Here is a 113913-nt window from a genome sequence, read left to right as displayed (position 1 = left end):
ACGAATATTGCCCCACGTTTGATCTTTGCCCGCCACGCGTCACCAGACGCTGCTATAAATTCCGCGATCTGCCGCATCAGCTTGTCTGACCGGCATTGATGTCTGGGTGGCATCGGTCGTCATGGGTGGTTGTCGCAGAGGTTGCACGATCCTGGTTTCCAAATGCGGACCAGGAGGGTTACTGATGCGCTGAAGTGAGGGTGGGCGGCAACAGTGCACTTTCGTCGAAGGTTCTTCCGTGCGCTGACTGTCATCCTTTCCGTGGCGTGCCTGGCGTCGATCGATCTCATCGGAGTGGCCGCGAGGGCCGCAACGCCCGGTGCGGCACGAACTGCTCCGTCGGCCCCGAGGTCGCGCACAACGGCAGCCGCACCGTCCTTCGTCGTGACTCCGGCTGCACCGATAACGCGTGAACGTGTCGCCCTTTCGGGTCGCCTGGCGACCAGCATCCGACGGCCAGTCGTTCTGGAACGGCGAGCCGGCCGGGGTTGGAAGCGGGCCGCGGTTGTGCGGTCCACGTCCCGCGGCGCCTATCGCGCAGCGATTACAGCAGGGGCCACGCCGGCCGTCTGGCGCTTCCGCGCGCCCGCTGTCGCCGTCAAGAAGGGTCGGAAGACCACGCGCTACGCCCAGGTCACCACGCACTCCAGGACCATCGTCGGCCGCAAGCAGTCGGGCGCCCTCACCGCGGTGTCGTGGACGGAGCCGGACAAGCCGGTGTCGGTGGTCAGTTCGTTCACGCCTGCACGTCGCGATCGCGTCGTCCGTCTCCAGTCGTTGGTCGACGGATCGTGGCGCACGGTGGCGAGTGCCCGCCAGAACGTTCGCGGCGCGGCTGTCTTCGTCAGGAGCTTTGCCACCGGCATCGTGCGGCTCCGCGCCGTGTCCGACGCCTTCCACGGCGCAGGTGCGGTCGCAACGCCGGGGCGCGCCGTCGTCGCCGGAGCACGGCAGGCCATCGCCAGGAGCGTCGACGTCGTCGCCGGCTCGGAAGCGGTCGTCGATCTCGGTGGCGTGGTGACGACGCTCAGTGAAGCCGCCACTGTTACGAAGAACGACGTATCTGTCGTCACGCGCCCAGCCGGAGCCCTCGCAGTGAGTGCTACGACCGACGCAACCGAGGGCGACCGCTCCCTGCTGGTCGACGGTTCCGGTTGCTACGAGAACGCATGCGAGATCCACTTCAGGCTCACGCTCGGGGTGCATGTCACGCCTCTTGCGTCCGCGACTCCGTCGACAAGCGACTTCACCGCGCCGTCCACCGATCGGGTGGCGGCCGCGACCACTCTTCCCGCGGGCGTGCGGGCGCTTGGAGACGAGCTCATCGTGACTCTCGGGTCGCCCCAGAACCCAGGCTCCGAAGCGGACGCCGTTGCGCTCGCCGCAGATGTTGGCGCTGTCGTGAGTGGGGGTCTCGGCGAGCTGGGCATCTTCGAACTTCGATGGACTCAGCCGCCTGCGGACCTCGACGCCGTCGCCGCCGACCTCCGGAGTCGCCCCGCGGTGTCGTCGGTGACACGCTCGACGTTCGACACAGCCGGCATACAGCAGGCGCCCCCTGGAGACTGGGACGACGACGGCAAGGCGGTCACCTGGCCGTTCGATCAGATGCGCGCCCAGCAGGCATGGGGCCTCAGCACCGGTAACAGCACACCCGTCGGCATCCTGGATGCAGGGACCGTCTTCGATCATGAAGATCTGAACGTGGCGCAGAGGCTCGGAAACGCAGCCCCTGCAATGCACGCGACGCACGTGGCCGGTCTCGCATGTGCCGCGGCGAACGGCAAGGGAGTCGTCGGGGTCTCCTGGGGTTGCCCCATCACGTCGTCCGGCCTCTCCGGGACGTCGGACAAGCATGTCCTCGCCGCGGCCTACCGAATGGCGAAATCGGGCGTGTCCGTCGTCAACATGTCCCTCGGCTACAACCTGCAGACCAAGCAGCGGTACTGCTCGACCCAGTCGATCTCAGACGCGACGAACGATCTCACCAAGCAGTCCGCGGGACAGTTCCGCCAGTTGTTCAACGGTCCCGTTGGACGCAACATCGTCTGGACCATTTCGGCGGGCAACAACTGCGCTGTCGGACCGGCGAGCCCGTGGGGTGCCGACTGGACCCTGCCGAACGTGATCACGGTGGCGGCTTCGAACTCGGATGGGTCGCTCGCGTCCTACTCCAACTTCGGCGCCGGTGTGGAGGTCGCCGCCCCCGGCGGCGTCGGTGTCGGTATCGCGGGCGGAGCTGGCGGCCCCATATCGACGGTGCCCAGGAAATGCGGGCTCTTCGGGTGGTCGACGTGTTCGGACTACAAGCCGGACACGGGGACATCGATGGCTGCGCCGATGGTTGCTGGCGTAGCTGCCCTGGCCTTCGCTGCGGGCAACTCCATCTCCGCGGCCGACGTGGGAAGTTGTATCGTCTCGACAGCCGGGGAAGGCAGCCCGACGGTGTCGCGCCGCGGCAGCGCTCCGGCCACGGCGGGTGCGGCCCGGGTCTCCCCTCTCATTCCCTTCACGGGATCACTTCCCGTCGTCGACGCGCGCGCGGCGGTCGAATGTGCGCGCGGCACCAGGGCGGGCAGCGCCGACATCCTCATCGCCGGAGGTGGTGACCGGACCAGCAGCGGGAACGGCACCGACCTCGGGGATCTGACCGCCGCCCTCGAGGCGAGGGGTTACCGCGTCGCGACGTCGGTGCAACTGCCGGACGACCTGCGCGGCTTCGGGCAGGTCTGGTACGTCGACACCGATGCGATGACGCCCGAGCAGCAGTCGAACGTCGAGGGGTACATCCGCGCCGGCCACTCGGTGTACCTGACAGGCGAGTGGGGCTGTTGCACGGTCGACCAGTCGTCCATCTCCATCATCAACGACCTGGTGCCGAACGCGACGGTGTCGCACGCGAGCGGGGGCACCAATACGCCCGCAATACGCGACGTGTTCGGTCTGGCGAGCTCACCCAATGCCGTCAATTCTGTGACTTTGGCATCGTCCGGATCGCTCACGGGTGTCCCGGACGCCAACATTGTGGCGGACACCGGCGACCCGACGCTGGCTGCCATCGCGGCGTTCGGGCCAGACGACGTCACCGGACGCGGGAAGATCGCCATCGTGATGGACATCAACTGGCTCGCAGAGCAATACCGCGGCAGCAGTTGGGACGGGTTCGTTGGGAACCTCGCACGGTTCTTGGCGTGATCGGCACGTGACCAAGGTCGCTAGCTGTCTGCTTGCAATAGCTAGCAATACTCAGTCACACTCGAACACGTGATTGCGGAAGGTCCGAAGGAACAAGCCGTCCAGCAGGCCAAGCGGGGCGCGGCGACCATCGGGGAGTTCATCCGCGAACAACGTCAACAGGGTCAGGTGTCGTTGCGGCAGCTGGCCCGGTTGGCGGGGGTGTCCAACCCGTACCTGTCCCAGATCGAGCGCGGCCTGCGCAAGCCCAGCGCCGAGATCCTGCAGCAGATCGCCAAGGGCCTGCGCATCTCGGCCGAGCAGCTCTACGTGCGGGCCGGGTTCCTGGAGTACCGCCAGGGCAACCAGGAACTCGTGGCCGCGGTCCTCGGCGACGAGGAGCTCGGCGAGCGGCAGAAGCAGGTGCTGCTCGACATCTACGAGTCGTTCCGGCGCGAGAACGCCCAGCGCCGGGCGGACGAGGCCGAGCAGGCCGCCGACGATCTGGCACAGCAGCCCGCCGCAGCGCCGCCGCTGCGCACGGCACCCACCGCCACCAGCCAATCGACGCCGCGGACACGCGCCGCGGCCCACGCAGGGGAGTGAACAGCATGTCCATCACCGGTGACATCAAGGGTTACGCCGACACCGCCGTCGCCGAGGGCCGCAAGGCGCTCGACTCGACGCTCAGCACCGCGCAGGCGCAGCTGAACGACCTCAACGGCAACGTCCAGCAGTTCGCCGACAAGGCCACCGAGGTGGCGAAGGACGTCCGCGACCAGGCCGAGAAGGCCATCAACGTCGACGCCATCAAGTCGGCCGTCGAGCCGTACCTCGAGCAGGCCAAGAGCTACCAGGCCGCGGCGCAGGACCGCGTCGAGGCCGTCCTGGCCGAGCTGCGCAAGGACCCGCGCTTCGCGAAGGCCCTCGAGGTCTCCGAGACCGTGCTCGAGACGGTCGTCGAGACCGTCCAGGAGTACGTCGTCAAGCCGGTCCAGTCGGCCACTGGCCTGGGCGCCAAGCCGGCCCGCAAGCCCGCGCCGCGCAAGGCCGCGAGCAAGCCCGCTTCGAAGCCCGCCTCGAAGCCGGCCGCGAAGTCGACCACCACGGCCCGCAAGAGCGCGGCCACGCGTCCGGCCGCGAAGAAGACCACCGCGCGCAAGACCGCGACGAAGCGCGCCGGCTCCACCAGCTGACCCGTCCGCACGATCGACGCCCCGCCCGGAACCCGGGCGGGGCGTCGCCGTCCGCGGCGGCCGAACCGACGAGCCGCGCACAGTCCCGGTCGGTAGCCTGGCGGCGTGGAACTCGTCGACCAGCTCTACCTCTGGACCAACTACGTCCTCTGGTACGCGCTCGTCGCGTTGCGACTGTGGGCGCTGGTCGACTGCATGACCCGCCGCGCCGCCGCGTTCCCGGCCGTCGACAAGCTGACGAAGCCCGCGTGGATCGCCATCCTGCTGATCTCGGGGCTGCTCGGCACGTTCTTCAGCGACCCGAACACCCCCGGCACCGTCGTGTCGATCTTCTCGCTGGTGTCGGTCGTCGTCGCCGCCGTCTACCTCGCCGACGTGCGTCCCGCGGTGCGGGAGGTCTCGGGCGGCCGCTGAGCGGCGTCCGGCTCCTCCTCGCGCTCGCCGGTGTAGTCCGGCACACGGCGCAGCACCACCCAGGTCGCCACGGCCACCACGGCGAGCCAGCACCCGCTGACCACCGTCGCGGTGCGCGACGAGAAGCCGGCCGGCTGCAGCCCGCACGCCGCGACGCTCGCCGACACCACCGCCACCCGCACCCGCGGCCCCGAGACCGGCGCCAGGCACAGCAGACCCCACAGCAGGAACGCCGGCGCGAGCACCGGGGCGAGCAGCGCGGGGGCCAGCAGCGCGAACCCCGCGGTGTACTCGCGGCTGCGGTACCGCGCCGACACGAGCAGGTAGACCACCGTCGCGGCGGCGGCCGTCGCGGCGGTCACCCGGGTCGCGGCGAGCACGTCGTCGAAGGCCGAGCCCGGGACCATCCACTGCAGCAGCTCGCCGGCGATGCCGGTGGCCGAGTACGGGGTGTCGGTCTGGAACTGGGCCGGGACGGCCCCCACCCACGAGAAACCGGCCCATCGCGCGCCGGGACCTGCGACCGCGAGGGCGAGGGTCACGAGCAGCGCGGTCCCGCCGTCGCGGACGATCACCTGCCACGCCGGGCGTCGCAGCGGCACCAGCAGGTGGGCCACGACCACCACCGGCACCAGCACGAAACCCTGCCCCACGAGCGAGCCGGCCGCGGCCGCGAGTCCCGCGGCGAGCGTCCACGCGCGGCGCCGCATCGCCACCAGCGCGCCGAGGGCCAGTGCCGCCAACAGGCCGTCCTGGTGCGGCGCCGCCACGACGTACAGCAGCACCAGGGGGTTGCCGACGCTCAGCAGCAGCACCAGCGCACCGTCGGGGGCACCGTCCGGGCGGCGGGTGCGCGCGAGCTCGAGCGCCAGCCGTCCGATCGCGACGGCGACGACCAGGCCGACGACGCGCAGCGCGAGCACCGCCACCAGCGGGCTGCCGCCGGCGACCGACACCGTGACGTGGTGCAGCAGCGACCCCAGCGGACCCGAGGCGCTGACCACGTCACGGTCTGCCGGGTCGATCGCGTCGACGATGCGGACCGGCCCGAGCGACGACGGCGGGCTCGACGCGGGATCGCGCCCGGCGCGCTGCACGAAGCCGAACGCCACGTACCGGTACACGGACGTGTCCAGCAGCGGCGGCCCGATCGCGAGCGGCGCCGTCCAGGCGGCGACGAGCAGCCAGGTCCGGGACTCGGCGGGACGCACCCGGCGCACGACCGCGAGCGTCACCAGCCACAGCGCCGCGAGGGCGCCGATCGCGACGAGCAGCAGCACCGCCGGACGGGTGGCCCGGACCGTCTCTCCGTGCGCCTGCTCGAGCCCCAGCCAGGTGGTCAGCGAGCGGTTCGGGCGGACCGCCGCGGCCCATCCGCCCGTGACCGTCACGGCCGTCGAGACGAGGAAACCGGACGCCGCCAGCACCGGGACCGGGCGCGCCACCACCGCCCGGCGGACGGCGTCGAGCCCGCGCAGTGCCTTCTCGGCCAGATCGTTCATGCGGTACTCGGCGGACTGCTCTCTGGACGGTGCTCGGGAGTCCCTGCGCGGACCGGTTCCCCGCGCCGGCGGTTGCGGGCGTGCGCCGAGGCTATCGACCCGTACGAGATCCGAACATTCGCCGAGCCTGCGGGTTACGTCGGCGGGCCAGCATGGGATACGTCCGCCCCACCGGGACGGACAACCCTCCGAGCAACCGACCGACCACCTGGGGAGCACCACCGTGTACCTGAACTTCCGCCGCGCCGCGGCCGTGACCGCGGCCGGGGTCGCCGTCGCCGGGATCGCCGGGACCGCCTACGCCGCCGCCGGCAACGACGCCACCGTCAGCGGCTCGCCGTCGCTGGCGACGTCCGACCACGTCGTGTCGGCGCTGGTCGCCGACCCGTCCACCTCTCCGAAGGATAAGGGTGCGAAGAACGGCAAGGACCACGACCGGCGGCACGGCCTGGCTGCGCTGCGTGCCCTCAAGCGCTTCGACCACGCCACCGTCACGACCACGGGCAAGGACGGCAAGAGCGTCACGCACACGCTGTTCGTCGGCACCGTCACCGCGGTCTCGCCGACCTCGGTGACCGTGCAGGCGCGGGACAAGAAGACGCAGTCCTACGCCGTCGCGAAGGACACCAAGATCGCGGTCAAGGTGAAGGGCGAGAAGCCGAAGGCCGAGACCATCGCGCAGATCGCCAAGGGCGACCGGGTCTTCGCCGCCGGCACCGGCACGGGAACCGTCACCGCCCAGCGGCTGCTGGAGCTTCCGAAGAAGTAGCGGACGGCAGGCGCACCGTGAACCGGGCGCCGCCCTCGACCGCGTGACCCGCCTCGACGCTTCCGCCGAGGCGGGTCACGAGCCGGTGGACGATGGCGAGGCCGAGCCCGGTCCCCACCTCGCGCACCCCGCGGTAGCGGCGGAACAGCGCGCCCTGCTCGAAGGCCACGGCGAGGTCGTCGTCGGTGAGGCCCGGCCCGCCGTCCCGCACCTCGACCACCGCCGCCCCCGCCTCGTCGCGGACGGCCAGCACCACCGGACGTCCGCCCGGCGTCACCCGCAGCGCGTTGTCGAACAGCCCGTCGAGCACCTGCCGCACCCGCGCCGCGTCGGTGACCGTCCGGACGGGCCCGTCCGGACGTTCGTAGCGCAGCTCGACCCCGGTGGCCGCACTGCGGTCGGCCCACACCCGGGCGGCGTCGTCGGCGAGCGCGACGAGCTCGACCGGCGCGACGTCGACGCGGAAGTCCTGCGCGCCGAGGCGGGCGAGGTCGAGCAGGTCGCCGACCAGCCGGTCGAGCCGGTGGGCCTCGCGCCGCATCGCGTCGCCGACGCGCGCGGTGTCGTCGGCCGGCACCACGCCCTCCGCGAGCGACTCGGCGTACCCCGTGATCGCCGTCAGCGGCGTGCGCAGATCGTGCGACACCGACAGCAGGAACTCGCGTTGCCGCGCCTCGGACCGGGTGAGCGCGGTGGCGATGCCGGTGACCGCCGCGCCGACCTCGGCGACCTCGCGCGGACCCGCGGCGGGCAGCACGACGTCGCGGTGGCCCGCGGCGACCGCGTGCGCGGCGGCCGCCGCCCGGCGCAACGGCCGGGCCAGTCGCCACGCCACGAGCAGTCCGAGCAGCGCCGCCACGGCGCCCGCGACCAGCAGCGCCAGCACGAGCCGGCGGATCGCCCGTTCGTCCGCGGCGGTCGCGTCGCGCTTCGCCTGCACCAGCACGACCGCCCGTCCGCCGGCCACCGCACGTCCTTCGACGAAGACGGTGGCATCGCCCGACGTGCGGACGGCCGAGAGGTCCCGGCCGGACCGCAACCGGGTGACGTCCTGGGGGGTCACGACCCGGCGGACCACTGCGGAGCGGGACCGCAGCGTGCCGTCCGCCGTCACCACACCGGCGCGGACGTTCGCGCCCGCCAGTGCGCGCAGCACCCGCGCCCGCCCGCGCGGTTCCTCGGCGACCCCCTGGCTGATGTCGGCGATGCGGGCGAGCAGGCGGCGTCCGGACGAGTCGCCGGCGGTGCGGATGAGTCCGGTGGCGAGGAACCCCGCGACGACGGCCGTGACGACCACGATGGCCACGCTCAGCAGCGCGATGCGGGTGGCGAGGGTGGTGCGGCGGCGGGTCACGCCGGAGTGTCCTCGACGGCGTAGCCGACCCCGCGCACGGTGCGGATCGGGTTGTTGTCGCCCATTTTTGCGCGCAGCTGCGCAATGTGTACGTCGACGGTGCGGGTGCCAGCGACGGACGAGTAGCCCCACACCTCGCTGAGCAGCTGCTCGCGCGTGAAGACCTGTCCCGGACGGCGCATCAGGTGGCTGAGCAGGTCGAACTCGGTGACGGTGAGCGACAGTTCTTCGCCGTTTCGGTACGCCCGCCGCTGCACCCGGTCGAGGGTCACCCCGCCGACGGTGGCCGGGGCGGCCACCGGCGGTCCCTGCGCGCGCCGCAGCACGCCCCCGACGCGGGCGACGAGCTCGCGTGGCGAGAACGGCTTGGTGAGGTAGTCGTCGGCGCCGAGCTCGATGCCGAGCACCCGGTCGACCTCGTCGTCGCGCGCGGTGACGAACAGGACCGGTGTCCAGTCGCCCGCCGCGCGCAGCTGCCGGCAGATCTCGATGCCGTCGGTGCCGGGCAGGCCGATGTCCAGGACGACGGCCGCCGGACGGTCACGGGCCACCGCCTCGAGCGCGCGGTCGCCGTGCGACTCGACCTGCACGCCGTACCCGGCGCGGGCGAGGTTCATCCGGATGACGTCCGCGATCGCCGGCTCGTCCTCGACCACCAGCACGAGTCCGCGCGAACGGGTCTCCGTGGACACGTGGTCACGGTAGTGGGCGGCGGCCCTCACGCCGGGCCCGCGAACGTCAGGATCGTGTTCGGATCGGCGGGGCGAACGCGACATGCCGGGGCAACTCTCGGCCGTCCGATTCGGTGAACCGCTTCAACGATGCTAATGTCGAGTAATTCCGTAGACAAAGGAGTCACGCATGAGCGGGTGTACCGAGCCGGGCGTCGTCGCCGTGGTCGGAGCGGGTGCCAGCGGCACCCTGAGCGCGATCCACGTGGCACGGCGCGCCGCGGCCGCCGGCCGGCAGGTCGAGATCCTGCTGGTCGAGCCGGCCGCGGTGGCCGAGGGGCTGGCGTACTCGACCCGCGATCCCCGGCACCGGCTCAACGTCCCCGCCAAGGGGATGAGCGCCTACCCCGACGACCCCGGCCACTTCGTGCAGTGGCTGCGCCGTCACGTGGCGGTCGACTTCGCCGAGGGCGGCTTCGCGCCGCGCATGCACTACGCGTCGTACCTCGCCGACTGCCTGGCCGCCGAGACCGGCGACGACCCCGACCGCGTCGTCACGATCGACGCGCGGGTCACCGACGTCCGCACGCACGGCCGGCGGCTGCGGCTCAGCCTCGACGACGGCACCTACCGCCACGCCGACTCGGTCGTGCTGGCCATGGGCCACGGCACCCCCAGTGCCGCGTGGGCGCCGGACGAGCTGCGCCGCTCGCCGCGCTTCGTCGCCGACCCGTGGCGTGGTCCGAGCCCGCGGGTGCGTCACGGCGACGACATCCTGCTCGTCGGCGCCGGTCTCACGATGGCCGACATGGCCCAGCGGTGGGGCCGCGCGGGCGTCCGCGTGCACGTCGTGTCCCGGCACGGGCTCATGCCGCTGCCGCACGCGACCACGCCGGCGCCGCCGGCTCCGGCCCCCGTTCCGGGCGACGGTCCGGTCTCGCTGCGGGACCTCACCCGGCTCGTCTTCGCGCGCATCCGCGACAACGACGGCGACTGGCGCCGGGCGATCGACGGGCTGCGGCCGGTGACGGCCACGCTGTGGAACCGGCTCGGTGAGGACGGCCGCCGCGACTTCCTGCGCCATGCCTCGCGCCGCTGGGACCGGGTGCGCCACCGCGTCGACCCGTCCCTGGCGGCCTGGTTGGACGAGCGCATCGCCGAGGGCTCGCTCGTGGGCCACGCCGGCGAGGTCGTCGCCGCCCGTGACACCGCGGACGCGCTCGAGGTGACGCTGAGCGACGGCACCGTCGTGCGCGCGGCTGCCGTCCTCAACTGCACCGGCACCACCGTGGCCGTCCAGCAGGACGAGGACCCGCTCGTGCTGAACCTGCTCGAGTCCGGCGCCGCGCAGGCCGGACCGCTCGACCTCGGGTTCGCGACGGACGCGCACGGACGCCTGCTGCCCCGCACCGGTCCGTCCGCCCAGATCTGGGCCGTGGGCCCGCTGCGCCGCGGGCAGCTGTGGGAGAGCACCGCGATCCCGGAGATCCGCGCGCAGGCCGCCGATCTCGCCGAACAGCTCGTCGCCGGGCTGCCCGCGCCGACGCTCCAGCGCCGCGCCCGCGACCCGTACGGACTGCCGCTCACCGCGTCCGCCGGCGCCGCCGAGGCGTACGTCGAGGCGCTCGGACGGATCCTGCGCGTGCAGTCGGGCGCCGAGGCGCTGCTGGCCGAGGCCGTCGGTGCCGACCCCGACTTCGCGCTCGGCCACGCGGCCCGCGCGCTGCTGGGCATCGAGTGGGGCGCCGACGTCGACGTCGACGCCGCTCTGACCGCCGCGCACCGTACCGTCCACCGCGCCGACGAGCGCGAGCGCCGGTTCGTCGACGTCGTCACGGCCCGCGTCACCGAACCCGGCGCCGCCTCGGCCGCCTCACTGATCGCCTACATCCACAGCTACCCCGAGGACGCGCTCGCCGTCAGCGTCGCCGTGCCGACGATCGCCTTCGGCGGTGCGACCGAGGTGCCCCGCGAGGCCTGGTCGCTCGTCGAGGGACTCGCGCCGGTCTACGGCGACGACTGGTGGTACCGCGGCCTGCTCGCGTTCATGCGCCAGGAGCAGGGGCACTTCACCGAGGCGCGCGAGCTCGCCGACCTCGCGCTCGCGTCCGAACCGAGTGCCGGGCACGCCGTCCACGCGCGGGCGCACGTGCACTACGAGACCGGCGACCACGAGGCGGGCCTGCGCTGGCTCGACGGCTGGATCGCGTCCTGCGGTGCCGAGGCCGGCCACCGCGCCCACTTCTCGTGGCACGCCGCCCTGCACGAGCTCGCGCTCGGTGACGACGCCGCAGCGTTGCGCCGGTACGCGATACAGCTGTCACCGATGGTGGTCACCGGGGTGCGGGCGCTGGTCGACTCGGCGTCGCTGCTGTGGCGGGGGTACGTGACGGGCGCGCTCGACGCCGACGCCGCGCACGCCGACGCCGCGCGGGTGCTCGCGACGGTGCCTGCCGCCCTGCTCGAGGACCCGCCGACCGCCTTCGTCGGGCTGCACGCCGCCGTGGCGCTGGCGGCGACCGCCGACTGCCGTGGTCTGGCCCGGCTGCGCCGTGCCGCCTCGCGCCGTGACGACCCCGTCTTCACCGCGACGGTGGCCCCGCTCGCCGACGCCCTCATCGACCTCGTGCACGACGACGCCGACCGGGCCACCGACGCCCTGCTCGGCCTCACCGGGGTCGAGCGGCTCGGGGGCAGCGACGCCCAGCGCGAGATCGTCGAGGAGACGCTGATCCTCGCCGCCACCCGCGCCGGCCGCGACGAGGTCGCCCGCTCGCTGCTGCACGCCCGGCTCGACCGGCGCCGCTCACCGCTCGACGCCCGCCGCTGCGCCCAGCTGTCGTCCGTCCCGCGCCCCGCCCCCTGACCCACCCCTCCTCTGCGAGCGGATCTTCATGGTCCGGCGTCTCCGTACGGACGCCGGGCCATGAAGATCCGCGCAGGATGCCGACCCTTCGCGGGACGACCGTCGCCCGACAGGGCATGCTGGAACCACCAGCGGTTACCCGCAAGTACCGACGCGAAAGGCCTCGCGGATGGACATCGTCCTCAGCAAGGAGGAGCGCGCATTCGCCGAGCGCATGCGCACGTTCTTCACGACCGAGATCCCCGCGGAGATCCGCGAGAAGCTCGCCCGCGGTGAGCACGCGACGAAGGACGAGATCGTCACGTCGCAGCGCATCATGAACGAGCACGGCCTCGCGGTGCCGCACTGGCCGAGCGAGTGGGGCGGCCAGGACTGGACGCCTGTGCAGCGCCACCTGTGGTCCGAGGAGATGCTGCTCGCCCACGTGCCGCCGCCGCTGGCGTTCAACACCCAGATGATCGGCCCGGTCATCGCCACCTTCGGCTCGCAGGAGCTCAAGGAGCGGTTCCTGCCGAAGACCGCCAACCTGGACATCTGGTGGTGCCAGGGCTTCAGCGAGCCGAACGCGGGCTCCGACCTGGCGTCGCTCAAGACGGCGGCCGTCCGCGAGGGCGACGAGTACGTCGTCAACGGCCAGAAGACGTGGACGACGCTCGGCCAGCACGCCGACTGGATCTTCTGCCTCGTGCGCACCGATCCCGAGGTCAAGAAGCAGCGCGGCATCTCGATGCTGCTCATCGACATGCAGACGCCCGGCGTGACCGTCCGCCGGATCCACCTGATCGACGGCGGCTACGAGGTCAACGAGGTGTTCTTCGAGAACGTCCGCGTGCCCGTCGAGAACCTCGTCGGCGAGGAGAATTCCGGCTGGGACCAGGCCAAGTTCCTGCTCGGCAACGAGCGCACCGGCGTCGTCGCCGTCGGCCAGACGAAGGCACGCATCCAGCGCATCAAGCGGCTCGCCGCCGAGACGCTGCAGGACGGCAAGCCGCTGCTCGAGGACCCGCTGTTCCGTGCCCGCCTGACCAAGCTCGAGATCGAGGTCACCGCGATCGAGATGTCGGTGCTGCGCGTGCTCGACACCGAGCGCAAGCTCGGCCCGGGCAAGCCCGACCCGGTGTCGTCCGTGCTCAAGCTCAAGGGCTCCGAGCTGCAGCAGGAGGCCACCGAGCTGCTCGTCGACGTGCTCGGCCCGCAGGCGCTGGCCTACCGCGAGGACACCGCCGTCGCGGACGGCTTCGACGCCCCGGCCGACGGCGCGCTCGACGCCCTGCCGACCTATTTCAACTGGCGCAAGGCCTCGATCTACAGCGGGTCGAACGAGGTCCAGCGCACCATCATCGCCAAGCAGATCCTGAAGTTCTGAGGTAGCCGTGGAACTGGAACTCACCGACGAGCAGAAGATGCTCGCCGACTCGGTCAAGAGCCTGCTCGAGAAGCGGTACGACGCGAACACGCGGCTGCAGCTGCTGGAGGGTGAGCAGGGCTGGAGCCGGGACGCGTGGAAGCAGTACGCCGAACTGGGCCTGCTCGGCCTCACCGTCGACGAGCAGTACGGCGGCGCCGGCATGGGCGCCGGCGAGCTGGCCGTCGTCATGGAGCAGTTCGGACGTGCACTGATCCTCGAACCCTTCGTCGCCACCGTCGTGCTCGGCGCGTCGCTGGTGTCGCAGCTGGGCACGCCCGACCAGAAGCAGCAGCTGCTGCCCGGCGTCGCCGGCGGCGAGACGTTCCTCGCGCTCGCGCACACCGAGCGCGGGTCGCGCTGGTCGCTGGACGTCGCCACGAGGGCCACGGCGGACGGTGACACCTGGACGCTCGACGGCGAGAAGATCGCCGTGCTCGGCGGTGACGCCGCCCAGACTTTGCTCGTCACCGCGCAAACTTCGGACGGTCTGGGTGTGTTCGTCGTCGACGCCTCCGACGTCGCGCGGGACGTTCGACGGCAGCAGGACGGCCTCGGCACCGCCGACGTGCTGCTGCGCGGCACGCGGGCGACCCTGCTCGGGTCGGTCGCCGAGACCCCCGCCGCGCTCGCCACGGTGCTCGACACCGCCACCGCGATGCTCTGCGCCGAGGCGGTCGGGGCGATGGAGCGCGAGCTCTGGATCACCGTCGACTACCTCAAGACCCGGCAGCAGTTCGGCGTGCCGCTGTCGGTGTTCCAGGCGCTGCAGTTCCGGGCCGCCGACATGTTCGTCTCGCTCGAGCAGGCCCGCAGCATGGCCATGCTCGCCGAGCGCGCCCTGGCCGTCGACGACCCCGCCGAGCGGCACCGCATGGTCGCGGCCGCGAAGGTGCAGGTCGACATGTCGGCGCGGCACGTCGGCCAGGACGCCGTTCAGCTGCACGGCGGCATCGGCGTGACCATGGAGTATCCGGTCGGGCACTACTTCAAGCGCACCACCGTGATCGCCAAGACCTTCGCCGACACCGACACGCTCGTGCGCGAGGTCGGCGCGGGAGAGGGTCTCGTCGCCGTATGAACCCGATCGACGAATGGACGGCGTCGCAGCAGCGGGTGATCGAGCTCGTCGAGGCACTGTCGCCCGACGACGCCGAGCGCATCGTGCCGTCGTGTCCCGACTGGACGGTGCGGCAGCTGCTGTCGCACATGATCGGTCTGGACGCCGACGTCCTGGCGGGCAACGAGCCCGACGACCACAACGAGACGTGGACGGCGGCGCAGGTCGAGGCCCGTGCCGGCGACGACATCGCCACGCTGCTCGACGAGTGGCGGGCGATGACCGAACCGATGCAACGCTGGATGGCGGAGAACAACCCGCGGCCCATGGGTGACTGCGTCATCCACGAGCAGGACCTGCGCGGCGCGCTCGACCGTCCGGGCGCGCGCGACACCCCGGCCCAGCGGATGCTCTTCGAGACCGTCGCCGGCATCGTCTTCGACAAGATCACCGCCAAGGAACTCGAGCCGCCGCGCCTGCAGGGCGACACCTACGAGTTCGGGCCCGAGGGTGCCGACGTCGTCGTGCGCGGCAGCGACTTCGACCTCATGCGGCTCGTGATCTCGCGCCGCTCGGCCGACCAGCTGCGCGCCATGGCCGAGGGTGACATCGAGCCCTACGTCGACTGCTTCGGCGGCTTCGGGCCGCTGCGCGACAGCGACCTCGCCGAGTAGTCCCGGTCGTCGCGTCGGACGGTCACCCCAGCAGCGACCAGGTCGGCGTGCCCGCCGTCCGCCGGTCGTCCTCGAACGCGCGCCGGGCGATCACGCCGCACGCGGCGAGCATCGACGCCACCGCGACGAGGTAGACGACGAGCACCCGCAGGTCGTCGCCGCCGCCGGCGCGCTGCACGCGGTTCTTCGGCCCGGCGTCGGGGTCGACGCCGGCGAGGAACACCGCGTCGGCGGAATTCGCGGCGGTCGTCGCCGTGATCGAGGCGTCGGCGGACATCGCCAGCCGGGCGGTGAGCGCGTAGCACGCGTTGTGCGTGGTCGCAGGCGACTCGAGGGTCAGGGTGCCGTCGCCGTCGACCGTCGCGGTGCGCGTCGGACCTGCGGCGGCGGGCGCGAACCGGGCGTCGGCGCAGCCGGTGACCGGCACGGTCTCGCCCTCGGTGACGCCGAGCCGGACGGTGCCCTCGAACCCGTAGGTGCCGCTGACCGTCACCGTGGCCGGCATGCCCGAACCCTGCAGGCCCGACTGCGCCGAGGCCGACACGGCGATGCGCGGGGCGATGACGGCGGTGACGGTGCCCTCGGCTCCCAGCGGCGCGCTGGCGACGACCTCGCGTCCGTCGAGCGTCACGCGGCTGCGGGCGACCAGGGTGTAGCACCCGACCCTGCGCACTGCGGGGAGCGAGACGGTCGCGCGCAGCGAGCCGGCGGCCCGCGTCGCCGGTGTCGGTGCGGACGTGGCCGCGGTGGCCGCCCGCGCGAAGCGGACTCCCCGGCAGCCCTCCGACCCGAACGCCACGGGACCGCGGGCGACGACGGTCGTGACGACGCGGGCCCCGCCCGGGTCGTCGCCGGTGACGACGGCGCGCAGTCCGCCGGCGGCCGCCACCTCGACGGCCGCGGTGCTCAACGTGAGCCCGGAGACGGTCAGGCCCCCGGACGCGGCGGACGCCTTCTCGACCGGGCTGCTGTCGGTGGTCTCGAGCCCGCCGCGCACCGCGTAGCACCCGGGCTCGAGGTCGGGACTGGTGCCGGCGCCGTACGTGCCGTCGCCGGTGAACCAGAAGTCGCCGCTCCACACCGGATCGCCGCGGTAGGCGTCCGCCCCGAGCGCCGCGCAGCCGCTGGCGGGAGGGTCGACGGGGCCGGAGAGGGTTACCGAGCCCACGCCCGAGTACCCGTACGTGCCGGAGACCCGGACGGTGGGGGCGAGGGTGCCGCCCCGCAGCAGCAGGTCCTCGTGCTGGACGCTCACCGCCGGCCGCGGGTGCAGCACGGGCCGCAGCACGGCGCTGCCGCGCACCGTCCGCGGGTCGCCCAACGCGACCGACGGCGGGTCGGAGGCGATCGAGACGAGCGAGGGTTGCCCGACGGACGCGGTCACCGTGGTGGCCGCCGCCGACGGCACGGTGACGTCGGTGCGGGCGACGCCCGACGCGTCGGTGGTGACGGACGACTGCGCCCCGCCCACGTCGACGGTGACGTCGGCGCCGGGCACGCCCGCCCCGGACGCGCTGCGGACGGTGACCGTGACCCGGGCGGACGCGTCCGGACGGGTCCCGGCGGGCACGCCCACCACGACGTCGTACGGACCGCCGAGCCGGCGTGCCGTCGCGAGCCGGGACGCCGCCCGGGCGGTGCTGGTGCCGCCCTGCCCGAGGCACTGGGCCTGCTGCGCGCCGCCGCCGGCGACCTGCGCGACGTCGGCCCCGATCTCGGCCAGCTCCGCGGCGCTGCCGCCGCCCCAGCGGTCGATCAGGTAGGCGAGCGCCCCGATGTCGGACGCGGTGAACCCGGCGACCCCGGGCTCGAGCCGGGTGACGTCGCCGTCCAGGGGGGCGGGGTCCGTCCTGACGCCGTCGCCGGTGACGTCCTCGGTGGCGTACGCGCTGAACGTGCCGTTCACCGTCCAGGCGCCGAGAGCGACCTGCTGGCCGCCGAGGCGGCAGAGCACGCCGTCGTAGTCGGCACCGTCGGTCCCCCACGGTTCGGCGACCGCGGACGGCGCGAGCAGCAGCGCGGCAGGCGCCAGCAGGGCGCCGAGCAGCGCGGCGGCACGGCGCGTCCGGGAGCCCACCGCCCGATCACACCACGCGCGAGGGGCGGTCGGCGAACGGTGGGCGGTCGTGCCGTGGACGGTTGTCCGCGCCATACGACGACGAAGCCCCGCGGGACAGCAGATCCCGCGGGGCTTCGCCGTGTCGTGCGTCGGTCAGTGCGGCTCGACGACCTCGCTGCCGGTCGTGCCGGTGAGCCGCGCCAGCACCTGGTTCAGGGTCGCGCTCGGCCGCATCGCGGCGGACGCCTTGGCCGGGTCGGGCTGGTAGTAGCCGCCGATGTCGACCGGCCGGCCCTGCACCTCGTTGAGCTCGTCGACGATCGTCTGCTCGTTGTCGGCGAGTTCCTGCGCGATGGTGGTGAAGGCGGACGCCAGCTCGGCGTCGTCGGTCTGATTCGCCAACTCGCGCGCCCAGTAGAGCGCGAGGTAGAAGTGGCTGCCGCGGTTGTCGAGCTCGCCCGCCTTGCGCGACGGCGACTTGTTCTCGTCGAGGAACGTGCCGGTGGCGCGATCGAGGGCGTCGGCGAGCACCTGCGCACGCTGGTTCTTCTCGGTCGTGGCGAGCAGCTCGAGCGAGGGCACGATGGCGAGGAACTCGCCGAGCGAGTCCCAGCGCAGGTGGTTCTCCTTCACGAACTGCTGCACGTGCTTCGGTGCCGAACCGCCGGCCCCCGTCTCGAACAGACCACCGCCGTTCATGAGCGGCACGATCGACAGCATCTTCGCGCTGGTGCCCAGCTCGAGGATCGGGAAGAGGTCGGTCAGGTAGTCGCGCAGCACGTTGCCGGTCACCGAGATGGTGTCCTCGCCCTTGCGGGCCCGCTCCAGGGTGAAGCGGGTGGCCTCGGCGACGTCGAGGATCTTGATCTGCAGACCGTCGGTGTCGAGCTCGTCCAGCGCGGGACGGACCTTCTTCAGCAGTTCCGCGTCGTGGGCGCGGGTCTCGTCCAGCCAGAACACCGCGGGTGCGCCGGTCGCGCGGGCGCGGCCGACGGCGAGCTCGACCCAGTTGCGGATCGGGGCGTCCTTGGTCTGGCACATGCGCCAGATGTCGCCCGCCTCGACCTCGTGCTGCAGCAGCACGGTGCCCGCCTCGTCGACGACGCGGACGGTGCCCGCCGCCGCGATCTCGAAGGTCTTGTCGTGCGAGCCGTACTCCTCGGCCTTCTGCGCCATCAGCCCGACGTTGGGCGTGGTGCCCATCGTCGACGGGTCGAACGCGCCGTGCGTGCGGCAGTGCTCGATCGTCTCGGCGTAGAGCGGCGCGTAGGACGAGTCGGGGATGACGAACTTGGTGTCCTGCTGGCCGCCGTCGGCGTCCCACATCTGGCCGGACGTGCGGATCGCGGCCGGCATCGAGGCGTCGATGATGACGTCGGACGGCACGTGGAAGTTCGTGATGCCGCGGTCGGAGTCGACCATGGCCAGCTTCGGGCCGGCGCCGATCGCCTGCTGCACCGCGGACGCGGCGTCCGGGTGCGTGGACAGCAGCGTGCCGAGGCCGTCGTTGGGCGAGACGTCCGGGTAGTTGTCGTAGACGCCCGGGACGACCGCGCGCACCGCGTGGCCGAAGACGATGGGGTCGCTGACCTTCATCATCGTGGCCTTGAGGTGGACGGAGAACAGCACGCCCTGCTGCTGCGCCTCGGCGACCTGCGCGCGCAGGAACGCCTCGAGGGCGGACTTGCGCATGACGGCGGCGTCGATGACCTCGCCGGCCAGCAGTGCGGTCTTCTCCTTGAGGACGGCGGTGGTGCCGTCGGCCCCGACGTGCTCGATGCGCACCGTCGTCGGCGCCTCGACCGTCGTCGAGATCTCGGAGTGGCGGAAGTCGCCGTCGTCCATGGTCGACACGTGCGACTTCGAGTCGGACGACCACGCGCCCATCGAGTGCGGGTGCTTGCGGGCGTACGCCTTCACGCTCGCCGGGGCGCGGCGGTCGGAGTTGCCCTCGCGCAGCACCGGGTTCACGGCCGAACCCTTGACCTTGTCGTACTGGTCGCGCGCGTCCTCGTAGTCGGGCAGGTCGTACCCCTGCTCGCGCAGCTCGGCGATCGCGGCCTTGAGCTGCGGGATCGACGCGCTGACGTTCGGCAGCTTGATGATGTTGGCGTCGGGGGTCTTGGCCAGCTCGCCGAGTTCGGCGAGGGCGTCGGCCTGGTGGCCGAACTGGGCCAGGATGCGGCCGGCGAGCGAGATGTCGCGCAGCTCGAGCTCGACGCCCGCGGGCGCCGTGAACGCCTCGACGATCGGCAGCAGCGACTGTGTCGCCAGCGCAGGGGCCTCGTCCGTGTGGGTGTAAATGATCTTCATGCGGGGTCCCGGAACTCCGTCCTCGTTCTGCCGACGTCCGCCGCGGGGAGCGCGTTCGGCCCCCGGTGCCGTCGGGCGGAGGGCGTCCGGCACCGGTGCCTACGCTAGTGCCCCGCCCGTGTCGGCCTGTCCCGTGCCCGCGCCGCTGCGGTATCGGGCACTCGGACGGTGTCGCCCGGCGTGGTTTCGCCGTACCTTGACCCCATGATCACGCGCCGCGCGACGTCCCTCGTCCTGGGGCTCGTCCTCGCCGTCGGGTCGGCCGGCTGCGCCGGTGCCCCGTCCCCGCGGGTGTCCACGGGCGTCACGCACCCGGCTCCGGCGGCAGCGTCCGCCCGGGCGGCGGCGCCGGTGATCGTGATCGACCCCGGCCACAGCCGGCCGATCCGTGCGATCGACCCGCGGACCCAGCTGAACGTGAGCGACTACGCCAACCAGCCCGAGATGCGCGACGTGTTCGCGGTCGCCACCCTGCTCGCCGCGAAGTTGCGCAAGGCCGGGTACCGGGTCGTCATGACCAAGGCCTGGGCGGGCCAGCGGCGCACGCTCGCGCAGCGTGCCGCCATCGCGAACCGTGCCGGCGCGGCCCTGGCGATCAGCATCCACGACCAGGCGGGCGCCAACGGCGGAATCGTCTACCGGCGCGGCAACAACATCGTCTACTCGCAGCAGGTGGGCGCGTACCGGGTGAACCGGTTCGGCAAGCGGATCGTGTTCCGCGACAGCCACGTCGCGTGGCTGAGCCTGCGGTACGCGAAGAAGTTCGTCGCCCAGCGGTCCTGGATCCAGAACACCTCGGTACGGCTGCAGCGCAACGTCGGCTACGACCTGGGCTCCCGCGGCCTGAGCGGCGGCAACATGTGGATGGTGCAGCTGCTGTCGAAGGTGCCGTGGATCTACAACGAGGCCGGCGGCAACAGCCTCGGCCGCATCGGACTCAATGCGCGCGATCGCGCAAATTATGCCGAGGGTCTCTACCGCGGCGTGCGTCAGAGCATCCCGCTGCGGTAGTGACGGGCGGTCCGCCTGCACGGACACGACCCCGCCGCACCGTCGAACCGGCCCGGACAGCACAGAAACCTGTGACCGGGCTCAGACGGCGTCGCTTCCCGTCCGTCGCGTCTCTACCTTGCGATCAGGACGCGCGCCCGGGAGGCTCGATGAAGAAGTACCTGATGCGGTTTCTCGTGACGCTGGTGATCCTGTCGCCGGCGATCGGGGTGGTCATCGTCCACCCGTGGACGCACTCCGCCGACGCCTCCACCCCGAAGAAGAAGGTCGTTGCCGCGAGGCCGAAGACGGTCGAGCAAATCGTCCGGCCGGTCACCGCGCAGGGTGCACCCGCCGACGGCTGGAGCGTCCAGGCCGAACAGATGCCTGACGGCTTCCGCTGCGTGGGATCGTCCCCCGTGGCCGTCGACCCCGGCATCGCCACCTGCGGCGCGCCGGAGGACTTCACCATCGCGTGCTGGAAGAGCACCGACCGCACGGTGCTGTGCCTGCGCGATCCCAAGGTGAAGCGCCTGGCGCGCATCGGCTACGCGGGCTCGTTCCCGTCCTCGCCGGCGCCCACCCTTGCGATCCCGCTCGAGGTCGGCCTGCGCTACTTCGGCACCTGCATGGTGCGCGACGGCGGCGCCGCGCTGACCCCGCCGGCGCACCCGACCTGGACCGCCACCTACGCCTGCGCGAGCAGCAAGCACGGCCTCGGATACCTCGTCGGCCCGCGGAGCGGGTCGGGGGGTATCGACCGGTCCACGCGCCTGTGGACGGTGCACTGGAAGAACGCGCACCGCCCGAACGGGAAGATCGTCAAGGACCGTGTCGTCACCGCCTACGTGGTGGGCAACGCGAGCTGACCGTCCGCCGCGTCGGCGCGGTCGGTTTGCGCGACGTGCGTCGGGGTCAGGATTCCCCAAAGGACCCCCGACCCGGAGGCAGGCCATGCTCTCGCTCGTCTACAAGCCGTTCGGCATCCTCGTCAGCGTGCTCGGCGGCCTGGTCGCCGGCGCGGTCTTCAAACAGACGTGGAAGCTGGTCGCGAGCGAGACGGACGCGCCCGACGCCAAGGACCTCGACAGTTCCTGGCGCGAGGTCCTGATCTCGGCCGCCCTGCACGGCGCCGTGTTCGGCACCGTGAAGGCCCTGGTCGACCGGGCCGGTGCCAAGGGATTCGAGCGGGCCACGGGCACGTGGCCCGGCAACACCGAGCCGCGCACGAAGCACTGACGACGAAGGTCCCGTCCGGTGCACGACCGGACGGGACCTCGTCGGCGAACAGGACGCGGGTGACGTCCGGTCACGGAGTGGGCGTGCCGTAGACGCGCGTCGCGTGCTTCGCGTAGGCCTTGTGGCCCATGCGGATGACGACCGAGCGGAACGGCCCGGGCACCGCGCCGAGCATCTCGCGCACCACGTCGGGGTCGCCGTCGTAGGCCATCATCCCGAGCACGCGCGGACCGTCCTTGAGCGGCATGCTGCGCTGCGCCTTCTTCGCGATCCGCAGCCACTCCTTCTTGCTCAGCGCGCGCTCGACGAGCGGCATCACGTGGCGTTCCTCGGCCTCGAGGTGCTCGAGGAGGGCGTCGTGCATCCGCCCGTAGACGTCGGCGAGCCGGTGGGCCGTGCCGGCGTCGGCGGTGGTGCGCCACGCGCCGCGCACCGTCTGCGCCTCCTCGAGCAACCGGGCGACGGTGGCGTGCTGCGCCTCCATGAGCTCGACGAGCGGTGCGATCTCACCCGCCACGCGGTCGAGCAGGATCGGCCACACCATGTCGTCCTCGATGGTGTGGTGGTGGTGCAGGAAGCGGTCGAGCAGGTCGAGGTGGGTGTTCACCATCGCGGCGCGCAGCCGGTCGCCGTGCTCGACGGACCGGATCAGCGCCGGGGCGAGCCGCAGCTCGCGGCGGAAGATCGTGTGGATCGTGCGCATCTCGGCGGCGGCACCGACGGCGGTCGGTCCCGTCGGGAGGGAGGCGGGACGGACGGGCTGCGGGCGGGTGTCGATGGTGGCGGTCATGGCTGACTCCTGGCTTCCGGTGGCTTCGGTGACGGCGCTGGTCGCCGTCCCGCTGTGTCACCCATGCTTCGCGGGACGTGACGTCCGCACAGGCGTGTCAGCAGCCGAAAGCCGCGGTGGTGCCAGCACTCCGGCGCGCGGGGGTTGGCGCGCGCCGGCCGGGTGGTCAGCGCACCGGGTGGGTGGGTGCCGACCGCACCGTGCGCTTCGCGTACCCGGGCCGGGTCGCGGCCACGCGCACGGTGACCCGCTTGCCGCGCAGGGCCGGTGTCACGCGCAGCGATCGTCCGGTCGCTCCGGCGATGGGGCGGCCCGCGACGTACCAGCGCACCCACAACCGCGGCGACGGGTTCCATCCGTGCGTGCGGACGACCAGCGTCCGCCCGACGGCCGCGGTGCCGACGACGGTCGGACGGTGCGCGCTGAAGCGTCCGGACGCCACCCGTGAGGTGCTGCCGGAGGTGCGGGTGGCGCTCGTGTACCCCGGACGCGAACCGGTCACGCGGACGCTGATCCGCTGTCCGCGCAGCGCCGTCGTCAGGCGCAGCCGGCTGCTCGTGGCGCCGGCGACGGGACGGCCGTCGGCCAGCCACTGCACCGCGACGCGGGTGGGGGCGGGGACCCAGCGGCCGGTGGCCACGGTGAGCACCTCGCCGACCCGCGCCGCCCGTCCCCGGATGCTCGGCGCGCTCGCCGAGAACGCCGAGAGGGCGCGTGGCTCCGAACCCGGATCGGACGGCGGCGTCGAGCCCGGCAACGTCACCGTCACGCGGGCGCCGCCGCTCGTCGACACGCTTCCGACGCTGATCGCGATCGAGCCGGCGGAGATCGACCGACCGGCCCCGAACGACGTCACGTTGCGGCCGTCCACGGCGCGCGACAGCAGCGTGGTGCTGCCGTCGTTCTCGAGCCGCTCGACGACGACTCCGGGGCCGTAGGCGAACTCCCCCAGGTCGCGACCGGGTGCGTAGAAGGCGGTCGCGTCACGGCCGGTGCCCGAGCGGTAGTCGATCACGTAGCGGGCGCCCGAGTCGGGGTCGACGACCACCGCGCCACGCTTCCCGCTGCCGGTGCCGCGCCCGGACAGCGTGACGACGCTCGAGCTCGTCAGCGTCGGAACCGACTGCGGCGAGTCGAGTCCGAGGGCGAGACGGTAGGCGGTGTCGAGCGCCGGCGGCGTCCACCTGCCGCCGGTCACGGCTAGCCCCATGATGCTGTAGAGCCCCCAGTAACCGGACGTCGAGCACGACGATGCGCAGATCTGCGCATTGGCGTGCATGAGCGAGAAGTTGTGGCCCAGCTCGTGCACGCCGATCTGCACCGCTCCGCTGCCGAGCATGACGATCGAGCGTCCGCCCGAGGCGATCGACGACCCGATCGTGCCGAGCCCGGCGCCGTAGTGGCTGCTGCAGTCGTCCGAGACCAGCACCATCAGGTGGTTGCCGTCGCTTCCGAACCGGACGCCCGGGAAGTGGTCGGCCGCCTCGTCCCACAGCGCGCTCGCCGTCCGCATGCCGCAGCCCTGGTCGAGCGTGCCGGCGACGGACGACGCGTAGCGGACGGTCGGCTCCGGCTGGTCGAAGGTCGTGATCGCGCCGTCGCTCTCGCGCTGCCAGTACGCGCGGATGGCGTCGACCTGCCCCTGCACGGTCGCGGTGCTGTCGAACGTCCCCCGGTTCGCCACGAGCGCCACGTAGAGGTGGTGGGCGTCGGGGGTGACCGCGTTCGCCGCGGTCGTCGCCTGCGGGGTGATGGTGGCCGACTGGACGGCCAGGGGAGCCGGGGCCCCGCTCGCGGCCTCGAGCGCGGTGCGACCCTCGGCCGACCGCTCCGCCACCCGCTCGCCGCTGTCGAGGCCGGCCCGGCGCGCGGCCGTGGCGCCGAGGGCTACCCGTCCGACGAAGTCCGCAGGACGGTCGAGGTCGTCGGCAAGGTCCAAGGACACGGGCACGACCCGTCCGTTGCCCGGGTCGAGCAGGTACTGATGGCCCCCGCCGGGGGCATCCGACTCGATCGGGATGAGCGTGCCCGTGACGTCGACCGCCGCGCGGCCGGCCGCGGTGGGGTCCCGGTAGCCGATGGGGTCCGCGGCCGGTGCGCCGTCCGCCGGGGCGCCGGGGTCCGTGGCGGCAGGGGGACCCGGTACCTGGGCCGCGGCAGAGACGGCGGAGACGGCGGGGACGGCCAATCCGGACGCCACGACGACGGCGGCGGTGAGCAGGGCTCGGCGCATCGGGGCTGCGCTCCTCGTGAGGGGACGTCGGTCACGCCTACGCCCCGCACGCGTTCTTAACAAGGATCACACATGAGCCCCGGTGATGCCAACCCGGGTGGCCCGGCGCGCCCGCGGCGCGCGTCCGAGGGTCAGCGGGCGGCGGCCGCGCTGGCGGCACTGGCGGCGGACGCCGCGAGCAGGGCGGCGCCGAGCGCCTCGGCGCGGGAGCCCAGCTGCGCGGGCACGACCTCGATCTCGTGGTTGCCGACCGGGGGCAGCGCCCGGTCGAGAGCGGTGCGCACGCTCTCGACGAGGACGCTGCCGGCGGCGGGCGCCGCGGCGAGATCGCCGCCGAGCACGACGAGCCGCGGGTCGAGCATCGTGCAGAAGCCGGCCAGCGCGTAGCCGATCGCCCGCCCGGCGTCGGCGAGCAGCCGTCGCGCTCCGGGATCGCCCGAGGCGACGAGTCGCAGCAGGTCCTCGAGCGTGCAGTGCGGACCGCGCGCGTGCGCCAGACCGGTGACGAGGGCGCGGGCCCCGACCACGGTCTCGAGACACCCCCGGTGACCGCACCGGCAGATGTGCCCGTCGGGCACGACCTGCACGTGGCCGAACTCGCCCGCCGCGCCGGTCGCGCCGTGGTGCAGTCGTCCGCCGAGGACGAGTCCGGCGCCGACGCCGTCGGACAGCATCACGTACAGCAGGTCGTCACTGCCTGCCCCGGCACCCAGTCGCCACTCGGCGAGCGCACCCTGCGTCGCGTCGTTGCCGATGTGGACGGGCCGCCCGAGCCTTTCGCGCAATATCGCGCGAATGTCGATCTCGGCCCAGTCGAGCAGCATCGGCGGTGAACCGAGCGTGCGCGCGTCGAGCACCGGTGCCGACACGGCCACGCCCACGTCGAGCACGCGGGCGACGTCGGTCGTGTCGATCAGTTCCTGGGCCGTCGCGACCACGGCGTCGAGCGACCGGGCCGGCTGGTGGTCGACGTCCGCCTGCTGCGCGCGCTCGGCGTACACGGTGCCGTCGAGGCCCGTCACGACGACCCGGGTGCCCGCGTGGCCGAGATGGATGCCGAGCACCGCGCCAGCCGCCGGATTCATCCCGAGCGCGACCGCCGGACGTCCGCCGGTGGTGCCCGAGCGGGTGGCTCCCCGCTCGACGAGCACGCCGTCGGCGACGAGCTCGGCCACGAGCGTCGAGACCGTCGTGGTCGACAGGCCCGTCAGCCGGGCGACGTCGGCGCGGCTGCACGCCGGTCGGGACTGCACGGCGGACACGACGGCCTGCCGGTTGCGGTCCCGCAGGGACTCCAGCGATCCGGTGCGCATCTTTCGACCCTAGAGCAGTTCATCCGAATTCGGAATAACCAACGCGTGCACGACCGCAAGTTGATCCTTGACCGGGACATAAGAGCCGACTTAGTGTCCCTCTCGACCCGGGATGCGAAATACGTCCGCTTCGAGACACCGGTGCGGTCCGTCCCAACCCTCACCGATCGGACACGACATGACACGGAGACACTGGCGTCACCGCCGTCCCGTGGCGGCCCTGGCGACGATGCTCGTCGCGGCCGGCACGCTCGGCGCCGCCGTGCAGTCGGAGACCGCCGCTGCGGCGGCACCCGCCACGCCCGCCTATCTCAACCGCTCCCTCGATCCCGGCGCCCGCGCGGCCGACCTCGTCGCGCGCATGTCGCTCACCGAGAAGGCGCAGCAGATGAACTCGAGCCGGGCGCCCGCGATCCCGCGGCTCGGCATCGCCGCCTGGGGTTGGTGGAACGAGGCGAACCACGGCATCAACGCCTCGACCCTGACCCCCACGGGCAACGCGACGACGCTGACCAACACGACGTCGTACCCCTCGGACCTGTCGTTGGGCAGCACCTGGAACCCGTCGCTCGTCTACCGCGAGGCGGGCCTCATCGGTGACGAGGCGCGCGACACCGCGCCGAACAACACGCAGAACCTCGACTTCTACGCGCCGACGGTGAACCTGAGCCGGGACCCGCGCTGGGGACGCAACGACGAGAGCTGGTCCGAGGACCCGACGCTCACGGCGCTGCTCGCCGGGCAGTACGTCAACGGCCTGCAGGGCCAGACGATGAAGGGCGTCCTGCCGAAGTCGGCCAAGGGCTACTACAAGGCGATCGCCACGCTCAAGCACTACGCGGCGAACAACAGCGAGGTGAACCGTCGCAGCGGCTCGTCCGACATGGACCAGCGGACGCTGCGGGAGTACTACACCAAGCAGTTCGCCGACATCATCCGGTCGAGCAGCCCGGGTTCGATCATGAGCGCGTACAACGAGGTCAACGGCACTCCGGCCGCGGCCGACCCGTACCTCAACAGCGACCTCGCGCGGCAGACCTTCGGCTTCAAGGGTTACTTCACCAGTGACTGCGACGCCGTGCGCGAGATCCAGGCCGGCCACCAGTGGACGCCGCCGAACGCGTCGGCCCCGGTCGACCAGTACGGCCGCACCGCCTACGCCATCTCGGCCGGTGAGGACCTCGACTGCAACGCGGGCTACCACGACCAGTACGACTACGGGAACACGGTGCCGACCGCGCTCGGCCAGAAGATCAAGACGCTGGTCGACACCTTCAACATCGGCGACGTCGACACGTCCGTCACGCGGTTGTTCACCGCGCGCATCGAGACCGGCGAGTTCGACAACGAGAACCAGGTGCCGTGGGTGAAGGCCGCCCGCCAGCGCCTCGGTGGCACCGAGTGGACGAGCAACGCGTCGAACAACGCGATCACCGAGACGCCCGAGCGTCTCGCGCAGGCGAAGAAGAGCGCGGACGAGAGTCTCGTGCTGCTGCAGAACACCAAGAAGGCGCTGCCGCTGAAGGTGCCGTCGTCCGGTGACTACAAGGTGGCCGTGGTCGGGTACTTCGCCCACCCGCAGTCGCTCTACCTCGGCGGGTACTCCGCCTTCCAGCAGGGTGCCGGCGCGGCCAACAACGTCGACGTCTACACCGGCATCAAGAACGCGATCGCGAAGCGCAACCCGTCCGCGACCGTCGACTTCCTGCCGGGTGTCACCGGCGGCACCACCGCCGGCTCGCTCACCACCGTCGACGCCGACACGATCGCGAAGGTCAAAGGCTACGACGCCGTCGTCGTCGTCGCCGGCACCGACTTCACCACCAGCCGCGAGGACGTCGACCGCAGCAGCCTCGCGCTGCCCGGCGCCCAGGCGCAGATGATCTCGCAGGTGGGCCGGGCCAACCCGAACACCGTCGCGTATCTCGAGACCACCGGCCCGGTCGAGACGGGCGCCTTCGCCGGCGACGTCCGCGGCCTGGTCTGGAGCTCGTACAACGGCCAGAAGCAGGGTGACGCGTTCGCGGACGCGCTGCTGGGCACCACCACGCCGAGCGGGCACCTGCCGTTCACGTGGTACCGCGACACGGCGCAGCTGCCGAGCATCCTCGACTACGCGATCCGTCCGGCCGGCCACAACCCCGGCCGCACGTACATGTACTTCACCGGCCAGAGCTCGTACCCGTTCGGGTACGGCCTGAGCTACGCGAAGTTCCAGTACTCGCCGCTGACCGTCTCCTCGAAGAAGGTCGACGCCGAGGGCACGGTCACCGTGACCACGACCGTCACCAACCGTTCGGACGTCGCCGGTGCCGCGGTGCCGCAGCTCTACGCGACGACACCGTTCGCGAAGGCGGCGCAGCAGCGTCCGGCCAAGCGCCTGATGACATTCGCGAAGGTCGCGCTGAAGGCGGGCCAGAGCAAGAAGGTGACGCTCACGTTCCCGGCGTCGCAGCTCGCGTTCTTCGACGAGAAGAAGGCGGTCATGAAGGTCGACACCGGCAGCTACGGACTGCAGCTCGCGCAGTCGGCGACCGACGTCAGCCGTACCGCGAAGGTCGCGGTGTCGGGCTCGCTCGGCAAGGCGCCGACCGTGCTCGACGCCAAGCCGGTGCAGAAGGGTGACAAGGCGGCCGACGTGCAGCAGCGCGTCGTGTTCGACCGCGACACCACCATCGACCCGCAGCTGACGGTGTCGACGGACGACGAGAAGCTGCACGGTTACGTCCGCAGGGGTCTGTCCACGGAGCTGCCGGCCAACCTGAAGGTGACCTACTCCTCCAGCGACAGCAAGGTCGTGAAGGTGACGAAGGCCGGCGCCCTGCGCACGGTCGGTTCGGGGGTCGCGACCGTGACGGTCGACGCCACCTGGCGCGGCCACACGGTGACGACCTCGTTCCCGGTCAACGTGGCGCCGCTGCACATCACGTCCGCGCCGACGCTGTCGGTGCCGGCCGGGCAGCCCGCCACCTTCACGGTCACCGCCGACACCACCGCGTCGCCGACCGCCGCCGAACTGCCGCGCATCCGGTTCGCCGGCCCGCTGCCGTCCGGCATGAAGGCGGTCGACAACGGTGACGGCACCGCGACCATCTCGGGCACGCCGCGCACCGCGGGCACCTACCCGGTGCGCATCACCGCGGTGAACAACGTGAGCCCGACGACGTCGCAGACGCTCACCATCACGGTCACCTGACCGAGCACCGGGTGCGCCCGGTCATCTGACCGAGCGCACCCGGTAGACCGACACCGCGCCTACCCCGGCCGTCACGCCCACCAGCGTGAACAGGCCGGGGTAGCCGCGTCCGTCGGACGTGATCAGCAGTCCGGCGAGCAACGGCGCCACCGCCGGCGGCACGATCGTGCCGATGTTCATGATCCCGAGGTCCTTCGCCCGGCTCTCGGCGTCGGGCAGCACCTGCGTGATCAGTGCCTGGTCGACGGACATGTACGCGCCGAACCCACCGCCGAGCAGGGCCGCGGCGACGAACGTGACCGTCAGGGTGGGATGCGCCGCGAGCAGGAAGCCGGCGCCCGCCTGCATCGCGGCCGCCACCGCCACGAAGACCCGGCGCCGGCCCAGCCGGTCGCTGAGGATCCCGCCGGCGTAGGTCAGCACCAGGCCGGCCACCAGGTAGACGACGGTGACCTCGAGCAGCGTCCCGTCCGGGTCGTCGACCCGAAGCGCGTCGGTCAGGAAGTAGAGCAGGTAGCTCGTCCCCAGCGAGTTGCCGAGGTTGACCAGCAACCGTCCGCCGAAGGCCCAGGCGAAGTCCGGATGCGCCCGCAGGTCGATCGAGAGCGACCCTGCGATGTCCCGGACGGTGAGAGGCGGCGCGCTCGCCGGCACCTCGCGGTGGTGGCGGACGAAGGGCACCACGGCGAGCAGCAGCACGGCGGCGATCAGCACGTAGCCCTCGAGTTCGGTGAGCCCGAACGCGGCGACGAGGCCGATACCGACCACCACGCCCAGCGCCTGCGGGCCGAACACCGCCGCCGAGACCGTGCCGCGCTGTGTCACCGGCACCCGGTCGACGATGACCGCCGTGAGCCCGGCCGTCGCGGCCGCCAGCCCGAGCTGGGTCAGCGACCACCACAACGCGAGGGCGGGCCAGCTCGTCTGCGCGCCGGTGACGACGAGTCCGGCGGCGAAGGCCAGGGCGCCACCGGCGATCCACACGCGCCGCCGTCCGAACCGGGTCGTCGTGCGGTCGGCGAGCGCGCCCGACAGCGGCAGGGCGATTAACGCCACAAGCCCGCTGATGCCGTTCACGACCGCGAAGTCGTGCACCTTGCCGGACGGGTCGATGTCGGCGAGCTGGTTGGGCAGCAGCAGCTGCACGGGCACCAGATTGGCCATCCAGAACCCGAACCACGCGAGCGCGAACCGAACGGTCCAGCCGCGGCCGACCGGGGCCGTCGGGGTGGGCGGCCGGGTCACGGCCCGCATTCTGCCGTTCCCGCGTCGGCGGGTCGCGGGCCTGCCGTCGGCGCGGCCATCGGGGTGGCTGTGGTTCAGCTCCCGATGACCGCTGCCGTCGTGTTCGGGCGCGGGGCCGCGGCCGGTTCCGGGGCAGTGGGAATCTCGTCCAGATCGACGCCGCGACGTCGCAATTTGGCCGTGTAGACGGTGTCGCGGGACAGCGCATGGCTGACGCCGGTGGCCAGGACGATGGCCGTCATCAACGGCAGCACGATCGAGTACTCGCCCGTGAGTTCGACGAGGATCACGACGGCGGTGATCGGGGCGCGCGCGGCACCGGCGAAGACCGCGCCCATGCCGATGAGCCCGTACGCGCCGACCGATCCGGCACTGTGCGGGAAGGCGGAGTGCAGGACCGACCCGTAGGCGCCGCCGAGCATCGCTCCGACGAACAGGCTCGGCGCGAAGACGCCGCCGGAGCCGCCGATGCCGATCGTCAGGCTCGTGGCCACGACCTTCGCGACGAGCAGGCCCAGCAACGCCGCGACGGTGTAGCCGCCGACGACGCCGCGGCCGAGCACCGGATAGCCGACGCCGTACATCTGCGGCACCGCGAGCAGCAGCCCGCCGAGCAGGACGCCGCCGACCGCAGGCCGCAACCACTCCGGACCCCGCCACGCCCAGTCGCACGCGTCCTCGATCCAGTACAGGACACGGGTGAACGCGACGCCGACGAGACCGGCGATCACCCCCAGCAGCGCGAACCACCCGTACTGCTCCGGATGGGTGACGTGAAAGCCCGGCAGGGTGAGGAACGCCGTGTCGCCGAAGGCCGCCCGTCCGATGACGCCGGCAGTGACCGACGAGAGCGCGACCATGCCGAACGAGCGCGCCGTGAACTCGCGCAGGACGAGCTCCATCGCGAAGAACACGCCCGCCAGCGGCGCGTTGAAGGTGGCGGAGATGCCGCCGGCGGCGCCGCAGGCCACCAGCACGCGGGTGCGCTGCTCATCGACCGCGACCAGCCGGCCCAGGGTCGATCCGAGGGCGGACCCGATCTGCACGATCGGTCCCTCGCGCCCGACCGACCCGCCACCGCCGATGCACAGTGCGGACGCGAGTGCCTTGACGCCCGCCACCTGCGGCTTGATGCGCCCCTTGTTGCGGGCGACCGCGTACATGACCTCGGGGACGCCGTGCCCCCGGGCCTCGCGTGCGAAGGCGTGCACCAGCGGCCCGTAGAGCAGGCCCGCGACGACGGGGGCGAGAACGACGAACCACACCCCGAGGGCGGGCACGTGCGGATTCGGAACGCGCCCCGCGCCCGCATAGTCGGCGTGGCCGGTGAAGGCCCGGGTGAACGTCTCGATCAACCAGCGGAACACGATGGCGCCGCCACCCGCCCCGGCGCCCACCCCGAGGGCGAGCACCACCAACCCGGTCTCGGTACGGCGCAGCCCCGCGCCCAGTCGTGGCCTGACGGTCGACAGTGCAGGATGCATGAATTGCAGTATGCAATGATTGCAGTGGCGGACGAAAGGGCAGGTTGGTGGTCGTGACGCAGCAGACAGGTCCGGACGCCGACCGCTTCGTCGACGCCGTGCTCACCGCGTCACGGGTCCTGGTGGCCGTCTCGGCCCGCTCGCTCGCCGAGGTCGAGGGCTCGGTGACGGTCGTCCAGTTCCGCACCCTGGTCGTGCTGCGCACGCGTCCGGACACGAATCTGAACGGGTTGGCCGACGTTCTCGGCGTCAGCCCGTCCACGGCACTGCGCATGGTCGACCGGCTCGAGGTGTCCGGTTTCGTCGAGCGCCGTACGCCTCCCGAGAACCGGCGCGAGGTGCGGCTCGCCCTGACGCCGGCCGGTCGCCGGCTCGTCGACCGCGTGACGTCGCGGCGGCGCGCCGAGATCGCGCGCATCGTCGAGGCCATGCCGACCCGGCAGCGCGGCGACCTCGCCCGGGCGCTCGAGTCGTTCGCCCAGGCGGCGGGTGAGCCGCCGGCCCCGGGCGGCGTGACGGCGTTCGGATGGTGACGTGAGCGAGCGACCTGCTGGACTGTCGGCGATGGCGGCGTCCGCCACCCTGCACTGCCTCACCGGCTGCTCGATCGGCGAGATCGCCGGCCTCGTCATCGGGTCCGCGGCCGGCCTGACCAACCTGGCGACGATCGCGGTGTCGGTCGGCCTCGCCTTCGTGTTCGGCTACGCGCTGTCGTCGCTGCCGTTGCTGCACGCGGGCCTGGACCCGGGGCGGGTCGCCCGCGTGGTGATCGCGTCGGACACCGTCTCGATCCTGACGATGGAGGTCGTCGACAACGCGTCCGAGGCGGTCATCCCCGGTGCGCTGAACGCGGGGCTGGGGGACGGCGTCTTCTGGTGGTCGATGCTGATCTCGCTGTCGATCGCCTATACCGCGGCGTTCCCGGTGAACCGGGCGCTGTTGCGACGCGGCAGGGGACACGCCGTGACCCACGGCGCGCACGAGGACGCGCCGGACGACGTGGCCGCGTGGCGGCGCCGCATACCGGCGCCCTCGCCCGCGACGCTCGCCGTGGTGATCGTCGCGTTCATGCTCGGTGGGTGGCTGGCGGCCGCTGCAGGTCCTTGACGACGGCGGACGTGCGTCGCAGCACCAGCCAGCACGCCCATCCGACCGCCACGACCAGCGCGCAGCTGACGATGCGGTAGGCGACGACGACAGACACCCCGGACGCCACGCCGCCCGCGCCGTGGAGCACCGCGATCATGGCGGTGTCGACGACGCCGATGCCGCCCGGCAGCACCGAGATGCTCGACGCCGTCATGCCCACCACGTAGGTGATCAGCAGCAGCGTGACGTCCGGGGCCGCGACGCCGATCGCGCGGCAGCAGGCGTAGAGGCAGACCAGGTCGGCGAGCCAGTTGCCACCGGCCAGGGCGAGGCCCGCGGCCCAGTCGCGACGCCGTGGATGGATCGCGGCGAGATCGGACACGAATCCGCGCACGGCGGCGCGCGCGGGAGCGGGATCGCGGCGGACGAGGCGGGCGGCGCCGACCGCCACGCGTTCCGCGGCCGAGCTGAGGGTGCCCGGGTGGCGGCGGGCGACGACCACGAGCGCGACCAGAGCGCCGCCGCCGAGGACGGTGACCACCAGCCCGGACGCGCCCGGCCCGCCGAGGCCGCTGCCGGTGAGCGCGAGCACCGCGAAGCTGGCGCCGCTGAGCACTCCGGAAGCGGCGATGGTGAAACCGGCGGCCGCCCCCGTGGCGCCCCACCGACGCAGCTGGCGTGCGACGTAACCGGCCGACAGCGCGGTGCCGCCCGGCAGCGTCCAGTTGACGGCGTTGGCTGCGTAGGCGAGACCGACCATGCGGTGCAGCGGCACCCGCACCCCGCCGGCCAGCAGCATGCGGCGCTGGGCGCGGGCGAGCATCGCCATCGACGCGGCCGTCGAGCCCACGGCAAGGGCGAACCACGGCACAGCGGCCGGCAGATCCGACACGGCAACCTCCCCGGGGCCCCGTAGAAGGAACGATTGCGTTCCCTATCGGACCTTTCTCGCTCGCCGTGCGACTTGTCAAGGCGAACGTTCGTTTTTGTTGTACGGTTCATGCGTGCCGAAGGTCAGCGACGAGTACCGCGAGGCCCGGCGCGCAGAGATCCTCGACGCCGCCCGCCGGTGCTTCGCGCGCGACGGCTTCCACCAGACCTCCATGCAGGACCTGTTCTGCGAGGCCGGACTGTCCGCGGGGGCGGTCTACCGCTACTTCCCCAGCAAGGCCGACATGATCGTGGCCATCGCGCAGGCGAACATGGGCGACTTCGTGCGCCTGCTGCGCGACAGCACGGCTGCCGGAGCGGACGGACGGTCGCTCGGCGAGATCGTCGCCGACATGCTCGAGACCGTCCGCGACCGGCAGCGCGACGCCTGCGTCGGCGGCATCGCGCTCACCGTGTGGGCCGAGGGCGTGCGCGACCCGCAGATCGCCGACGCGCTGAAGGCCGCGCTGGTCGACGTCCGGGCAGAACTCGCGGCGCTGGCCGATCGGCACATCGCGGCCGGACGGCTGCCCGCCGGGCTGACCGGCGAGGCGGTCGCCGCCACCCTCATGACCCTCGTGCCTGGCTACATCATGCAGGTGACCCTCTACGGCGAGGACGTCGTCGCCGGGGTGCCGGACGCGCTGCGCATGCTCTGGCCCGACAGCTCCCGCGGCTCCGCCTGAGGGGCGGTTTGCCCGACCGTGGACGGCGGTAGGAACTCCGGGCCCGTCCGTCCGTCGAAGGAGCAGTTCGTGCCCGACGCCCGCCTCGTCCAGCGTTCGATCGAGCTCGCGGTCGACAACGTTTCGCGCGGCGGCAAGCCGTTCGCCTGCATCGTCGTCGAGGACGACAGCGGAGAGGTGTTGGTCGAGGCCACGAACCAGGTGAGCCAGTCGGGCGATTGCACGGCGCACGCGGAGATCACCGCCGTTCGCGAACTCGCGTCGCGAGGCCGGACCGACCTCACCGGGTGCACCGTCTACGTGACCGCCTATCCCTGCCCGATGTGCCTGGGCGCGCTCTACTACGCGCAGCCCGAGTCCGTCGTCTTCGCCGCCACCCGTGAGCAGGAGAGCGAGTTCTACGAGGACGGCAACCGCTACATGAGCCTCGACTCGTTCTACGGCGAGTACGCGAGGCCGCCGCGTGAGCGCTCGCTGCCTGCCGTGCAGGGCGACGCCGCCGATCCGCAGGCGCCGTTCCGGGCCTTCGCCGACGCCCACCCCGGCGACTGACGATCAGGCGAAGGCCTGCAGTCCCGTCACGCGGAGCAGGTCGAGACGCAAGGCGTCCTCGGAGCCCGGCTCAGCGGTGTAGACGACGATGCGCACGTCGGTGCCGGGCGCGGTCAGCACGTCGCAGTCGACCGTGACGGGGCCGACCGGCGTCCGCGTGACGGTCTTGCGGCTCGAGACGTGCCGCGCCACCCGGGCCTGCTGCCAGTGACGCCGGAAGCGGTCGCTCTCCCGGATCAGCCGGTCGACCAGGGCGGCCAACTCGGGATCGTCCGGATAGCGTCCGCGGGCTTCGCGCAGGTCGGCGGCCAGATCGTCGGAGAACTGCGCTCGGTGTGCGTCGTCGTACTCGACGTCGCTCGTGTCCCGCATGAAGTGCCGCCAGGCGATGTTGCGCTCGATGCCGCGATGGGCGGACGGGTCACCGGTGAGCACGGCCCACAGCGGGTTCCACCAGATCGGCTCCCAGGCCGCGCTGAGCACGGCGAGCGGCACGTCGCCGAGCCGGTCGAGCAGGCGCTGCACGCCCGCGGTCAGGTGCCGGGGGACGACGCCCGACGACGGTGGTGCCTCGCCGGCCAGCCGGTAGAGGTGATCGCGCTCGGCGTCGGTCAGCCGCAGGGCCCGGGCGAGTGCGCCCAGCAGCTGCGGGGACGGATGGCGGGCGCGGCCCTGCTCGAGGCGCACGAGGTACTCGACGCTCACACCGGCCAGAGCGGCGAGCTCCTCGCGCCGGAGCCCCGGCGCGCGGCGGTGGCCGCCGCGAGGCAGCCCCACTGCCTCGGGCCGCGTGCGGTCGCGCCAGGCCCGCAGCGAGGTCGCCAGTTCGTCCACCCGTCCAGCATGCCCGTCGCCGGGCCGCGCTGGGTGGTACCGGCAGTGCCTACCCTGGTGGGCCGGCCGTCCCGGACGGTGGTGACATGACCACCACATTGATCACCGGAGCCAACCGCAGCCTGGGACTCGAGACGGCCCGTCGCCTCGTCGACGCCGGCCACATCGTTTACGCGGGAATGCGCAATCTCGCCGACAGCGTCGCCGCCGAAGCGATCGGGGCCCGGCCCGTCCGGCTCGACGTGACCGACTCCGCGTCCGTCGGGCAGGCGATGGACTCGCTGCCCGAGCTCGACGTGCTCGTCAACAACGCAGGCATCCTCGGCTCGTCGTTCGGCGTCGACGACCTCGACGCCGACGCGATGTCGGCCGTGCTCGACACGAACGTCACCGGAATCGTCCGCGTGACCCAGGCGGCGCTGCCACTGCTGCGCCGGTCGTCGAATCCGGTGATCGTCAACGTCGCCTCAGGCGTGGGGTGGCCGCGGTGGCTGACGACACCGGGCCACGACGAGTACCCGGTGCGGGCGGTGCCGTACGCGGCCTCGAAGGCCGCCGTCGTCGCGCTCACCGTGCAGTACGCGAAGAACCTGCCGGGCATGCGGGTCAACGTCTCGGATCCCGGCTACACCGCCACCGACTTCAACGGGCACGGCGGACACCAGACCGTCACCGAGGGCACGGACGCGACCGTGATGCTCGCCTGCCTCGACGCCGCCGGGCCCACGGGCGAGTTCCACGACCGGACGGGGCGAATCGACTTCTGACCCCATGAGTGACTACCGGCGGGTACGGGGTACGACCGCGGCATGTTGCTCGTGATCCTGTTGATCGTCCTGGCCATCGTCACCGGCGTGCTCGGCGCCGTCATCAAGGGCGCGTTCTGGCTGTTCGTGCTCACGGTGCTGTTCCTCGTCGGGGCCTACTTCGTCGGCAAGGCCAAGGGGCGCACCCGGGCGTGACGCCTGGGTAGACCGCTCGGCATGACCTCCACGCAGAACCCCGATCGCCCGGACGCCCCGCAGCCCGACGACGAGCAGCCGGTGACCGCCGGCACCCTCGAACCCACGCCCGAGCACGACGAGGTCGCGCCTGCCCTGAACGACGACCCGGAGCCGGACGAGCCCGGTGGCGAGCGGCAGGCGAAGCCGTCCGACGGTCTCGCGCAGGACGACGAACTGCGCTCGGGTCAGTGGGGTCCGTCCGCCTGACCGGCGAGCGGACGGTTACTTCTTCACGCGTCGGCTGCCCGCGTGCCAGTCGTCGGTGATGCCGGTCTCGCCCTCGGCGACGCCGAACGACGGTAGCTGCGGACGCTCGCGCAGGCTGCGCTTGAGTTCGGCGAAGCCGGGGAAGCGGGCCAACCCCACGACGTGGTCCCACAGCTGGGCGGCCTGCTGCTCGTCGGGCATTCGGCTGATCACGGGGCCGAAGAACGCCACCCCGTCGGGTGGTTCGACGTGGATGATCGGCGTCCCCACGTCCTTGCCGGTCAGCGCCAGCGCCTCGTCCGACTCGGCCTGGATGCCGGCGTCGCGGGAGGCGTCGTCGAGCGCGTCGACGAGCGAGGTCGGCAGGCCCGTCTCGTCGAGCGCGGCCGCGGCGAGGTCGGGCGTGCCCTGCCATCCGGGCGCCCGGCCGTCGTCCGGCCCGGTCTCGAAGATGCGGGCGCCCAACGCGGCGTACAGCGGTCCGACGGCCTCGCGGCCGTGCTGGTCGCGCACCGTGGCGGCCAGCCGCAGCAGCCGCAGGCCCGCGGTGTGCTGCGCGTCGTACTCCGGCGGGAAGTGGGTGTCGTAGTCCAGGTGGGAGTTGATCAGGCGCAGCGAGATGAAGCGCCAGTCGACGGTGTAGTCGCGCTGCGACTGCACCACCCGCACCCACTTGCTGGTCATCCAGGCGAACGGGCAGATCGGGTCGAACCAGAAGTGCAGGTCAGCAGTCACGAGGCGCCTCTCTGTCGGACGGAGCCGCGATCCGTCCGCAACGTACCTCGGCGCAACGGCGACATTCCCGCTCGGTCGTCGAGGATCGGACTCGGCCGGTGAACAGCCCCCGCACGTCAGAGGATGCCCTTGGCGGCCGCGTCCCAGACGGTAGGGACGGAGGGCCGGAAGCCCTTCTCGCGCAGGAACGAGGAATCCATCCGGCCGGACCACGGATCGGTCAGCGGCGCGGCGGAGCCTTCGATCGGCGTGCCCGCGAGGCGGGCCATCTCGTAGACCGTGACCGGGCTGTCGTCGGTGACGTTCGCGATGTGGCCGTCGAGGTCTCCTGCGAGTGCCAGTCGGACGGCCGCCGCCACGTCACGGTGATGGGCGACGGAGTAGATGTGTGCCGGGTGCAGCCCGAACCGGGTCGCGAGGGCGGGTATCGCGGCGAGGTGACCGTCGTCGTCGCCGTACACGAAGGGCAGTCGCAGGACCGCCCAGGTCAGGCCGCTGTCGCGCAGCAGTGCTTCCGCGGCCACCTTGCTGGCCGGGTACGCCGCGGTGGGGTTGCAGGTGTCGGTCTCCACGCCGGGCCGGACCTGATCGTGGTCGTAGACGTTGCCGGTGCTCGCCATCACGAAGCGAGCGTCCGGCGCGTGCGAGACCACGGCCTCCACGAGATTGCGGGTGCCGTCCAGGTTGGCCCTCCAGATCGCGTCCTCGTCGACGGTGCGGAAGAGCGCGGCGAGGTGAACCACGGCGTCGACGCCCTGCACCGCCTCGACGAGGCTGCTCGGGTCATCGAGGTCGCCGCGCACGACGACGGCCTCGGCCGGTAGCTGCGCGTCGCTGCGCACCAGGGCTCGGCAGCGGTGCCCGTCGGCGATCAGCCGGGGGAGCAAGCGCGATCCGACCAGTCCGGTGGTGCCGGTGACCAACACAGAGCTCATGTGAACCATCCTTATCACTGATCATCAGTCTTACTGACGATCAGCGTAACAGTAGGATTCGGGCGTGGAGCACGCCGACGGGCCGGGACCTCAGCTGCGCGCGCGCCTGGGGTATCTCCTCAAACACGCGTTCTTCCGGCTCGAGGAACTGCACGCCGTGCACCTGGCCGGCGGCCCGGTGAACGTGCGTGAGCTGTCGGTCCTGCTGTTGCTGGACGGTCGCGAGCCCGAGTCCCAGCAGCAGGCCGCGACCCGCCTCGGCGTCGACCGGACCACGATGGTCGGGCTGCTGGACGGCCTCGAGGGCAAGGGTCTGCTGGCGCGACTGGCCGATCCTGCCGACCGCCGCCGCAACGTCGTCGCACTCACCGACGCAGGCCGCACGGCTCTCCGCAAGGCCCGGGCCGCGAGCGACCGCGCGGAGCGCGAGCTGCTCGCCGAGCTCTCTCCCGCGGAGGCACGTCAGTTGCGGGACGTGCTGTCCCGCATCCTCGACTCCGCCGGCCCGCCGCGAGACGACAGCGATTCCTGAATCTGCCGAACCGCGCACGACCGGCGCCCGGACCTCACCGAGCAAGGCGGATCAGGTGTCACCCATCCCTGCCCCAGGCCCGCCTGATCGAATCGCCCGCTTAAGCGTCCAAGATCGCATGTTCTCTGACACGGCCCACTCGGTGATAGAACCGTCGCGTCCGGCCTACCCGACGGCAGCCGCGCAGAGCGCCGCGCACACGGTCAAGAGAGCAAGTCCGGCGATGAGACAGCGGACCGAGTTGTCGACGGCTCGGTTCTTGAAGTCAGCAACCTCCCAGTTCCGTGCATAGTCGTTCAGTAGTCGAGCGGCCTGCACGCGGAGGCGGACCTCGGGGTCGGTTGCTGTCAGGACGTATCGCATGTCGGTCGGCGTCACCCAGCTCCAACGACGCCCTTCTCTGCCGGCCAGCGCGCGGACCGCGAAGACTGCAGACAACGCGAACACGAAGACCGTCACCGCGAGCACGACACTGAAGGCGTGCCGCAGACTGTCGGACTCATGCCACTTGGCTGCATCAAGGACCAGGCTGCCTCCGCCAAGCGTGAAGCTTGCCGCGACCGCGACAGACCCGGCTACGGTTGTGGCGCGCCTGTCGGCCGCTGCTGCCCGGTCTACGGCGGTTTGCGCGATGAGCTTCGATAGGTCGACCAGCTCGGCGGGCGATCCATAGGAATCGTTCGCAAGCGCGTTGGCGCTAAATCTGCCATTCGAAGAACGTCCGAAGCTTTCCTTCGCCCACCAATACTCGCCGTGCCGCCGCGGCCACACGACATCCCCAAACGAAAGCTTCTCTCGCGGACCAACGACCTTGCGCTCGGGTGGTTTATGCGATTCGGGCTCAGACGGTGCTTCAGGCGTGGGCAACACATTCACGGAGCGGCTCCACTTGGCAGCAGTTGGAATGGTGACGACAAGGTAGAGCTGCCGGGTGCCGTTTGGCGAGGCCGGCAGGTTCGTCGCCACGTGCCGCTCCCCCGGGCGGCGAGGGGCGATCGCACGTCCCGTGCCTCGAAATTATGCCGCGGTTGGCGTCGCGCCTTGAGGCCAGCCACGAGTGGACGCCGCCTTCTGGTCACGGTCCGTCAGCGACACCGGCAGGGTGCCGCGCACACGCAAACGAGTCGCCGGCGTTCGTCGAACCACCACCAGCTGATCGGCGCGACGCCGACCACGAACAACCGAGCGGGAGCACGAGGGGCGCATTGATGACGTCCGTGGATCAGCCACCACATGCCACCGTTGACGAGCAGGCACCGCCCGAGGATGAACCAGAAGTGCCGCATGCCCCCCGCTCGCCAGCGAGCTGGCCGCCAGGGTCACGCTGATGAAGACCGTGAACGCGGCGGCCTCCTTCGGTATCTGTCTGCGGGCCACGAGCACAGGATCGCCTCGAATCTGGCCAGCCAGGCGTGCAGCGTCTGACGTGAGACCCCTAATCGGGCCGCGCGACCGAGCTCGCCGTCTCCCCGTCGGCCATCACAGCGCGCACGGCCTCATAGCGCTGTTCTGCCACCGAAAGCTCCCTCATCGAGGGAGTGTCAAGAATCAGCCGAAGTCGGTGTCAAGGATCAACCGAAACACCGTCAACCATCAGCCGAAGGCCGACTGTCAACCATCAACCGAAGGCACACAGGGGGTGGGTGGGCCCCGTCGGGCTCGAACCGACGACCTACGGATTAAAAGTCCGCTGCTCTACCGACTGAGCTAGAGGCCCGTGCCGCCCCAGTTTGTCAGACGCGGCGCGACCCTACGATCGGGCGATGCCGCGCACCGACCGGACATCGCTCGTGATCCCGGCGCCCCGTGCGCGAGTGTTCGCGGCGCTGCTCGATCGCGATGCGCTGGAACGGTGGCTGCCGCCCGGCGGCATGACCGGATGCGTCGAGCGCCACGATCCGCGTCCGGGTGGCGGGTACCGGATGGTCCTGGCCTACGCCGACGGTTCGAGCGGCAAGACCGGCGACGGCACGGACGTCGTCGAGGCGCGGTACGTCGACATCGTCGAGAACGTGCGCATCGTGCAGGCCGTCGACTTCGTGTCCGACCAGCCGGAGTTCGCCGGGACGATGACGATGACTTGGCTGCTGGAGGACGCGGACGGCGGCACCCTGGTCGAGTTCCGCGCCGACGACGTCCCCGATGGCATCTCCGCCGGGGACCACGAAGCCGGTCTCGGCGCGTCGCTGCGGAATCTCTCGGCGTACGTCGGCGGTTGACTACGCCCGGCCGAGCAGCTCCCGCAGGTCGTCCGCGGCCTCGGCGGTGGCGGCGTCGACGACGGCGGCGTTGCCGCCGAGCCCGAAGTACGAGTGGTTCAGCGAGGGGAACTCGCGGACGATCACGTCCACCCCGGCCTTCTTCAGGTCGTCGCCGAAGAAGTTGCCCTCGGTGCGCAGCATGTCGAGCGTCGAGGTGTGGATCACCGCAGGTGCGACGCCCTCGAGCGACGCCGCGCGCTTCGGCGACACCCGCCAGTCGCCCGAGTCGGCCTCGTCGACGTACGCGGCGGCGAACGTCTGCATCGTCTCCATGGTCAACCCGAAGCGGCGGTACAGCGACCGGCGGGACATGTAGCCCGAGTTGACCTCGTCGTCGACGTACATCCCCTGGACGTCCGTCACCGGGTAGATCAGCAGCTGCGCGGCCGTGGGCAATCCGGCGTCGCGGCGGGCGATCGCCACGGACGCCGCGAGCTGCGCACCCGATCCCTCGCCGGCGAGGACCAGGCTGTCGTCGCCCCCCAGCTCGGACAGGTTCTCGCCGGCCCAGCGCGCGGCGCGCTCGGCGTCGTCGTAGGCGGCGGGGAACCGGTGCTCCGGCGCCAGCCGGTACTGCACCATCACGACCACGGCGCCGATCCACCGCGACAGCCGCCGGGCGTGCGGCAGGTGGGTGTCGACATCGCCGACCATCCAGCCGCCACCGTGGAAGTAGACGACCGTCGGCACCGGGCCGTCCGCCTTCGGTCGCAGTATGCGGACGGCGATGTCGGTGCCGGGCACGACGTCGTCCGTCTCGGACGCGGGCTCGAAGTCCGCACCCATCGATTGCAGCGCGTCGGCGTTCACCCGCCGCGTGCGCTCTCGGGCTTCGCCCACCGTCACCGGATCCTCGGCGGGCAGGACCCGCAACTTCCACTCCTCGGACACGGACCTCATCCTGCCGTCAGAATGAGCGGCATGCTCATCCGCCCCGCTGAGCTCGAGCGCATCAAGGCCGGTGACGTCGACCTCGCCTTCCGCCGGTGGGACCGGCCGCGGTTGCGCACCGGCACCCGCATGCGCACCACGTTGGGCCTCGTCGAGGTCACGTCCGTCGACCGCGTCGCCCAGCGCGACATCACGGCGGACGATGCCCGCCGCGCCGGGGCGCCGTCCCGCAAGGCCCTGCTGGAGCTGTTGAGCCACCGGACGGACCCGATCTGGCGCATCGGGCTCGCCTACGCCGGCGACGACCCGCGGGTCGCGCTGCGCAACGACGCCGAGCTCGACGACGCGACCCGCGCCGAGCTGGAGCAGCGGCTCGACCGGCTCGACGCGGCGTCCCCCCGCGGGCCGTGGACGCGCCGGTTCCTCGCGCTGATCGAGGCCAACGAGGCCGTCCGCGCACCCGATCTGGCCGAGCGGGAGGGGTACGAGACGGTCGTGTTCAAGCGCAACGTCCGCAAGCTGAAGGAGCTGGGACTGACCGAGTCCCTCGACGTCGGCTACCGCCTCGCCCCGCGCGGAATGTCGCTTCTGCACCCTCGGTGACACCGGGTCATTCGGCGTTTCCTGCGTGTCACCTGCCCGAAACGCGGGGGTGTGAACGTCGTCGGCATGCCTACCGCAACGACGACGTGCGCGAGCCTCACGCTGGCCGGCGACCCCGGTGACTCGCGCCGCAACCCCATGACCGACCTGCTCGAGCTCGCCCAGCGGCCCTGGACGATGCACATCGGGCGCCGCGCCCTGCTCGTCCGTCCGGCCGGCGTGCGCGACCTTCCCGCCGTCGCCCAGATGCACCGGCGCTGCAGCGCGCGCTCGCTGCTCGACCGCTACAAGTTCGGCGGGCGTCCGCCCACCGCCGCGGCGCTCGACGCCGAGCTGCGCACGCCGCACGGCTTCCTGGTCATGACCGACGACGGACGCGTGGTGGCCCACGGCGGCATCGCCCGCGACCCCCGTCACGGCTACACGTGCGCCGAGGCGACCGTGCTCGTCGAGGACGCGTGGCAGCGCCGCGGGGTCGGGTCCGAACTGCTCTCGCACCTGGCGGGCGTCGCCCAGGTGCAGGGATTCACCGAGCTCATCGCCTATCCGGGCACCGCGGTGCCGGCCGCCCAGCGGCTGATGGTCGAGGCCGGCCGCACCCGCATGGTGCCCGGCCCCGACGCGCACCTGCACACCTACCTGCCCGAGGCGGCGACGCTCGGCCTCGGCCCGGTCCGGCAGCGGCTCGCCGGCTGACCCTGCGGGGTCGTACGGGGGAACGGCGGGTCGCTGCCGTCACACGGGGGCGACGGCCGGCCACGGCACGGTGATCTCGCCGTGCCGGGACCGGCCGTCGTCCACCGCCGGCAGCTCGGCCCGCAGCCCGGCCGCCGCGGCGATCCACCGTTGCCGCGGCCCGAACGGGGTCGTGGCCGCCTGCCACGCCGCGTCGAACGCCGACAGCAGCGCGTGCACCGGTTGTCCCGGGACGTTGTGGTGGATCAGCGCCTTCGGCAGCCGTTCGGCCAGATCGGACGGGCGCTCGATGTCGTCGACCTTGCAGGCGAAGGTGACCGTCCGGGGCCCGTCCGCGTCGAGCAGCACCCAGCAGCCGCGGCGGCCCAGCTCGTCGCACGTGCCCTCGACGACCAACCCGCCGTCGGCGAGGTTGCCGCACAGCGTCGTCCACGCCGTGGCGGCATCCTCCTCGGAGTACTGCCGCAGTACGTTCGCCGCCCGCACGAGGGCCGGACGGTGTCCCGCCAGCTCGAACCCGCCGCGCGCGAACGCGAGCCTCGGCGGGTCGGCGGCGTCCGCGGCCGCCGCCACACGCTCCGGATCGATCTCCAGGCCGAGCACCCGCACGTCCGGACGGACGGCCACGAGCCGGTCGGCCAGCTCGACCGCGGTGACCGGGGTCGCGCCGTAGCCGAGGTCGACCACGAGCGGATCCGCCGCCGCGCGCAGGTGCGGGGCGAGCGTCGCGGTGATCCAGTTGTCCATGCGCCGCAGCCGGTTCGGGTTCGTGGTGCCGCGCGTCGGCAGGCCGAGGGCGCGTGCCCGTCCGGCGGCGTAGCGCGGGGCGCGGCGGCGCGGACCTGTCACGCCGACGAACGGTAGCGTCGCAGGACGTGGCGACCTCCGTCCCGACCTGCTTGGCCGACCTCACGACACTGCGGCTCGGCGGCCCCGCAGCGCGCGTCGTCGAGGCGACGACCACCGAGCAGCTCGTCGACACGGTGCGCTCGGCCGACGCCGCGGGCGAACCCGTGCTCGTCGTCGGTGGCGGCAGCAACCTCGTCGTGGGCGACGACGGCTGGCCCGGCGTCGTGGTGCTCGTCCGCACGGCTGGCGTCGAGCGTGACGGCGCCACCCTGCACGTTCCCGCCGGTGAACCGTGGGACGCGCTGGTCGAGCGGTCCGTGGCGGACGGCCTGTCGGGCCTCGCGGCGATGTCCGGGGTGCCGGGTCTCACCGGCGCCACGCCCGTCCAGAACGTCGGCGCGTACGGCGTCGAGGTGGCCGACGTCATCAGCGGGCTGGCGGTGCTCGACCGCACCACCGGCGCCGTCGAGCAGTGGTCGCCCGAACGGTGCGGATTCGGCTTCCGCACCAGCGCGTTCAAGCACACCGACCGCTACGTGGTGCTGTCCGTCGACTTCGGGCTGGTCGATTCGCCCGACGCGCCCCCCATCCGGTACGCCGAGCTGGCGCGTCGTCTCGGCGTCGAGCCGGGGGAGACCGCACCGTCGAAGGACGTCCGCGAGGTGGTGCTGCAGCTGCGGCGTGGCAAGGGCATGGTGCTCGACGCCGACGACCACGACACGTGGAGCGTGGGCTCGTTCTTCGTGAATCCGTTCGTCCCCGAGAACCTCGTGCCGGACGGGTGCCCCCACTGGCAGGTCGACGGCGCGGTGAAGCTGTCCGCGGCGTGGCTGATCGAGCAGGCCGGATTCGGCAAGGGCTTCACCGCCGGCAGCGAGCGGGTGTCGATCTCGACCAAGCACGCCCTCGCGCTCACCAACCGCGGCGACGCCACGACCCGGGAACTGCTCGAACTGGCCGCCGTCGTCCGCGACGGGGTCGAGCAGCGTTTCGGCGTCCGCCTGCGCCCCGAGGCGCACCTGGTGGGCGTCGAGTTCTGACCCGTCCGCCCCGCGATCGACTGGCACCTTGCCGGGTTGACTGGCGACCTCCACCCGTCGCTGGCGGGTTGAAGTCGTCCAGTCAGCCCGGAAACGTGCCAGTCAATCCGGGAGGGTGCCAGGGAACCGGCTCGTCAGATGGGGCGGATCGGGCCGCGGTGCACCTTGTGCGGGGCCGCCTGGGCGAGCGGCTTGAGCACCAGCAGGTCGATGTTCACGTGGGCCGGACGGGTGGCTGCGAAGGCGATGCAGTCGGCGACGTCGTCGGCGGTGAGCGGCGCCTCGACGCCCTCGTACACCTTGTCGGCCGCGTCCTGGTCGCCCCGCAGCCGGACGAGGGAGAACTCGGCGGTGTGCACCATGCCCGGCGCGACCTCGGTGACCCGGACGGGCCGGCCGTTCAGCTCGAGCCGCAGCGTCTCGACCAGGGCCGCGGCGCCGTGCTTCGCGGCCGTGTACCCGCCGCCGCCCTCGTAGACGAGATGGCCCGCGATCGACCCGGTGACGATCACGTGCCCGCCGGACCCGCGCTCGAGCGCGGGCAGCAGCGCCTGCGTCACCCGCAGCACGCCGAGCACGTTCGTCTCGTACATCGCCTGCCAGTCGGCCGGGTCGGCGTCGGCCACCTTCTCGACGCCGATGGCGCCGCCGGCGTTGTTGACCAGAACCGCCACGTCGTCCAGCCCGTCCGCCAGGGCCGCGACCGAGTCGGCGGAGGTGACGTCCAGGGTCACGGCACGGACGCCCGGCACCTCGGCGGCCAGTGCGTCCAGCCGGTCGCGGCGGCGGGCGGCGGCGACGACCTCGTACCCCTCGGCCGCGAGCCGGCGGACGGTGGCGGCCCCGATGCCGCTGCTGGCTCCGGTGACGACGGCGGTTCCTCGTGACATGACCCTCATTGTCCCGGGCATGTACCTGCGTGGAACGTTGTTGGATGAGTGACGTCTGTCCCGAGGAGGCCGCGTGTCGCACGTCCGTCGCGTCGCGATGCTCAGCGTGCACACCTCGCCGCTCGACGCCCCTGGTGGCGGCGACGCGGGGGGCATGAACGTCTACATCGTCGAGACCGCGAAACGGCTGGCGCAGCGCGGCGTCGCGGTCGAGATCTTCACCCGCGCCACGTCGAGCGAGCAGCCGCCCGTCGTGGAGATGTGTCCCGGCGTGCACGTGCGCCACGTGCTGGCAGGCCCGTTCGAGGGCCTGGCCAAGGACGAGCTGCCCGCCCAGCTGTGCGCATTCACCGCGAACGTGCTGCGTGCCGAGACCGGACACGAACCCGGCTGGTACGACGTCGTGCACTCGCACTACTGGCTCTCGGGGCAGGTCGGCTGGCTTGCCCGCGAGCGCTGGGGCGTGCCGCTCGTGCACTCCGCCCACACCCTCGCGAAGGTCAAGAACGCCCTGCTGGCCGAGGGCGACACCCCCGAGCCGCGCGCCCGCGTGATCGGCGAGGAGCAGGTCGTGGCCGAGGCGGACGTGCTGATCGCCTCGACCGCGGACGAGGCGGGCGAACTGCTGTCGCACTACGGCGCCGACCCGCGGCGGGTGCGCACCATCGCCCCGGGCGTCGACCTCGACGCCTTCACCCCGGGCGACCGCGCCGCCGCGCGGGCGCGGCTCGACCTGCGTCCGGATGCCCGCACCCTGCTCTTCGTCGGACGGCTGCAGCCGCTGAAGGCGCCCGACGTGCTGATCCGCGCGGCGGCCGAGGTGCGGACGGACCTCGGCGGGCCGCTCGAGGTCGTCGTGCTCGGCGCGCCCAGCGGGTCCGGTCTCGCCCACCCCGAGGCACTCGCGGCCCTGAGCGATCGGCTCGGCCTCGCCGACGTCGTGCGCTTCCGTCCGCCGGCACCGCGCGACGTCGTCGCCGACTACTACCGCGCGGCCGACGTGACGGTCGTGCCCAGCCACAACGAGTCGTTCGGGTTGGTGGCGTTGGAGTCGCAGGCGTGCGGCACGCCGGTCGTCGCCGCCGCGGTGGGCGGTCTGCCCACCGCCGTCGCGGACGATGTTTCGGGGCTGCTCGTCGACGGGCACGATCCCGGTCAGTGGGCCAAGGTGCTGAGCGGCCTGCTGCGCGACCCGGATCTGCTGGCGCGGTTGCGCGGCAACGCGCGTGCCCAGGCGGAGCGGTTCTCGTGGGACACCACGGCCGACCGGCTGCTGGCCGCGTACGAGGACGCCGGCGATGCGATCGAACGGTTGGGGGCACGCGCATGAGCGCGAGCACGGAGACGACACAGGTCATCGAGCGGGCGCTCGACGAGCTCGAGGTCGAGTGGCAACGCGTCGACACGGACGCCTACGCCGTCGCGTTGCCGGGCGAGAAGCGGCTCAAGACCGCCTGCATCCTCACCGTCGGCACCCACGCGCTCGCCGTCGAGGCGTTCGTGCTGCGCGCGCCCGAGGAGAACCGCGAGCAGGTCTACTCGTGGCTGCTGCAGCGCAATACGCGCATGTACGGGGTCGCCTGGGCGATCGACGGTGTCGGTGACGTCTACCTCAGCGGACGGGTGCCCTTGGCCGCGGTCAGCACGGACGAGATCGACCGCCTCCTCGGCAGCGTCCTCGAGAACTCAGACGGTGCGTTCAACCTGCTGCTCGAACTGGGATTCGCCTCGTCGATCCGGCGCGAATGGGCGTGGCGGGTCAAGAACGACCAGCCGCTGGCCAACCTGCAGGCCTTTGCGAAGCTGGCGCAGCGGGCCGACTGAGGTCCGTCTCACTTCCGCTACGTTTGCGTAGCGGAATGAACTGGGCGTTCACTGGGCACCGCTACGCCTGCGTAGCGGAACTCGGGGAGGACGCACATGGACGAGAAGACCATCCACGACCGGCGCTGGGGCATCCTCGGCGTCCTCGTGCTGTGCCTGCTGGTCGTCATCCTCGACAACACGATCCTCAACGTGGCGTTGAAGACGATCCAGGCCGACCTCGACGCCTCGCAGACCCAGATGCAGTGGGCCGTCGACAGCTACGCGCTGGTCTTCGCCGGTCTGCTCATCACGTGGGGTGTGCTCGGCGACCGGCTCGGCCGCAAGAAGGTGCTGCTGATCGGTCTGGCCATCTTCGGCGCGATGTCGGCACTGTGCTCGTTCTCGGGGTCGTCCACCGAGCTGATCCTGTTCCGCGCGCTCATGGGCATCGGCGCGGCTGCCGTGCAGCCGCAGACGCTGTCGATCATCCAGAACGTGTTCGAACCGCACGAGCGCGGCAAGGCCATCGGCATCTGGGCGGGCGCCTCGGGCATGGCGATCGCGCTCGGCCCGATCACCGGCGGCCTGCTGCTCAAGTACTTCTGGTGGGGTTCGATCTTTCTGGTCAACGTGCCCATCGTGATCGTCGCGCTCGTCCTCATCGTGTGGCTCGTGCCCGAGTCGAAGGACCCGAAGCCGGGTCGCCTCGACCCGGTCGGCGTCGTCCTGTCGATCGTCGCGCTGGTCGTGCTCGTCTACGGCGTGATCGAGGGCGGCAACAGCAACGAGTGGCTGCGCTGGAACACCCTGGGCGCGATCGTGCTCGGTCTCGTGCTTCTCGCCGTCTTCATCCGGACGCAGGCGCGCAGCAGCCACCCGACCATCGATGTGACGCTGTTCAGGAACCGGGCGTTCAGCGGTGGCGCGCTCGCCATCGCGACCGCGTTCTTCGCGTTGCAGGGTGCGACGTTCTACCTCGCGTACTACCTGCAGGCCATCCGCGGATACACGCCGCTGGCCGCCGGTGTCTGCCTCATCGCCGTGGCCGGCGCGGTCATGATCGCCGCCCCGCTGTCGGCCAAGCTGTCGTCCCGCTTCGGCCCCGGCCTCGTCAGCGGGACGGGTCTGCTGACGTTCGGCATCGTCCTGGGTGGCTACGGGTTGGTCACCCAGAACACCCCGATCCCGGTCATCATCGTCATGCTCGCCGGCACCGGTCTCGGCATGGGTCTGACCATGTCGCCCGCCACGAACGCGATCATGGCCGCGGTGCCGCGGGAGAAGGCCAGCGCCGGGTCGGCGGTGAACAACACCGTCCGCCAGATGGCGGGCGCGCTCGGCGTCGCGATCCTGGGCTCGATCCTCGCCGTGTCGTTCCGCGGCCACCTGGGTGCCGACACCCCGCGGCAGACCGCCGAGGCGCTCGACCGTCCCGCGTCGGTCGTGCGGCAGTTGCCGGCCTCGCAGCAGGTCGGTCCGCTGGTGAACGACGCGTCGAGCCAGTCCATCGGGGACGCACTTCCGCTCGCAGATCGGGCGAAGGCGGCACTCGAGGCGCGGGCGGCGAACCCCGACCTCCAGCTGCCGAAGCAGCAGCGTGAGCGGCAGCAGGCGCAGGCCGGCGCCACCCTCCGGTCCTTCGTCGACAAGGCGAAGAGCGCCTTCATGTCGGCGATGAACCTGACCTCGGCCATAGGCGGTCTCTTCGCCCTGTTGGGCGCGATCGTCGCGTGGCGCTACCTGCCCAGCCGGCGCCAGTTCGCCGAACTGGCGAGCAAGCCGGGTACACCGCCGACGCCCGCGGACGACGGTGACGACGCGCCGCGCCACCTCGACGCGGGAGCGCCCGTCGCGGCCCACGCCGATCACGTGGGCCGTCACGAGGCGCACGACCCGCAGCACGCCGCCCGGCCGTGACGGCCGCCGTCCGCCGCGGGCGCCCGCGCGACGAGGCGATCGACGCCGCGGTGCTGGCCGCGTCGCTCGACGAGCTGCGCGAGCACGGGTACGGCGCCTTCTCGATGGAGCGCGTCGCACAGCGGGCCGGGGTCGCGAAGACCACCGTCTACCGCCGGTGGCCGAATGCGCAGGATCTCGCGGTCGACGCGATCGCGACGCTGCAGGACGACGGCACCCCGCCCCCGGACGATCTCTCCGGCCGCGACCAGCTGGTGCATCTGCTCGACCGGGTGCGCCGGCAGTGGCGGCGTCCGGAGTACGCGTCGATCATGCGGCGCATCGCGGCGGACGGGTCGATGCACCCGGAGGTGTACGCGCACGGCCGGCAGCGGCTGATCGGGCGCACCGTCCGCCTCATGGACGACGCGCTGCAGCGCTGTGTCGACGACGGTGCCGTCAGCTCGGACGTCGACCTGGACCTGGCCCGCCGGATGATCGTCTCGCCTGTGGTCGCCGGGGCGATGACGCTGCGCCCGCCCCTCACCCGTGCCCAGGTCGAACTCGTCGTCGACACCGTCCTGCGCGGGCTGGCCCCCTGACCGCTGGCAGGATGGGACCATGGCCACCCTCGTGCTGCTTCGCCACGGCGAGAGCGACTGGAACCGCAAGAACCTGTTCACCGGCTGGGTCGACGTCGACCTGACCGAGAAGGGCGAGGCGGAGGCCGTCCGCGGCGGCGAGCTGCTCGTCGAGAACGGGCTGCTTCCCGACGTGGTGCACACCTCACTGCTGCGGCGCGCGATCCGCACCGGCCAGCTCGCCCTGGACAGGGCCGACCGGCACTGGATCCCCGTCCGCCGGTCGTGGCGGTTGAACGAGCGTCACTACGGGGCGCTGCAGGGCAAGGACAAGGCACAGGTGCGCGACGAATTCGGCGAGGAGCAGTTCATGCTCTGGCGCCGCTCGTACGACACCCCGCCGCCGGAGCTCGCCGACGACGACGAGTTCAGCCAGGCGGGCGACCCGCGCTACGCCGACCTGCTCGAGGCGCTGCCGCGCACCGAGTGCCTGAAGGACGTCGTCGCGCGGATGCTGCCGTACTGGTACGACGCGATCGTCCCGGACCTGCGCGCGCACGGCGTCGTGCTCGTCGCCGCGCACGGCAACTCGCTGCGCGCGCTGATCAAGTACCTCGACGGCATGTCGGACGACGACGTCGTCTCGCTCAACGTGCCGACCGGCATCCCGCTGCACTACGACCTGGACGACACCACGCTGCGTCCGACCGGTCCGGGCAACTACCTCGATCCGGACGCCGCCGCCGAGGCGATCCAGGCTGTCGCGAACCAGGGCAAGTAGTAGTTTTCGCGGTTTACTTGTCTTTACAAGGCTGACGTAAACAGCGGTAAACTCTGTAACGTGCCAATGGACCCGGTGTCGAACCCCTACACGCCCGGGGCTGGGCAGAGTCCCGCCGTCCTGTCTGGTCGCGACGAAGAACTGCGCCAACTCGACAACACCCTCGCGCGGCTTGAGCGGGGCCGGTCGGCCCAATGTCCACTGATCGTCGGGCTGCGTGGCGTAGGCAAGACGGTGTTGCTGAACGAGTTCGCGCGGCGAGCTATCTCGAGGCACTGGGTCACGGTCGAGCACGAGCTCACAGCGTCCGGCGACCTCTTTGCGACCGTCTCGCGTCTTGTCCGGGAGGCTCTTCTTCAAGTGGCTCCGCCCTCCGCTTGGCGGAGCGCGGCGGAGCGGGTCAGTCGACTACTGGGCGCGTTCGAGTTCTCCTACTCCATAGCCGGCCTGAGCGTGACCAGGGCTGGCGCCGCCGATGATCAACCGCGGGCCTCCATGGACAAGTCCCGCGATATGACTGATCTGCTCGTTGCGCTCGGCGAAGCGGCCCGCGAACACGAGCGCGGTATCGCGCTGATGTTCGACGAACTCCAGTTCGCAGATTCGACTGCGCTCGGAGCGCTGGTCACCGGGTTGCACAAGGTCGCGCAGCGGGAGCTGCCGGTCACGCTGGTTGCGGCCGGTCTGCCGCAGACGCGCGGGGTGTTGGCAGAGGCCGCAAGCTACGCCGAGCGCATGTTCACGCCGCTGGAGGTCGGACCGCTCAACCCGTCTGATGCTGCGCGCGCGCTGTCGGAGCCTGCAGGCGCAGAGGGCGTGCACTTCGAGGCTCAGGCACTCAACGAGGTCTTCGACTTCACCGAGGGCTATCCATTCTTCCTGCAAGTCTTCGGTGATCACCTTTGGCGGAACGCGGCGGACCTCCCGATCTCTTCGCGGGACGTCACGAGCGTAGGGCCGATCGTTCGCGATTCACTCGATCGAGGCTTCTTCGTATTCCGGACCGACCGACTGCCGATCGCGCAACGGCGGTATCTGAGGGCGATGGCAGAGACCCGGTCTTCTGAAGTGGCAAGCGGTGACGTCGCCTCGATTCTTGGAATGCGGAGCGCAGCTCAGGCAGGTACGACGCGCGACGCGCTGATTCGGAAAGGTCTGATCTACTCGCCACGCCTCGGCTACGCGGCCTTCACCGTTCCACAGTTCGACGACTACCTTCGACGCCACTTCGAGCTCGAGATGCACGAGCCGCGGTCCCGGGCCAACCGGTCGGGGTGACGCTCAGCGCAGGCCGGCGAGCCCGTTCGCGGCGGGCCCCGGACGCTCGCCGGTGACGATGAAGACCATGCGGCGGGCGACCGCGACGGCGTGGTCGGCGTAGCGCTCGTAGTAGCGGCCGAGCAGCGTCATGTCGATCGCGGCCTCGGTGCCGTGCGCCCAGCGCGGTGACAGCACGAGGGTGAACAGTTTGCGGCGCAGCGCGTCCATCGAGTCGTCCTCGGCCTCGATGGCCTGGGCGAGCTGGATGTCGCGACCGTCGACGACGTCGGCCACCTTGACCACGAGCGACTGCGCGACCTCACCCATCTGGGCGATCACGTCGCGGGCGTCCTCGGGCACGGCCAACTCGGGAAAGCGCAGCCGGGCGATCTTCGCGACGTGCAGGGCGAGGTCGCCCATGCGCTCGAGGTCGGCGGTGATGTGCAGCGTGGTGATGAGCGTGCGCAGGTCCGTGGCGACCGGCTGCTGCCGCGCGATCATGCGGAACGTGCGGTCCTCGAGGTCGACGCGCAGGTCGTCGACCTGGCCGTCCGCCTCGATGACGCGCTCGGCGCGGCGCAGGTCGGCGTCGAGCAGGGCGCCGGTGGCCTGCTCGATGGCGGCGCCGACGAGACGGATCATCTCGGCGACGCCGGCGCCGATCTCGTCCATCTCGTCGTGGAAGGCGTCACGCATGGGCCCGACCTTCCGCGACGAGAACGACCCTGGCGTGCAACCGATCTGAACGTCGCGCAACGTGAAGATGAACAGCACGTAGCCGCACGTCTGCACCCCCTTGTCGGGACGGGTACGCACGATGCCCGGCCGTACCATCGAAGTCGTGCCGGTCCTGCTGACACTGGTCGCGCTCGCGGCCCTCGCCGCGGGCGTGGTGCTCGGCGTCGCCGTGGCCGGCCGCCGACGCTCGGAACAGTACCGTCCCGACGACGCCGACGCGCCCCGCTCGGAGCCGGCGGCCGCCGCTGCGCCCACCGTCCCGGTCGATCGCAGCCTGGCCTCGCTGGTGGTCGAGGCGCTCGACCACGGCGTCGTGGTGGTCGACCGCGAGGAGCGGGCGGTGCTGGTCAACCCGGCCGCCCGGGCCATGGGCATCCTCGCCGACGACTCGCTCGCCTTCCCCGGGCTGATCGCGCTCGTGCGCCGCTCCCTCGAGTCGGCGACGACCTGCAGCGCCGGCGTCGACCTGCCGATCGGACGGCTCGGCCGCGAACCGATCGCGCTGTCCGTCAACGCCGTGCCGCTGCTGGTCGGGTCGGACGAGCGCGTCGCGGCCGTGTGCCTGCTGCTCACCGACGTGAGCGAGCACCGCCGGCTGGAGGCCGTTCGCCGCGACTTCGTGGCCAACGTCTCCCACGAGCTCAAGACGCCGGTCGGGGCCCTCACGCTGCTGGCCGAGACCATCCAGGAGGCGGCCGACGACCCCGAGGCGGTCAGCCGGTTCGCCGGCCGAATCCAGCACGAGGGCGGACGGCTCGCGAAGCTGGTGGACGAGCTGATGGAGCTGTCGCGGGTGCAGGGTGTCGACCCGATGCCCGGTGCCGGCATCGTCGCGGTCGGCGACATCATCGACGAGGCCCTCGACCGCACCCGGTTGGCCGCCGAACAGGCCGACATCACGGTCACCGGTGCGTACTCCGGACAGCTGGAGGTCCGCGGCAACGAGGCGCAGCTGGCCACCGCGGTCGCCAACCTCGTCGACAACGCGATCTCCTACAGCCCCACAGGCACCCGCGTCGCGGTGACGGCGCAGCTGTCGACCGACATCGACGCCCGTCCGACCGTCGACATCTCGGTCACCGACCAGGGCATCGGCATCGCCGAGGGCGAGCGCGAGCGCATCTTCGAACGCTTCTACCGCGTCGACCCGGCCCGCAGCCGCGCCACGGGCGGCACGGGACTCGGTCTCGCCATCGTGAAGAACATCGTCACCAACCACCTGGGGACGGTCTCCGTGTGGAGCGCGGACCGCTCCGGATCTACATTCACCATCCGGCTACCACGCGTTCACTCGGATCGTCCATCGTCGGCAACGTCCGACGATGCGGACGAGGCCGCAGCGGTGGCCGCTCGTGGCATCGGGCGCCGATGACCATCGCCGAAGCAGAGGAGAAGCGCGCATGACGCGAGTGCTGGTTGTCGAGGACGAGGAGTCGTTCTCCGACGCGCTGTCGTACATGCTGCGTCGCGAGGGCTACGAGGTCGAGATCGCGGCCACCGGCCACGACGCCCTGGTGACCTTCGACCGCAGCGGCGCCGACCTGGTGCTGCTCGACCTCATGCTGCCCGGCCTGTCCGGCACCGAGGTGTGCCGCGAGCTGCGCACGCGCTCGCACGTGCCGATCATCATGGTCACGGCACGTGACAGCGAGGTCGACAAGGTCGTCGGTCTCGAGCTCGGCGCGGACGACTACGTCACGAAGCCCTTCTCGTCCCGTGAGCTCGTCGCCCGCATCCGGGCGGTGCTGCGGCGCGGCGCCGAGCCCGAGGAACTCATGCTCAACGTGGTCGAGGCCGGCCCCGTCCGCATGGACGTCGAGCGTCACGTCGTCACCGTCGACGGCCAGCAGGTGCAGCTGCCGCTGAAGGAGTTCGACCTGCTCGAGTTGCTGCTGCGCAACGCCGGGCGGGTGCTCACCCGCGGCCAGCTCATCGACCGCGTCTGGGGCGCCGACTACGTCGGAGACACCAAGACCCTGGACGTGCACGTCAAGCGGCTGCGCGCCAAGATCGAACCCGACCCCGCCACGCCGAAGTACCTCGTCACCGTCCGCGGCCTGGGCTACAAGTTCGAGTCCTGAGCTAGACCGCCTCCCCGGCACTTCTCTGCTGCAAGGCGATCTAGCGTCGCCTCACCGAGCGCTGCTCTTCCCCGCTTCCAGCGCTTTCTTCGTTGCGGGGTGGGTTGCGACGAGGCCGAGCTCGAGGCGTTTTGCGCAGATGCGCGCCAATTCGTCGTAGGCGGCCTGCCCGATGAGTGCGACCAGCTCCGGACCGTAGGACAGGTACATCGGCTCGCCGCCGACGTGGGCCTCGGGTGACGAGGTGCAGTACCAGTCGAGGTCGTGGCCGCCCTCGCCCCAGCCGCGGCGGTCGAACTCGGCCAGCGTGCTGCGCAGGATCTTGGTCTCGTCCGGACGGTCGATCCACTCCTGCTCGCGCCGCACCGGCAACTGCCAGCACACCTCGGGCTTGGTCTCGAGGGGGTTGAGACCGAGGGTGAGCGCCAGGCCGTGCAGAGCACAGCCGATGCCCCCGGGATGGCCCTCGCGGTTGGCGAACACGCACGCGCCGTCGACGGTGCGGGTCTTGCTCCGTCCCTCCGGGTCGTCCTCGACCGGCTCGCTGAAGTCGAGCTTGCGCTTGCCCTGCTTGGTCGTCCGGTGGCCCTCGTCGTAGAGCTGCCACTGCTCACGGGTCAGCTGCGCGGCGAACTTCTTCGTCCGCTTCTCGTCGTCCTTGTCGGTGAAGTACGCCCCGTGGTTGCAGCACCCCGTAGTGGCCTGGCCCTGGACGGTCCCGTGACAGCCCCGTCCGAAGATGCACGTCCAGCGCGAGGTGAGCCAGGTGAGGTCGGCGCGGATGAGGTGTTCCGCGTCGTCGGGGTCGAAGAACTCGATCCATTCGCGGGGGAAGTCCAGGGGCACTTCGGGGACATGCTGGGCCACTCGGCGAGGGTACGACCGCAACCCCACCGACATGCGCAGGCGCTACTGTCGCGACTGTGCGACTCGGTGTGCTGGACGTCGGCTCCAACACCGTCCACCTGCTCGTCGTCGACGCGCACCGCGGCGCCCAGCCCACCCCGCAGCTGTCCCGCAAGGTCGAGCTGCGCCTGGCCGAGCACATCGACAAGGACGGCGATCTCGCCGAGGCGGGGGCCGACAGCCTCGTCACCGCCGTCATCAACGCCCGCGACGACGCCGCCGAGCTGGGCTGTGACGAGCTCGTCGCGTTCGCGACGTCCGCGGTGCGCGACGCCGGCAACAGCGCGCAGGTGCTCAAGCGGGTGGGCAAGGAGACCGGCGTCAGCCTCGAGGTGCTCTCCGGCGAGGACGAGGCCCGCCTGACGTTCCTCGCCGTCCGCCGCTGGTTCGGCTGGAGCGCCGGCAACCTCGTCAGTCTCGACATCGGCGGCGGCTCGCTCGAGCTGGCCGCCGGGCGTGACGAGGACCCCGCGCTGGCGTTCTCCGTGCCGCTCGGCGCCGCCCGGCTGACCCGCGAGTGGTTCACCGAGGACCCGGGCACGAAGTCCGAGGTCGCCGAGCTGCGCGAGTACGTCGCCGACACGCTCGCCGTGCCCGCCCGCAAGCTGGTCGCCGCCGGGAGCCCCGACCGGGTGGTCGCGACCAGCAAGACCTTCCGGACGCTCGCGCGCCTCGCCGGCGCCGCGCCGAGCTCGGAGGGACCGCGCGTGCGGCGGCTGCTCACCCGGACGGGGCTGCAGCAGGTCACGTCCTTCATCTCGCGCATGGCCTCGGCCGATCTGGCCGAGCTCGACGGCGTCAGTGTCGGGCGGGCGCACCAGACCCTCGCCGGCGCGGTCGTCGCGCTGGGCGCGATGGACGCGCTCGGCGTCGACGTGCTCGAACTGTGCCCCTGGGCGCTGCGTGAGGGCGTGATCCTGCGGCGGCTCGACTGGATCGACGGTGCCTGACCCACGACCGCTGCGGCCCTCGCGGGCCAAGGTCGGGCTGTCGACGGCGTCCGTCTATCCCGAGGGCACCGCGGTCGCGTTCGAGCTCGCAGCGAAGCTCGGTTACGACGGTGTCGAGGTCATGGTGTGGACCGACCCGGTCAGCCAGGACCCGGTCGCTCTCGACCGCCTGTCCCAGCACTACGGCGTGCCCGTTCTCGCGGTGCACGCGCCGTGCCTGATCGTCACCCAGCGGGTCTGGACGACCGAGCCCTGGACGAAACTCAAGCGCGCCCGGGCCGCCGCCGAACTGCTGGGCGCGCAGACCGTCGTCGTGCACCCGCCGTTCCGCTGGCAGCGCGGCTACGCCCGCCGCTTCCACGAGGGCATCAAGCGGATGGGCGACGAGACGGACGTCCGGTTCGCCGTCGAGAACATGTTCCCGGCGCGGCTGCGCGGACGGGAGGTGTCGGCGTACGAGCCGTCCTGGGACGTCGTCGAGGGCGAGCCGTACCCCGACTACACGCTCGACCTCTCGCACACCGCCGTGTCCCGGTCGGACGCGCTCGTCATGCTCGCCACGATGGGCGACCGGTTGACCCACCTGCACATCGCGGACGGCACCGGCGTGCCGAAGGACGAGCACCTCGTGCCCGGTCGCGGCACGCAGCCGTGCGCGGACGTGCTCGAGCGGCTCGCCGCCCGCGACTTCGACGGGCACGTGGTCGTCGAGATCAACACGCGGCGCGCGCTCGACCGCGCCGAGCGCGAGGCCGATCTCGCCGAGGCCCTTGCGTACTGCCGGCTCCACCTGGTGTCCGCGCCCGTCGGGTGACCCACCGTCGTTACCGTGCTCGCCATGGACACCACCACGGTCGCGCTGCTCGGCGGCGGCAAGATGGGCGAGGCCCTGCTCAGCGGTTTGCTGCGGGCCGGTCGCACCCCTGAGCAGGTCACGGTCAGCGAGAAGTACGCCGAGCGCGCCCGCTACCTGGCCGACACCTACGGCGTGCGCGTCGTCGACGCCGCCGAGGCCGCGGCCGGCGCGGCCGTGGTGGTGATCGCCGTGAAGCCCCACGACGTCGCGGCCGCGCTGGACTCGGTGGCCCCGGTGCTCTCGTCCGGCCATCTGGTGGTGTCCGTCGCGGCGGGCGTCCCCACCGCGCGGCTCGAGGCGCCGCTTCCCGACGGTGTTCCGGTCGTGCGGTGCATGCCCAACACCCCCGCGCTCGTCGGGTTGGGGATGACCGCGATCAGCGGCGGCACGCATGCCGCCGACGACCATCTGGACGCCGCGGAGCAGTTGCTCGCCGCGGTCGGACGGGTCGTGCGGGTGCCCGAGCACCAGCTCGACGCCGTGACCGCCGTCTCCGGCTCCGGGCCGGCGTACGTGTACCTGCTGGTCGAGGCACTCACCGAGGCTGCGGTGGGCGAGGGACTGCCGCGCCCGCTGGCCACCGAACTGGCCGTGCAGACGGCCCTCGGGGCCGCCACGATGCTGAACGAGTCGGGTGATCACCCCGTCCTGCTGCGCGAGGCCGTCACCAGCCCCGGCGGCACGACGGCGGCCGGGGTGCGCGAGCTCGAGCGGCACGGTCTGCGCACCGCCGTCGGCGAGGCCGTCGCGGCCGCCGCCCGCCGCAGTCGCGAGCTCGGCGCGGGCTGACGCGACCCGTCCACCGGGTGCCCCGACCCGTCGCTCACGCGCCACGAATGGGGACGGCCCCGCGTGTCGTCCCCACTGCGTAGTGCGCGATTGCCGCGTACCCGGACGAATCGCACCATCGGTTCGTCATTTGGGGTGCGCTCAGGTATCGCATAGGCCACATCAGTACCGCTAGTCTCGGAGTCAGCACGTGCGTGTCCAGATCGCCGGTGGGGAAGCCGGCGACCCGACACGTGCCGAAGGTGTCGGTGACGCATGCCCGCGAAGAAGGACGACGGCTCGCCCCAGGCGCAGCCCTCCATCCGTCCGGTCGACCCTGCCCTGTCGGACGTGAAATTCCTGACCGTCGCCGAGGTGGCCACGGTCATGCGCGTGTCGAAGATGACGGTCTACCGCATGGTGCACGGCGGCGACCTGCCCGCCGTCCGCGTCGGACGCAGCTTCCGGGTCCCCGAGAAGGCCGTCCACGACTACCTGCGCGACGCGTTCATCGAAGCGGGGTAGCTGGCCCGCCTCCCCGGCACTTCTCTGTTGCCGGCGCCTACCGCTGAGACGTTCGACCCAGCGTCTTTCCTCCGTTCCAGCCCCTTCTCGGGGCCAGGTAGAGTCGTCCTTCGTTGTCTTTCCTAGGGCGAGGTACTTCATGGGTTCTGTGATCAAGAAGCGGCGCAAGCGGATGGCCAAGAAGAAGCACCGCAAGCTTCTCAAGCGCACCCGCGTGCAGCGCCGCAACAAGAAGTAACCCGGCCTCACCCCTTTCGAGCTCCGCCCGCATCGGCGCGGGCGTCCCGACGGCATGCCGGAAGGACGGTCGCCGCGTGTCCCACGTCGTCCTGATCGCGGGAGTCAGCCGCCATCTCGGCGGACGCCTGGCGGCGCAGCTGTCCGCCGACCCGTCGGTCGAGCGCATCATCGGCATCGACACGCAACTGCCGCGCACCGCCGATCTGCCCGCACTCGGCCGCACCGAGTTCGTCCGCGCCGACATCCGCAACCCGCTCGTCGCGAAGGTGATGAGCCAGGCCGGGGTCACGACCGTCGTGCACGCGGCGCTCATGGCGTCCGCACGGGGCATCGGCGGTCGCGTGCCGATGCAGGAGATGAACGTCATCGGCACGATGCAGCTGCTCGCGGCGTGCCAGAAATCCGACACCGTCCGCACGGTCGTGCTCCGCTCGACGGCGGCGGTGTACGGCTGCGGCGCGTCGGCGCCGGCCGTGTTCGCCGAGCACACGCCGCCGGCCCGCGGGCCGCGCTCGGGATTGTCCAAGGACGCGATCGAGGTCGAGAGCTACCTGCGCGGATTCGCGCGCCGCCGTCCGGACGTGCGCACCACCGTCCTGCGCCTCGCCGAGGTCGTGGGCGGCGCCACCGACTCGGCGTTCACGCGCTACCTGAGCCGGCCCGTCGTGCCGGTACCGCTCGGATACGACCCACGGTTGCAGCTCGTGCACGAGTCGGACGCCGTCGAGGTGCTGCGCCGGGCCGCCACCGGCGAACACCCCGGCACGTTCAACGTCGCCGGCGACGGCGTCATCACGCTGCGGCAGCTGGTGCGACGCTCCGGTCGCCTCGCCCTGCCGGTGCTGCCGCCGGCCGTCCGCGCCGTCGGCGGGCTCGTCCGCAACACCGGCATCGCCGACTTCAGCTCCGACGACCTGCGCCACCTGGCGTACGGGCGCGTGATGGACACGAGCGCACTGCGCCACGGGTTCGGTTACGCACCCCGCCACTCGTCGGCAGAGGCCGCGGACGACCTCGGCCACCGTCCGTCGGCCCGGCGGCGGGCGCCGTGGCCGCGGGTGCCGCTCGCCCCGCGGGGTGCGTCGTGAACGGCGCCCGCATCATCCCGCTCACCGGCGAGACCGCGACCGCGCTCGCGCGGCGGCTCGCGTCCCGGCGCGAGACGTCCGATCCGGCGTCCGGACCCGCCGCCGTGGTGTCGATGCCCGGCGCCGCCCGCACGGCGCGCCGGGCGCCCACCCCCGGGCGGGAGCGCGTTGCCGCGCCGGCGCGCGCCGCTCTGGCGTTCGCACGCCGGCGGCTCGCGGCCGACTACGACGTCGACGAGTTCGGCTTCGACCCGCACATGGCCTCCGAGGGACTGCTCCCGCTGCTGCGCCCGGTGTACGACCGCTGGTTCCGCGTCGAGACGAACGGTGTCGACCACATCCCCGCCGACGGCGGTGCCCTGCTCGTCGCCAACCACGCCGGCGGGCTGTGGCCGATCGACGCCGCCATGACCGCCATGGCGGTGCACCTCGAGACCGGCGGCCGGCGCTACCTGCGCCCGCTCGCCGCCGACCTGCTGTTCCGCACCCCCGGCGTCGGACACCTCGCCCGGAAGGCCGGCAGCACGCTCGCCTGCCCGGACGACGCCGACCGGCTGCTCGGCCGCGGCGAGCTCGTCGGGGTGTGGCCCGAGGGGTTCAAGGGCATCGGCAAGCCGTTCGCCGAGCGGTACCGCTTGCAACGCTTCGGCCGTGGCGGCTTCGTGCAGTCGGCGATCCGGGCGCGGGTGCCGATCGTGCCGGTGTCGATCATCGGGTCCGAGGAGATCCACCCCGTGCTCGGCAACGCCCGCACGATCGCCCGCATGCTCGACCTGCCGTACTTCCCGCTCACGCCGACCTTCCCGTGGCTCGGACCGCTCGGACTCGTGCCGCTGCCGAGCAAGTGGTACATCGAGTTCGGCGCGCCCATCGCCACCGACGCTCTGCCGGACGACGCCGCCGACGACCCGCTCAGCGTGTTCGAACTGGCCGACCGGGTACGCGAGACCATCCAGCACTCGCTCTATCGCCTGTTACGCCACCGCGCCTCCGTCTGGCGCTGACGCGGGGCTCAGCTTCCGCCTCGCGGCGTTGTCCTCCTCGTCCATAGCGAGCTATGGCCTTCGTCGTCCGCCTTGCGACGCGAAACCTGATTCCCCGCGTCCCGGGAACTCAGCTGTCGCGGCGTTGTCCTCCTCGTCCATAGCGAGCTATGGCCTTCGTCGTCCGCCTTGCGACGCGAAACCTGATTCCCCGCGTCCCGCGGGACGCAGCGGTCGCGGCGTTGTCCTCCCCGTCCGTAGGGAGCGACGCGTACTCGCGTCCCGCGGACCTCAGCGGGCGAAGCGGCGCCGACGGCGGCGGGGCACCACGGACCGGGTCGCGCGGACGGCGCGGTTCCACGGGGTGTCCCGGGCGCGCCGGGCGCGGTGGACGGCGATGCCCGCGGCGACCCCGCCGCCGGCGGCGCCCAGGCCCAGTGCGGTGGGGATGCCGATCTTGGCGGCCTTGCGCCCGGTCCGGAAGTCGCGGATCTCCCAGCCGTGGCGCTTCGCCTCCGCGCGCAGGGCGGAGTCGGGATTGACGGCGACGGCCCGTCCGACCATCGACAGCAGCGGCAGGTCGTTGATCGAATCGGAGTAGGCCGAGCACTTCGCGAGATCGAGGCCCTCGGCGGCGGCGAGCGTCCGCACGGCGTCCGCCTTGTCCTGGCCGTGCAGCACCTCGCCGACGAGGTGTCCGGTGTAGATGCCGTCCCGGCTCTCGGCGACGGTGCCCAACGCGCCGGTCAGGCCGAGCCGGTCGGCGATGATGCGGGCCAGCTCGACCGGGGTCGCGGTGACCAGCCAGACCCGCTGGCCGGCGTCGATGTGCATGCGGGCGAGCGCCTCGGTGCCGCGCCAGATCTTGTCCGACATCTCCTCGTCGTAGATCTCCTCGCCCAGCGCCACCACCTCGGCCACGCTCTTGCCGGCGACGAACGCGAGCGCCGACTCCCGCGACGAGTGCATGTCGTCGTGCGACTCGCCGCGCAGCCGCAGCCGGGCCTGGCGGGCGGTGAAGCGGACGAGGTCGCGCCACGAGAAGAAGTTGCGGGCCGCGAGACCGCGCGCGAAATGGAAGATCGACGCCCCGACCATCATCGTGTTGTCGACGTCGAAGAACGCGGCCGCGGTGACGTCGAACGGGATGGTCGGTGCCGGGGCCCGGTGCGCGGCACGGTGGGACGCCCGCTGGGACCCGCGATCAGCTCCGGGAGGAGTCGTCCGGCGCCCCGAGTCCACGGTCGTCAGCCTAACGAGGGCGCTCGCGACCGCGGCCCGGCTCTCAGCGGCAGATCTTGATGCCCAGGATGTTGATCACGCAGGTCTGTGACGGCGACGCACCGCCGGCACCCGGCTGCTGCGGCAGCAGCGAGGGCAGGATGGGCGGCAGCTGCAGCCCCGGCTTGCGGCTCGGCGTCGAGGACGGCGCCGCGGGCGTGGTGCGCGGGGCCGGCCTGCCCGTCGTGGTGCCGGTCGTCGTGCCGGGCTTCGTGCCCGGCGTCGTGCGGCGCGGCGTCGACCGGGTGGGCCGCTGGGTCGGCGTGGAGCGGCCCGGCGTCGTCGTCCGCGGCGCCGTGGCCGAGGTCGGTACCGGTCCGAAGTCGTCGGTGCGCGCGCCCTTGAGGCACTTGCAGTCGGCCCGCTCCTGCAGCGCCGCCGCCCGCGCCTTCGCCTTCTCGAGAATCGACAGCGACCGCTTCGCGGCGGCACCGGCCCTGGTCCCGGACGGAAGGCGCTTCGACAGGGCTGCCAGCGAAGTGCGCTGCGCCGGCCACCAGTCGACGAGCGGGTCGAGCGCCCGGCCGGAGCCGTCGTCGACGGCCACGGTGCCGAGCAGCTTCGTGGCGGTGCGGGTGTCGCCGTCGGCGGCGGCCAGGGCGTCGGCGATGAGCCCGCTGGTCTCACCGGACAACCCGTCGGCGCTGAGCCCCGTGCCCGACGCGGACGGGCGCCCGGCGAGCCGGCGCGCCTCGTCGACGCGCTCACGGGCGAAGTCGAGGTGGTCCTGGGCGCGTTCGGTGTCGTTGTCGGCCAGCGACAGCTCGAATCGCTCGCTGGCCCGCTTGAGGCCGTAGAGGGCGTCGCCCGGAACCGCCTTCTGGCTCATCCACACGGCACCGGCGAGGACGAGGCCCAGCACGGTGATCATGGTCGCGACGACGGCCAGCGGACGGCCGATCGTGATGCGGACGCGCTCCCGCCGGGGGCCCTCGCGGGTCGCCGCGCTCGTGGCGGCGGCGGGGGACGTGGCGGGCGACACGGCCGCCCGGTGCGGCATCGGACGGGGCCGCACCGGCGTGGGGTCGCCCTCGGCGACGATGCGGGGCGCGACGGCGACGAGCTGGGCGCGCAGTTCGGCGCGGAAGTCACGGTCGGGCGCGGCGGCCGGGGCCTCGCGCAGCGCCTCGAGCTGGGCGAGGACGGACTGCACCCGCGGGTCGGGGGACTCCGCCGGATCGGGATACCGGCGCAGTCGTGGCCGCCCCCGCAGCCTGACCCGGTGCTCGATCATCGGTTCCCACTCCCGTTTCCGGGCGTCCCGTCGGACACCCGCCACCCAGCGACACGGTCACGGAGCGGCGCCGCGGTGGGCGCCGGATTCCGTCCGCACCTGGTCCAACGAGTGGCGACGGCCGCGGTTACCGGGCCGGAGGTCCCGTGTCGGGCGAGCTGCAGCGTCATGAGAGGTCACTGCCGATCAGGTCGGCGAGCTTGCGCACCGCGCGGTGCTGCAGGGCCTTGATCGCGCCGTCGTTCTTGCCCATGATCGCGGCCGTCTCGGCCACCGACAGACCCTGGATGAAGCGCAGCATGATGCACTCGCGCTGCTCGTCACCGAGTTGGCGGACGGCGGCCATGAGCCGCTCCGACTGCAGCGTCTCGAGCACGGCCGCCTCGGTGCTGCGCTCGGTCTCCTTGTGCTCGATCGTGTCGCCGGTGGTGGTCTCGAGCCGGTTGCGGGCCGACTTGAGGTGGTCGAGCACGATGTTGCGGGCGATGGTGACGAACCAGGCGCCGATGTCGCGGCCCTGGTAGCTGATCGAACCGATGCGCCGCAGCGCCCGCAGGAACGTCTCGCTCGTGAAGTCCTCGGCGAGTGCCCGGTCGTTGACGCGGTAGTAGATGAAGCGGAAGACCTGGTCGACGTAACGGTCGTAGAGCAGGCCGAACGCCTCGCCGTCGCCGGCCTGGGCGCGGTTGACGAGTTCCCAGACCTCGACGTGCGTCTCGTCGACGGTGTCGGCGGCGGTGTGGGCGGAGAGGTCTCCGGAGGGCTCGTCCGGCCCGTCGGTGGGCGTCGACGCCGGCGCCACGGCCGTCGGACGGGGGGCGGGGCGAGGCCGCGAGGGCGCGCCGACGGGCCCGCCGGTCGGACCCGCAGCGATCGTCAGGTACGTCCCGGCGCCGAAGCCGACGGGACCGTGCGCGAAAGCAGGACGCAGGCGCGTACCCCGCGCGGCGAGGACGTCGTTGACGAGGGCAGCGAGAGCGGACAGCGACCCGGGCCTGTCGTCGCGCGACACGCGCGCGGCAGCAGAGCGCGGCGCATGTCGTGTCATGGCATGCCTTCCGGGCTCTGGACGGGGCCTCGGGCACCGGTGGTTCCGGCGTGAGCCCACGCGTCTCGGGCGCGTGTAAATTCGGCGCTAACTTATGTTCCGGTTCGATCACGGTCAACCCCGACGACGCGATCTGTCCGGCCGCTGCGCGTCGACGGTGCACCCGTGGTTCCCGGGTACGACCGTGCACTCACCTCAGCTTGCCTCCTCGGCACGGAATGGCAACGCTCGGACCGGAACCCGACGGTCATCCCGGAGTCGCGCACTCGAACCTCTTGAACCTCTCGAACCTCTCGAACCTCTCGAACCGCTCGAACCGGACACCGGCGCCGGGCACACGGTGACGGCCGGTCACCGCACGTGCCGATGAGGAGGCCCCATGACACCGCCGCCCCTTCCCGCCACCCCGGCGGACCTGCTGGCCACGACCGCGGCGCGCACGCCCGACACCGTCGCGCTCGTCGACGCCGGCGACCGGTGGACCTGGGCGCGGCTGGACGACGCCGTGACCCGCGCCGCCGCGGCACTGCGCTCGCGCACGGAGCCCGGTGACCGCGTCAGCGTCGAGCTGCCGACCGGCGCGGGATTCGTCGTCGCCTACCTCGGCGTGCTGCGGGCCGGGTGCGTGGCCGTGCCGGTCGACCCGTCCTACACGCCGCGCGAGGTCGACCACATCCTCGAGGACTCGGGCGCCGGTGTGCGCATCAGCGCGGACGCGATCGGCGAACTGCTCGCCGCCCCCGCGGCGGAGCGTCCGGACGTGTCGCGGAACGGGAACGACCTCGCCGCACTGCTCTACACGAGCGGAACCTCCGGCAGGGGCAAAGGCGCGATGCTCACCGGCGGTGCCCTGCTGGCCGATGTCGAGCAACTCCTCGCCCTCGACCCGCCGCTGCTGCGCCCGGACGACGTGGTGTTCCTCCCGGTGCCGCTCTCGCACATCCTCGGGCTGAACGCGGGCCTCGCCACGGCGCTGCGCGCGGGCGCCCGGATCGTGCTCGCCGACGTGTTCGACCCCGCCGGCTCGCTCGCCACCATGGCAGAGGAACAGGTCACCGTCGTGCTCGCGACGCCCGGCCACTACGCCGCCTGGGCGGGCACCGACGCGTTCCCCGCCGCGTTCGGCACGGTCCGCTTCGCGATGTCCGGGTCGACGCGCCTCGGGCGGGGCCTGGTCGAGACCTACTCGGAGGCCGGCGTGCCGCTCTACGACGGGTACGGCCTGACCGAGGCCGCGCCCGTGGTCGCGCTGAGCACCCCGGCCGACGCCCCGCTCGCCGCGGCCGGCAGCGTCGGCCGCCCCTTGCCCGGGGTCGAGGTGGTGCTGCGCGACGCGCTGCCGCGCGGCGAGGCCGAGGGTCCGGTCGCCGACGGTGACCCGGGGCGCATCCACGTCCGCGGCCCCAACCTCTTCAGCGGCTACTGGCCCGACGGCCGCGACGGCCCGGACGCGGACGGCTGGTTCGCGACCGGCGACATCGCGGTCGCCGACGCCGACGGCCGGTTGCGCATCGTCGGCCGGACGACCGACCTGGTGATCGTCAGCGGGTTCAACGTCTACCCCGCCGAGGTCGAGACGGTGCTGATGTCGCTTCCCGGTGTCGCGGAGGCCGCCGTGGTCGGGGTGCCGGACGAGCGCACCGGCGAGGCCGTGCACGCGTTCGTGGTGCCCGCACCGGGCGCCCGCCTCGACCCGGACGGTCTGCGCACCCGCGCGTCCGCCTCGCTCGCCCGCTTCAAGGTGCCGGCGAGCATCGAGGTGGTGCCGGGACTGCCCCACACCGTCACCGGAAAGGTGCAGAAGTGGCAGCTGCGGCAGGAGGCCATCGATGGCACCCAGTGACCACGTCGTGACCCTCGTCACCCGCATCGGATGCCACCTGTGCGAGGAGGCCGAGCAGGTCCTGCGCCGGCTGTCGGCCGAGCTCGGCTTCCGCTACCGCGAGGCGGACGTCGACGCCGCCGAGGAATTGCGGGCCGAGTACTCCGACCGCGTCCCCGTGGTGTTGATCGACGGCAGGGAACACGGCTACTGGCGCGTCGAGGAGAAGCGCTTCCGGAAGGCCGTCGCACGGTAGGTCCGACCGCCGGCGGGCCCCACTATCACGGGCTTCGCGATTTGGGAAAACTTTCACGAGCCGCGTACCGTCGGGTCGAGCCAGCTTCCCTACCACACCGGGTGGCGCGCGCCGCGAGGCGGGCCGCCACACCGGACCTCCGAGGTGCCGATGACCGACCCGCGCAGCGTCCCTGACGCCACCGTCGCGCGGCTCGCCACCTACCTCGGCGTGCTGACGCAGCTGACCGAACGTTCCCTCACGACCGTGTCGTCCGAGGAACTCGCCGCCCTCTCCGGGGTGAATTCCGCGAAGCTGCGCAAGGACCTGTCCTACCTGGGGTCGTACGGCATCCGGGGCGTCGGCTACGAGATCACCACGCTCACCCAGCAGATCTCGCGGACGCTCGGACTCACCGTCCATCGCTCGGTCGCCCTCGTCGGCGTCGGCAACCTCGGCCAGGCCCTCGCGGGCTACGCGGGGTTCGCGTCCCGGGGCTTCCGGGTGGCGGCGCTGCTCGACGCCGACCCGCGCATCGTCGGCACCGACATCCACGGCATGACGGTGCGCGACATCGCCGAGCTCGACGCGGTCGTCGCCGCCGAGGGCATCACCATCGCGGTGCTCGCGGTGCCGGGCAAGGTCGCGCAGGAGTTGTGCGACCGGCTCGTCGCCGCCGGCGTCACCAGCATCCTGAACTTCGCGCCGGTCGTGGTGTCCGTGCCCGAGCACGTCGACGTCCGCAAGGTCGACCTCGCCGCGGAACTGCAGATCCTCTCGTTCCACGAGAACCGCAAGGCGGCCGCCGCCATCGCACGGAAGGCGTCCGGCTCGTGAGCATGATCGTCGTGGGTCTGTCGCACCGCACCACTCCGGTGTCGGTGCTCGAGCGCGTGTCCGTCTCGGGCGACGACCTGCGCAAGGCCCTGGACGAGTTGCACGTCGCCGAGACGATCAGCGAGGTGCTGCTGCTCTCGACCTGCAACCGGGTCGAGGTCTACGCCGACGTACCGCGCTTCCACCCCGGCGACTTCGAGATCCGTTCGGTGCTCGCCCGCCACTCGGGCATGCCGGTCGGTGACCTGTCGGAGCACTGCTACGTGCACTTCGCCGAGGCCGCCGTCGAGCACATGTTCAGCGTCGCCGCGGGCCTCGACTCGATGGTCGTCGGCGAGTCGCAGATCCTCGGCCAGCTGCGCCAGGCGTATGCACTGGGCACCGACGCCGGGTCGGTCGGCAGCGTGCTGCACGACCTCACCCAGACCGCGCTTCGGGTCGGCAAGCGGGTGCACAGCGAGACCGGCATCGACAAGGCGGGCGCCTCCATCGTGTCCGTCGCGCTCGACCGTGCGGAGGCTGCACTCGGCTCGCTGGCCGGACGCACCGCCGTGGTCGTCGGCGCCGGGTCGATGGGCGCGCTCGCCGGCGCCACCCTGCGACGGCGCGGCATCGGACGGATCGTGCTCGCCAACCGATCGCCCGAGCGCGCGGCGCGGCTCGCCGAGACGCTCGACGCGTCGACCGCCACGCTCGACGAGCTTCCCGCCGTCATCGCCGACGCCGACGTCGTGGTGTCGTGCACCGGCTCGACCGGCATCGTCGTCGAGGCCGACCAGATCGGCCCGCGCGAGGACCGTCCGCTCGTCGTGCTCGACATCGCGCTGCCGCGCGACGTCGACCCGGCCGTCGCCGTCGTCCCCGGCATCACCTACGTCGACCTCGAGTCGCTGCGCGGCGGGGCGGACGCGGACGACGACGCCGTCGCCGCGGCCACCGGCATCGTCGCCGACGAGCTGAGTGCCTACCTGATCGCGCAGCAGCGGTTGGCGGTCGCGCCGACCGTCACCGCGCTGCGCGCCCGCGCCAAGCAGGTGGTCGACGCCGAGCTGTCCCGCCTGGACGGGCGGTTGCCCGACCTCGCCCCGGGCGAGCGCCACGAGGTCGCCGAGGCCGTCCGCCGAGCCGTCGAGAAGGTCCTGCACGCGCCGACCGTCCGCGTGAAGGAACTCGCGGCCACGCCGGGCGGCGACGCCTACGCCGCCGCGCTGCGCGAGCTGTTCGGACTCGACCCGGCCGCGGCCGAGTCGGTCGCCGCCGTCAAGAAGAGCGACGGGAGGCCGGTGAGATGACCGCCGTCCGCACCATTCGCGTCGGCACCCGCGCGAGCCTGCTCGCCCGCACGCAGACCGGCCTCGTCGTCGATCGGTTGGATTCACCAACCGAGATCGTCACGATCTCCACCGAGGGCGACCGCTCGAACGAGTCGCTGACCCAGCTCGGCGGCACGGGCGTGTTCGTGTCCGCGCTGCGCAACGCGCTGCTCGCCGGTGAGATCGACATCGCGGTCCACTCCTACAAGGACCTGCCGACCGCACCCGCCGAGGGCATCGCCGTCGCCGCGGTGCCGGCCCGGGAGGACTCCCGCGACGCGCTCGTCGCCCGTGACGGCCTCACCCTCGGTGAGCTGCCGCCCGGTTCGCGGGTGGGCACCGGGTCGCCGCGGCGGGCCGCCCAGTTGCACGCGCTCGGGCTGGGCGTCGAGATCGTCGACATCCGCGGCAACATCGACACCCGGGTCCGCAAGGTCACCGAGGGCGAGCTCGACGCGGTCGTGCTCGCGCACGCCGGGTTGCGCCGCATCGGCCGGTCCGACATCGTGACCGAGTTGCTCGACCCGATCCAGGTGCTCCCCGCGCCCGCGCAGGGGGCCCTCGCGGTCGAGTGCCGCTCCGACGACACGGGAGTGCTCGAGCTGCTCGCACCGCTCGACCACGCCGAGACCCGTGCCGCCGTCGCGGCCGAGCGCGCGCTGCTGGCGACGCTCGAAGCCGGGTGCTCAGCACCCGTGGCAGCACTGGCCGAGATCGCCGAAGGCGACGACGGTCCCGAGATCTTTCTCCGTGGTTCGGTCACGGCACCCGACGGCAGCGATGCCGTCCGGCTGTCGGCGACCGGGCCGATGACAGACGCCGAGGGCGTCGGCCGGCGGCTCGCCGCCGAGCTGCTCGCCGACGGCGCCGACACGTTGATGCAGGAACGATGATGGGGAGCACCGCATGACGACCCGCGCTCGCAAGAACGTCGGCCGGATCACCTTCGTGGGATCGGGTCCCGGCGATCCCGGCCTGTTGACCGGACGGGCGTCCGACGCGATCGCGTCCGCCGACCTCGTCATCGCCGACGCCGGCGTGCCGGCCGCGATCACCGCCCTCGCCTCCGGCGAGCTGCGGCCGACCGAGGGCAACGCCGCCGACACCGCCAAGCTCGCGCTGGCCGAGGCCCGGGGGGGTCGCGGTGTCGTCCGCCTCGTCGCCGGCGACCCGTTCGTCGACGACAGCGCCGTCAAGGAGGCGCTCGCCGTCGCCAAGACCGTCGTGCCGTTCGACGTCGTGCCCGGCATCGCGCTCGGCCAGGGCACCGCCGCCTACGCCGGCGTGCCGCTCGGCTCGCTGCGCACCGAGGCCGACATCACCGAGCTCGACGAGGTCGACTACGAGACCCTCGCCGCCGCCGGCGGCACGCTCGTGATCACCGTCGAGGCGCCGGACGCCGAGCAGGTCGGTGAGCGGCTCGTCGCCAACGGCCTCAAGCCCGACACCCCTGTCGCCGTCAGCTGCGCCGGCACCACCACCGGTCAGCAGACCGTCGTGGGACAGGTCAGCGACCTCGGCCTCAGCACGGTCGGCATGAGCGGACGCGTCGTGCTCAGCATCGGCAAGGCCGCGGCGTCGCGCGACAAGCTCACCTGGTGGGAGTCGCGTCCGCTGTACGGCTGGAAGGTGCTGGTGCCGCGCACCAAGGAGCAGGCGGGCGCGATGAGCGAGCGGCTGCGCGGCTTCGGTTCGGTGCCCGTCGAGGTGCCGACCATCGCCGTCGAGCCGCCCCGCACGCCCACCCAGATGGAGCGGGCGATCAAGGGCCTCGTCACCGGCCGCTACGAGTGGATCATCTTCACGTCCACCAACGCCGTCCGCGCCGTGCGCGAGAAGTTCGAGGAGTTCGGTCTCGACGCCCGCGCCTTCGCCGGTGTGAAGATCGGCTGCGTCGGCTCGGCCACCGCCGAGGCCGTCCGCGCGTTCGGCATCAAGCCCGAGCTCGTGCCGTCCGACGAGAACGCGTCGTCCGAGGGGCTGCTCGCCGACTTCCCGCCCTACGACGAGGTGCTCGACCCGATCGACCGCGTGCTGCTGCCGCGGGCCGACATCGCCACCGAGACGCTGGCCGCCGGCCTGCGCGAGCTCGGCTGGGAGATCGACGACGTCACCGCGTACCGCACGGTGCGCGCCGCCCCGCCGGCCGCCGAGATCCGCGACGCGATCAAGTCGGGCGGCTTCCAGGCCGTGTGCTTCACGTCGTCGTCCACGGTGCGCAACCTCGTGGGCATCGCCGGCAAGCCGCACGCCCGCACCGTCGTCGCCTGCATCGGCCCGCAGACCGCCGCCACGGCCAAGGAGTTCGGCCTGCGCGTCGACGTCCAGCCGGCCGAGGCCACGGTTCCGGCGCTCATCGACGCGCTCGCCGAGTTCGCCGTCGAACGTGCCGCCGCCGAGAAGGAGAAGGCGGCCACCGCCGCGGCGAAGAAGCCCGCCCGCTCCTCGTCGTCCTCGCGGCGCGCCGCGCGCTGACACACGCTGCGTCCCGAACGGAAGGTCGCCCCCGGTGGGGGCGGCCTTCCGTCGTTTCCGGGGTTCCCACGCGGGTGCGGTCTGAAGATCGACCTCCGTTGGTGGATCTTCATGCCGGACGGGCGTCATGGCGCCGTGGGTGCCTGAAGATCTGTTCGACAGGAGTTCCCTGTATGTCCGCTTTGACCGGATATGGTGCGCGCATGCGCCTGCGTCTGTCCCTCGTCCTCGCGTCCGTCGTCGCCGCAGCGGCCTGCGGGTCGTCCGTCGTCCACCCCCAGCCGGCGACGGCGGCCGACCCGCCGTACCGGGTGCTGTTCGACGACACGTCCGCCCAGGAGGCGGGCAACGCCGACTGGATCATCTCGACGTCGAAGCCCGACCCCACGGCGCAGGACCCGGCGCCGGCGTCGGAGACCGACTGGACCGGTGGCATCTCCGCCTGGGGCGTGGCCCTGCAGAAGACCGGCGACTACGAACTGCGGACGCAGTCGTCCGGGTCGATCACCTACGGGGGGACGGGCTCGCTCGACCTGAAGAACTTCGACGCGTTCGTGATCCCGGAGCCGAACATCCTGTTCACGGCGTCCGAGAAGACGGCGATCATGACGTTCGTCGAGAACGGCGGCGGACTGTTCATGATCAGCGATCACGACCAGAGCGACCGCAACAACGACGGGTCCGACTCGGTCGACGTGCTCAACGACCTGATGACGAACAACTCCGTCGACAGCACCGACCCGTTCGGCTTCTCGATCGACTACGCCAACATCGCGAACGAGGACCCGGACGTGATCGGGTCGGCAGCGCCGTCCGCCGTGGTGAACGGACCCTTCGGCACCGTCACGGGGACGATTCTGCGCAACGGCACCACCGCCACGTTGAAGCCGTCGGACAACGCGAACGCGCACGGGGTCGTCTACCGCAGCGGGTCGTCGGCGTCCGGAACGACGGGTGCCGTCGTCGCCACCTCGACATTCGGCTCCGGACGCGTCGCATTCTGGGGCGACAGCTCGCCGATCGACGACGGCACCGGACAGTCGGGCAACACCCTGTACGACGGCTGGAACGACCCCGCCGGCACCAACGCGGCGATCGCGCTGAACGCCACCCAGTGGCTCGCGGGCGGGACGGCGACCGGTGGTGGCGGGACCGGCGGCGGCGGGACGGGCTCGTCGCTCACCAACGGCGGGTTCGAGAGCGGCACGAGCGGGTGGACGGTCTCGTCCGGCGCGTACGCCGTGACCAGCCAGCACCACAGCGGCACCCACTCGCTGCACCTCGGCGCGACGACGAACGCCACCGACACCGCGTCGCAGACCGTCACGGTGCCGTCGTCCGGGACGCTCACCTGGTGGACGCGCATGACCACCACCGAGTCGTCCGGCACGCACGACACCCTGACCGTGAAGCTCGGCGGCACCACCGTCGGCGCTGTGTCGAACACCGCGACGACCGGCGCCTGGCAGAGCCACACCGCCTCGCTCGCGTCCTACGCGGGACAGTCGGTGACGCTCGCGTTCTCCGCCGCCAACGACGCGTCGAGCCCGACGACGTTCTGGGTGGACGACGTCGCCGTCGGCTGATCGAGCCCCGTCCTACGCTGGGAAGCGTGAGCCTGCCCGAGCTGCCCCCGTTCCCGACGACCCGCCTGCGGCGCCTGCGCCGTACGCCCGCGCTGCGGCGCCTGGTGTCCGAGGTGCACGTGCGCCCGTCCGACCTCGTGCTGCCGATGTTCGTGCGCGAAGGACTCACCGAACCGCAGCCCATCTCGTCCATGCCGGGCGTCGTGCAACACAGCCTCGACTCGCTCGCGAAGGCCGCGGTCGAGGCGGTGCAGGCCGGCGTCGGCGGACTGATGATCTTCGGCGTACCGACGGACAAGGACGCCCGCGGCTCCGGCGCCGACGATCCGGACGGCATCCTCAACGTGGCGCTGCGGCGGCTGCACGACGAGCTCGGCGACGACACCGTGCTGATGGCCGACCTGTGCCTGGACGAGTTCACCGACCACGGCCACTGCGGCGTGCTCGACGCCCACGGTGCCGTCGACAACGACGCGACCCTCGAGCGCTACGAGGCGATGGCGCTCGCGCAGGCGCAGGCAGGGGCGCACCTGCTCGGCACCAGCGGGATGATGGACGGGCAGGTCGGCGCCGTGCGCCGCGCCCTGGACACGGCCGGGCACCTCGACACCGGCGTGCTCGCCTACGCGCCGAAGTACGCGTCCGGCTTCTACGGACCGTTCCGGGAGGCCGTCGACTCGTCCCTGAAGGGCGACCGCAACAGCTACCAGCAGGACGCCTCGCGCACGGTCGCGGACGCGCTGGCCGAGGTCGCGCTCGACGTCGGCGAGGGCGCCGACCTCGTCATGGTCAAGCCCGCGCTGCCCTACCTCGACATCATGCGGGCCGTGGCGGACGCGTCCCCGGTGCCGGTCGCCGCGTATCAGATCAGCGGCGAGTACGCGATGCTCGAGGCGGCCGCCGAGCGCGGCTGGATCGACCGCGAGCGGACGATGCTCGAGACCCTGACGTCGATCAAGCGGGCCGGTGCCTCGGTGATCCTGACCTACTGGGCGGTCGAGGCGGCTACGTTGCTGCGGTGACCGCCGCCGACGACACCGACGAGCACCGTCCGCAACCGCCCTTCGCGTACGTCGAGCGGCGGTCGTACCGGGAACTGCTGTGGGTGGTCGCCGCCCTCGCTCTCGGGTTCGTGCTGGACATCTCGCTCGGTGGGGCCGCCGCTCACGTCGTCGGCTGGCTGGTGGCCGCCGTGGTGCTGTGCGGGACCTTCGCGGTCATCATCGCGTCGGCCCGGGCCACCCGGTCCCTGGTCGTCACCGACGGCGAGGTGTGGGTGGGCGAGGAGGCGGTGCGCCGCGACGAGATCACGGCCGTCACGCCCGGCATCGACCGCGACCTGCCGGTGCTCGGGTGGCCGACCGGTCGCAGCGGGCGCTTCGGCGGGCTGACGCTGCACCTCGAGCGGGGCGTCGACGTCGTGGTGCCCGCGAAGCGTCCGGCCCGCTTGGCCGCCGTGCTCGGGGTCGCCGGGCCGGCGCCGGCGACCACGGTCGTGCGGGAGGCGACCGAGGACGATCTCGCGCGACTGCCCGACATCGACGACCGCGCCGAAGTCGTGTTCCGCGTGGCCGGATACGCGCTGCCGGAGCTGCCGTGGTCGCTGCCCGACGAGCGCATCGCGGTGTTCGTCGCCGGCGACCCGCCGGTCGGGTTCGCACTGCTGACCGAGGTGGACGGGCAGGCACACCTCGAGGAGATCGCCGTGCTGCCCGGGTCGATGCGCACGGGGGTCGGTGGCCGCCTGCTGGACCACGCCTGCCGGTGGGCGGCGGACGCGGGCTACACGTCGATGACGCTGTGCACCTACGCGGACGTTCCGTGGAACGGCCCCTGGTACGCCTCTCGTGGATTTGCGCGGACCAGCGATTATTCGGACGGGGTGCGGGCCCTGCGCGAGCACGAGGCCGAGGTCGGCCTCGACGCCGTCGGTGAGCGCATCGTCATGCGACGTGCCCTGGCGCCTTGACGCCGCCGCGCGTCTGCAGTCGCTCGAGCAGGACCAGGGTGGCGACCCCGGCGACCACGATGCCGATCAGGTTGATGCCGAGCTGCGCGAGCGACGGCCCCGCCTGGTCCCACTGACCCACCGTCGCGGCGACGGCCGCGTTGCCGGCGGCGGGGATCGTGGTGACCGAGATGAACACCCCGACGAGCGCCGCCGACTTGCTCGAGGTGAGCGACAACATGCCGGCGGCGCCGGCGACGATCGCCGTGACCAGGGAGAACCAGCCCGGCTGATAGATGAACTCGGTCTCGGTGTGCTTCGCGATGTCGGACGGCTCGAACAGCCCGGCCGCCCGGCCGACCACCGCGAACAGGGCCGTGACGACCATGGCGACCACGAAGCCCACGAGCAGTGCCCGCGCCGCGGCCCGCGCGATCCGCGGCTTGCGGTGCAGCAGTGCGACCGCGAGGCCCGCGAGCGGACCGAACTCGGGCCCGACCACCATCGCGCCGACGACGGTGATCGTCGAGTCGGTGACGACGCCGATCGCGGCGAGCAGGCAGGCCAGCGTCATGAAGGCGCCGAACGTCCAGGTGAGGGTCGAGTCCTCGCCGGTGCGGGCGGCGAGGTCCTCCCAGATGAGAGCGTCCGCACCCTCGCCGGGCGCGGCGTCCTCGGCCCGCCGCGCGACCTCTCCGATCGCGGTGTCGAGAGCGGTGAGGGTGACCATGCCCGCGTCGAGCACGCCGAGGTCGCGCAGGTCGTCGAGCACGCCGTCGGCGCACTCGCGGGCGAGGTCGGCCTCGAGAACGGTGCCGGACGACGACTCGCCGCGCGTACGGGCGACCGCACCGACCTCGGACTCGAGCAGTGACTCGACCGCGTCGGCGCGCTCCGCCGGACACACCACCCGCAGGTGCAGCATCGCCATGGTCGCGATCCTGCCGTCCCGCCGCCGGGAGACCGGGCGGCGCGCGGTCGCTCCGGTGACACGTTTGGCACAGTGGAGCGGTGAGCGACGCACCTGTTTCCGCCGAGCTGTTCGAGCGCGCCCAGCGCGTCATCCCGGGTGGGGTGAACTCGCCCGTCCGCGCCTTCCGCGCGGTCGGCGGCACGCCCCGGTTCATGGTGAGCGGGCAGGGTGCCCACCTGACCGACGCCGACGGCAACCGGTACGTCGACCTGGTGTCGTCGTGGGGGCCGATGATCCTCGGTCACGCGCACCCGGCGGTCGTCGAGGCGGTGCAGCGGGCGGCCTCGTCCGGGTTGTCGTTCGGCACGCCCACCGAGGGCGAGATCGAGCTGGCCGAGGAGATCGTGAACCGCATCGCGCCGGTGCAGCAGGTGCGGTTGGTCAACTCCGGCACCGAGGCGACGATGTCGGCCGTCCGCCTGGCCCGCGGTTTCACCGGACGCCACCGCGTCGTCAAGTTCGCCGGCTGCTACCACGGCCACGTCGACGCGTTGCTCGCGTCGGCGGGGTCGGGCGTCGTCACCCACGGCCTGCCCGACACCCCCGGAGTCACCGGCGCGCAGACCGCCGAGACGATCGTGCTGCCGTACAACGACCTCGACGCCGTCGAGCAGTGCTTCGCCGAGAACGGTGCCGACATCGCGTGCGTCATCACCGAGGCCGCCGCCGGCAACATGGGCGCGATCGCCCCCGTCGACGGATTCAACGCAGGACTGCGCGAAATCACGTTCAAGCACGGCGCCCTGCTGATCATGGACGAGGTCATGACGGGGTTCCGGGTCTCGTCCGCAGGGTGGTACGGCCTCGACGCCGTCGACGCCGACCTGTTCACGTTCGGCAAGGTGATGTCCGGCGGGCTGCCTGCCGCGGCGTTCGGCGGACGGGCGGACGTCATGGCCAAGCTCGCGCCGGCCGGGCCGGTGTATCAGGCGGGCACGCTGTCGGGGAACCCGGTGGCCGTGGCGGCCGGCCTCGCGACGCTGCGCACGGCGGACGAGTCGACGTACCGGGCGCTCGACGAGAACGCCCGCCTCATCGGACAGCTGGCCTCGGCCGCGCTGAGCGCCGAGGGTGTCACGCACCAGCTGCAGTACGCCGGCAACTTCTTCTCGATCTTCTTCGCCGACCGTCCGGTGCGCGACTTCGCCGCGGCGCAGGCGGCCGAGACCTGGCGCTACCGGGCGTTCTTCCACGCCATGCTCGACGCCGGCGTCTACCTGCCGCCGAGCGCCTTCGAGGCCTGGTTCGTGAACGCGGCGATCGACGCCGACGCGCTCGGCGTGATCGAGGCCGCGCTGCCCGGCGCGGCGAAGGCCGCGGCCGCCGCTACTGCACCCCCGCGCTGACCAGCTCGCGGAACTGTTCGAGATGTGAGGCGTCGCCCGCGGTGTCGACGCCGCCGTGGCCGGGCCGGTTCCACAACCAGGCGTCGAGGTCGGCGGCGGGTGCGGCGACGGTGAACGTCGGGTCGCCCGCCGGGACGAGGTCGAGCGCCGGCACCGCCCGGTAGGTCTTCGCGGTGTCGGGTGACGTGCCCGACCAGGCCCCGAGCCGGACGAGGTGCTCGGAGCCGGTGTCGGTGGCGTGGACGCGGCCGACGGCATCTGACAGCTGCCAGCCGGCCCAGCCGGGACGCCACGCCTTCGAGTAGCGCAGCACCACCTCGACGCCGTCGTCGGCGAGCTCGGTGGGCAGCGGAGCGAACGTGCCCGCGACCGACTCGGCGTCGACGCGGTGCATCAACGCCTCGTGCGCCTGCCAGCGCCGCACGAAGCCGACCGTCTGCTCGGGTGCCCACGTCCAGACCGGGGTGGCGTCGTCGGCGGCCGACAGGGCGCCGAGCAGGTCGTCGGTGGCCTGCTCGAACCGCTGCGCGAGGTCGGCGTGGTCGCCGGGACGGGCCGGGGCGGCCGCCTCGAGCTGCTCGATCGCGTCGCCGTCGGTGACGCCGTTCGCGACCAGGGTGGCCCAGAACCAGTGCACGTCGGTGAGGTGCCAGAGCAGGTCGCCGGCCGTCCAGTCGGGGCACGTCGGCACCGGCGCGGCGGGGTCGGCGTCACGCAGCAGCGTCAGGAAGTGCAGCGACTCGGACCGCACATGGGCGAGCAGTTCGTCTCCGGACAGGCTCATGGCCGGACGGTAGCGCCGGTGGCCGACATGGTCCGTCCGGTCGGTGGGGACGCCGCGCGGTCGCACCAACCGTTTGGGACCATGCCGGGGTGCCCGATCTCGTGACCGTCCATCTGCTGCGCCACGGCGAGGTGCACAACCCCGAGGGTGTGCTCTACGGCCGCCTGCCCGGCTTCCGGCTCAGCGACCTCGGGCGGCGGCAGGCCGTCGCGGCCGCCGAGTGGCTCGCCGCCCGTCCGATCGGGTATCTCGTCGCCTCCCCGCTGCAGCGGGCGCAGGAGACCGCCGCCCCGCTCGCCGAGCGCACCGGACTCGCGATCGCCACGGACGAGCGACTCATCGAGGCCGGCAACAAGCTCGAGGGACGGCCGGTGGCCGGGGGCAAGAACCTGTTCCGCGACCCCCGCATGTGGTGGAACTTCCGTAACCCGCTGCGCCCCTCGTGGGGCGAGCCGTACACCGAGATCGCCGACCGCATGCTCGCGGCCGCGCGCAGCGCCCGCGCCGAAGCCGTCCGGGCGGACGCGCCCGAGGCCGTCTGCGTGAGCCACCAGTTGCCCGTCGTCTGCGCCGCACGGCGGGCTCAGGGCCAGCGCCTGGCGCACGACCCGCGGCGCCGTCGGTGCTCGCTGGCGTCCGTCACGTCGCTGGTGTTCGACGGCGACGTCGTCGTCCGCGTCGACTACCACGAGCCGGCGGCGAACCTGCCCGCCGGCCACGGCGCGGGGGCTTGACAGCCGGGGGTCATCGCCTTCACAGCTGCTGAACCCGGCGACCGTCCGCGACCGCCGATGACGCACACTGGACGACGATGAAGCGACGCCTGGTCCACCGTCTCGCCGCCCTGGTCTGCGCGGCGGGCACCACGCTGACGCTCGCCGCGTGCACGAGCGACAGCAGTGACTCCAAGACCTACTCCTTCGACGGCGCGACCAAGATCGGCTCCGTCATCCCGAAGGCCGACCGCAAGCCCGCGCCGGCCATCGAGGCGCAGCTGCTCGACGGCGGGTCGACCACCCTCGCCTCGCGCAAGGGCAAGATCGTCGTGATGCCGTTCTGGGCGTCGTGGTGCGGTCCGTGCCGGGTCGAGATGCCCTCGCTGCAGGACGACGAGAAGCAGCTCGCGTCGAAGGGCGTGACCCTGCTCGGGGTCAACACCAAGGACGACCGGGACGCCGCGAAGTCGTTCCTGCAGGGCAACAAGGTGACCTTCCCGAGCGTCTACGACCAGCCCGGTGACGTCGCCGCCGACCTCGGCAACATCCCGGGCAGCCTGCCGTTCACCGTCCTCGTCGACGGCCGTGGCGAGGTCGCCGCCGTCTACATCGGCCGCTACTCGCCCGTCGACCTCAACCGCGCCGTCGCGAAGCTGCGCGCGGAGGGCTGATGATCCTCGCCGAGGGCGGCCTGTCGGGCACGGTCGAGACGGGTCCGCTCGTCGTCGCCGCCGGCGTCGCGCTGCTCGTCGGCGTCATCGGTTTCCTCTCGCCGTGCGTGCTGCCGCTCGTGCCGGGTTACCTCTCCTACGTCGCCGGGCTGTCGGGTGACTCCGAGAAGCCGAGCCAGCGCCGCATGCTGCTCGGTGCGTTCCTGTTCGTGCTCGGCTTCAGCGCCGTGCTCGTCACCCAGGGGACGTTGTTCGGCAGCGTCGGCGGGTTCGTCCGCGAGCACCAGCAGGCGCTCGAGCGCGTCTTCGGCGTCGTGACCATCGTCCTGGGTGTCGTCTTCCTCGGCGGGTTCGGGTTCCTGCAGCGCGAGGTCAAGTTCCACCGCCTGCCCCGCGCCGGTCTGCTCGGCGCCCCGCTGCTCGGGCTCGGCTTCGGCCTGGCCTGGACGCCCTGTCTGACGCCGACGTTCACCACCGTCTTCACGCTCGCGCTCACCGAGGGCTCGGCCGGACGCGGCGCGTTGCTCACCCTCTTCTACTGCCTGGGGCTCGGCATCCCGTTCCTGCTCGTGGCCGCGGGCTTCGGCTGGATGTCGTCCGCCCTGGCGTTCGTCCGCCGCCACCGCCGCGTCATCAGCGGCATCGGTGGTGCGCTGCTCATCGTCATCGGGGTCCTGCTGGTCAGCGGCCTGTGGAACGAGCTGATGATCCAGCTGAAGACGAGCGTCCCGAACGACGCCGGGGTGCAGGTGTGATCCCCGTCCTGCGGCGCTCCTGGCGCTCGCTCACGAGCATGCGGACGGCGCTGATCCTGCTGTTCCTGCTCGCGGTCGCCGCGGTGCCCGGGTCGCTGCTGCCGCAGCGTCCGCTGGGCAACGGACCGGTGGACGAGTACCTGAGGGACCACGGTGGCTGGGGACGTTTCCTCGACCGGCTCGGCATGTTCGACGTGTTCGGGTCGGTGTGGTTCGCGGCGATCTACCTGCTGCTGTTCGTCTCGCTCGTGGGCTGCCTGATCCCGCGCATCCGCGTCTACGCCCGCTCGCTGCGCCGCCGACCGCTGCCCGCGCCGCGGCACCTGAGCAAGCTGCCCGAGGCCGCCCGGTTCGAGACGTCGGTGCCCGCCGTCGAGTACACCGACGCCGCGCGCGAGGTGCTGGGTCGCCGCTGGCGCGTCGAACGGCGGACGGAGAAGTCGGGCGCGACGACGCTGTCGGCCGAGAAGGGCTACTCCCGCGAGGCCGGCAACCTGCTGTTCCACGTGGCGCTGCTCGTCTCACTGCTGCTCGTCGCCGTCGGACGGCTCTACAACTACGAGGGCAGCGTCGTCGTCACCGAGGGCACCGGCTTCTGCAACACGATCACCCAGTACGACGAATGGCGTCCCGGGCGGCTCGCCGCATCGGGTGACGTGCAGCCCGGCCCGTTCTGCATCAGCAAGCTGGACAAGTTCAGCGCGCAGTACACCGACGGCGCGCCGACCTCGTACCGCGCCGACGTCACATACCGCTCGCCCCGCACCGCGGCGCCGAAGGACGCGACGATCACCGTCAACAACCCGCTGCGGCTCGACGGCGACCGCGTGTACCTGATCAACCACGGCTTCGCGCCCACCATCACCGTCCGCATGCCCGACGGCACCGTCCGCCGGTCGGTGACGCAGAACTTCCTGCCGACCAACGGGACGACCTACTACTCCGAGGGCGCGTTCAAGCTCGACGGGCCGGCCGACACCCGGCAGGACATCGGTATCTCGGCGTTCTTCGCTCCCACCCCGGCCGAGACGTCCCCGAACGTCTTCACCTCGACGTCGCCGGTCGCGAAGAACCCCGTCCTGGGCATGTTCGTCTACCAGGGCACGATCAATCCCAACGGCGAGCCCGAGTCGGTGTACTCGCTGAAGACCGACGGCCTCAAGCGGATCGGGGCCATCAACCTGCGGCAGGGCGAGAGCCGAACGCTCGCCAACGGCGTCCGCATCACGTTCGACGGCTGGAAGCAGTGGGCCAGCCTGCAGGTCTCGCACGACCCGGCGCAGAGCTGGTTGCTCGTGGGCGCCGGCGCGATGGTCATCGGGCTCGCGCTGTCGCTCGGCGTCCGCCGTCGGCGGCTCTGGATCCGCGTCACCCCGTCGGGCGGCGACAGCGGCGGATCGCCTACCGTGGTCACTGTCGGCGGCCTCGCCCGCAGCGATTCCGGCAACTTCACGTCCGAGTTCGAGGCGTTGCTGCAGCGACTGCAGGGTGCCGGCACGCGGGCCGCGCCGTCCGACGGCTCGCACGACAGCGTTCCCGAACCGGACGCGGTCGGCAGCGGAAGGGAACGACAGTGACACCGACAGTGCTTCTCGCCGAGGGCATCAACGGCCGCATGGCCCACCTGTCCGACACGCTGTTCACCACCGCGATCGCGGTGTACGCGCTCGCGATGGTGGCCTACATCGCCGAGTACGCGTTCGGCCGGGTCGCGCGCACGAGCAGCGAGCGGGCCGAACGGGCGCTCGTCGGCTCGGGCGGACCGTCCGTCACGACGGTGCCGCTGCCGGGCGACGCCGTGCCGCCCGCCCCGCCTGCGCGCCGCAAGCGCCTGTTCGCCGACAAGGCCGGGCGGTTCGCGCTCGCCGTCACCGTCGTCGGGGCGATCGTGCACACCGGCTCGATCCTGGTGCGCGCGCTCGCGGTCGACGCGGTGCCGTGGTCGAACATGTACGAGTTCGCGTCGGTGTCCGGCCTGGTCGCCGTGCTCGCGTTCCTCGGCGTGATGTGGAAGGCCCCGCAGCTGCGCCACCTCGGCGGCTTCATCCTGCTGCCGGTGCTGCTGCTGATGTTCGCGGCCGGCACCATCTTCTACGGCGAGGCGCAGAAGCTCGTCCCCGCACTGCAGTCGTACTGGCTGGCGATCCACGTCTTCCTCGTCTCGATCGGCGAGGGCGCGCTGATGACGAGTGCGGTGCTCACCGCGCTCTACCTGGTGAAGGCGCGGCACGACAAGCGCGCCGCGTCCGGCGTCGTGCAACCGGGCGCGCTGACGAACCTGGCGCAGCGCCTGCCCGCCGCGGAGACCCTTGACAAGGCCGCGTACCGCGTCGTCGCGTTCTCGTTCCCGCTCTACACGGTCGCTGTCATCTGCGGCGCCATCTGGGCCGAGGCCGCCTGGGGCCGGTACTGGGGCTGGGACCCGAAGGAGACGTGGGCGTTCATCGTCTGGGTCATCTACGCCGGGTACCTGCACGCCCGCGCCACCGCCGGCTGGAAGGGCCGGGCCGCCGCCTGGATCAATCTCGCCGGCTTCGGCGCGATCATCTTCAACTTCGTCATCGTGAACCTGGTCGTGAAGGGCCTGCACTCCTACGCCGGAGTCAGCTGACCGCTCCCTCCCCGACGCACGGGCCCGGACGTAGACGAGGCCCGAGCAGATTCGGGGGGGACCTGCTCGGGCCTCGGGCCTCCGCAGATCGGGGGGGTCCGCGGCGGTTCACCAGGTACAACGACCGTCTCCGATTCAGGTATCGGGACCAAGGTCCCGAATGTGAAGCGTGCGTTAGTTGGACAAACGTCTCGGTTCGGACGGCCCGGCGCGGCCCGGGCCCCATGGCGGCGTCGTCCGGACGCACCTTCCGCGGCGCTGTGGTGGGGCCAGGAACGCGGGCCGGGCCGGCTGGGCCCCATGGCGGCGTCGTCCGGACGCACCTTCCGCGGCGCTGTGGTGGGGCCAGGAACGCGGGCCGGGCCGGCTGGGCCCCATGGGGGCGTCGTCCGGACGGGCTTTCCGCGGCGCTGTGGTGGGGCCAGGCACGCGGGCCGGGCCGGCTGGGCCCCATGGGGGCGTCGTCCGGACGGGCTTCCCGCGGCGCTGGGATGGGGCCAGGCACGACACGACGGTGCGTGGCGACCCGGGCTCGGGCCGCCACGCACCGTGGCGCGCGCGGCGGTCAGCCGGCGGTCAGGTCGTACACCGTCGAGCCGCCGATCGTGCTCGACGTGAACGTCGAGGTCACCCACTGCTGGATCGCGTACGCGGTGGACGTCGACCGGTCGGTCGAGCCGATGAAGCCGCGGCCGTCCGCGACGTAGTAGTGGATCCGCCCAGCGGCGACGAGGGCCTTGAACCGCGCGAGGGTGATCGCGTCGTCGGTGCCGTTGAAGCCGCCCAGTGCGGCCACCGATTCACCGGTCGCCAACTCGAGCGACGCCGCCTCGTTGGCGCTCGTCGTCGCCGCGACCCAGGTGTAGTCGCCCGCGTTCTTCTGCAGTGCGGCCACGAGCGCCTGGTCGACCGAGGACGCACCGCCGAGGCCGCCGCCCATCCCGCCGCCCATCCCGCCGCCCATCCCGCCGACGGGGGTGCCGCCACCGGTGGTGCGGGGCCCGCCGCTGGGCATCGTGCCCGTGCCGTTGGTGGTGCCCGTGCCGTTGGTGGTGCCGCCCGGGAAGCCGCCGTCCGGAATCCCGCCCGGTATGCCCCCCGGCATCCCGGCGCCGCCGTTCCCTCCGGGCCCGCGGTTCCCGCCGGGCCCTCGGTTCCCGCCGGGCCTACCGCCGAAGCCGGCGGACGTCGCCGGTCCGGCCGTGGGAAGGGCCCCGGTGTGGGCGGTCGCCGCTGTCTGCAGCGCGTACGACGCGGGTGCGACGAGCAGCGCGAGCGCGACCACGGGCGCGACGATCGCGCCGCGCACCCGTCCGCCCGCCAGGACCAGACCGACGGCGGCCGCGCCGGCGAGCAGCACGATCCACCGCAGCTCGGGATGCCAGTCGGCGCGGCCGAGCAGCGCGTACGACCAGAACGCGGTCGCGGCGAGCAGGTCCGCGTTCAGTACGCGGGCGATGAGCTCGTCGCGCCGCTGCCACGACGTCGCGACGCCCATGCCGACGAGCGCAGCGATCGCCGGAGCGAGGGCGACCGTGTAGTACGCGTGGATGATGCCGCTGGCGAAGGAGAGGACGACACCGGTGACCAGCAGCCAGCCACCCCACGCGATGGTCGCGGCGCGCAGCAGATCGGTGCGCGGACGTCCCCGCGTCGCCCACGCCAGCGCGCCGATCGCGAGCAGTGCCGCCGGAAGCAGGAAGCTGATCTGCGATCCCATCTCGGAGTCGAACAGCCGCGCCCAGCCCGTCTGGCCGGACGAGAATCCGCCGCCGGTGTTGCCGCCGACGCCACCGTTGTTGTCCGACCCGGTGAGCCGGCCGATGCCGTTGTAGCCGAACACGAGCTGCAGCACGCTGTTGTCCGTCGAGCCGCCGACGTACGGACGTGACCCGGCCGGCCACAGCTCGACGAGCGCGATCCACCAGCCGGCCGAGACGACGAGCGCGGCACCGCCGGCGAGCAGGTGCACGATGCGCCGGCGCAGCGGGGTCGGCGCGGCGACAAGGTAGGCGAGCGCGAACGCCGGCAGCACCAGCAGGCCCTGCAGCATCTTGGTGAGGAACGCGAAGCCGAGGCAGGTGCCGGCAAGGGCGAGCCATCCCGGTCCGGCCTGTTCGACCGCGCGGACGGTCGCGTAGGCGGCCGCGGTCATGAGCAGGACGAGCAGCGCGTCCGGGTTGTCGTAGCGGAACATCAGCGCCGCGACCGGGGTGAACGTGAGGGCCGCGCCGGCGAGCAGGCCCGCGGACGGCCCGGACACCCGCTTGACCGTCGCGTACAGCAGGGCGACGGCGGCGACGCCCTCGAGGGCCTGCGGCACGAGGATCGCCCACGAGTTGACGCCGAACAGGTACACGGAGACGTCCATGACCCACAACGACGCCGGGGGTTTGTCGACGGTGATGTAGTTCGACGCGTCGAGCGAGCCGAACAGGAACGCGGTGAAGCTCTTGCTTCCCGCCTGCGCGGCGGCGGCGTAGTACTGGTTCGCCCAGCCCGAGGCCGACAGGTCCACGAGGTACAGCAGCGCGGTCACGCCGAGGAGTGCGGCGAGGTGCGCGCGGTGGTCGGCCGCGGCGCGCGCCGCCCGACTCCGTCCCCAGGGCTGTCGAGTGGCGCGATTTCCGGTCGGGTGGCGCGATGTATCGCGCCAGTCGACCGATTCCGCGCCACTCGACGGCATGGGGGGCAGGGGCGGCTGGGACGTCGAGGTGGTCATGTGGTGGCCTTCCGGGTCTTCTCGGTGGCGCGAGCGGTGCGTCCGAAGACCCACTCGCGGAACAGGACGAAGCGCAGGGCGGTGGCGAGCAGATTGGCGGCGACCAGGACCGACACCTCGAGGGTCCGGCCGGGGCTCGTGACGAGGTGGGTCAACCCCCACAGCGAGCCGCTGGTCAGCGCAAGACCGACGGCGAACACGACGAGCCCCTGCAGTTGATGACGGCCGTGGCCGGCGCCGCGCACGCCGAAGGTCAGGCGGCGGTTGGCGGCGGTGTTCGCGACCGCGGTGGCGAGCAGGGCGGCCAGGTTCGCTGACTGCGCGCCGAGCGTGGGCCGCAGCAGCACGAACAGCACGAGGTACGCCAGCGTCGACAGCGCGCCTATGGCGGCGAAGCTGAGCGCCTGCCACGTCAGCCGCGGCGGGACGCCCGCGACGGCGGTGTCCCGTCCGGCCGCGCGGCGGAAGTCCGACAGCGGAACGTCCCCACGCACCAGTGCCCGACCGATTCGCGCGATACCGCGCAAATCATCTTTGGCAGTGGCGACGATGTCGACGCGGCTGTCGGGATCGTCGACCCAGTCGACGGGCACCTCGGCGATGCGCAGGCCGCTGCGTTCGGCGAGCACGAGCAGCTCGGTGTCCCAGAACCAGGAGACGTCCCGGACGTGGGGCAGCAACTCGCGGGCGATGTCCGTCCGCATCGCCTTGAACCCGCACTGTGCGTCCGAGAAGCGTGTGCGCAGCGTCGTGCGCAGGATCAGGTTGTAGGAGCGCGAGATGAACTCCCGCTTCGGGCCGCGCACCACCCGCGACGAGCGCGACAGCCGCGAACCGATCGCGACGTCGCTGTGCCCTGTCAGCAGCGGAGCCACCAGTGGCAGCAGCGCGGCGAGATCGGTCGAGAGGTCGACGTCCATGTACGCGACGACGCGGGCCTCGCTCGAGCCCCACACGTGGTTCAGGGCGCGGCCGCGTCCCTTCTCGTCGAGGTGCACGGCGCGCACGCCGTCGAGCTCCGCGGCCAGGGCGGTCGCGCAGGCCCAGGTGCCGTCCGTGCTGGCGTTGTCGGCGATCGTGATGACGGCCTCGAACGGGAAGTCCCGCCGCAGGAAGGCGTGCAGCCGGCGGACGCCGGGCGCGAGATCGGTCTCCTCGTTGTGGACGGGAACGACGATCTCGACATCGGTCGCGCGGACGGTGGCGCCGGCCGGTTCGGCGAGGGCGGTCACCGGGTGGCCTTGCGCGACGGCGCGGAAGGGGCGGGTTCGAGTCGCAGCGCCAGGGCGGGGCACGCGGCGGCCGCGCGGCGCGCGTCGGCGAGCGCGGCATCGGGCACGGCCCCGTCGGGCAGCACCGGGAAGCCCCACTCGTCGAGCCTCACGACGCCGGGCAGCAGCGCGGCGCACAGCCCGTGCCCGTCGCAGCGGTGCCAGTCGATCTGCAGCGCGGTCACGACGCGTCCCCCAGCGGCAGGTGCCCGAGCACGGGACGTCCGCAACCGCCGTGCCTGCGGTGATCGCCGGCCTCGTCGTGCAGCAGGTGCACGGCCGAGGTGACGAAGCGGGCGGCGCCGTCGGGATGTGCGCAGGCGCCGCGTCGATCGACGGCGCGGGCGTGGCCCAGCGCGGCCGCGGCGCCGGACGGGTGCCCCGCGGCGAGCGCACGCACGTCGGCGGCGAGGGCCGGCAGGCCGAACGCGCACGGACCGCACTGGCGTGCCGACTGTGCGGCCAGCCAGTCGGTGACGCGGGCGAGCTCGCCGAGCGCGCAGGTGTCGCGACCGACCACCGCGACCACGCCGGCGCCGAAGGCGCCCCCGGCGGAGGCGACCCCCGCGCGGCTCAGCCGCAGCTGCGACACCGGCGCCAGCCACGTCCCGTGGTACCCCCCGGTGACCACGGCCGTGGCCGGCGCCGCGTGCGCCGCGGCGAGCACGATGCCCAGCGGCGTCCCCAGCGGTACCTCGACGACACCCGGACGTCCGACGGCGCCGCCGACGCTGAGCAGCGTGGTCCCCGGCTCGTCCGCCGTGCCGGTCTCGCCGAAGCGGTGCGGGCCCAGGCGCAGCAGCACCGCGAGCTGCGCGAACGTCTCGACGTTCGACAGCAGCGTCCCGTCCGCGGTCGGCGGACGGCGCCGTCCGGGTGGCAGCGCGATGCCGGTGCGCAGCGCGCGGACGACGGCCCGCGCCTCGCCGGCGACGAAGCCACCGGCGATCACCCGCACCGAGACCCGCTGGGTGTCGTGCCGCTCGGCAACGGCGGCCCGGACGCTCGCGGCCGTCCGCTCGTCGTGCACGGCGACGGTGACGTCGCGTGCCCCGACCGCGGAGGCGATGGTGACCGCGCCGTCGAGCACCAGGTGCGGCGCGCGGCGCAGCAGGGTGCGGTCCTTGCGGCTCGCGGGCTCGCTCTCGGTGCCGTTGACGACCACGGTGCGCGGCCCGTCCGGCGGCAGTGCGCGCAGCTTGGCGGCGAGGGGGAAGCCGGCGCCGCCGCGACCGGCGATGCCGGCGGCGTCGACGAGCGCGAGCAGCCGGTCCAGGTCGGCCACGGGCAACGGACCGTGGGCGCGCAGGTGAGCCGCGCGGTCGAGCCGCGGGGCGGTGTCGAGCCCGGCGAGCAGGCGAGGTGCACCGACCGTCCAGACGGAGGTGTCCAGCGGTGGGGTGCGGGCGAGCAGCGCGGTCATCGCACGGCTCCTTCCAGGTGTCCGGTGGTTCGGGCGGGGCGGACGAGCAGGCCGTCGGACGTGCGCACGGGACGGGTGGCCAGACGGGTGGTGACGGCGGTCGCGACCGCGGCGATGCAGGCGACGTAGATCAACCGCACCCACCCGGCGGAGCTGTCGCTGCCGGACGTGAAACCGTGCGCGGCCGCGGCGGCCCAGGCGGCGTAGCCGAGCGCGTGCAGCCCGCGCCAGGTGCGTGTCGCCCGCTGGCTCGCGGCCAGGCGGCCCCGGGCCAGCCCGAGCGCGGCGACGCCCAGCATCAGGTAGACGGCGACGGTGCCCAGTGCGATCCAGGCGGGCCGGTAACCGGACGCGAACGGCACGAGCGCACCGCGCCAGCCGACCTCGGCGAACGGGTCCATCAGGATCGTCACCAGGTGCAGGCCGAGGGTGATCAGCCCGAGGCCGGCCGCGGCACGGTGCACGTACTGCAGCACGTAGCGGCGTCCGGGAGCGGTGGTCCGGCGTGACCCCAGTGCGCCGAGCGCAGTGGTCATGGTCAGCAGCACGAGCGCGGCCAGGCCGGCGCCCCGGGCGATGTACCACGTGGTCACGACGCCTCACCCGCCACGGGCAGCGCGGGCCAGCCGCCGAGCGTGAGCACGGTGCCGCCCTGGTCGACGAGCCGGACGGCGTGCCCGCGAGCGCGCAGCCACTCACGGGCGCCGGCACCCTTCACGATCGCGGCCGTGCTCGCGGTGTTGGCCGCGAGCGCCGAGCCGGCGGCGACAGTGGCGGTGCGCCACGGACCGTTCACCGGGGCGCCCGTGGCCGGGTCGACGATGTGGTGCACGGTGCGCCCGGCCTGCGTCCAGGTGCGGACGGTCGTGGTCGACGTCGTGAGCCCGCCGCTGCGCAGCCGCACCAGCTGGCCGTTGCCGCCGGCGTGCTCGGCGACGCGGACGACCCACCCGTCCGGGTGGTGGCCGGCGACGGCGATGTCGCCGCCGAGCTCGACGAGCACGCCGCAGTGGTGCCGCGCGGCGATCAGCTGCGCGGCCCGGTCGGCCGTCCACGCCTTGGCGGTGGCACCGAGGTCGAGGGCGGTGCCGCGCGGCACGGTGATCAGGCCGGCCTCGCGATGCAGCCGCACGTCCCGCCACCGTCCTGGGTGGGTGGTGGCGGTGACGGGGCGTTCCGTGCCGGAACCGGCACGGAGCTCGGCGACGTCCCGGTCGTAACCGAGGCGGCGCATCGCGAGGCCGACAGTGGGGTCGACGCTGCCGTCGGTGGTGGCGGCGGCGTCGAGGGCTGCCGCGACGAGGTCGGCGAGCAGCTTCGGGACGGGCACGGGACGCCCGGCGTGGTGGTTGGCCAGCGACAGCGCCGAGTCGGCGCGGAACCGGCTGGCGACGGCGTCGACACGGTCGAGCAGGCCGTCCAGGTCGCGCCCGGCGGCGGCGAGCACCCGCGGGTCGGTGACCACGAGGCGCACGGTGCAGCTCCACGCGGTGCTCTCGCGGGTGGCGGGGGTGAGCACGGCGGTCATGACCCGTTGCTCCCGCCCTGAGCGGTGCCGTTCTGGTCGGTGGTGCCGAGCTGACCCTGCTGTCCCTGCCGGCTTCCGCCGTTCGTCGTGCCGTCGTCGGTGGTGCCGTCGTGGGTCGTGCCGTCGTCGGTGGTGGCGCCGCCGTTCGTGGTCGTGCCGCCGGTGCCGGTGGTGTCGGACGTCGTGCCGGTGCCGCCGGAGGCGGACGACGACTGGTCGGTGACGATGCCGGCGACGAGGCCGCCGGTGAGCAGCACGGCGGCGACGCCGGTCGCGGCGGCGGCGGTGCGGGCGCGGCTGCGCAGGGCGTGGAACCCGGAAGTGCGGGGTGGGTGGCTGGTCATGCCGAGAACGATCGCCTCGGGCACCTCAGGCACACGTCACGGAAACCTCAAGGCTTCGTCAAGACCACCTGGGAGCGGGCCCGGACCGTTGCCGGGCCGCCGTGGGACCATCGGCTGATGACCCGTCGCCGTGTTGTCCGTCGACCGGCGGACGGTGTCACGCGCCCTGTCCCGTTCGCCGCCGCGTGCGCCGCCGCGCTCGTGCTGCTCGCCGGTTGCGGCTCGACCGTCGACGGCACGCCGTCGGGGTTGTCCGGCAGTGCCGCGCCGTCGCTCTCGCCCGGCGCCTCCGGATCGTCCGGCCCCTCGGGGTCGTCGGCCGCGCCCTCGCCCGACCCGTCCGTGTCGGTGCCGTTCGCGACCGACGGCGCGCCCGGCCCGTCGGGCGGAAGGACGGTCGGCACCGACGACTTCGAGCTCACCCTGCCGTCCGGGTGGACGTCGTCGTCGCGCCTCGACACCGGCATCGTCGCCGTGTACTTCGGGCCCACCGTCGACGGCTTCACGATCAACACGAACATGGCGCGCGAGCTCGCGCCCGGCGCCGACCTGGACACCTACCGCGCCCGGACGCTCGCGAACCTGCAGACGCAGTTGCCGATCACCGATCTCAGCGAGACCCGCTCGCTCACGGTCGGCGGTGAGCCCGCGGTCACCTACGACTTCCGCTCCGAGATCCGCAACCAGGAGTTCAAGCAGGGCCAGGTGGTGGTTCTGCACGACGGTTACGGGTTCGTGTTCACCTACTCAGCCTCGCTGGGCACCTACGACACCTACGCGCCGCAGGCGGCGTCGATGGTCACGTCGCTGCGCTGGAAGTGAACCGGCCGAGCGCCAGCGTCACCAGTGCGCCGCCGGACGCACCGCTGCCCAACGTGAGCGACCCGCCGGACGATTCTGCGCATCTGCGCGCAATGTCGAGTCCGAGCCCGCTCGAGCCGCGATCGCTGCGGCCGCGCACGTGCGCGCCCGCGGGCAGGCCGGGACCGTCGTCCTCGACGACGAGCCGCGCGGCGTCGTCGTCCGCGTCGAGCGAGACCCGGAACGCCACGCCCTCGGGCGTGTGGGCGACGACGTTCTCGAGCAGCGCGTCGACGGCGGCGGCGAGGTCCTCGGCTCCGGCGCGGACGAGCAACGGTGCGGACGGCAGCTCGACGGCCATCGCGCGGCCCTGGTCCTCGGCGAGGGCCGACCAGAACCCCACGCGGTCGCGCACGACGTCGGTGGCGTCGCACGACGGCAGCCGGCCCTCGCGCTGCGGGCGCCGGGCGGCGTGGATGACCGCCGTCAGCATGCGTTCGAGGTTCGACACGTGCGCACCCACCCGCTCGGCCTCGACCGGGTCGCGCAGCGCCTCGGCGTCGAGGCGCAGCGCGGTCATCGGCGTCCGCAACCGGTGCGACAGGTCGGCCGTGGTCTCGCGCTCCTCGGCGATGAGCTGGTCGATGCGGTCGGCCAGGCGGTTCAGCGCGCGTCCGACGTCGGCCACCTCGGCGGGACCGGTGGTGGGCGCCCGGGCGGTCGTGTCGCCGGCGCCGAGCCGTCCGGCGGTGGTCGCGGTCTCGACGAGCGGGCGCACGATGCGGCGGGTCAGAACCTCTCCGAGCGCCACGCCGAGCCCGATCAGCAACACCGCGGCACCGCCGAGGAGTAGGAGCGGGCCGTCGGCGCGGGCCATGACCTCGTCGTCGGTGGCGTAGACGCGCACCACGAAGTTGCGGTCGTCGGCATCGGGGTCGCCGTCGCCTCGGAAGGTGCCGAAGCGCAGCTGCACGAGGATGCCGTCGGCGTAGTCGGTCGGCTCGCCGGTCGGGCGGTCGGCGTTCGGCCCGCCGGGGCCGTCGCCGTCCCCGCCGGGAACGGACGGCAGGTCGGACGGGCTGCCGGGCGGCGGCGTACCCACGACCGATCCGTCGGGCAACCGCACCGACACGTCGTGGTCGAGCTGCCGCAGGTAGTCGGCCAGGCCGGTCGTGCCGTACTCGCCGACCCCGCGTGCCACGTCGCCCGCCTGGCGGCGCAACTCGTCGGCGGCGTCCGAGCGCACGTTGTTGCGGATGAGGACGGTCAGCGGGATCGCGAACGCCAGCACGACGAGCGTCGTCATCCCGACGACGAGCAGCAGGATGCGGCGCCGCACGTCAGCCCGTCCCGGGTGCGGCCAGCCGCACGCCGACGCCGCGCACGCTGTGCAGGTAGCGAGGTTCGGCGGCCGTCTCGCCGAGCTTGCGCCGCAGCCACGACAGGTGCACGTCGACGGTGCGGTCGGACCCGCCCCACGCCAGCTGCCACACCTCGCTGAGCAGGTCGCGTTTCGTCACGACCTCGCCGGCGCGCCGGGCGAGCGCGAGCAGCAGCTCGTACTCCTTGCGGGCCAGCTCGACCGGGCGTCCGTCGACCGTGACCTCGTAGCTGCGGGTGTCGATGCGCAGCCCGCCGACGGTGATCACGGGGTCCTCGTCCGTCTTGCCGCTGCGGCGCAGCAACGCCCGGACGCGGGCGGTGAGCTGCGCGGCGGTGAACGGCTTGATCACGTAGTCGTCGGCGCCCAGGTCGAGCAGCCGCACCATCTCGGCCTCGTCGTCGCGGGCGGTGGCGACGATCACCGGCACGTCGCTGACCGCCCGCAGCATCGACAGCACGTCGGCGCCGTCGATGTCGGGGAGGCCGAGGTCGAGCAGCACGACGTCCGGACGGTTCTCGACGGCCGCGCTCAGCGCCGGCAGGCCCGATCCGACCGCGTTCACGGTGTGGCCGTGCTCGCGCAGCGCCCGCAGCAGGGCGGTGCGGATCGCCGCGTCGTCCTCGACGAGCAGCAGCTGGGCCATGGGCGCGAGGCTAACGGCTCACGCTGAAGTCGGGCCCGGATACTGGAGGCATGGCCTTCGCCGATCTGCAGGACTTCCTCGCCGCGCTCGACAAGGACGGCGACCTCGCCCGGGTGAAGGTGCCCGTCGACCCGCACCTCGAGGTGACGGGCATCGTGACGCGGACGCTGCGCGAGCAAGGCCCGGCGCTGCTGTTCGAGAAGCCCACCCGCGGCCGGATGCCGTTGCTGCTCAACGCCTTCGGCACCCACCGGCGCATGGCGCGGGCGCTCGGCGTCGACGACCTGGACGAGATCGGCCACCGCATCGGTGAGCTGCTCAAGCCCGAGCTGCCGCGCGGCGTCGGCGGCTTCAAGGACGCGCTCGGCAAGGCGGCCCAACTGCGGACGCTGCCACCCAAGCGCACCAAGGACGCGCCCGTGCACGAGGTGATCGTCCGTGGTGACGACATCGACCTCGAGGAGCTGCTGCCCGGCGTGCTCGCCTGGCCCGAGGACGGCGGCGTGTTCCTCAACCTGGGGCTGACGCACACCAAGCATCCCGAGACGGGCACCCGCAACCTCGGCATGTACCGGCTGCAGCTGCAGGACCCGCGCACCGTGAGCCTGCACTGGCAGATCCACAAGGACTCGACGAACCACGCCTCCGTCGCCGAACGGCGCGGTGAGCGGTTGCCCGTCGCGATCGCGTTCGGCTGCCCGCCCGCGGTGACGTACTCGGCGTCCGCCCCGTTGCCCGCCGACATCGACGAGTACCTGTTCGCGGGGTTCCTCGGCCGCGAGCGGGTCGAGCTCGTCGACTGCGTGTCGGTGCCGCTGCAGGTGCCGGCCCACGCGCAGGTGGTGCTCGAGGGCTGGGTCGAACCGGGGGAGCGGCTCCCGGAGGGTCCGTTCGGCGACCACACCGGCTTCTACACACCTGTCGAGCCGTTCCCGTTCGTGCGCGTCGAGACGGTCACGATGCGCAAGAAGCCGATCTACCAGTCGATCGTCGTCGGACGCCCGCCCCAGGAGGACGGCCCGATCGGCAAGGCGACCGAGCGCATCTTCCTGCCGCTGATCAAGATGACGCTGCCCGAGCTGGTCGACTACGACCTGCCCGAGGCGGGCGTGTTCCACAACGCGTGCATCGTGTCGATCGACAAGCGCTTCCCGAAGCACGCGCAGAAGGTCATGAACGCGATCTGGGGCGCCGGTCTGCTGTCGCTGTCGAAGCTGATCGTCGTCGTCGACGCCGACTGCGACGTGCACGACTACGCCGAGGTCGCGTGGCGCGCGTTCGGCAACGTCGACTACGCCCACGACGTGCTGCACACCGTCGGGCCGGTCGACCACCTGGATCACGCCTCGTACGAGCAGTTCTTCGGCGGCAAGCTCGGCATCGACGCCACCCGCAAGCTGCCGACCGAGGGCTACCGCCGCGACGGCGGCTGGCCGCGGGAGTGCGTGCTGGACGACGAGACGGCCGCGCTGGTCGAGCGTCGGTGGCGCGAGTACGGCATCCGCCGCCGGTGAGCGTTCCCGACCGGCCCGCTGGCAGGATGGGAGCGTGACCGCCACGGCCGAGCGGGGTCGCGTCCGCTCGTTCCTCTCGCTCGTGATGATCGAGCACTCGGTCTTCGCGCTGCCGTTCGCCTACATCGCCGCGCTGACCGCCATGTGGCAGCAGAACCGGTCCGTGCACTGGGTCGACCTGCTGCTGATCACCGTCGCCATGGTCGGGGCGCGGACGGTCGCGATGAGCGCGAACCGCATCATCGACCGCGAGTTCGACGCCCAGAACCCCCGCACCGCGCGGCGCGAACTGGTGACGGGCGAGCTGTCCGTCCGCTCGGCATGGGTGGGCACGGCGGTCGCGCTCGTGGTGTTCCTGGCCGCGGCGCTCGCCCTGTCGCCGCTGTGCCTGCTGCTGTCGCCGGTCGCGGTGTTCGTGCTCGTCCTCTACTCCTACGGCAAGCGGTTCACCGACTTCCCGCAGGCGCTGCTGGCGCTCGCGCAGTTCGTCGCACCGATCGGCGCGTGGCTCGCCGCGGCGGACGAGATCCCTGCGGCCGCTGTGGCGCTCGGCATCGCCGTCGGCACCTGGATCGGCGGCTTCGACCTCATCTACTCGTGCCAGGACGCCGAGATCGACCGACGCATCGGGTCGAGGTCGTTCCCGGCCCGGTTCGGCATCCCGGCGGCGCTGCGCGCGTCGTCCGTGGTGCACGTCGTCACCGTCGCCGCCTTCGCCTGGTTCGGTGCCGCCGCCGGCCTCGGCCGGCTGTGGTGGACGGGGCTGGCGCTGATGACGCTCGTCCTGGTCTACGAGCACCTCATCGTCAAGCCGCACGACCTGTCGCGCGTCAACCGCGCCTTCTTCACCGCCAACGGCGTCATCGGCATCGGGCTGTTCGTGTTCGCCCTCGCCGACCTGATCGTGCAGGGGTTGTCGGCGTGAGGGAGCCGTGGGTCGTGGGGGTGTCCGGCGCCTCCGGCACGCCCTACGCGCGCTCGGTGCTGACCGCGTTGCTGGACGCGGGCGAGCCCGTCGACCTGGTGGTGTCCCGGGCGGCGCGATTGACCATCCTCGACGAGACCGGGCTGTCGTTCCGCGACGCGCACTGGCGCGACGACCTCGCCACGTGGCTGGGACGCGAGCTCGGCGACGTCCGTTACTGGACCGCGGGCGACCTGGGCGCCGGGCCGGCCAGCGGTTCGTACCCGGCCAAGGGCATGGTCGTCGTCCCTGCCTCGACCGCGGCGGTGGCCGGCATCGCGATCGGGCTGTCGAAGGACCTGCTGCAGCGCGCCGCCGACGTCACCCTCAAGGAACGCCGGACGTTCGTGATCGTGCCGCGCGAGACGCCGTACACCCGCGCCACCCTGCAGCACATGCTCACGCTGCACGACGCCGGTGCGGTGGTGCTGCCCGCGAGTCCCGGCTTCTACGCCGCGCCGAAGTCGCTCGACCAGCTCGTCGACTTCGTCGCGGCCAAGGTGCTCGACGTGCTCGGCGTGCCCCACGACCTCATCACCCGGTGGCAGGGCACGCTCGGCGGCGCGTCGCAGGGGTGACGCGCGGGTAACGTCCCGGAAATGGACGCGACCGACCGCAAGCTGCTCGACGCCCTGCGCGCGAACGCCCGGGCGACGTACGCGCAGCTCGCCCAGCACGTCGGTCTCAGTGCGCCCGCCGTGCACGAGCGGGTGGCCAAGCTCGAGCAGGCCGGGGTGATCACCGGCTATCACGCCGCACTCGCCCCGGAGTCGCTCGGCTACGCCGTCAACGCCCTCGTCGGCATCTTCATCACCGACAGCGCCGACACCGACGACATCGCCGACGCCCTCGCCGGCCTGCCCGTGGTCGAGCACTGCTGGTTCGTCGCCGGCGAGGAGACGTTCATGGTCAAGGTGCGGGTGCCCGATGTCGCCGGTCTCGAGGGCGTCATCCGCACCCTCAACCGCATTCCCGGCATCGGCCGCACCCGCACCAGCGTCGTCCTGTCGACCAAGTTCGAGGACCGCGTCCCCACCTCGGGCCCCGTGGATCCGGGCGTCTGACTGGTCCGATCGCGAGTTGACTGGTCCTTTCCGGGGCTGACTGGTCGCTTGAAGTGATCCAGTCAGGGGCGAAACGTGCCAGTCAACCCGGGAAGGGGCCGGTCAGCGGGCGCGGGCGGCGAGGGTGTACAGCCCCTCGTCGCACCGCCGTCCGGCGGTCGCGTAGCGCGCGGTCGCGACGTCGGCGGTGGCGAGGTCCTCGACGGCGAATCCGGCCTCGCCGAGCACAGCGCCGATCCGCTCGGCGGTCACCGCCCAGGTCACCGGTTCGCCGATGACCGCCAGACCGCGCACCCCTGCCCGCCGGGCGTTGTCGACCGGACGCCGTCCGGACAGCCGCTGGAACGCGTCCATCGTCAGCAACGAGCCGCGCCCGCAGAGCTCCTGCAGCGCGGTCAGGGTGCCGCGCACGGCGTCGGCGTCGAGATACATCGCGACGCCTTCCCACACGACGACGGTGCGGGCGCCGGTGCGCCACGGCGACCCGGCGAGCCGGTCGCCGAGCGTCTGGGTGTTGAAGTCGATCTCGACGCTGTGCACCCGGCCCGCCGCGAAGACCTCCGGGTGCGCGGCGACCACGCGACGCTTGAGCCGCGACAGCGGCGGCAGGTCGACCTCGATCACCGGACGCCCGCCGAGCTCGGCGGCGAACCGGTAGGCGCGGCTGTCCCATCCCGCCCCGAGTACGAGCACCTGCTCGGCCCCGGGCAGCTCGTCGAGCAGGTGGTCGTCGATGAAGCGGTGCCGGCACAGGACGGACGTCGACACCCCGCCGATCGCCGTCCGCTCCATCGCGTGCCGCAGCGGACGGACGGCCGGTGACCGCAACCCCGTCCGCGCGGCCCGCCCTGCGGCGCCGAGGAAGACCGCTGCGTACGGGTCGTCGACGATGCGCTCGGCCTCGGGACGGTCGTGCTCCAGCGCCCGCCACAGCGTGACCGCCTGCGCCGTGATCGACGGACGGCCGGTGCGGTGCAACCGCGGCATCAACCCGATCGCCACGCGCGCATCCTCTCGAGCAGGTCGCGGGTGTCCTGCGCGCCCATGTCACCGCCGTGCTCGTCGTTCACGGCCTCGCCGATGCACGCGGCGCGCAGCACCTGGAAGGCGAAGTCCTGCCGGTCGCCCCAGGGCACGAACGGCTTGGTGATCATGAGCGCGGCGATGCCGTGGGCGACCGTCCACATGCGCAGCGCGATCTGCACCGCGTCCGCAGCGGGGAAGAGTCCGTCGGCGATGCACTCGCGCACGACGTCGACGAAGTGGACGAAGGCGTTGTCGGCCAGCACGTCGTCGACCTCGGACGCCTCCCCCTGGTGCGGGTGTCGTTCCATCGTGGCCAGGCGGTAGTGCTCGGGGTGCTCGACGGCGAAGCGCACGTAGGCGAGCCCGAAGGCGCACATGCGGTCGATCGGGTCGGGGACGCCCTCGCCGGCGGTCAGCATCGCGTCGTCGAGCGCGGCGAACACGTCGGCGACGACCGCGTCGAGCAGGGCGTCCTTGTCGGCGAAGTGCAGGTAGATCGACGGCGGGGTGACGCCGACACGTTCGGACACCGCCCGGATCGAGACGGCGGCCGAACTGCCGGACGCGGCGAGCAGCTCTCCGGTGGCGGCCACGATCTCGGCCCGGAGCTGCTCGCCGCTGCCGCGGGGGTTGCGACGACGGGTCACGCGTCGACCAGTTCCTTCCGTGGTCCCGGCGCCGGCGCGCCCTCGTGCAGGCCGATGCGCTCGTGCAGCCGGGCCAGGGGACGCGGCGCCCACCAGTTCCAGCGGCCGGCGAGGCGCATGAAGGCGGGCACCAGCATTCCTCTCACCACGGTCGCGTCCATCAGCACCGCGAGCGTAAGCCCGGTGCCGAACAGCATCATGAACGAGACGCCCGAGGTCGCGATGGCGGCGAACACGATGGCCATCAGCGTGGCCGCGGCAGTGACGATGCGGCCGGTGTGGCCGAGGCCGACGGCGACGGCGCGCTCGTTGTCGCCGCTGGCGAGGTACTCCTCGCGGATGCGCGAGAGCAGGAACACCTCGTAGTCCATCGACAGGCCGAACGCGAGGCAGAACATCAGCGGCGGCATCGACGCGGGCAGCGCCCCGGTGGTGGTGAGGTCGGGGAACAGCCAGCCGAGGTGGCCGTCCTGGAAGATCCACACCATCGCGCCGAAGGTCGCCGACAGCGACAGCAGGTTCAGCACCACGGCCTTGAGCGGCAGCAGCAGACTGCCGGTGAACAGGAACAGGACGATCAGGGTCGTCACCGCGATGAGCGCGAGCGCCCACGGCAGCGCGTCGCCGAGCGCGTCGAGGCTGTCGCGGTCGACGGCCGCCTGCCCGGTGACGAGCGTGTCGAACGGGGCGGGTGCAGCGCGTACGGCGGTGACGAGGTCCGAGGCCGCGTCGGACTCGGGGTCGAGGTCGCTGCGCACCTGCAGGTAGGTCGCGCCGTCGCGGCCCAGGGCGGGGTTGCCGCCGGCCACGGCCCGTCCGTCGGCGTACGTGCCGGTGACCGCGGCGACCGAGGTGACGCCGTCGAGGCGCGACAGTTCGGTGGCGTACGGCGCGATGCGCGCGTCGGTGCCGCCGGACGGAACGACCACCGACAGGGTGCCGGCGGCGTTGGCCGGGAAGTCGTCGCGCAGCCGGTCGCCGACCTGGTGGACGGTGGTGTCCTTCGGCAGCACCCGCTCGTCGGGGTAGCCGAACTTCACCCCGAGGAACGGCAGGCCGAGGAAGACGAGGAAGGCGACGACGGCCACGGCCACCGGCAGTGCCCGCTTCATGACGGCGCGGGCGAAGCGGTACCAGGCGGTCTGCTCGACCGGCTTCGGTGCCGGCTCCGGACGGCGGAGCATCCGGCGGACGGCGCGGCGCAGGTCGAGCTTGTCGATCCGTCCGCCGACGAGGGTGAGGATCGCCGGCAGCAGCACCAGCGCCGACACGGTGGCGAGGGCGACGACGGCGATGCCCGCGTAGGCGAACGAGCGAAGGAAGTAGAGCGGGAACACCAGCATGGCCGCGAGCGACAGCGCCACCGTGAGGGCGGAGAACAGCACCGTCCGTCCGGCGGTGTGCATGGTCGTGCGGACGGCTGTCGCCGGGTCGGCCCCGCCGCGCACCTCCTCCCGGTAGCGGTTGACCACCAGCAGGCTGTAGTCGATCGCGAGGGCGAGCCCCAGCGCGGTCGTCATGTTGAGCGCGAAGATCGAGACGTCCGTCAGGGCCGCGATGCCGCGCAGCACCGCGAGCGTGCCGAGGATCGACACGATGCCGAGCGCCAGCGGCATCAGCGCGGCATAGAGGCTGCCGAAGACCAGGACGAGCACGATCGCGGTGAGCGGGATCGCGATGGCCTCGGACGCCGCGAGGTCGCTGCTGACCGTGTCGTTCACCTCGGCGAAGGTGGTGGCGATGCCCCCGGCGCGGACGGTCACGCCGTCGCGGTCCTTCGCGAGCCGTTCGGCGATCGCCTGCGCCCGCTTCGGGGCCTCGGAGTCGTCACCGGTCACCCGGGCGACGACGAGGCCGGTGCTCCCGTCGTCACTGCGCAGCGCGGCGGCCTGCGCCCGGGGTGCGGTCCAGAGCGACGACACCTGCACGACGTGGTCCTCGTCGCCGAGGCGGGTGGCGAGGTCGCGGCCGACGGTGCGGGCGGCGTCCGAGTCGGCACCGTCGGGAGCGGAGACGGTGAGGACGAAGTTCGTGCTCCCGGCGTCGAACGACTCGGCGAGGACGTCGGCGGCCCGGCTCGACTCGGACGTCGGGTCGCTGAACCCGCCGGAGCTGAGTCGGGAGGCGACCGGAGCCCCGAACACGGTGGCGAGGACGAGCAGGAAGCCGGCTACGACCAGCACCCGCCGGGGGGCGCGGATTCCGAGGTCGGCGAGTCGGGTGAGCATCGTGGGCCTCCATCGGCGGGGTGGGTTATCGACGATAAGTTGACATCGATAAGTTAGCGCTGTCAAGTCATCGTTCGAACCGGGTCGCCCCCCGTTCGGTCGGGACGCACGGCTCTGTCGCCGCGCCCGACCGCGCGCCTACCGTGCGCAGCACACGCCGACGCGAGGGGGTCGCAGGGTGCGTAGGGGACGGCTGCCGGTGCTCACCACGGCTGCGGCATGCGCGCTGGCCGTGCTGGCCGCGATCGGCGCGACACCGGGCGACCGGCACCGGTGGGATGCGGCGGGCTCGGTCGGGGCGAACGTGACCGCGGTGCCCGGCTACGACCACGTCGTCGTCGTGGTCGAGGAGAACCACACCAGGGAGCAGGTCATCGGCAACGCCGACGCGCCCTGGATCAACGCCCTGGCCGCGAACGGCGCCAACCTCACGTCCTCCTACGGGGTGACGCATCCGAGCCAGCCCAACTACCTGGCTCTGTTCGCCGGGTCGACGCTCGGGCTGACCGACGACTCGTGTCCGCACACCTACCGGGACGCCGATCTGGCGTCGCGGCTGACGAGCGCGGGCCGGACGTTCGCCGGGTACAGCGAGTCGCTGCCCGCGGCCGGGTCGACGACGTGCTCCTCGAACGGGTACGCCCGCAAGCACGCGCCGTGGGTGAACTTCCCGGCCGTCCCGGCGTCCGCCAACCAGCCGTTCACGGCGTTCCCGTCCGACTACTCGACGCTGCCGTCCGTGTCGTTCGTCGTGCCGAACCTGCGCAACGACATGCACGACGGCACCGTCGCGCAGGGTGACTCCTGGCTCGCCGCCAACCTGGACGGGTACGTGCGCTGGGCGCGCACACACAACAGCCTGTTCGTCCTCACCTTCGACGAGGACGACAACAGCTCGGCCAACCGCATCCCGACCGTGTTCGCCGGGGCCCACGTGCGCCCCGGCGACGTCCCCGACCAGGTCAACCACTACAACCTGCTGCGCACGCTGACGGACGCGTTCGGCGTGGCGCCGCTCGGCCTGGCGGCGACGAGCCAACCGATCCTGTCGGTCTTCGGCGCGCCCGCCGACGACGCGGCGCCGGTCGCGTCGTTCACGTCGTCGTGCAATGCCCGCAGCTGCACCTTCGACGCCTCGGGTTCGTCCGATCCCGACGGCACCCTCACCGACTGGCGGTGGGACTTCGGCGACGGCACGGTCGGCACCGGACGCACGGTGACGCACCCGTACACCGAGGGCGGGCTGTACACGGTCGGGCTCACGGTCACCGACGACCACGGGGCCGGCGGGTCGACCGCGCGACAGGTGGTGGGCGGCGGAGCCTTCGCCGTCGACGGGTTCGACCGCACCGTCGCCAAGGGGTTCGGCGCCGCCGACCTCGGCTACGGCTGGACCGTCGGTGGCAACTCCGCGAACGCGTCCGTCTCGGCCGGGTCGGCTCGCTACGCCCTGACGGCGGCCGGCACGCAACTGACGGGCACGCTGACCCGCGTCCCGCGCACCGACAGCGAGGTGTCGGTCGCGTTCTCGCTGCCCGTCGTCCCGGTCGGGGCCGCCGCCACGACGACCGTCGTCACGCGCAGGGTGTCGTCCGGCAACGAGTACGACACCAAGGTGCTCGTGTATCCCGATCGCCGGATCACCCTGCGGGTGACGAAGGTGGTGGCCGGCAAGGAGACGATCCTCGCGGGGCCGGTGCTCGTGGCGTCGCCGTACACCGCGGGCACGGTGCTGCGCGTGCGTGCCCAGGCGTCCGGCACGGGCACCACCGCGCTGCGCGCCCGCGTCTGGCGCGACGGTGACGCGGAGCCGTCCTCCTGGGCGGCCACCGCCACCGACAGCTCGGCCGAACTGCAGGCCGCGGGGTACCCCGGCTACGCAGCCGGCCTGCTCACCGGGGCGACCTCCCTGCCCTTCATCGTGCTGCTCGACGCGTTCCGCGCCCGTCCGACGGTCGTCGCGGCGAACACGCCGCCCACCGCGGCGATCACGGCCGGGTGCACGTACCTCACCTGCTCGCTGTCGTCCGCCGGGTCCACCGACGCCGACGGGCGGATCGTGAGCTCGAGCTGGGACTTCGGCGACGGCGCGGCCGCCGAGGGGTCGGCCGTCTCCCACGCTTACGCGACCGCGGGCACCTATCCGGTGACCCTGACGGTCACGGACGACGCCGGGGCGACCGCGATCACCACGCAGACGGTGACGGCCACGTCGCCGCCGCTGAACCAGCCGCCGGTCGCACGGTTCACCGCGACGTGCAGCGGGCGCACCTGCACCTTCGACGCGAGTGCCTCGTCGGACGACGAGGGTGTCCGCGCCTATGGGTGGGACTTCGGCGACGGCGCGACCGGTTCCCGTCCCGTCGAGACGCACACCTTCGTCGCGGGTGGCACGTACTCCGTCCGGCTCACCGTGACCGACGAGTACGACGCCACCGACGCCGCGACGCAGTCGCTCGTCGTCACCGGGTCCTTCGTCCGGGACACCTTCGGCCGCGTCGTCGACAACGGCTGGGGCAGCGCCGACGTGGGCGGCGCGTGGAGTCTGTCGGGCACCGCGTCGCGGTTCACCGTCCGCCCCGGCGCCGGGACGATGTCGCTGGCCACCCCGGGCGCGCAGCTGGCGGCGTTCCTCCCATCCGTGAAGCGCACGGTCTCGGACATCGTGGCGACGGTCCGGACGTCGGCGGTGCCCGCCGGCGGCCCGCTGTACCTCACGTTCTCGGGCCGCCGCGTGAGCGCGGGCAACGAGTACGCCGCCAAGGTCCTGGTGTATCCGGACGGGTCCGTCACGGTGCGCCTCGTGCGGGTGGTCGCCGGTGTCGAGACCGTGCTGGCCGCACCGGTCAGGCTGAGCGGTGTCGTCGTCTCCGCCGGCATGTCGCTGACGGTGCGCGTCCAGGTGACCGGCAGCGCGGCAGGCACGACGCTGCGGGCGCGGGCCTGGCCGGCGGCGGGCGTCGAGCCCGGGACATGGCCGGTGTCAGCCTCCGACACGACTGCGACGCTGCAGGCGTCCGGCTACGTCGGCGTGGTCGCCTACCTCTCGTCGGCCGCCACCACGTCCCCGGTCGCCGTCGACGTCACGTCCCTGACCGCCGACTGACGGTTCACAGGTGCCGGCGGCCGATCGGGCACCCCGCGGGCCGGTCGTTCCGGCTAGGTTGCTGCGCGTGAGCACCATGGAGCGGCCCGCAACCTTCGTGACGCCGGAGACCGGACTGACCGAGGCGCAGGTCGCCGAGCGCGTCGCCGCCGGACGGGTCAACCGCGCGGACGCCGACACCGGCCGCACCGTCCCGCAGATCCTGCGCGCGAACATCGTCACGCCGTTCAACGGGCTGCTGGCCACGCTGTTCGTGATCATCCTGGCGACCGGGCGCATCCAGAACGCCCTGTTCGGCTTCGTGATCGTCGCGAACACCGCCATCGGCGTGTTCCAGGAGATCCGCGCGAAGCGCACCCTCGACCGGCTGGCGGTGCTCAACGCACCCCGCGCCCGCGTCGTCCGCGACGGCGCGCTGTCGGAGATCGCGGTCGAGGACGTCGTCGCGGACGAGTTGATCGAGCTGCGCTCCGGCGACCAGGTGTGCGCCGACGGCGTGGTGACGGTGTCCGGCGGGCTCGAGGTCGACGAGTCGCTGCTGACGGGCGAGTCCGACCCGATCGACAAGGCGCCCGGCGACGAGGTGCGCTCCGGCTCGATCGTCGTCGCCGGCACCGGCCGTTTCCACGCCACCGCCGTCGGCGCCGAGGCCTACGCCACGGCCCTCGCCGCCGAGGCCAAGCGGTTCACGCTCACGCACTCGGAGCTCGTCGCCGGAACCAACAAGCTGCTGCGCTGGATCTCGCTGATGATGCTGGTCGTCGGCCCGCTGCTGCTGTGGAGCCAGTTCCAGAGCGACGACAACGACACCTGGCGCGACGCCGTCACCGGGGCGGTCGCGGCGCTCGTCGGCATGGTGCCCGAGGGTCTGGTGCTGCTGACCTCGCTGGCGTTCATGATCGCCGCGGTCACGCTGTCGCGGAAGCAGACGCTGGTGCAGGAGCTGCCGGCGGTCGAGGGTCTAGCCCGGGTCGACGTGGTGTGCCTCGACAAGACGGGCACGCTCACCCACGGCGACATCGTGTTCGACGAGGTGCAGGTGCTGGGCGACGACGCGTCCGCCGTCGACGCGGCGCTGGCCGCGCTCGCGAACGTGCCCGACCCGAACGCGACCGCGCTCGCGTTGCAGGAGCGCTACCCGTCCGCCGCGTGGACGGCCACCGGCATCGTCCCGTTCTCGTCCGCGCGCAAGTGGTCGGCGGTGTCGGGTTCGGGCATCTGGGTGCTCGGCGCGCCGGAGATGGTGCTGCCGGCGCCGTCGGGCCCGGCCGAGGAGGACGCGCGCTCGCGTGCGGACGCGATCGCGTCCGAGGGTCGGCGGACGCTGTTGCTCGCCACCGCGCCCGGCGACCTGCCGGCGGACGGCAAGGACGCGGCGCTGCCGTCGGGGCTCGTCCCGGCCGCGCTCGTCGTCTTCGCCGAGCGGGTGCGCGAGGACGCGCCCGACACCATGCGCTACTTCCTCGAGCAGGGGGTCGCGCTGAAGGTCATCTCCGGTGACAACCCGCGCACGGTCGGCGCGGTGGCTGCCGCCGTCGGCGTCCCCGGCGTGACCGGCGCGGACGACGCCGTCGACGCGCGCACGCTGCCCGACGACATCGACGAGCTCGCCGACATCCTCGAGACCAAGTCGGTGTTCGGACGGGTGACCCCGCACCAGAAGCGCGCCGTCGTCGCCGCCCTGCAGAAGCGCGGCCACGTGGTCGCGATGACCGGTGACGGCGTCAACGACGCGATGGCGCTCAAGGACGCCGACATCGGCGTCGCCATGGGCAACGGCTCGGCCGCCACCCGCTCGGTGGCGCAGCTCGTGCTGCTCGACGGCAAGTTCTCGCACCTGCCCGACGTGGTGGCCGAGGGACGCCGCGTGATCGCCAACATCGAGCGCGCCGCGTCGCTGTTCCTCGTCAAGAACGTCTACTCGCTGGTGCTCGCGCTCATCACCGTGGTGACCGTCGGCGCGTACCTGTTCGAGCCGATCCAGCTGTCGCTGATCTCGAACCTCACCATCGGCGTTCCCGCGTTCTTCCTCGCGCTCGGCCCGAACAAGCGGCGCTACGTGCCCGGCTTCCTCGGACGCGTGCTGCGGTTCTCGGTGCCCTGCGGCGTCGTCGTCGGCGCGGCGGCGTACACCGGGTACAGCGTCATCCGCTACGCGCTGAACGACGACTCGGTGGCGGCCGGCCGGACGGTCGCCACCCTCGTCACGCTGATCTGTGCGCTGTGGATCCTCGTCGTCACCGCGCGTCCGCTCGCCGGCTGGAAGGTCGGCCTCGTCGCCGCCATGGTCGCGATCATCGCGGTGATCGTGGTCGTCCCGGCCTTCGCGACGGACGTCTTCCTGCTGCACCCGACCCCGAAGCGCGTCCTGGTCGCCGTCATCGTCGGTGTCGCCGGAGCCGTGCTCGTCGAGCTCGCCGCCCGCGGCGTCGCCTACGCCGCCCGGAACAAGGGCGGGGTGGACGGTTCCCGCCACGGCTGAACCGGCGGCCGCCCGCTCGACTGACCCGCCCGCCCCGGACAGCCGCCTGGCCACCCGCCCGTGAGGCCGTGCGCACACCTCGTGTCAGAACAATTGAGACCCCTTCACGAGACCCTCTCGTGAAGCCGTCTCGTGAAGCCCTTTCAATTGATGTCGAAGGGAGGGTGTCAGCCGTGAGCGCCCGGTCGTGGTGGCCCGGTTCCTGGCGCACCCCCAGCGCCGGGTACAGCCGGGTACAGCCGGGTGCACCTGACCCCACGGCGTCCGGGGTTCAGGACCTCAGGCGGCGCGCCAGCGGAACGAGCCCATGAGCGCGTCGACGCGGCGGTCGAGCTCGGCGTCGACGGGGACGCGGAACTCGGCGAGCAGGGCGAGGCGCGGGCCGTCGGCGGCGACGCGGGTGGGCGCGGGGACGATGTAGCGGCGGGTGCCCGGCTCGGGCTCGTGGTCGAGCAGCTCCTGGGCCGGGCCGCCGGGACGCACGGCGCGCGCCTCGAGATCGGACAGGTCGTCGTCGTCGTCCAGCAGGCCGACGGTGATCGAGCCGGTGGCCTCGCGCAGTTCGTCTGACACGACCAGCGTCGACAACGTCGCCAGGACGGGCGCGCCTTCGGCGTCCTCGTCGTCGGCCGGAGTGCCGTCGCCCCCGGGCGCGACGGGCCCCGACACGAACCAGTCGCGGCAGTCCAGCTCGAAGGCCGGCAGCGTCGTCATGGCGTCGTCCATGAGACGACGCTAAGTCTTTCGGACTGCCCAGTAGGGACCAAAGTACTGACAGCTTGTTCCCTCGCACGAAGTGCTCAGTTCCAAGTCGGACATTCCGGTCGACGGAAGGTACAAAGCGCCCGCCCTCACGTCGGCGGACCGACGGACGAGGTCCTGTCGCGCGCGACGTACCCTCGGACCCATGGCCCTGAGCGAGTCCCGCAAGGCCGAACTGACCGAGAAGGTCGCCGCCCGCGAGCGGCTGACCCGGCAGGACGGCGAAGACCTGTACGACACCGACGACCTGGCCTGGCTGGGTGGGCTCGCCCACGGTGTGCGGACGGAGAAGAACGGCGACACCGTCTTCTTCAACGTCAATCGCCACCTCAACCTGACGAACGTGTGCACCGCGTCCTGCGCGTACTGCAGCTTCCAGCGCAAGCCGGGCGAGAAGGACGCGTACACGATGCGCGTCGAGGAGGCCGTCGAGCTCGCGAGCCGCATGAAGGGCGACGGGCTCACCGAGCTGCACATCGTCAACGGCCTGCACCCGACGTTGCCCTGGAAGTACTACCCCCGCGTGCTGCGCGAGCTGAAGGCCGAGCTGCCGGGCGTGGCGCTCAAGGCGTTCACCGCCACCGAGGTGCACTTCTTCGAGACCATCTCGGGGCTCACGGCGTCCGAGATCCTCGACGAGCTCATCGACGCCGGCCTCGAGTCGCTCACCGGCGGTGGCGCGGAGATCTTCGACTGGGACGTCCGCAAGCAGGTCGTCGACCACGACACCCACTGGGAGGACTGGTCGCGCATCCACCGGCTCGCCCACCAGAAGGGCCTGAAGACACCGGCGACGATGCTGTACGGCCACATCGAGGAGCCGCGGCACCGCGTCGACCACGTGCTGCGCCTGCGCGAGCTGCAGGACGAGACCGGCGGTTTCCAGGTCTTCATCCCGCTGCGCTTCCACAACGACAACAACCGGTTGTCGCACCTGCCGATGGCGCAGCCGGCGGACGTTCTCAAGACCTTCGCGGTCAGCCGGCTGATGCTCGACAACTTCCCGCACGTGAAGGTCTTCTGGGTCATGCACGGCCTGTCGACCAGCCAGCTCGCGCTCAACTACGGCGCGGACGACATGGACGGCTCGGTCGTCGAGTACAAGATCACGCACGACGCCGACGGCTACGGCACCCCGGACAAGCTGACGCGCGACAACCTGCTCGACCTCATCCGCGACGCCGGGTTCCAGCCGAAGGAGCGCAACACGCGCTACGAGGTCATCCGCGAGTACGACGGCCCCGTCCCGCTGGCCGAGCGCCGCGCCGAGCCCCAGGCCGTCTGGGCCTGACGCCGGCCCGATGACGCAGGAGGAACGGACGGTGCCCGAGGAGCAGGCCGGCCCGCAGCAGCCGCTGGACGCCAAGCAGGAGTTCGGCCGGTGGATGGGCACGATGTGGCTCTACACCGTGCTGCGGTTCGCTCTGTTCTTCGCGCTGTGGGGCATCCTGCTGCTCGTCGGCCTCGAGGTGCTGTTCGCGGCGTTCGTCGCCCTGGTGCTGTCGGTGCCGCTGTCGTTCGTGCTGCTCGCCGGGCCGCGCCGCGCGTTCACCGCGCAGATCGAGGCGCGCGTCGAGGCGCAGAAGGCCCGGCGCAAGCAATTCGACGAGCGTCTCGACCCCGAGGGCCACGAGAACCCGTAGGTCAGGCGGACGTGATCAGCGCCGCGATCTCGTCCACCACGCGGCGCGATCCGGCGACGTTCCACGACCGTCCGCCGTGCTCGACGATCTCGGCCGCGCCCCCGGCCGCACGGACGAGCGCGGCGCCGGGCAACCAGTCCCAGGGCAGCGAGTCGGACTGCACCGATGCGCCGAGCCGTCCTGCGGCGACGGCGGCGAGTTCGACCGACCCCGACCCGAGCATGCGAACGGTCGCCGCCCCTGACATCACGCGCAGCAGCGGTTCGCGCAACGAGTCGTCCGGCAACGTCGTCGGGTGCAGGTAGGTCGCGACGGACGTCTCGGCGAACGGACGGTCGGGCAACGGCGCCACCGGTTCGCCGTTGCGGGTCGTCGGGTGCGTGATACCGCCGAGCCACAGCTCGTCCGTCGTGGGTTGGAAAACGCAACCCAAATCGTCGCCGAGTGCCACGGCGGAGCACCACGTGGGCAGTCCCCACAGGAAGTTGTAGGTGCCGTCGACCGGATCGACGTACCAGGTGCGGCCGGCCCCGCGGTCGGACGTGCCCTCCTCGCCCACGATCCCGTCGTCCGGACGCTCGGCGCGCAACCTCCGTACGACGAGTTCCTCGGCCGCGTGGTCGGCGGCGGTCACGACGTCCGACACCGACGTCTTGCGCTCGGCGGTCACGCCCTCGGCGCGCATGCGGGCGGCCAGCGTTCCGGCCTCGCGGGCGAGCGACTCGATCAGCTGCAGGTCGTCCACTCCGGGGACGCTACTGAGCGAGCTTCTCGAGCGTGCGCCGGATGCCGACCGCGTTGTCCGCGGGCGCCTTCAGCAGCTCGAGCACCTTGGCCTGCACGCCCGGCACGCGGCTGTAGTCGAAGACCTCGGTCACGCGCGTACCCGTCGCGGTGGGTTCGAACTCCCAACGCCACCGATGGCCGGCGGGGTGACGCCACTCGACCACCCGTCCGTCGACCAGCTCGGTGACCTTGCTGGTGATGCGGTAGGGCACGCCGTACTTCTTCATCTTCACCGAGAAGCGGTCGCCGGGCGCGAGGCGTGTCGGTCCCTTCACCGTGTCTCGCACGGTTCCGGACCCGTCGAGTTCCTGGTGCCGGTGCGGGTCGGCGACGAGCGCGAACAACTCGTCGGCCGGCCGGTCGACCTCCGTCGTGTACGCGACGCGGCGCTGTCCCATGTCCACCTTGATGATGCTCATACCGCCCGTCCTTCCCGAAATCGTCGTTACGGATTCGTCATGCAACGAACGCCACGAAGCGGACACCCCGGCGTCTCTACGGGTGACGGCGGGCCACGAGGGCCCGCGCCACATCCGGGAGGGTCACCCATGTTCCGTTCGAAGCGCGTCGCCGCCGGCGCCACCGGCCTGCTCGCCACCGCCGCGATCGCCGGCACGCTCGTCGCCGCGGGCGTCGCGAATGCCGACGCGAGCAGCGCCGGCCACCGCCCGCCCCTCGGCACCCGCGCGGACGTCCCGTGGAGCAAGGTCGGCCCGGGCTGGTCGCTGGCCACGTGGTCGGGGAGGACGGGCGGCAAGGCCGTCCTGTTCCTCGTCACCCCGAGCGGTGGTCGGTACACGATCACCTCGGGTCTGCCCGCGTACACGGAGCCGCAGTTGTTCGGCAGCCGTGGCGACAACGCGGTGCTGGACACCGGCTCCGGGGCCGAGCAGATCGACCTGCGCACCGGGCACACGCACGGCATCACCACCGCGGGCGACGCCCCGATCGCCCACGCCGGCACCTCGCCGTCGCAGCACGACCTGATCATGACGCGCTACTCGCAGGGCCGGGCGCACCTCGAACGCACCGACGCGGTGGGACGCCCGGTCGCCGCCTACCCCTCGACCGTCGCGGGCGCCGGGACGATCAACACCACCCGCGTCCTCACCGACGCGGCCGGTACGCGACTCGTCGCCGGCGCCGCGCACGGACTCGTCCTGTTCGACGACAAGGGCACGGCACTGCGCCGGCTGCACCCGGTGTCGCAGTCGTGCTCGGTGAGTTCCTGGTGGACGAAGGACGCCGTGGTCGCCGACTGTGCCGGCTCGTTGTGGGACGTCCCGCTCTCGGGCAAGCCGGCGACGAAGCTCGCGAGCGCGTCGACCGCGCCGATCGCCGGGCTCGGCTACGCCGACATCTGGCGCACGAGTGCCGGGCGCGTCGGTCTGGCCGAGTCCGGCTGCGGTCCCCGTCCCCTCGTCCGCTTCGACGCCAAGGGTGTCGGCCGCTACGCCTCGGTCCCGTCGCCGACCGGCCGTCCCGGCACGAACACGGTCGTCGGTCACCGCGGTGACACGGTGTACCTGACCCACCGCTCGGTCAGCGGTTGCGTCTCGGGCACGAACACCTTCTTCGGCTGGAACGCAAAGACCGGCCCCGAGCTCGCCTACCTCGGCGCCCCGGTCACGTCCGGCACCGTGGTCGGCGCGCTGCCGTACCCCACGAGCTGACCCGGCACACCCGCCGCCGGGCCGGGTGCATCACGCGACGTACGTTGGTCGTGTGACGCGCCCGGCCCGTCCTGCTCGTCCGCGAGTGGGACACATCCAGTTCCTGAACTGCCTGCCGATCTACTGGGGCCTCGTCCGCGCGGGCACGCTGCTGGACGTCGAGCTCACCAAGGACACGCCCGACAACCTCAACGACATGCTCGTGCGCGGCGACCTCGACATCGGCGCCATCTCGCTCGTCGAGTACCTGCGGCACGCCGACGACCTGGTCGTGCTGCCCGACATCGCCGTCGGCTCGGACGGGCCGGTGCTGTCGGTGAACCTGGTGTCGCAGGTGCCGCTGTCCGAGCTGGACGGCCGCCGGGTCGCGCTCGGGTCGACCTCGCGGACGTCCGTGCTGCTGGCGCGCATGTGGCTCGAACAGGTGCACGGCGTGCGCCCGGAGTACTTCACCTGCCCGCCCGACCTGACCGCGATGCTGCTCGAGGCCGACGCCGCCGTGCTCATCGGAGACGCCGCGCTGCGTGCGACCTACGAGGCGCCGCGCCGCGGGCTGACCGTCCACGACCTCGGTCAGGCGTGGCGCGAGTGGTCGGGACTGCCGATGGTCTTCGCCGTCTGGGCCGCCCGCCGCGAGTACGCCGCCGCGAACCCCGGAATCGTCAAGGACGTCCACCGGGCCTTCGTCAGCAGCCGCGACGACGCGCTCGCGAACATCGACGAGGTCGCGACCACCGCGTCCCGCTGGGAGGTCTTCGACCCCGCGACCCTCGCCACGTACTTCCGCACGCTCGACTTCTCCCTCGGCGACCGGCAGGTCGCCGGGCTGCAGGAGTTCGCCCGCCGCGCGGGCCTGCCCGTCGAGCCGGTGTTCGCCGACGTCTGAGCTTCGTCCGCCCGACTTTGCACCTGCCAAGGTCGCCAACGAGGTTGAGCCGGCCGCGTTGACGACTTCGGCAGGTGCAAACCCGGGGCGGACGGCGGCTTTGCACCTGCCAAGGTCGCCATCGGGACGGATCCGGCCGCGTTGACGACTTCGGCAGGTGCAAACCCGGGACGAGCAGGTCAGCCCTTCGGCCAGGCCCCGGTGTCGAAGGCCTGCTCGGCGGCGAGGTGCACGTCGGCCGAGGTGACGAACTGCCCGTTCGAGCCCGCTTTTACGGGCGCGGAGATCCACACGTACCCGGTGGCGAAGGTGGCGCCGACGAGGTAGATCTCGCCGCCCGGCCCGACCTTTCCGGCCCGCGTGCCCTCGGGCGCTTCCGGTGCCTTGGACAGCCGCTGGGTCATGGTCGCGAGCCCGGACGACAGCACGCGGGTGCCGTCGAGGGCCACGTCGCCCGAACCACGCGACGACGGCGGGGCGGTGTAGCGGCAGACCGTGACGTGACCGGGCTTCACGTTCGGCACCGTGCGCGCCTTGCCGTCGACACCGGAGGGCTCCAGCGGCACCCAGAACGAGTCCGTCCGCAGCTTGTACTCGGCCGGGCACTCGAGCGCACCGTTGTCGTCCGTCTTCGACCCGACGCGGTTGTCGTCGCCGGCGCCGGACGTGAAGATCACCGTCAGCACGATCGCGGCGAGCACGGCCGCGCCGACCAGCGGCCACCAGGTGAGGGTGCGGTCGCCACGGGGCTGCGGGGGCCGGGCTGTGGACTCGGTCGCTTCGCTCATGGTCCCCGCATCATGCCCGACGAGTCGTCGTAGCCTGGCGGCATGACGTCCGAGATCACCCGGCTGCTCGACCACGCCGCCGACGGTGGCCGCATCACCCCCGAGCAGGCGCTGCTGCTCTACACCGACGCGCCGCTGCACGCGCTGGGCCAGGCCGCCGACACCGTCCGCCGGCGCCGCTTCCCGGACAACATCGCGACGTACATCATCGACCGCAACATCAACTACACCAACGTGTGCCTGACGGCGTGCAAGTTCTGCGCGTTCTACCGCGCACCGAAGCACGCCGAGGGCTGGACCCACCCGCTCGAGGAGATCCTGCGGCGCTGCGGCGAGGCGGTCGAGCTGGGCGCCACGCAGATCATGCTGCAGGGCGGGCACTCGCCCGAGCTCGGCATCGAGTGGTACGAGCAGACTTTCGCAGCGATCAAGCGCGACTACCCGCAGCTGACC

The 113913-nt window shown here is 72.3% G+C and carries 107 protein-coding genes, 1 tRNA gene and 3 pseudogenes (1 of these 111 only partly in view); 68 read left to right on the top strand and 43 right to left on the bottom strand.

The window, feature by feature from the left end; genetic code table 11:
* Positions 1-507 precede the first annotated feature (507 nt).
* The 4 genes from ACYVP9_RS10735 (at position 508) to ACYVP9_RS10720 (ending at position 4784) form a co-directional block, all read left to right on the top strand.
* Positions 508-3195 carry a S8 family peptidase gene (locus ACYVP9_RS10735; RefSeq protein ID WP_460604795.1) on the top strand — a complete coding sequence of 896 codons (2688 nt, stop codon included), beginning with the start codon at positions 508-510 and terminating at the stop codon, positions 3193-3195.
* 69 nt (positions 3196-3264) lie between these two features.
* Entirely contained in the window at positions 3265-3780 is a 516-nt protein-coding gene (locus tag ACYVP9_RS10730) for a helix-turn-helix domain-containing protein (RefSeq protein WP_460604794.1), read from the top strand.
* Between the two features lie 5 nt (positions 3781-3785).
* Positions 3786-4370, top strand: coding sequence for a hypothetical protein (locus tag ACYVP9_RS10725; protein ID WP_460604793.1), 585 nt, complete (start codon positions 3786-3788; stop codon positions 4368-4370).
* Between the two features lie 105 nt (positions 4371-4475).
* Positions 4476-4784 (top strand): DUF2516 family protein, encoded by a 309-nt coding sequence (locus ACYVP9_RS10720; RefSeq protein ID WP_460604792.1) that lies wholly within the window; start codon positions 4476-4478, stop codon positions 4782-4784.
* Here ACYVP9_RS10720 and ACYVP9_RS10715 read toward each other — a convergent pair.
* Complete coding sequence (locus ACYVP9_RS10715; RefSeq protein WP_460604791.1) at positions 4733-6286, bottom strand: putative hexosyltransferase; 1554 nt, start codon at positions 6284-6286, stop codon at positions 4733-4735. The two genes, ACYVP9_RS10720 and ACYVP9_RS10715, sit on opposite strands and share 52 nt — an antisense overlap.
* Positions 6287-6509: 223 nt before the next feature.
* On the opposite strand from ACYVP9_RS10715, the gene ACYVP9_RS10710 reads away from it, so the two are divergent.
* Complete coding sequence (locus ACYVP9_RS10710) at positions 6510-7055, top strand: hypothetical protein (protein WP_460604790.1); 546 nt, start codon at positions 6510-6512, stop codon at positions 7053-7055.
* Here ACYVP9_RS10710 and ACYVP9_RS10705 read toward each other — a convergent pair.
* Positions 7018-8409, bottom strand: a complete 1392-nt coding sequence (locus ACYVP9_RS10705; RefSeq protein ID WP_460604789.1) for a sensor histidine kinase — start codon at positions 8407-8409, stop codon at positions 7018-7020. The genes ACYVP9_RS10710 and ACYVP9_RS10705 overlap by 38 nt on opposite strands.
* A complete protein-coding gene (locus ACYVP9_RS10700) occupies positions 8406-9101 on the bottom strand; it encodes a response regulator transcription factor (RefSeq protein WP_460604788.1) in 696 nt (231 codons plus the stop codon). Before ACYVP9_RS10700 ends, ACYVP9_RS10705 begins: the two co-directional genes overlap by 4 nt.
* 169 nt (positions 9102-9270) lie before the next feature.
* Between ACYVP9_RS10700 and ACYVP9_RS10695 the strand changes: the two genes are divergently transcribed.
* The 4 genes from ACYVP9_RS10695 (at position 9271) to ACYVP9_RS10680 (ending at position 15085) form a co-directional block, all read left to right on the top strand.
* Entirely contained in the window at positions 9271-11946 is a 2676-nt protein-coding gene (locus ACYVP9_RS10695) for an FAD/NAD(P)-binding protein (RefSeq protein ID WP_460604787.1), read from the top strand.
* A gap of 169 nt (positions 11947-12115) precedes the next feature.
* Positions 12116-13312, top strand: coding sequence for an acyl-CoA dehydrogenase family protein (locus ACYVP9_RS10690; RefSeq protein ID WP_460604786.1), 1197 nt, complete (start codon positions 12116-12118; stop codon positions 13310-13312).
* A gap of 7 nt (positions 13313-13319) precedes the next feature.
* On the top strand, positions 13320-14432 hold the full coding sequence (locus ACYVP9_RS10685) for an acyl-CoA dehydrogenase family protein (RefSeq protein ID WP_460604785.1): 1113 nt from the start codon (positions 13320-13322) through the stop codon (positions 14430-14432).
* Positions 14429-15085: a maleylpyruvate isomerase family mycothiol-dependent enzyme gene (locus ACYVP9_RS10680; protein WP_460604784.1), complete on the top strand. Its 657-nt coding sequence runs from the start codon at positions 14429-14431 to the stop codon at positions 15083-15085. Before ACYVP9_RS10685 ends, ACYVP9_RS10680 begins: the two co-directional genes overlap by 4 nt.
* A gap of 22 nt (positions 15086-15107) precedes the next feature.
* On the opposite strand, the gene ACYVP9_RS10675 is transcribed toward ACYVP9_RS10680, so the two are convergent.
* Together ACYVP9_RS10675 and ACYVP9_RS10670 are read right to left on the bottom strand one after the other, a co-directional pair.
* Positions 15108-17162, bottom strand: a complete 2055-nt coding sequence (locus ACYVP9_RS10675) for an Ig-like domain-containing protein (RefSeq protein ID WP_460604783.1) — start codon at positions 17160-17162, stop codon at positions 15108-15110.
* Positions 17163-17297: 135 nt separating this feature from the next.
* The gene (locus tag ACYVP9_RS10670) at positions 17298-19457 is read right to left on the bottom strand and encodes an NADP-dependent isocitrate dehydrogenase (protein WP_460604781.1); all 2160 of its coding nucleotides are present in this window, start codon (positions 19455-19457) and stop codon (positions 17298-17300) included.
* A gap of 204 nt (positions 19458-19661) precedes the next feature.
* Between ACYVP9_RS10670 and ACYVP9_RS10665 the strand changes: the two genes are divergently transcribed.
* The 3 genes from ACYVP9_RS10665 to ACYVP9_RS10655 all read left to right on the top strand — a co-directional run bounded on the left by ACYVP9_RS10665 (position 19662) and on the right by ACYVP9_RS10655 (position 21686).
* The gene (locus tag ACYVP9_RS10665; protein WP_460604780.1) at positions 19662-20468 is read left to right on the top strand and encodes an N-acetylmuramoyl-L-alanine amidase; all 807 of its coding nucleotides are present in this window, start codon (positions 19662-19664) and stop codon (positions 20466-20468) included.
* Between the two features lie 164 nt (positions 20469-20632).
* Positions 20633-21316, top strand: coding sequence for a hypothetical protein (locus ACYVP9_RS10660; RefSeq protein ID WP_460604779.1), 684 nt, complete (start codon positions 20633-20635; stop codon positions 21314-21316).
* An 85-nt stretch (positions 21317-21401) separates the two neighbouring features.
* Complete coding sequence (locus ACYVP9_RS10655; RefSeq protein ID WP_460604778.1) at positions 21402-21686, top strand: DUF4235 domain-containing protein; 285 nt, start codon at positions 21402-21404, stop codon at positions 21684-21686.
* A 70-nt stretch (positions 21687-21756) separates the two neighbouring features.
* Here ACYVP9_RS10655 and ACYVP9_RS10650 read toward each other — a convergent pair whose 3' ends face one another.
* The 3 genes from ACYVP9_RS10650 to ACYVP9_RS10640 all read right to left on the bottom strand — a co-directional run bounded on the left by ACYVP9_RS10650 (position 21757) and on the right by ACYVP9_RS10640 (position 26022).
* A complete protein-coding gene (locus ACYVP9_RS10650; RefSeq protein ID WP_460604777.1) occupies positions 21757-22476 on the bottom strand; it encodes a hemerythrin domain-containing protein in 720 nt (239 codons plus the stop codon).
* Positions 22477-22642: 166 nt separating this feature from the next.
* Entirely contained in the window at positions 22643-24709 is a 2067-nt protein-coding gene (locus ACYVP9_RS10645; RefSeq protein WP_460604776.1) for a hypothetical protein, read from the bottom strand.
* A 131-nt stretch (positions 24710-24840) separates the two neighbouring features.
* Positions 24841-26022, bottom strand: coding sequence for an ROK family protein (locus ACYVP9_RS10640; protein WP_460604775.1), 1182 nt, complete (start codon positions 26020-26022; stop codon positions 24841-24843).
* A 178-nt stretch (positions 26023-26200) separates the two neighbouring features.
* Between ACYVP9_RS10640 and ACYVP9_RS10635 the strand changes: the two genes are divergently transcribed.
* Positions 26201-29218 carry a glycoside hydrolase family 3 C-terminal domain-containing protein gene (locus ACYVP9_RS10635; protein ID WP_460604774.1) on the top strand — a complete coding sequence of 1006 codons (3018 nt, stop codon included), beginning with the start codon at positions 26201-26203 and terminating at the stop codon, positions 29216-29218.
* Positions 29219-29239: 21 nt separating this feature from the next.
* On the opposite strand, the gene ACYVP9_RS10630 is transcribed toward ACYVP9_RS10635, so the two are convergent.
* Both ACYVP9_RS10630 and ACYVP9_RS10625 read right to left on the bottom strand, forming a co-directional pair.
* Complete coding sequence (locus tag ACYVP9_RS10630) at positions 29240-30472, bottom strand: MFS transporter (protein WP_460604773.1); 1233 nt, start codon at positions 30470-30472, stop codon at positions 29240-29242.
* A gap of 86 nt (positions 30473-30558) precedes the next feature.
* Positions 30559-31878: pseudogene (locus tag ACYVP9_RS10625) on the bottom strand (chloride channel protein); the annotation flags it as partial.
* A 122-nt stretch (positions 31879-32000) separates the two neighbouring features.
* Between ACYVP9_RS10625 and ACYVP9_RS10620 the strand changes: the two are divergent.
* Positions 32001-32480, top strand: a complete 480-nt coding sequence (locus ACYVP9_RS10620; protein ID WP_460604772.1) for a MarR family winged helix-turn-helix transcriptional regulator — start codon at positions 32001-32003, stop codon at positions 32478-32480.
* 1 nt (position 32481) lies between these two features.
* On the top strand, positions 32482-33054 hold the full coding sequence (locus ACYVP9_RS10615) for a DUF4396 domain-containing protein (protein WP_460604771.1): 573 nt from the start codon (positions 32482-32484) through the stop codon (positions 33052-33054).
* Here ACYVP9_RS10615 and ACYVP9_RS10610 read toward each other — a convergent pair.
* Entirely contained in the window at positions 33014-33928 is a 915-nt protein-coding gene (locus tag ACYVP9_RS10610; protein ID WP_460604770.1) for a lysylphosphatidylglycerol synthase transmembrane domain-containing protein, read from the bottom strand. The two genes, ACYVP9_RS10615 and ACYVP9_RS10610, sit on opposite strands and share 41 nt — an antisense overlap.
* A gap of 112 nt (positions 33929-34040) precedes the next feature.
* Between ACYVP9_RS10610 and ACYVP9_RS10605 the strand changes: the two genes are divergently transcribed.
* Complete coding sequence (locus tag ACYVP9_RS10605; RefSeq protein ID WP_460604769.1) at positions 34041-34652, top strand: TetR/AcrR family transcriptional regulator; 612 nt, start codon at positions 34041-34043, stop codon at positions 34650-34652.
* 69 nt (positions 34653-34721) lie between these two features.
* Complete coding sequence (locus tag ACYVP9_RS10600; protein ID WP_460604768.1) at positions 34722-35204, top strand: nucleoside deaminase; 483 nt, start codon at positions 34722-34724, stop codon at positions 35202-35204.
* Positions 35205-35207: 3 nt separating this feature from the next.
* Here the strand turns inward: ACYVP9_RS10600 and ACYVP9_RS10595 are convergent, their stop codons facing one another.
* On the bottom strand, positions 35208-36038 hold the full coding sequence (locus tag ACYVP9_RS10595) for a helix-turn-helix domain-containing protein (protein WP_460604767.1): 831 nt from the start codon (positions 36036-36038) through the stop codon (positions 35208-35210).
* Between the two features lie 86 nt (positions 36039-36124).
* On the opposite strand from ACYVP9_RS10595, the gene ACYVP9_RS10590 reads away from it, so the two are divergent.
* Genes ACYVP9_RS10590 through ACYVP9_RS10580 form a run of 3 tightly spaced genes read left to right on the top strand, consistent with a single transcriptional unit; the run spans position 36125 to position 37249 of the window.
* A complete protein-coding gene (locus ACYVP9_RS10590; RefSeq protein ID WP_460604766.1) occupies positions 36125-36805 on the top strand; it encodes an SDR family NAD(P)-dependent oxidoreductase in 681 nt (226 codons plus the stop codon).
* Positions 36806-36847: 42 nt separating this feature from the next.
* Positions 36848-37000, top strand: coding sequence for a hypothetical protein (locus ACYVP9_RS10585; RefSeq protein ID WP_460604765.1), 153 nt, complete (start codon positions 36848-36850; stop codon positions 36998-37000).
* Between the two features lie 21 nt (positions 37001-37021).
* On the top strand, positions 37022-37249 hold the full coding sequence (locus tag ACYVP9_RS10580; protein WP_460604764.1) for a hypothetical protein: 228 nt from the start codon (positions 37022-37024) through the stop codon (positions 37247-37249).
* Positions 37250-37264: 15 nt separating this feature from the next.
* On the opposite strand, the gene ACYVP9_RS10575 is transcribed toward ACYVP9_RS10580, so the two are convergent.
* Together ACYVP9_RS10575 and ACYVP9_RS10570 are read right to left on the bottom strand one after the other, a co-directional pair.
* Positions 37265-37984 (bottom strand): mycothiol-dependent nitroreductase Rv2466c family protein, encoded by a 720-nt coding sequence (locus ACYVP9_RS10575; RefSeq protein ID WP_460604763.1) that lies wholly within the window; start codon positions 37982-37984, stop codon positions 37265-37267.
* Positions 37985-38100: 116 nt separating this feature from the next.
* Complete coding sequence (locus tag ACYVP9_RS10570; protein ID WP_460604762.1) at positions 38101-38919, bottom strand: NAD-dependent epimerase/dehydratase family protein; 819 nt, start codon at positions 38917-38919, stop codon at positions 38101-38103.
* A 64-nt stretch (positions 38920-38983) separates the two neighbouring features.
* On the opposite strand from ACYVP9_RS10570, the gene ACYVP9_RS10565 reads away from it, so the two are divergent.
* Positions 38984-39451 (top strand): MarR family winged helix-turn-helix transcriptional regulator, encoded by a 468-nt coding sequence (locus tag ACYVP9_RS10565; RefSeq protein WP_460604761.1) that lies wholly within the window; start codon positions 38984-38986, stop codon positions 39449-39451.
* Positions 39452-39616: 165 nt separating this feature from the next.
* On the opposite strand, the gene ACYVP9_RS10560 is transcribed toward ACYVP9_RS10565, so the two are convergent.
* From ACYVP9_RS10560 to ACYVP9_RS10550, 3 genes and pseudogenes are all read right to left on the bottom strand, one after another.
* Positions 39617-40417: a hypothetical protein gene (locus tag ACYVP9_RS10560; RefSeq protein ID WP_460604760.1), complete on the bottom strand. Its 801-nt coding sequence runs from the start codon at positions 40415-40417 to the stop codon at positions 39617-39619.
* 386 nt (positions 40418-40803) lie between these two features.
* Positions 40804-40982 (bottom strand): annotated as a pseudogene (locus tag ACYVP9_RS10555) (helix-turn-helix domain-containing protein); the annotation flags it as partial.
* Positions 40983-41095: 113 nt separating this feature from the next.
* Positions 41096-41168, bottom strand: a tRNA-Lys gene (locus ACYVP9_RS10550).
* A 46-nt stretch (positions 41169-41214) separates the two neighbouring features.
* On the opposite strand from ACYVP9_RS10550, the gene ACYVP9_RS10545 reads away from it, so the two are divergent.
* A complete protein-coding gene (locus ACYVP9_RS10545) occupies positions 41215-41670 on the top strand; it encodes an SRPBCC family protein (protein ID WP_460604759.1) in 456 nt (151 codons plus the stop codon).
* Here the strand turns inward: ACYVP9_RS10545 and ACYVP9_RS10540 are convergent, their stop codons facing one another.
* On the bottom strand, positions 41671-42603 hold the full coding sequence (locus tag ACYVP9_RS10540) for an alpha/beta hydrolase (protein WP_460604758.1): 933 nt from the start codon (positions 42601-42603) through the stop codon (positions 41671-41673). It lies immediately after the preceding gene.
* Between the two features lie 30 nt (positions 42604-42633).
* Here ACYVP9_RS10540 and ACYVP9_RS10535 point away from each other — a divergent pair, with 30 nt between their 5' ends.
* Positions 42634-43206, top strand: a complete 573-nt coding sequence (locus tag ACYVP9_RS10535; RefSeq protein WP_460604757.1) for an ASCH domain-containing protein — start codon at positions 42634-42636, stop codon at positions 43204-43206.
* 66 nt (positions 43207-43272) lie between these two features.
* Positions 43273-43902 (top strand): GNAT family N-acetyltransferase, encoded by a 630-nt coding sequence (locus ACYVP9_RS10530; protein WP_460604756.1) that lies wholly within the window; start codon positions 43273-43275, stop codon positions 43900-43902.
* Between the two features lie 39 nt (positions 43903-43941).
* Here the strand turns inward: ACYVP9_RS10530 and ACYVP9_RS10525 are convergent, their stop codons facing one another.
* Positions 43942-44751 (bottom strand): class I SAM-dependent methyltransferase, encoded by an 810-nt coding sequence (locus ACYVP9_RS10525; RefSeq protein ID WP_460604755.1) that lies wholly within the window; start codon positions 44749-44751, stop codon positions 43942-43944.
* A gap of 26 nt (positions 44752-44777) precedes the next feature.
* Here ACYVP9_RS10525 and ACYVP9_RS10520 point away from each other — a divergent pair, with 26 nt between their 5' ends.
* Entirely contained in the window at positions 44778-45791 is a 1014-nt protein-coding gene (locus tag ACYVP9_RS10520) for a UDP-N-acetylmuramate dehydrogenase (protein ID WP_460604753.1), read from the top strand.
* Positions 45792-45925: 134 nt separating this feature from the next.
* Here ACYVP9_RS10520 and ACYVP9_RS10515 read toward each other — a convergent pair whose 3' ends face one another.
* Positions 45926-46681: a Rossmann-fold NAD(P)-binding domain-containing protein gene (locus tag ACYVP9_RS10515; RefSeq protein ID WP_460604752.1), complete on the bottom strand. Its 756-nt coding sequence runs from the start codon at positions 46679-46681 to the stop codon at positions 45926-45928.
* Between the two features lie 97 nt (positions 46682-46778).
* Between ACYVP9_RS10515 and mshA the strand changes: the two genes are divergently transcribed.
* The 6 genes from mshA (at position 46779) to ACYVP9_RS10485 (ending at position 53023) form a co-directional block, all read left to right on the top strand.
* Entirely contained in the window at positions 46779-48011 is a 1233-nt protein-coding gene (mshA, locus tag ACYVP9_RS10510) for a D-inositol-3-phosphate glycosyltransferase (RefSeq protein ID WP_460605064.1), read from the top strand.
* Entirely contained in the window at positions 48008-48505 is a 498-nt protein-coding gene (locus tag ACYVP9_RS10505; protein ID WP_460604751.1) for a type III secretion system chaperone family protein, read from the top strand. The genes mshA and ACYVP9_RS10505 overlap by 4 nt, the downstream gene beginning before the upstream one ends.
* Before the next feature lie 96 nt (positions 48506-48601).
* A complete protein-coding gene (locus ACYVP9_RS10500; RefSeq protein WP_460604750.1) occupies positions 48602-50404 on the top strand; it encodes an MFS transporter in 1803 nt (600 codons plus the stop codon).
* Complete coding sequence (locus tag ACYVP9_RS10495; protein ID WP_460604749.1) at positions 50401-50985, top strand: TetR/AcrR family transcriptional regulator; 585 nt, start codon at positions 50401-50403, stop codon at positions 50983-50985. Before ACYVP9_RS10500 ends, ACYVP9_RS10495 begins: the two co-directional genes overlap by 4 nt.
* A gap of 19 nt (positions 50986-51004) precedes the next feature.
* Positions 51005-51745 carry a 2,3-diphosphoglycerate-dependent phosphoglycerate mutase gene (locus ACYVP9_RS10490; protein ID WP_460604748.1) on the top strand — a complete coding sequence of 247 codons (741 nt, stop codon included), beginning with the start codon at positions 51005-51007 and terminating at the stop codon, positions 51743-51745.
* A gap of 66 nt (positions 51746-51811) precedes the next feature.
* Complete coding sequence (locus tag ACYVP9_RS10485; RefSeq protein ID WP_460605063.1) at positions 51812-53023, top strand: ATP-binding protein; 1212 nt, start codon at positions 51812-51814, stop codon at positions 53021-53023.
* Positions 53024-53026: 3 nt separating this feature from the next.
* Here the strand turns inward: ACYVP9_RS10485 and phoU are convergent, their stop codons facing one another.
* Entirely contained in the window at positions 53027-53701 is a 675-nt protein-coding gene (gene phoU / locus ACYVP9_RS10480) for a phosphate signaling complex protein PhoU (protein ID WP_460604747.1), read from the bottom strand.
* 145 nt (positions 53702-53846) lie between these two features.
* Between phoU and ACYVP9_RS10475 the strand changes: the two genes are divergently transcribed.
* Both ACYVP9_RS10475 and ACYVP9_RS10470 read left to right on the top strand, forming a co-directional pair.
* On the top strand, positions 53847-55115 hold the full coding sequence (locus ACYVP9_RS10475) for a sensor histidine kinase (RefSeq protein WP_460604746.1): 1269 nt from the start codon (positions 53847-53849) through the stop codon (positions 55113-55115).
* 28 nt (positions 55116-55143) lie between these two features.
* Positions 55144-55824 carry a response regulator gene (locus ACYVP9_RS10470; RefSeq protein ID WP_460604745.1) on the top strand — a complete coding sequence of 227 codons (681 nt, stop codon included), beginning with the start codon at positions 55144-55146 and terminating at the stop codon, positions 55822-55824.
* Between the two features lie 51 nt (positions 55825-55875).
* On the opposite strand, the gene ACYVP9_RS10465 is transcribed toward ACYVP9_RS10470, so the two are convergent.
* Positions 55876-56724, bottom strand: coding sequence for a hypothetical protein (locus tag ACYVP9_RS10465; protein ID WP_460604744.1), 849 nt, complete (start codon positions 56722-56724; stop codon positions 55876-55878).
* Positions 56725-56747: 23 nt separating this feature from the next.
* On the opposite strand from ACYVP9_RS10465, the gene ACYVP9_RS10460 reads away from it, so the two are divergent.
* From ACYVP9_RS10460 to ACYVP9_RS10430, 7 genes are all read left to right on the top strand, one after another.
* Positions 56748-57680 carry a Ppx/GppA family phosphatase gene (locus ACYVP9_RS10460; protein ID WP_460604743.1) on the top strand — a complete coding sequence of 311 codons (933 nt, stop codon included), beginning with the start codon at positions 56748-56750 and terminating at the stop codon, positions 57678-57680.
* A gap of 10 nt (positions 57681-57690) precedes the next feature.
* Positions 57691-58494: a sugar phosphate isomerase/epimerase family protein gene (locus ACYVP9_RS10455; RefSeq protein ID WP_460605062.1), complete on the top strand. Its 804-nt coding sequence runs from the start codon at positions 57691-57693 to the stop codon at positions 58492-58494.
* A 24-nt stretch (positions 58495-58518) separates the two neighbouring features.
* On the top strand, positions 58519-59325 hold the full coding sequence (gene proC / locus ACYVP9_RS10450; RefSeq protein WP_460604742.1) for a pyrroline-5-carboxylate reductase: 807 nt from the start codon (positions 58519-58521) through the stop codon (positions 59323-59325).
* 255 nt (positions 59326-59580) lie between these two features.
* The gene (locus tag ACYVP9_RS10445; protein ID WP_460604741.1) at positions 59581-59829 is read left to right on the top strand and encodes a helix-turn-helix domain-containing protein; all 249 of its coding nucleotides are present in this window, start codon (positions 59581-59583) and stop codon (positions 59827-59829) included.
* 139 nt (positions 59830-59968) lie between these two features.
* Positions 59969-60067 (top strand): 30S ribosomal protein bS22, encoded by a 99-nt coding sequence (locus ACYVP9_RS10440; RefSeq protein WP_003948845.1) that lies wholly within the window; start codon positions 59969-59971, stop codon positions 60065-60067.
* A 76-nt stretch (positions 60068-60143) separates the two neighbouring features.
* Positions 60144-61157, top strand: coding sequence for a Rossmann-fold NAD(P)-binding domain-containing protein (locus ACYVP9_RS10435; RefSeq protein ID WP_460604740.1), 1014 nt, complete (start codon positions 60144-60146; stop codon positions 61155-61157).
* A complete protein-coding gene (locus ACYVP9_RS10430; protein ID WP_460604739.1) occupies positions 61154-62161 on the top strand; it encodes a lysophospholipid acyltransferase family protein in 1008 nt (335 codons plus the stop codon). Before ACYVP9_RS10435 ends, ACYVP9_RS10430 begins: the two co-directional genes overlap by 4 nt.
* 270 nt (positions 62162-62431) lie before the next feature.
* Here ACYVP9_RS10430 and ACYVP9_RS10425 read toward each other — a convergent pair whose 3' ends face one another.
* The 3 genes from ACYVP9_RS10425 to ACYVP9_RS10415 all read right to left on the bottom strand — a co-directional run bounded on the left by ACYVP9_RS10425 (position 62432) and on the right by ACYVP9_RS10415 (position 65703).
* Entirely contained in the window at positions 62432-63382 is a 951-nt protein-coding gene (locus tag ACYVP9_RS10425) for an HAD family hydrolase (RefSeq protein ID WP_460604738.1), read from the bottom strand.
* A gap of 43 nt (positions 63383-63425) precedes the next feature.
* Positions 63426-64655: a DUF5667 domain-containing protein gene (locus ACYVP9_RS10420; protein ID WP_460604737.1), complete on the bottom strand. Its 1230-nt coding sequence runs from the start codon at positions 64653-64655 to the stop codon at positions 63426-63428.
* 166 nt (positions 64656-64821) lie between these two features.
* On the bottom strand, positions 64822-65703 hold the full coding sequence (locus ACYVP9_RS10415) for a sigma-70 family RNA polymerase sigma factor (protein ID WP_460604736.1): 882 nt from the start codon (positions 65701-65703) through the stop codon (positions 64822-64824).
* A gap of 379 nt (positions 65704-66082) precedes the next feature.
* Between ACYVP9_RS10415 and ACYVP9_RS10410 the strand changes: the two genes are divergently transcribed.
* The 9 genes from ACYVP9_RS10410 to ACYVP9_RS10370 all read left to right on the top strand — a co-directional run bounded on the left by ACYVP9_RS10410 (position 66083) and on the right by ACYVP9_RS10370 (position 75940).
* The gene (locus ACYVP9_RS10410; protein ID WP_460604735.1) at positions 66083-67546 is read left to right on the top strand and encodes an acyl-CoA synthetase family protein; all 1464 of its coding nucleotides are present in this window, start codon (positions 66083-66085) and stop codon (positions 67544-67546) included.
* Positions 67533-67781, top strand: coding sequence for a glutaredoxin family protein (locus ACYVP9_RS10405; RefSeq protein ID WP_460604734.1), 249 nt, complete (start codon positions 67533-67535; stop codon positions 67779-67781). The genes ACYVP9_RS10410 and ACYVP9_RS10405 overlap by 14 nt, the downstream gene beginning before the upstream one ends.
* A 150-nt stretch (positions 67782-67931) precedes the next feature.
* On the top strand, positions 67932-68597 hold the full coding sequence (locus tag ACYVP9_RS10400) for a redox-sensing transcriptional repressor Rex (RefSeq protein ID WP_460604733.1): 666 nt from the start codon (positions 67932-67934) through the stop codon (positions 68595-68597).
* Entirely contained in the window at positions 68594-69889 is a 1296-nt protein-coding gene (locus ACYVP9_RS10395) for a glutamyl-tRNA reductase (RefSeq protein WP_460604732.1), read from the top strand. The genes ACYVP9_RS10400 and ACYVP9_RS10395 overlap by 4 nt, the downstream gene beginning before the upstream one ends.
* Positions 69886-70803, top strand: coding sequence for a hydroxymethylbilane synthase (gene hemC, locus ACYVP9_RS10390; protein WP_460604730.1), 918 nt, complete (start codon positions 69886-69888; stop codon positions 70801-70803). The genes ACYVP9_RS10395 and hemC overlap by 4 nt, the downstream gene beginning before the upstream one ends.
* 13 nt (positions 70804-70816) lie before the next feature.
* Positions 70817-72385: a bifunctional uroporphyrinogen-III C-methyltransferase/uroporphyrinogen-III synthase gene (locus tag ACYVP9_RS10385; protein ID WP_460604729.1), complete on the top strand. Its 1569-nt coding sequence runs from the start codon at positions 70817-70819 to the stop codon at positions 72383-72385.
* 203 nt (positions 72386-72588) lie between these two features.
* Positions 72589-73971, top strand: coding sequence for a hydrolase (locus tag ACYVP9_RS10380; protein ID WP_460604728.1), 1383 nt, complete (start codon positions 72589-72591; stop codon positions 73969-73971).
* Positions 73972-73997: 26 nt separating this feature from the next.
* A complete protein-coding gene (gene hemB / locus ACYVP9_RS10375; protein ID WP_460604727.1) occupies positions 73998-74993 on the top strand; it encodes a porphobilinogen synthase in 996 nt (331 codons plus the stop codon).
* On the top strand, positions 74990-75940 hold the full coding sequence (locus tag ACYVP9_RS10370; RefSeq protein ID WP_460604726.1) for a GNAT family N-acetyltransferase: 951 nt from the start codon (positions 74990-74992) through the stop codon (positions 75938-75940). The genes hemB and ACYVP9_RS10370 overlap by 4 nt, the downstream gene beginning before the upstream one ends.
* Here ACYVP9_RS10370 and ACYVP9_RS10365 read toward each other — a convergent pair.
* Positions 75915-76844 (bottom strand): DUF389 domain-containing protein, encoded by a 930-nt coding sequence (locus ACYVP9_RS10365; protein ID WP_460605061.1) that lies wholly within the window; start codon positions 76842-76844, stop codon positions 75915-75917. The two genes, ACYVP9_RS10370 and ACYVP9_RS10365, sit on opposite strands and share 26 nt — an antisense overlap.
* Before the next feature lie 86 nt (positions 76845-76930).
* Between ACYVP9_RS10365 and hemL the strand changes: the two genes are divergently transcribed.
* Positions 76931-78238, top strand: coding sequence for a glutamate-1-semialdehyde 2,1-aminomutase (gene hemL / locus ACYVP9_RS10360; protein ID WP_460604725.1), 1308 nt, complete (start codon positions 76931-76933; stop codon positions 78236-78238).
* Here hemL and ACYVP9_RS10355 read toward each other — a convergent pair.
* The gene (locus tag ACYVP9_RS10355; RefSeq protein ID WP_460604724.1) at positions 78219-79022 is read right to left on the bottom strand and encodes a maleylpyruvate isomerase N-terminal domain-containing protein; all 804 of its coding nucleotides are present in this window, start codon (positions 79020-79022) and stop codon (positions 78219-78221) included. The genes hemL and ACYVP9_RS10355 overlap by 20 nt on opposite strands.
* Before the next feature lie 89 nt (positions 79023-79111).
* On the opposite strand from ACYVP9_RS10355, the gene ACYVP9_RS10350 reads away from it, so the two are divergent.
* The 5 genes from ACYVP9_RS10350 to ccsB all read left to right on the top strand — a co-directional run bounded on the left by ACYVP9_RS10350 (position 79112) and on the right by ccsB (position 83775).
* Complete coding sequence (locus tag ACYVP9_RS10350; protein ID WP_460604723.1) at positions 79112-79756, top strand: histidine phosphatase family protein; 645 nt, start codon at positions 79112-79114, stop codon at positions 79754-79756.
* Positions 79757-79833: 77 nt separating this feature from the next.
* On the top strand, positions 79834-80409 hold the full coding sequence (locus tag ACYVP9_RS10345) for a TlpA family protein disulfide reductase (protein ID WP_460604722.1): 576 nt from the start codon (positions 79834-79836) through the stop codon (positions 80407-80409).
* Positions 80409-81164 (top strand): cytochrome c biogenesis CcdA family protein, encoded by a 756-nt coding sequence (locus ACYVP9_RS10340; RefSeq protein WP_460604721.1) that lies wholly within the window; start codon positions 80409-80411, stop codon positions 81162-81164. Before ACYVP9_RS10345 ends, ACYVP9_RS10340 begins: the two co-directional genes overlap by 1 nt.
* Positions 81161-82741 carry a cytochrome c biogenesis protein ResB gene (gene resB / locus ACYVP9_RS10335; protein WP_460604720.1) on the top strand — a complete coding sequence of 527 codons (1581 nt, stop codon included), beginning with the start codon at positions 81161-81163 and terminating at the stop codon, positions 82739-82741. Before ACYVP9_RS10340 ends, resB begins: the two co-directional genes overlap by 4 nt.
* A complete protein-coding gene (ccsB, locus tag ACYVP9_RS10330; RefSeq protein ID WP_460604719.1) occupies positions 82738-83775 on the top strand; it encodes a cytochrome c biogenesis protein in 1038 nt (345 codons plus the stop codon). The genes resB and ccsB overlap by 4 nt, the downstream gene beginning before the upstream one ends.
* 565 nt (positions 83776-84340) lie before the next feature.
* Here the strand turns inward: ccsB and ACYVP9_RS10325 are convergent.
* The 7 genes from ACYVP9_RS10325 to ACYVP9_RS10295 form a co-directional block, all read right to left on the bottom strand.
* Complete coding sequence (locus ACYVP9_RS10325; protein ID WP_460604718.1) at positions 84341-86314, bottom strand: glycosyltransferase family 39 protein; 1974 nt, start codon at positions 86312-86314, stop codon at positions 84341-84343.
* Between the two features lie 179 nt (positions 86315-86493).
* Positions 86494-87729: a glycosyltransferase gene (locus tag ACYVP9_RS10320; protein ID WP_460604717.1), complete on the bottom strand. Its 1236-nt coding sequence runs from the start codon at positions 87727-87729 to the stop codon at positions 86494-86496.
* Entirely contained in the window at positions 87726-87953 is a 228-nt protein-coding gene (locus ACYVP9_RS10315) for a ferredoxin (RefSeq protein ID WP_460604716.1), read from the bottom strand. The genes ACYVP9_RS10320 and ACYVP9_RS10315 overlap by 4 nt, the downstream gene beginning before the upstream one ends.
* Positions 87950-89191 carry an NADH-ubiquinone oxidoreductase-F iron-sulfur binding region domain-containing protein gene (locus tag ACYVP9_RS10310; protein ID WP_460604715.1) on the bottom strand — a complete coding sequence of 414 codons (1242 nt, stop codon included), beginning with the start codon at positions 89189-89191 and terminating at the stop codon, positions 87950-87952. Before ACYVP9_RS10310 ends, ACYVP9_RS10315 begins: the two co-directional genes overlap by 4 nt.
* Positions 89188-89784: a ferric reductase gene (locus ACYVP9_RS10305; RefSeq protein WP_460604714.1), complete on the bottom strand. Its 597-nt coding sequence runs from the start codon at positions 89782-89784 to the stop codon at positions 89188-89190. The genes ACYVP9_RS10310 and ACYVP9_RS10305 overlap by 4 nt, the downstream gene beginning before the upstream one ends.
* Positions 89781-90719: an FAD:protein FMN transferase gene (locus ACYVP9_RS10300; protein ID WP_460604713.1), complete on the bottom strand. Its 939-nt coding sequence runs from the start codon at positions 90717-90719 to the stop codon at positions 89781-89783. The genes ACYVP9_RS10305 and ACYVP9_RS10300 overlap by 4 nt, the downstream gene beginning before the upstream one ends.
* Entirely contained in the window at positions 90716-91063 is a 348-nt protein-coding gene (locus ACYVP9_RS10295) for a hypothetical protein (RefSeq protein WP_460604712.1), read from the bottom strand. Before ACYVP9_RS10295 ends, ACYVP9_RS10300 begins: the two co-directional genes overlap by 4 nt.
* 117 nt (positions 91064-91180) lie before the next feature.
* Here ACYVP9_RS10295 and ACYVP9_RS10290 point away from each other — a divergent pair, with 117 nt between their 5' ends.
* Entirely contained in the window at positions 91181-91885 is a 705-nt protein-coding gene (locus ACYVP9_RS10290) for a DcrB-related protein (RefSeq protein ID WP_460604711.1), read from the top strand.
* Here the strand turns inward: ACYVP9_RS10290 and ACYVP9_RS10285 are convergent.
* Together ACYVP9_RS10285 and ACYVP9_RS10280 are read right to left on the bottom strand one after the other, a co-directional pair.
* Positions 91863-93203, bottom strand: coding sequence for a sensor histidine kinase (locus tag ACYVP9_RS10285; protein ID WP_460604710.1), 1341 nt, complete (start codon positions 93201-93203; stop codon positions 91863-91865). The genes ACYVP9_RS10290 and ACYVP9_RS10285 overlap by 23 nt on opposite strands.
* A gap of 1 nt (position 93204) precedes the next feature.
* A complete protein-coding gene (locus ACYVP9_RS10280; protein WP_460604709.1) occupies positions 93205-93891 on the bottom strand; it encodes a response regulator transcription factor in 687 nt (228 codons plus the stop codon).
* A 50-nt stretch (positions 93892-93941) separates the two neighbouring features.
* Here ACYVP9_RS10280 and ACYVP9_RS10275 point away from each other — a divergent pair, with 50 nt between their 5' ends.
* From ACYVP9_RS10275 to ACYVP9_RS10260, 4 genes are read left to right on the top strand one after another with little or no spacing between them, the layout of a single operon-like run.
* Positions 93942-95405 (top strand): UbiD family decarboxylase, encoded by a 1464-nt coding sequence (locus tag ACYVP9_RS10275; protein ID WP_460604708.1) that lies wholly within the window; start codon positions 93942-93944, stop codon positions 95403-95405.
* Between the two features lie 34 nt (positions 95406-95439).
* Positions 95440-96330, top strand: coding sequence for a menaquinone biosynthesis prenyltransferase MqnP (mqnP, locus tag ACYVP9_RS10270; RefSeq protein ID WP_460604707.1), 891 nt, complete (start codon positions 95440-95442; stop codon positions 96328-96330).
* Positions 96327-96947 (top strand): UbiX family flavin prenyltransferase, encoded by a 621-nt coding sequence (locus tag ACYVP9_RS10265; RefSeq protein ID WP_460604706.1) that lies wholly within the window; start codon positions 96327-96329, stop codon positions 96945-96947. The genes mqnP and ACYVP9_RS10265 overlap by 4 nt, the downstream gene beginning before the upstream one ends.
* Positions 96948-96968: 21 nt before the next feature.
* Positions 96969-97433, top strand: a complete 465-nt coding sequence (locus ACYVP9_RS10260) for an Lrp/AsnC family transcriptional regulator (protein ID WP_460604705.1) — start codon at positions 96969-96971, stop codon at positions 97431-97433.
* A 102-nt stretch (positions 97434-97535) separates the two neighbouring features.
* On the opposite strand, the gene ACYVP9_RS10255 is transcribed toward ACYVP9_RS10260, so the two are convergent.
* The 3 genes from ACYVP9_RS10255 to ACYVP9_RS10245 are packed head-to-tail and all read right to left on the bottom strand — an operon-like array spanning position 97536 to position 101334.
* Positions 97536-98435, bottom strand: coding sequence for a class I SAM-dependent methyltransferase (locus ACYVP9_RS10255; protein WP_460604704.1), 900 nt, complete (start codon positions 98433-98435; stop codon positions 97536-97538).
* Positions 98420-99106, bottom strand: coding sequence for a TetR/AcrR family transcriptional regulator (locus ACYVP9_RS10250; protein ID WP_460604703.1), 687 nt, complete (start codon positions 99104-99106; stop codon positions 98420-98422). Before ACYVP9_RS10250 ends, ACYVP9_RS10255 begins: the two co-directional genes overlap by 16 nt.
* A complete protein-coding gene (locus ACYVP9_RS10245; protein WP_460604702.1) occupies positions 99103-101334 on the bottom strand; it encodes an MMPL family transporter in 2232 nt (743 codons plus the stop codon). The genes ACYVP9_RS10250 and ACYVP9_RS10245 overlap by 4 nt, the downstream gene beginning before the upstream one ends.
* Positions 101335-101512: 178 nt before the next feature.
* Between ACYVP9_RS10245 and ACYVP9_RS10240 the strand changes: the two are divergent.
* From ACYVP9_RS10240 to ACYVP9_RS10230, 3 genes and pseudogenes are all read left to right on the top strand, one after another.
* Positions 101513-102394 (top strand): annotated as a pseudogene (locus tag ACYVP9_RS10240) (alkaline phosphatase family protein); the annotation flags it as partial.
* The gene (locus tag ACYVP9_RS10235; RefSeq protein WP_460605060.1) at positions 102377-104440 is read left to right on the top strand and encodes a PKD domain-containing protein; all 2064 of its coding nucleotides are present in this window, start codon (positions 102377-102379) and stop codon (positions 104438-104440) included. The pseudogene ACYVP9_RS10240 and the gene ACYVP9_RS10235, both read left to right, overlap by 18 nt.
* A 76-nt stretch (positions 104441-104516) precedes the next feature.
* Positions 104517-106922 carry an HAD family hydrolase gene (locus tag ACYVP9_RS10230; protein ID WP_460605059.1) on the top strand — a complete coding sequence of 802 codons (2406 nt, stop codon included), beginning with the start codon at positions 104517-104519 and terminating at the stop codon, positions 106920-106922.
* A gap of 279 nt (positions 106923-107201) precedes the next feature.
* Here ACYVP9_RS10230 and ACYVP9_RS10225 read toward each other — a convergent pair whose 3' ends face one another.
* Entirely contained in the window at positions 107202-107648 is a 447-nt protein-coding gene (locus ACYVP9_RS10225; RefSeq protein WP_460604701.1) for a hypothetical protein, read from the bottom strand.
* 187 nt (positions 107649-107835) lie between these two features.
* Here ACYVP9_RS10225 and mqnE point away from each other — a divergent pair, with 187 nt between their 5' ends.
* Both mqnE and ACYVP9_RS10215 read left to right on the top strand, forming a co-directional pair.
* Positions 107836-108975, top strand: a complete 1140-nt coding sequence (gene mqnE / locus ACYVP9_RS10220; RefSeq protein ID WP_460605058.1) for an aminofutalosine synthase MqnE — start codon at positions 107836-107838, stop codon at positions 108973-108975.
* 10 nt (positions 108976-108985) lie between these two features.
* On the top strand, positions 108986-109327 hold the full coding sequence (locus ACYVP9_RS10215) for a DUF4229 domain-containing protein (protein WP_460604700.1): 342 nt from the start codon (positions 108986-108988) through the stop codon (positions 109325-109327).
* 1 nt (position 109328) lies between these two features.
* On the opposite strand, the gene ACYVP9_RS10210 is transcribed toward ACYVP9_RS10215, so the two are convergent.
* Both ACYVP9_RS10210 and ACYVP9_RS10205 read right to left on the bottom strand, forming a co-directional pair.
* Positions 109329-110072, bottom strand: a complete 744-nt coding sequence (locus ACYVP9_RS10210) for an inositol monophosphatase family protein (protein WP_460604699.1) — start codon at positions 110070-110072, stop codon at positions 109329-109331.
* Positions 110073-110082: 10 nt separating this feature from the next.
* Positions 110083-110532 (bottom strand): SRPBCC family protein, encoded by a 450-nt coding sequence (locus tag ACYVP9_RS10205; RefSeq protein ID WP_460604698.1) that lies wholly within the window; start codon positions 110530-110532, stop codon positions 110083-110085.
* Between the two features lie 129 nt (positions 110533-110661).
* Between ACYVP9_RS10205 and ACYVP9_RS10200 the strand changes: the two genes are divergently transcribed.
* Positions 110662-111786, top strand: coding sequence for a hypothetical protein (locus ACYVP9_RS10200; protein WP_460604697.1), 1125 nt, complete (start codon positions 110662-110664; stop codon positions 111784-111786).
* Positions 111787-111838: 52 nt separating this feature from the next.
* Positions 111839-112672, top strand: coding sequence for a menaquinone biosynthetic enzyme MqnA/MqnD family protein (locus ACYVP9_RS10195; RefSeq protein WP_460604696.1), 834 nt, complete (start codon positions 111839-111841; stop codon positions 112670-112672).
* Positions 112673-112851: 179 nt separating this feature from the next.
* Here the strand turns inward: ACYVP9_RS10195 and ACYVP9_RS10190 are convergent, their stop codons facing one another.
* Entirely contained in the window at positions 112852-113460 is a 609-nt protein-coding gene (locus tag ACYVP9_RS10190; RefSeq protein WP_460604695.1) for a hypothetical protein, read from the bottom strand.
* 42 nt (positions 113461-113502) lie between these two features.
* Here ACYVP9_RS10190 and mqnC point away from each other — a divergent pair, with 42 nt between their 5' ends.
* A protein-coding gene (gene mqnC / locus ACYVP9_RS10185) for a radical SAM protein (protein WP_460604694.1) crosses the window boundary here: on the top strand, positions 113503-113913 show its 5' portion. It continues 756 nt past the right edge of the window; only the first 411 of its 1167 coding nucleotides appear in the window; it begins with the start codon at positions 113503-113505; the stop codon falls past the right edge of the window.

This window comes from Jatrophihabitans fulvus (genome assembly GCF_054781375.1).
This window is presented reverse-complemented; position numbering and strand designations above follow the sequence as displayed.

Bases quoted from the DNA above. Each gene is read 5' to 3' on its own strand.
- ACYVP9_RS10310 (WP_460604715.1), bottom strand. From the start codon at position 89,191: ATGACCGCGCTGCTCGCCCGCACCCCACCGCTGGACACCTCCGTCTGG.
- ACYVP9_RS10365 (WP_460605061.1), bottom strand. From the start codon at position 76,844: ATGCTGCACCTGCGGGTGGTGTGTCCGGCGGAGCGCGCCGACGCGGTC.
- ACYVP9_RS10505 (WP_460604751.1), top strand. From the start codon at position 48,008: ATGAGCGCGAGCACGGAGACGACACAGGTCATCGAGCGGGCGCTCGAC.
- ACYVP9_RS10655 (WP_460604778.1), top strand. From the start codon at position 21,402: ATGCTCTCGCTCGTCTACAAGCCGTTCGGCATCCTCGTCAGCGTGCTC.
- mshA (WP_460605064.1), top strand. From the start codon at position 46,779: ATGCTCAGCGTGCACACCTCGCCGCTCGACGCCCCTGGTGGCGGCGAC.
- ACYVP9_RS10580 (WP_460604764.1), top strand. From the start codon at position 37,022: ATGACCTCCACGCAGAACCCCGATCGCCCGGACGCCCCGCAGCCCGAC.
- ACYVP9_RS10445 (WP_460604741.1), top strand. From the start codon at position 59,581: ATGCCCGCGAAGAAGGACGACGGCTCGCCCCAGGCGCAGCCCTCCATC.
- ACYVP9_RS10260 (WP_460604705.1), top strand. From the start codon at position 96,969: ATGGACGCGACCGACCGCAAGCTGCTCGACGCCCTGCGCGCGAACGCC.
- ACYVP9_RS10420 (WP_460604737.1), bottom strand. From the start codon at position 64,655: ATGATCGAGCACCGGGTCAGGCTGCGGGGGCGGCCACGACTGCGCCGG.
- ACYVP9_RS10530 (WP_460604756.1), top strand. From the start codon at position 43,273: ATGCCTACCGCAACGACGACGTGCGCGAGCCTCACGCTGGCCGGCGAC.
- ACYVP9_RS10660 (WP_460604779.1), top strand. From the start codon at position 20,633: ATGCGGTTTCTCGTGACGCTGGTGATCCTGTCGCCGGCGATCGGGGTG.
- ACYVP9_RS10465 (WP_460604744.1), bottom strand. From the start codon at position 56,724: ATGTCGGTGGGGTTGCGGTCGTACCCTCGCCGAGTGGCCCAGCATGTC.
- proC (WP_460604742.1), top strand. From the start codon at position 58,519: ATGGACACCACCACGGTCGCGCTGCTCGGCGGCGGCAAGATGGGCGAG.
- ACYVP9_RS10640 (WP_460604775.1), bottom strand. From the start codon at position 26,022: ATGCGCACCGGATCGCTGGAGTCCCTGCGGGACCGCAACCGGCAGGCC.
- ACYVP9_RS10345 (WP_460604722.1), top strand. From the start codon at position 79,834: ATGAAGCGACGCCTGGTCCACCGTCTCGCCGCCCTGGTCTGCGCGGCG.
- ACYVP9_RS10715 (WP_460604791.1), bottom strand. From the start codon at position 6,286: ATGAACGATCTGGCCGAGAAGGCACTGCGCGGGCTCGACGCCGTCCGC.
- ACYVP9_RS10200 (WP_460604697.1), top strand. From the start codon at position 110,662: ATGTTCCGTTCGAAGCGCGTCGCCGCCGGCGCCACCGGCCTGCTCGCC.
- ACYVP9_RS10630 (WP_460604773.1), bottom strand. From the start codon at position 30,472: ATGCGGGCCGTGACCCGGCCGCCCACCCCGACGGCCCCGGTCGGCCGC.
- hemC (WP_460604730.1), top strand. From the start codon at position 69,886: ATGACCGCCGTCCGCACCATTCGCGTCGGCACCCGCGCGAGCCTGCTC.
- ACYVP9_RS10645 (WP_460604776.1), bottom strand. From the start codon at position 24,709: ATGCGCCGAGCCCTGCTCACCGCCGCCGTCGTCGTGGCGTCCGGATTG.
- ACYVP9_RS10485 (WP_460605063.1), top strand. From the start codon at position 51,812: ATGGACCCGGTGTCGAACCCCTACACGCCCGGGGCTGGGCAGAGTCCC.
- ACYVP9_RS10695 (WP_460604787.1), top strand. From the start codon at position 9,271: ATGAGCGGGTGTACCGAGCCGGGCGTCGTCGCCGTGGTCGGAGCGGGT.
- ACYVP9_RS10725 (WP_460604793.1), top strand. From the start codon at position 3,786: ATGTCCATCACCGGTGACATCAAGGGTTACGCCGACACCGCCGTCGCC.
- phoU (WP_460604747.1), bottom strand. From the start codon at position 53,701: ATGCGTGACGCCTTCCACGACGAGATGGACGAGATCGGCGCCGGCGTC.
- ACYVP9_RS10275 (WP_460604708.1), top strand. From the start codon at position 93,942: ATGGCCTTCGCCGATCTGCAGGACTTCCTCGCCGCGCTCGACAAGGAC.
- ACYVP9_RS10535 (WP_460604757.1), top strand. From the start codon at position 42,634: ATGCTCATCCGCCCCGCTGAGCTCGAGCGCATCAAGGCCGGTGACGTC.
- ACYVP9_RS10230 (WP_460605059.1), top strand. From the start codon at position 104,517: ATGGAGCGGCCCGCAACCTTCGTGACGCCGGAGACCGGACTGACCGAG.
- ACYVP9_RS10665 (WP_460604780.1), top strand. From the start codon at position 19,662: ATGATCACGCGCCGCGCGACGTCCCTCGTCCTGGGGCTCGTCCTCGCC.
- ACYVP9_RS10545 (WP_460604759.1), top strand. From the start codon at position 41,215: ATGCCGCGCACCGACCGGACATCGCTCGTGATCCCGGCGCCCCGTGCG.
- ACYVP9_RS10215 (WP_460604700.1), top strand. From the start codon at position 108,986: ATGACGCAGGAGGAACGGACGGTGCCCGAGGAGCAGGCCGGCCCGCAG.
- ACYVP9_RS10355 (WP_460604724.1), bottom strand. From the start codon at position 79,022: ATGAGCCTGTCCGGAGACGAACTGCTCGCCCATGTGCGGTCCGAGTCG.
- ACYVP9_RS10585 (WP_460604765.1), top strand. From the start codon at position 36,848: ATGTTGCTCGTGATCCTGTTGATCGTCCTGGCCATCGTCACCGGCGTG.
- ACYVP9_RS10650 (WP_460604777.1), bottom strand. From the start codon at position 22,476: ATGACCGCCACCATCGACACCCGCCCGCAGCCCGTCCGTCCCGCCTCC.
- ACYVP9_RS10380 (WP_460604728.1), top strand. From the start codon at position 72,589: ATGCGCCTGCGTCTGTCCCTCGTCCTCGCGTCCGTCGTCGCCGCAGCG.
- ACYVP9_RS10415 (WP_460604736.1), bottom strand. From the start codon at position 65,703: ATGACACGACATGCGCCGCGCTCTGCTGCCGCGCGCGTGTCGCGCGAC.
- ACYVP9_RS10635 (WP_460604774.1), top strand. From the start codon at position 26,201: ATGACACGGAGACACTGGCGTCACCGCCGTCCCGTGGCGGCCCTGGCG.
- ACYVP9_RS10410 (WP_460604735.1), top strand. From the start codon at position 66,083: ATGACACCGCCGCCCCTTCCCGCCACCCCGGCGGACCTGCTGGCCACG.
- ACYVP9_RS10590 (WP_460604766.1), top strand. From the start codon at position 36,125: ATGACCACCACATTGATCACCGGAGCCAACCGCAGCCTGGGACTCGAG.
- ACYVP9_RS10515 (WP_460604752.1), bottom strand. From the start codon at position 46,681: ATGTCACGAGGAACCGCCGTCGTCACCGGAGCCAGCAGCGGCATCGGG.
- ACYVP9_RS10470 (WP_460604745.1), top strand. From the start codon at position 55,144: ATGACGCGAGTGCTGGTTGTCGAGGACGAGGAGTCGTTCTCCGACGCG.
- ACYVP9_RS10690 (WP_460604786.1), top strand. From the start codon at position 12,116: ATGGACATCGTCCTCAGCAAGGAGGAGCGCGCATTCGCCGAGCGCATG.
- ACYVP9_RS10405 (WP_460604734.1), top strand. From the start codon at position 67,533: ATGGCACCCAGTGACCACGTCGTGACCCTCGTCACCCGCATCGGATGC.
- ACYVP9_RS10280 (WP_460604709.1), bottom strand. From the start codon at position 93,891: ATGGCCCAGCTGCTGCTCGTCGAGGACGACGCGGCGATCCGCACCGCC.
- ACYVP9_RS10245 (WP_460604702.1), bottom strand. From the start codon at position 101,334: ATGCTCACCCGACTCGCCGACCTCGGAATCCGCGCCCCCCGGCGGGTG.
- ACYVP9_RS10570 (WP_460604762.1), bottom strand. From the start codon at position 38,919: ATGAGCTCTGTGTTGGTCACCGGCACCACCGGACTGGTCGGATCGCGC.
- ACYVP9_RS10340 (WP_460604721.1), top strand. From the start codon at position 80,409: ATGATCCTCGCCGAGGGCGGCCTGTCGGGCACGGTCGAGACGGGTCCG.
- ACYVP9_RS10680 (WP_460604784.1), top strand. From the start codon at position 14,429: ATGAACCCGATCGACGAATGGACGGCGTCGCAGCAGCGGGTGATCGAG.
- ACYVP9_RS10385 (WP_460604729.1), top strand. From the start codon at position 70,817: ATGACGACCCGCGCTCGCAAGAACGTCGGCCGGATCACCTTCGTGGGA.
- ACYVP9_RS10205 (WP_460604698.1), bottom strand. From the start codon at position 110,532: ATGAGCATCATCAAGGTGGACATGGGACAGCGCCGCGTCGCGTACACG.
- ACYVP9_RS10500 (WP_460604750.1), top strand. From the start codon at position 48,602: ATGGACGAGAAGACCATCCACGACCGGCGCTGGGGCATCCTCGGCGTC.
- ACYVP9_RS10300 (WP_460604713.1), bottom strand. From the start codon at position 90,719: ATGACCGCCGTGCTCACCCCCGCCACCCGCGAGAGCACCGCGTGGAGC.
- ACYVP9_RS10490 (WP_460604748.1), top strand. From the start codon at position 51,005: ATGGCCACCCTCGTGCTGCTTCGCCACGGCGAGAGCGACTGGAACCGC.
- ACYVP9_RS10440 (WP_003948845.1), top strand. From the start codon at position 59,969: ATGGGTTCTGTGATCAAGAAGCGGCGCAAGCGGATGGCCAAGAAGAAG.
- ACYVP9_RS10670 (WP_460604781.1), bottom strand. From the start codon at position 19,457: ATGAAGATCATTTACACCCACACGGACGAGGCCCCTGCGCTGGCGACA.
- ACYVP9_RS10190 (WP_460604695.1), bottom strand. From the start codon at position 113,460: ATGAGCGAAGCGACCGAGTCCACAGCCCGGCCCCCGCAGCCCCGTGGC.
- ACYVP9_RS10400 (WP_460604733.1), top strand. From the start codon at position 67,932: ATGACCGACCCGCGCAGCGTCCCTGACGCCACCGTCGCGCGGCTCGCC.
- ACYVP9_RS10225 (WP_460604701.1), bottom strand. From the start codon at position 107,648: ATGGACGACGCCATGACGACGCTGCCGGCCTTCGAGCTGGACTGCCGC.
- ACYVP9_RS10290 (WP_460604711.1), top strand. From the start codon at position 91,181: ATGACCCGTCGCCGTGTTGTCCGTCGACCGGCGGACGGTGTCACGCGC.
- ACYVP9_RS10295 (WP_460604712.1), bottom strand. From the start codon at position 91,063: ATGACCAGCCACCCACCCCGCACTTCCGGGTTCCACGCCCTGCGCAGC.